Source organism: Rhodoferax sp. TS-BS-61-7 (assembly GCF_002943465.1).
Classification (GTDB): domain Bacteria; phylum Pseudomonadota; class Gammaproteobacteria; order Burkholderiales; family Burkholderiaceae_C; genus Allorhodoferax.
In genome coordinates this window covers 1-115343 of the sequence record NZ_PTQY01000008.1, presented here as the reverse complement: position 1 = coordinate 115343, position 115343 = coordinate 1, and the positions used below count along the sequence as shown (strand labels likewise).

Here is a 115343-nt window from a genome sequence, read left to right as displayed (position 1 = left end):
CTTCTCGGTCTGGCCAGCAAACTTCTTGCGCAGCGCCAGCACCATTTTTTCGAACAGCACCCAGTCGGGCATCTCGGTGCGCTTGAGCGCCATCGCCAGCAGCCCGGTGCGGATCACGGCCTCGGCGTCTTTGCCGGCTTCTTCCAGCGCGTCTTCTTCCACACCCAGCTGCTGTGCCATCCAGACAGCGGCATCCACGACGGCGGCCACACGGCTGCGGCTTGCCAGCTCGGCTTGGTAGTCGGGCAGGCTGCGCAGTGTCCACTTGGCCAGCAGCGGGATGTGCTCGTCGCGGAAGCCGCTGCGCTCGTTCATGCCAAAGTGGGTGGTCTGCGGCATGGCGATCAGCGCCTTGAGCATGTCGGAGCCGCCCTTGGAGCGCGACAAAAAGCTGTGGTCGCGCAGCGCCTCGGCGGCGCGGTGCAGATCGCCCCCGCTGCTGTGCTCCAGGTACAGGCTTACCAGGTTCACCATCCGGTCCTTGGCCTGCTCCAGCTCGGGGCGCAAAAACTCGGTGCCAAAGTAACGTGCAATCTGCACCATACCTTTGGGCGCGTCGGTGCAGATGGCGTCCAGCTTGGCCTGGTCAATCAGGCCGTGCTGCATGCCAAAGGCCAGCGCCTTCTCGAAGAAGGGGCGGGCGTCAAACAGGGAGACGGCTTGCTGCTGCGCAGACATGGTCAGATAGCAGACTCTTCGTCGTCGTCACGGGCAGCGGGGGTGGCCTTGCCGCGGTCGGTGTCGCCGGTTTCCACCTTGCCGTCGTCTTCTTCGGCTTCTTCCTCGTCGTCCAGGCCCAGGTCGTGGGCGCGCGCTTTGGCACGCAACACCAGCAGCATTTCGATGAAGAGGTCGGGTAGCTCGTGGCGCAACAGCCAGGCCATCTGCATCCAGTCCTGGTCTGCCACCTCGTCGAGCTCTACGCGGGGCCGCACATAGGCGGACTGGTACAAGGCCTGCTCCGACAGCATCTCGCCATCGTCTTCTACGGTGTCAAACACGCCGGTGCGGGCAAAGGCCTCGATACGGCTCCACTTTTCGGTGAAGTAGTCAGCCAGGGCTTCGCTGCCGCCTTCCAGATCGCCAATGGCGGTTAAAAACTCGATGGCCTCTGCCGACTCGTCGCGGAAGATGACCGAGTTCATCATGCCGCGCAGGTGGGTGCGGGTCAGGTCTTTGTACTGCTTTTCAATGACCACGGCGTGCGCAAACTGCTGGGGGGTGATCAGCAGGTTGACGATGGATTCTTTCGAGTCGTCGTATTCGCGAATGACGGCCAGGATATCCTTGGGCGGCAGCTGCTCCAGCACCACCATCAGGGCGCCATCGCCCTCGTTATCGGCCAGCTCGGTCAGTACGGATTCGGCTCCCACGATGTCGCCAGCGGCGATGAGGGCTTGGGTTTTTTCAATCAGGGCAAGTTGTGACATCGTGTTCTCAGCTCAATCAGTCTTTGTGGTCAAAGCCTTGTTCCACCATCCAGGCGGCGCCTTCTTTTTCACTCACGCGGGCTTCACGTTCGTCTTCGTCCAGCCCCTCGTCTTCGCGGGTGTCATCGTCCGAGTCTTCGTGTTCCTCGTCGTCTTCATCGCTGTGCGCTGCGGCACGGCTGTCAGGGCGGCCATACATGTATTCCAGCGCGGCCGCCACCGACATGAACCAGGCACCCGCAGGCTGCTGCAGCACCTGGCTCACCATGGTGCGAGCGGCAGGCAGCACTTCCACCGTGTCGCTCAGGCTGTCCCAGTCCGGCAGGTCTTCCGACTCGTGCGAGATCAGGTGGTTCATGGCAGTGGTGGACTTGAAGCGAAAGGCTTGGTGGAACACCACGGCCACCATTTCGGGGCTGAGCTCCAGCATGCTGAGCAAGAAGCCCAGTTCCTTGCGGCGCTCGGCCAGCTTTTTGGGCAGCATGTGCTTGCCTTCGGAGTCGGAGGCCAGGTCGTCGATTTCGGCTTCGTAGGCGCTGCGCAGGTGCTGGAAAAACGGGGAAATGCTCATGAACGGGTGTTACTCACAGAATGCGGGCGAAATAGTTGTTCCAGATTTCACGCGCGGTGTCGATCGGGCTGTCCAGCAGGCCACGGCGGCGGTTGTCGTCGTAGGCCTGGCGTTTGCTGTCATCAGACAGCGTGTCATAGGCTTCTTGCACTTCACGAAAACGCTGTGCTGCATCCGGGGCCGGGTTGCGGTCCGGGTGGTAGAGCGCAGCCTTTTGGCGGAATGCCTTCTTGATATCGGCCAGCGTGGCAGCGCTATTGAGCCCAAGGGCGGCGTAATGGTCTTTCATTGAGCGGCTTTCGTAGCAGCGCATTGTGGCCGACAAAGAAAAAACCCCGCTACTGAAAAAGTAGCAGGGTTTCTTGCACCCTTGCGGGTTATTTTGGCTCCTCAACCTGGGCTCGAACCAGGGACCTACGGATTAACAGTCCGGCGCTCTACCAACTGAGCTATTGAGGAATTGAGCCTCGAATTATAGCGTGGTTTTTTCGGTGTTTTGGAAAGGGGCCCAATTTTTCGAAAAAGTCACGCATTTTTTTGCGGTGTCTGCACACCCAGCAGCGCATGCAGGCGCGGGCTGGTGGTGGTGTACTGCAGCATGACCTTTTTCTCGGGAAAGATGAAGGGCATGGCACCGTAGGCGGCGAGTGTAGCTTCATGGAAGCCACACAAAATCAGTTTCTTCTTGCCGGGGTAGTTGTTGATGTCGCCCACGGCAAAGATGCCCGGAATGTTGGTGCCAAAGTTTTCGGTATTCACCTCAACCTGTTTGCGCTCCATGGCCAAGCCCCAGTCGGCAATGGGGCCCATCTTGGGCGAAACGCCGAGGAACACCAGCAACTGGTCGGCCGGCAATGCACGCGTCTGGCCTTCGGCGTCCAGAATCTGCAGCGCCGTAAGCGTGCCATCGCTGGCCTCAAAACCGGTGATCTGTGCCGCCACAAAGCGCAGCGTGCCATTGGCGCGCAGCGCCTGGATGCGCGCCAGCGTGTCGGCCTCTGCCACCAGCACATCGCGCCGGTGCAACAGCGTGACAGAAGCCGGGCGGTGCGTGTTACCGGGGGCCAGTACCTCCAGCGCACATTCCAGCGCGGCATCGCCGCCGCCGTGGATCACCACATGCTGCTTGGCCAGGGTATTCAACTTGGGGGTGCGGTAGTGCAGCTGAGTCCGTTCAAAGGCCGCAATGCCCTCCAGTTGGAGGCTACGGGCCACAAAGGCACCCACACCAGCGGCCACAAACAGCGCCTTGGTGCGAAATTGTTTGCCCGTTGTGGTGGTCAGGTGAATGCGGCCGTCGTCCAGGCGCCGGACCGAAGCCACTTGCTGGCCAAAATGCATCTGTGCACCAAACGGCGCGATTTGCTGCAGCAGGCTCTCCGTCAGGCCACGGCCGGTGGTGAGCGGGATGGCGGGGATGTCGTAAATGGGTTTGTCGGCGTAGAGCTCTATGCACTGGCCGCCCGCGTAGGGCAGGGCGTCGATCACATGGGCTTGGACCTCCAGCAGGCCGAGCTGGAAGACCTGGAACAGGCCCACCGGGCCTGCGCCTATGACGACGGCATCGGCTTCAATGAGGGGTGTAGCCATGCCGTGTGCCGTGTCAGCGGATCAGTTCAGACAGCTTGCCGGTCTTGTCTTTCCAGTCGTCGGCATCGCCCAATGGCGCCTTGCGTTTGGTGATGCTCTTCCAGCCAGGCAGGCGGGCCAGCTCGGCATTGAGCTGAATCATGTGCTGCTGGTCTTTGGGCGCATCTTCTTCAGCGTAAATGGCGTTGACCGGGCATTCGGGGATGCAGACGGCGCAGTCGATGCACTCATCGGGGTCGATGGTCAGAAAGTTGGGGCCTTCGCGGAAGCAGTCCACGGGGCACACGTCCACGCAGTCGGTGTATTTGCACTTGATACAGGCTTCGGTGACGATGTGTGTCATGTTGTTTGGCGGCTAGAAGTAGTAAATGTGGCAGTAAAGTGCCAAGCCCTTGATTTTATTGGGTTTTGAAGCCACCCCCGTAAACAGGGGTGACTCCTTTGTGTTGCATCAACCCAGCAGCAACGCGCCCGACGTCTTGTGGCTGGCCGTATCCACCAAAATCAGCGACCCCAGCACCCGGCTTTGCAGGTAGGGCAGGGCCGCAATCGGCTCCTGCAAAGACACTTCAATGTGGCCAATGGCGTTGGGCAGGATCTCTTTCGCATCGTGCTCTTTCAGCGTGTTGATGTCCAGGCTGTGCACGATACGTTTGACCTTGGCCTTGATCCAGCGGTGGCCATGCAGCGCCAGATAAACGCGGCCGGCGACCAGGGGTTCGTCGTCCATCCACGCAACAGTGGCCTTGATCTCGCGGGTGGTGTCGAAGTGGCTGGGGGCGTCGTTGGAGGCCAGAATCCAGTCGCCGCGCGACACGTCTACTTCGCGGTCCAGCACCAGGCCGGCGCCGTGGCCAGCGCCCACGTGCTTGGGCACGCGGGCGTGGTTCAGTACTTGGGCCACCACGGCGGTTTTGCCACTGGGCAGGATGGAGACGGTGTCGCCAGGCTGCACGGTACCGGTGGCCACACGGCCCCAGAACACGCGGCGGCCCTTGCTGGTGTCGGCGGAGTCATGGAACTTTTCGACCCACTGCACGGGGAAGGCAAACGGCACGGTGGTCTCGGCGGCGGTCACGGGCAGGGTTTCCAGCAGCGCCAGCAGGCTAGGGCCGTGGTAGCCGCACCAGCCGGGGTTGGCGGTGACCACGTTGTGGCCTTTCAGGGCCGACATGGGGATGGTGGCGGTAACGGCAATGCCAGCTTGGGCCGCAAACGCGTGCAGCGCTTCGGTGATCTTGGCAAAGGCCTTGGCCGCGTCGTCGCCCAGGGCGTCGAGCTTGTTCACCGCAAAGATGATGCCGGGCACGCGCAGCAGGTTCACCAGCAGGCTGTGGCGGCGGGTCTGCGGCAGCAGGTCCACCAGGCCGTCCACATTCCACTTCAGCTTCGTCGCGTCCACCAGCACCACCGCGGCGTGGGCACTGCTGGCAGCGGTGACCATGTTGCGGGTGTACTGCTCGTGGCCGGGCGCATCGCCAATGATGAACTTGCGCGCGGGCGTGGCGAAGTAGCGGTAGGCCACGTCGATGGTGATGCCTTGCTCGCGCTCGGCGCTCAGGCCGTCGGTGAACAGCGCCAGGTCGGCCTCGCCGCTTTTGGAGACGTTGGCCAACTGGTCCTGTAGCACGGAGCGGCTGTCTACCAGCAGGCGGCCAATCAGCGTGCTCTTGCCGTCGTCCACACTGCCGCAGGTGATGAAGCGCAGCGCAGATGAAGTGTCATTTGTGCCGCTAGCGCCCGTAGATGTTGCGGGAGTAGCTATCGTATTTGTAGCGGTTGTCATAAAGATTCTTTGTAGGTCAACGTGTCTTCATACCAGGGATACCGCGGAACCGGCTTTGCCGGACCGCTGGTATCGCCCCCTGCAAGGGGGAACGCGGCCACACGCAGTGGGCAAGCCGGGGGGTGTTCAAAAATATCCGTCCTTTTTGCGCTTCTCCATCGAAGCCTCAGAAGTTTTGTCGTCCATGCGGGTCGCGCCACGTTCGCTCACGTCGGCGGCCAGGGTTTCGATCACGATGTCGGCGGCGGTGGCGGCCGTGCTTTCCACCGGGCATGTGCAGGTGATATCGCCCACGGTGCGGAAGCGCACATCGCGGCTCTCAATTTGCTCACCATTTTTGGCGGGTGTCAGGTCCGTCACCGGCACCAGCAGGCCCTTGCGTTCGACCACATCGCGCTTGTGCGTGTAGTACAGGCTTGGCAGCGCAATTTTTTCGCGTTCGATGTACTGCCAGACGTCCAGCTCGGTCCAGTTGCTGATGGGGAACACGCGGAAGTGTTCGCCCGGCTGCAGGCGGGTGTTGAACAGGGTCCACAGCTCGGGGCGCTGGGCCTTGGGTTGCCATTGGCCGAAGCTGTCGCGGTGGGAGAAGATGCGCTCCTTGGCGCGGGCTTTTTCTTCGTCGCGGCGGGCCCCGCCGATCAGCGCGTCAAAGCGGAATTCGTCGATGGCTTCCAGCAGCGTGACCGACTGGTGCACGTTGCGCGACTCGCCGGGGTGGGCCAGGCGCACGGTGCCGCGGGCCATCGAGTCTTCCACGCTGCGCACGATGAGCTCGGCGCCCAGTTCCTTGGCGCGGAAGTCGCGGAAATCGGTCACTTCATGGAAGTTGTGGCCGGTGTCGATCATCAGCAGCGGGTAGGGGATGCGGCCTACGCCAAAGGCTTTTTCAGCGCACTTGAGCATGACCAGCGAATCCTTGCCGCCCGAGAACAGCAGCGTGGGGCGCTCAAAGGCGGCCGCCACTTCGCGCAGGATGAAGATCGTCTCTTCTTCCAGCGCGTCGAGGTGCTGGTTGGATAGGCGTTCGAAATGGGAGGTGTCTGTCATGGCGTTCATGGCGTTGTCTGGTTCAGTGCGCAATGTGCAAGCCGCACTCGCGCTGGTCTTCGCCCTTGGTGGGGTCCACATAGTCGAAATTGTTGGGCAGGCCGTGGGCCTCGCAGTACTGGTACAGTTCTTTGGATGACCAGTGCAGCAGCGGAGCAACCTTGATCAGGCCATCAGGGTTGATGCTGACCGGGTCCATCTGGGCGCGCACGGCACTGTCGGTGGCGCGCAGCGCGGTGAACCAGACCTTGGGCGCGGTCTCGCGCAGCGCGCGGGTGAACGGCTCCAGCTTCACCTCTTCGGTGAAAGCGGCGTGGCGCGGGTCATCGAGCCCGGGCAAGGGGCCTTCCACCGCTTCGCGGTGCGCGCGTGTGCGCAGTGGCAGATAGATGCGCAGGTTCAGGCCAAGTTGTTTGGTCACTTCGTCGGCGAAGCGGTAGGTGGCTTCGGTGTTGTAGCCGTTGTCCATCCAGACCACGGGCACGTCGGGTTTGACACGCGCGACCATGTGCAGGATCACGGCCTCGAACGGGCGGAAATTGGTGGTGACGATGGGGCTTTGGTTCAGGGCCAGGGCCCATGCCACGAGACCGGGGGCGTCATGGCCCAAGTCGGCGTTGATTTTGGCGAGGTCAATCGTGCTCATGCGGTGGCTCCTTCACGGGCAAACACGGGCTTCACGGTAACTGCGTCACCCTGGTAGAAGCCGCGGTAGCGGTCAAACTGGCGTTGGGCAAAGTCCACGTTCTGGTCTTCGCGCAGCACGGCCACGTCAAAACCTGTGCGCTCCATTTGCACCAGTTGGTCGATGAGCACGTCGCCGGTGGCACGGATCTCGCCAGTAAAGCCCAGGCGGCGGCGCAGCAGGAAGGCCTGGCTGTAGGCGCGGCCGTCGGTGAACTTGGGGAAGTGCAGGTCGATGCGGGTCACGCCGGCCAGCGACACGCTGCGTGGGTCTTCGGTGTTGGCAATGGCGAGAATGTTTTGAGCATTTTCGGCAGTAGCCCCGGTGGAATGTACGGAGGCAGCTATCAATTTCATAGTGAATTCTCTCTTTCTGCGTCCGGGGCTCAGGCTTCTTGCGCGTCTTTGGCATAGCCAGACGACTTGGGCAGGGCGTGCAGCTCTTCGTGTTTGTCCGCCAAGCGGGCGCTGTTGGCAGCAGCCTTGAAGGTGTCAAAGCCGACACGCTTCACGCAGTCGATAAAGGTCTCGCGGCCGGTGCGGTTCAGGCGGAAGGTGTCCAGCAGCGCTTCGATGACGCCGGGCACTTCGCCCGCACCAAAGGACGGGCCCACCACCTTGCCGGGCACGGCGGCACCGCTCAGCGTGGAGCCATCGGAGCCGCCCAGCGACACCTGATACCACTCCTTGCCGTCCTTATCCACACCCAAAATGCCAATGTGGCCGCTGTGGTGGTGGCCGCAACTGTTGATGCAACCGCTGATATGCAGGTCAATCTCGCCCAGGTCGTGCAGCTCGTCCATGTCCTGGTAGCGCTCGGTGATGGCTTCGGCAATCGGGATGGAGCGGGCATTGGCCAGCGCGCAGAAATCGCCGCCGGGGCAGGCGATCATGTCGGTCAGCAGGCGGATGTTGCTGCGGGCCAAACCGGCGTGGCTGGCGGCCACCCACAGGGCGGGCAGGTCGGCTTCGTTCACCCAAGGCAGCAGCAGGTTTTGGTCGTGCGTCACGCGCACTTCGCCAGCGCTGAATTCGTCGGCCAAGGCGGCTGCGGTGTCCAACTGGTCGGCGTCGGCATCACCGGGGGCCTGGCCCAGGCGCTTGAAGCTCAGGGTCACGGCGCGCAGCTTGGGGTTCTGGTGCGCCGCCACGTTTTGCTGCAGCCAGCGGTCGTAGTCGCGTTGGCGCTCGGGTGGAACTGCTACGGTTTTAGTAGCTGCTCGCGCAGATTCCACAAGGGCTGGAGGCACAAATGATGCTGCAACACGGTCCAGCTCGGCCTGGGTGATGGTGTGCGGCGCGCCGTCCACGGTCAGGATCTGCTGGTACTCGGCTTCCACCTCGTCGATGTAGCGCTGGCCTTCGGCCTTCACCAAGATCTTGATGCGCGCCTTGTACATGTTGTCGCGGCGGCCCCAGCGGTTGTAGACACGCACCACGGCTTCCAGGTAATTCATGATCTGCAGCGCAGGCAGGAATTCGCGGATGGTGGTGCCGATGACGGGCGTGCGGCCCATGCCACCGCCCACCAGCACCTTGAAGCCCGGCTCGCCGGCTTCGTTCTTCTTCAGATGCAGGCCCACGTCGTGCCAATGGGTGGCGGCACGGTCAGCCGTAGCGCCGGTGATGGCGATCTTGAACTTGCGCGGCAGGAAGGCGAACTCGGGGTGCAGCGTGCTCCACTGGCGCATGATTTCGGCCCACGGGCGGGGGTCGGCAATCTCGTCGGGCGCCACGCCGGCCAGCTCGTCGCTGGTGATGTTGCGGATGCAGTTGCCGCTGGTCTGGATGCCGTGCATGTTGACCGTGGCCAGCAGGTCCATCACGTCGGCGCTCTTGGCCAGCGGAATCCAGTTGAACTGTACGTTTTGGCGCGTGGTGAAGTGGCCGTAGCCCACGGGCAGGTGGGTGGTGCCCCAGGCGGCTTGCGCGCCAATGGCGGTGTCAAACACTTCCTTGCTCGGGTGGTCGTATTCGCGGGCGATGCGGGCTAGCACGCGCAGTTGGGCGCTGGACAGCTCGCCGTAGGGCACGGCCACGCGCAGCATGGGCGCGTAGCGCTGGATGTACCAGCCGTTTTGCAGGCGCAGGGGGCGGAACTCGTCGTCGCTCAACGTGCCGGCCAGGTTGCGTTCCAGCTGGTCGCGGTGCTGGGCAGCACGGGCACGGACGAACTGGCGGTCAAATTCGGTGTATTGGTACATAGTTAGTTGAGGACAGAGCTGAAGATCTGTCCCGCAAGGTTTCACAAAGCAATGAGTTTCAAGCCAGCATAGGCAAGAAGGATGGAAAGCAAAGAACGAATGACGCGCTCAGGCGTTTTGAACATCAGGTGCGAACCCACCCAGATGCCGGGGATCGAACCCACCAGCAGCTTGGCCAGCAGCGGCCAGTCCACCGAACCCAGCGAGGCGTGGCCCATACCGGCCACCAGCGTCAGCGGCACCGCGTAAGCAATGTCCGCCGCCACGATGCGCGGCAGAGGCAGCAGCGGGTACAGCAGCATCAACACCGTGACACCAATGGCGCCCGCGCCGACGGACGTGAGTGTAACCAGCGTGCCAATGAGCGCGCCAAACAGCAACGGCAGGCTCCAGTGGCGGGGGCGGGCGGCGGCGGCTTCCTGGCCGGCGGCCACCGTTACGGGGGCGCTTTTGCCACGCAAAGCCTTGTACAGCGTGGCCGCGGCCGTCATCAGCAGCGCGGCGCCCAGGGTGGTGGTCATCAGGCGCTGCACCTCCGGGCTGGTGGCGCCCAAGGTGTGCAATACATAGAGGGTGATGAGCGCCGCGGGAATGCTGCCCGCCGACAGGTTGATCACCACGCGCCAGTCGATGTGTTTGGAGCGCGCCAGCTTGACCGTGCCCCCCATCTTGGTGAAGGCCGCAAACAGCAGGTCAGTCCCCACCGCCATATAGGGCTTCACGCCAAAAAAGAAGATCAAGATGGGCGTCATCAACGAGCCGCCGCCAACCCCCGTGAGCCCCACGATCAAGCCCACAAAGAAGCCCGCAAATACAAACGCCAAATCATGCATAGGCCCGGACTGTAGGGGGGCGGGCTTAGATTGAAAACTATTTTTTAGCTATGGGGGTATGAAGTTTGGTTATATGGATGTTTCGGGGGGCGTGGCGAAGGGTTACACAACATTGCCTGCAAAGCTCCACACGACGGCATGTGGCTTCACTGAGGCGCAAATTGGCCCGTTGTCGCCCATGGTGCCGAGAATGTGGGCCTCGATGATTCCATGAGACGTAGAGACGGCCTCTTCGACGATATTTTGCGGAATGGAGGCCAGCTTCAACTTCGCACGACGTGTCCAGCACGAGCCGGCCTGGCCAGCCAGGGTGCCAGAGTTGATATAGATAAAACGGTCTGAGGGGGTGCCTTGAGCAATCTCACCCAAAAAGTTAACCGACCCGTCTGGCAGCGGTGCGCCAAGACGAAGCGAAAAATCGAACTGAATCGCCTCGTGTTGCCCGGATGAAGGCTCAAGCAGCTCCGACTTTCCGCGTTGCACAGCGAACTGGACGCCCGGCGGCGGGCTGGTAAGCAAAATTCGCATTCGAACGAACTGCGACGGCGTGTTTTTACTCACAAGCCCCCAAACTCAATACTTCTTGCCGCGCAGCTCTTCCATGCGTTCGTTGAAGTACGTTTCCACCGTGTAGCGCTCGGACAGCACCACCTCGCGGCGCGGGTGCAAAAACAGCGGCAGCGAGATACGCGACTTTTTGGCGCCTTCGCCTTTGGGGTTAAGCACGCGGTGCGAAGTGCTGGGGTAGTAGTGGCCGGAGGCCTCTTGCAGCATGTCGCCAATGTTGACGATGAGGTAGCCAAAGTCGCAGGGCACGTCAAACCAGGCGTTGTCTTTGCCTTTGACCTGCAGGCCGGGCTCTGTGGCGGCAGGCAGGATGGTCAGTAGGTTGATGTCTTCATGCGCCGCAGCGCGCACGGCGCCGGGGTCTTCGTCGCCCTGCAGGGGTGGGTAGTGCAGCACGCGCAGCAGGGTGTGGTCGCTGCCTTCAATCATCTTCGGTAGCGGCATGGAGTAACGCGCCTTCACCTCCGCCGGGGAGTTGTCTTCCACCCAACCCAGCAGGGTAGCGGCCAGCGCAGCGCCCTGCGCGTAGTAACGCTGGGCGTTGTCGCTTACCTCGGCGGGGTACCGGCCCCAGGGGTAGATGTGGAAGAACTCCTTGAGGTCTTTTTTGGTGTTGTTCTTGGCTGTTTCGGACACGCTGGGCGAGAAGTAACCGTCATGCTTGACCGGGTCGTGGGCGTATTGCTGTTTGGCATCGGTCTTGAAAAAGCCCAACCATTCGGCGTAAATACTTTCCACCAGGTCCTGGTTTAGCGGGTGGTTCTTCAGCACGCCAAAGCCGGTTTCATGCAGGCTTTTGCAAAACTCTTGTGGAGCGGTAGGGCTGGTGAAGTCAACGACGGGTAAATGCATGGCGGTCCTCGCTACGGTCAAAAATTACAGCCAGTTCGACATCAGGGTGGATTCGATCAGGTCGCGCGCGGTGTCCGCCTTCAAATTCAGGCACACGTGGGTGTCGGGCACCTCATCGCCCCAGCCGGGTTGCGGGTAGAAGATGTCCTTGCGGCGCATCATGGTCTGGCCGTTGGCAGGGCCGTCCAGTGCCACGCGGACGCGGCCGGCCTGGATTTCGAACAACTCAGGGTTGGTCAGCGCCACAAAGGCCAGTACGTCGTGCCCAAAGCAGCCGTGGATCTTGGCCACATGCGGGTACAAGCCGCTGTAAAAGTCGGAATAGAAGCTCACAGCGTGGTGCAGTACGTCCGTGGCCACATGTTTGTGGTGGTCGGCCACGCGTTTGAACAGTGCCAATGGCACGATGAGCTGGTGCGTCACGTCCAGGCCCACCATGGTGAGTTTCCAGCCGGCGGTGAACACAAAGTCGGCCGAGTGCGGGTCGTTCCAGATATTGGCTTCGGCCACGGGGGACACGTTGCCGGGTTCGGCCACGGTGCCACCCATGATGATGACTTCTTGCAGCAGCTTGGGAAGGTTGGGTTCCAGCTTGAGTGCGGTAGCCAGGTTGCCCAGCGGGCCCACGGCGACCAGGGTAATTTCACCGGGGTGCGCGCGTGCCATGTCCACGATGAACTGGGCAGAGGGACGGGGGTCCAGCACGCTGGTGGTGGGCACGCGGCTGGGCAGGTTGCCCAGGCCGTCACCACCGTGGATGAAGTCGGGTGGTGTGCCGGGCGCCTTGAGCCAGGGAGTTTTTACGCCCAGGGTCACGGGGATTTTCTTACCGGCGATTTCGGTCAGGTACAGGCCGTTGATGGCGGCTTGCTCTACCGTCACGTTGCCAAAGGTGGTGGTGATACCCACCACGTCGATGCCGGGATGGGCCAGCGCGTAGTACAGCGCCATGGCGTCGTCCACACCCGGGTCGGTGTCATAAATTACTTTGCGTGCGGGGGTGTTGCTCATACAAATGTCTCGGTTAAAAAATGGGGTTTAAAAATTAGCTCAGGCCGCAGAAGGCGCGCAGAGCCTGCTCGGCTTCGGGGGATGTTTTGGGGTGCTGGGCGATGAGGGCAGTGACCTCTGCCGCCTCGGGAATGCTGGACTGGGCACCCCAGCGCGTGCAGGCAATGGCGCTGGCAGCGCTGGCAAACTGCAACGCATCGGGCAAGGCCTTGCCTTGGCTCAGGGCGGCCACCAGGCTGCCGCAAAAGGTGTCACCTGCGCCCGTGGTGTCTACCGGCGTGATGGGGTAGGCGCCTTGCAGGGTGAATGTACCGTGCTGGCGCGCGCAGCTGCCGTGGTGCCCCAGGGTGACGACCACCGTGGGCACGGCGATGCGCGCCAGGCATTCGGCAATGCTGCCGGTGTGGCCGGACACGGTGGCCAGTTCGCCTTCGTTCACCACCAGCACATCGGTATGCGCCAACAACTCTGGGGGCAGGCTTTGGGCGGGGGCGGCGTTCAGCACCACAGTCACGCCCTGGGCGCGGGCGGCTTTGGCATAGGCGGTGACCGTCTCCAGCGGCGTTTCCAGCTGCAGCAGGAGGTGGGTAAAGCCTTGTAGGTTGGGCAGGTGTTCGGGGCGCAGCTGGGCGTTGGCGCCGGGGGCGACGGTGATGGCGTTTTCGGCGTCATCAGACACACAGATAAAGGCGGTGCCGGTGGGATGGTCAGGCGTGCGAATGGTGTGCAATTGCACGCCAGCGCTTTTCAGGGACGCCTCCAGCGGCACGGCAAAGGCGTCATCGCCCAGGCCCACCAGCATGTGCGTGGGCGCCGCACCGGCGCGGGCACTGGCCACGGCCTGGTTGGCGCCCTTGCCACCGGGGAAGGTTTTGAAATCGCGGCCCAGCACCGTTTCGCCCGGGCTGGGGATGTGATGGGCCCGGACCACAAAGTCCAGATTCGCAGAGCCAGCCACAAGTATCATCGGTTGCACTTTCTGTACACAAAGAGCGTCTATTTTGACGCCGAATTTCCCGCCCACCGATAAGCCTCGGCGTATAGACCCCAATGCCCCTGCAAATGACCAACCCTGCCGCCGCCCGTATCACCGTGGTGGGCGGCGCCAATATGGATGTGGGCGCCAAAACCCAAACCCCCTTGCTGCCGGGCGATTCCACGCCGGGCCATATCCACTACGCACCCGGTGGCGTGGGCCGCAACATTGCGGAGAACCTTGCCCGCTTGGGCAGTGCGGTGGCGCTGGTGTCCGTGGTGGGGGCCGATGCCTTTGGGCGCGATATTTTGGCCCACACGCGCAGCGTGGGGGTGGAGGTGGCCGGTGTGCAGATGCTGGCTGGGCAGCGCACGGCCACCTACCTGTCCATGCACGGCCCGGATGGCGATATGGCGTTGGCGGTGAACGATATGGCGATATTGGAGCGCCTGACGCCCGATCTGCTGGTGGCAAAAAACACCATGCCCGCACACACCGATGTGCTGGTGCTGGACTGCAACCTGAGCGTCCCCACACTGGCTTGGCTGCTGGAGCAGGCCACCCAGCCGGTGTTCGTGGACGCGGTGTCGGTAGCCAAATGCCAGCGCCTGGTGCCAGTGCTGGGCCGGGTGCACACACTCAAGGTCAACCGCATCGAGGCGCAAGCACTGTGCGGCACCGTCGTGGGCAGTGTGGATGATGCCCGGCGCGCTGCGCTGGCCTTGTACGGTATGGGCGTGCAGCGCGTGGTGCTGAGCCTGGGCGCCTTGGGCGTGGCTTGGTGCGATGCCGATGGCAGCACTGGCGCGCGCTCGGCATCCGCTGTGCCTGTGGTCAACACCACCGGCGCTGGCGATGCTTTACTGGCCGGGTTGGTGCATGCCCATGTGCAAGGCCTGTCGTTGCCGCACTGTGTGGAATACGCCATGGCCTGCGCCGAGATCACACTTTCCAGTACATTCGCCAACGCCCCGGACTTGTCGCACGCTGCGGTGCAGAGCCGATTGGCTGCTGTGGCGGCCTGAGTTTATTTTTTTGGATTGTTATGACCCTGAACGCCTACCTTGATATTGCCCCCGAAGTGCAGCACGCACTGGATGCGGGCCAGCCCGTTGTGGCGCTTGAATCGACCATCATTTCCCACGGCATGCCGTACCCCCAAAACGTGGCCACGGCGCTTCAGGTGGAGCAGGAAGTGCGCGATCACGGGGCGGTGCCCGCCACCATTGCCATCGTCAACGGCCGCCTGAAGGCGGGCCTTTCGCCAGCCGAGATTGAGGCGCTGGGCAAATCGGGCCGCGACGTGGTGAAAGTGAGCCGCCGCGACGTGCCATTTATCGTGGCCGCAGGTGCCACAGGGGCCACCACGGTGGCCTCCACCATGATCATTGCGGCCATGGCCGGTATTCGCCTGTTTGCCACAGGCGGTATTGGCGGTGTGCATCGCGGTGCGCAGCAAAGTTTTGATGTGTCGGCTGACCTGCAAGAACTGGCGCAAACCCCGGTGGCGGTGGTGTGCGCGGGTGCCAAGTCGATTCTGGATTTGCGCCTGACGTTGGAGTACCTGGAAACCCATGGTGTACCCGTGGTGGGCTACCAAACCAACGCGCTGCCCGCTTTCTTCACGCGCGACAGCGCGTTCTCGGTGGACTACCGGCTGGACACGCCTCAAGCAATTGCGCGCGCTTTACACGTCAAGTGGGCCATGTCCCTCAAGGGTGGCATGGTCATTGCTAATCCCATCCCCGAAGCCTATGCCATGCCACGGGCCGCGATTGACGCGGCCATCGAGCAGGCACTGGCCGAGGCACAGGCCCAGAACATCGGTGGCAAAGAGTCCACGCCGTTCTTGCTGGCCCGCGTGTGTGACATCACCGGTGGTGACAGCTTGGCTGCCAACATCCAGCTGGTGCTGAACAACGCGCGGCTGGCCAGTGCGGTGGGGATTGAATTGGCCGGGATGGGCGGGCGCGCCTGAGTCACAAAAGTCGGATGCTTGTAACGATAATCAGGTTATAACGATTAACTTATATACGGATAAGCACTGATGGTGACACTACAGCGCGAAGGTATTCTTGGCTTACATTGAAAGCCGTGTTTTTTTAAACCTCATAGGGAATTGCGAGACGTTATGAACATCAAAACTACTGTGCACATGAGCCTGTTGGCCGCTACGTTGGCTGCCAGTTTCCAGGCCATGGCTGCGGATCCCGCTGTCGTGTTCGACATGGGCGGCAAGTTCGACAAGTCCTTCAACGAAGCGGCTTACACCGGTATCGAAAAATGGAAGAAAGAAACGGGCAAGAAGTACCTGTCTTTCGAAATCACCAACGAATCCCAGCGCGAGCAAGCGATTCGCCGCATGGCTGAGCGCGGCGCCAGCCCCATCATTGGTATCGGTTTCGGTCAGGCTTCCAGTATCGAAAAAGTAGCCAAAGAATTCCCCAAGCTGCAATTCGCCATCATTGACATGGTGGTGGACCTGCCCAACGTGCAGTCCGTGGTGTTCAAGGAACAAGAAGGCAGCTTCTTGGTCGGTGCCATGGCCGCCATGGCCAGCAAGACCGGCAAGGTTGGTTTTGTGGGCGGTATGGACATCCCTCTGATCCGCAAGTTTGAGTGCGGCTACAAACAAGGCGCCATGTACGCCAACCCCAAGGCCGAAATGATTGGCAACATGACCGGCACCACCGGTGCTGCCTGGAACGACCCCGCACGTGGCGGTGAGTTGGCCAAGGCCCAGTTCTCGCAAGGCGTGGACGTGGTGTTTGCGGCGGCTGGCGGTACCGGTATCGGTGTGTACCAGGCCGCAAAGGACAGCGGCAAGCTGGCTATCGGTGTGGACAGCAACCAGAACCACATCCAGCCCGGCACCATGCTGACTTCCATGCTCAAGCGCGTGGACGTGGCCGTGTACAACGTGGCCAAGGGCCACAAGGCTGGTATCTCGGTGTTGGGCCTGAAAGAAGGCGGCGTGGACTACGCGGTGGACGCTAACAACGCCAAGCTGGTGACAGCCGACATGAAGAAAAAGGTGGAAGCCGCAAAGGCCGACATCATCAGCGGCAAGATCAAGGTTGCCGACTTCATGGCCGACAACGCCTGCAAGTTCTGAGGTAAACCGGGTTGGAGTGGGGCAGATGGTGCCTCACCCCGGCCAGAAACATAAAAGCCCGCGGTGCTGCACAGCGCCGTGGGCTTTTCACTTCATTGCAAGAGCCCCCAAGAGGAGCAGGATTTGAGTGCAGATAGCTTGAGCCCCCGTGACGGACCTTTTGCCGTCCACATGCAAGGCATCAACAAACGTTTTGGTGCAGTGGCGGCCAATGCCGAGGTGGAACTGCGCGTGGCCGCGGGCACCGTGCATGGCATCGTGGGTGAAAACGGTGCTGGCAAGAGCACCCTGATGTCCATTTTGTACGGCTTCTACCAGGCCGATAGTGGCACGGTGGACGTGTTTGGCAGACGCGTGACGATTCGCAATGCGGACGATGCGATTGCCCAGGGCATTGGCATGGTGCACCAGCACTTTATGCTGGTGGACACCCTGACAGCGCTGGAAAACGTCATGCTGGGCGCCGAGCCGCATTGGCTTCTGCAAAAGGCCGATGCCACCGTGCGCAGCAAGCTTGAAGGCCTGATGCAGGCCACCGGCCTGCAGGTCAAATTGGATGCGCTGGTGACGGATTTGCCGGTGGGCGACCGCCAGCGCCTGGAGATTTTGAAGGCGCTGTACCGTGGCGCCAAGGTGCTGATTCTGGACGAACCCACGGCCGTGCTGACGCCGCAGGAAACCGAACACCTGTTCAAGGTGTTGCGTGTGCTGCGCGAGCAGGGCACCACCATTTTGCTGATCACCCACAAACTGAAAGAAGTGATGGGTCTGTGCGACCAGGTGACCGTGATGCGCGGTGGCCGCGTTGTGCAGGAGCTACCGATTGCCCAAGCCTCCATCGAGAAACTGGCCGAAGCCATGGTGGGGCGCAAGGTGCAGATGGGGCGCTTGGACGAGCAGGCTCGCCCGGTTGGAGAGCTGCTGCTCGAAGCAAAGGGTGTGGTGGTGCGCGACGCGATGCAGGTGGTGCGCCTGCACGGCCTGAACTTGCAGCTGCGGGCGGGCGAGATTGTGGGCGTGGCCGGTGTATCCGGCAACGGCCAGAGCGAGTTGCTGGATGTGTTATCGGGCTTGCTGGCGCCACAAGAGGGTAGCTTGCAACTGGGCGGCCGGAATTTTGCGGGCGCCGAGTGGCTGGACCCGCGCACGGCGCGTGCCTTGGGCTTGGCCCATGTGCCTGAAGACCGGCATGCGCGGGCCATGGTGATGGACTTTGTGGCCTGGGAGTCGGCGGTGCTGGGCTATGACAGCTTGCCCGAATACGCCAGCCACGGCTGGATGGCCCATGGCCGCATGCGCCAGGCCACGGCCCGCATGATGGAGCGTTTTGACGTGCGTCCACGCGACCCAGAGTTGGGCAGCAGCAAGTTCTCGGGTGGTAACCAGCAAAAGCTGGTGCTGGCGCGCGAGCTGGGGCAAGCGCCCAAGGTGCTGCTGGTGGGGCAACCCACACGTGGTGTGGACATTGGGGCGATTGAGTTTATTTACAGCCAGCTGCGCGCCATGCGCGACGCGGGCTGTGCGGTGCTGGTGGTTTCCAGCGAACTGGATGAAATTTTGGCGTTGTCGGACAGGGTGATTGTGATGAACCAAGGGCGGGTCACCGGGGAGTTGGCGATTGCCGACTGCACCGAGGCTGGTTTGGGCTTGCTGATGACCGGAGGTGGGCAATGAGCGCGTCCTACCCCTTGCCGCGCTGGGCCGATCTGGTGCTGCTGCCGGCCGTTTGCCTGATGGTGGCGCTGCTGGCCGCTGCCGGTGTGGTCGCATTGGTGGGGCAAGACCCGGCCGAGGTGATTGCGGTGCTGATCCATGGCGCGTTTGGCACGCAGCGTGGCATCAGTTACACGCTGTATTACGCCACCACTTTCATCTTCACCGGGTTGGCGGTGGCCGTGGCGTTTCACGGTGGGCTGTTCAATATTGGTGGCGAGGGCCAAGCGATTCTGGGCGGTCTGGGCGTGGGTCTGGTAGCCCTGTGGTTGTCGCATGCCTTGCCGGCGTGGGTGATGTTGCCGCTCATGGTGTTGTCGGGAGCCCTGTTTGGCGCGGCTTGGGCGGCGGTGCCCGCCTATCTGCAGGCCTACCGTGGCAGCCATGTGGTGATCACCACCATCATGTTCAACTTCATTGCCAGCAGTTTGCTCGTGTATCTGCTGGTGAACCACTTGCGTCCCTCCGGTTCCATGTCGGTGGAAAGCGCCGCATTTGCTGATTCGGCCAAACTGCCGCCCATGCATGAGGCGCTGGCTTGGCTGGGCATTGAGTGGTCCGCATCCCCTTTGAATGTGAGCCTGTTTCTGGCCCTGGGCGCAGCCTTGGCCATCTACCTTTTTTTGTGGCGCACCCGTGCGGGCTACCACTTGCGTGCGGTGGGGTCGAGCGCTAGTGCTGCTGAATACGCTGGCATCCGCTCACGCCACCAAGTCATCATTGCGATGGCCATTTCGGGCGGCTTGGCGGGCTTGGTGGGCATGAACGAGATTGCCGGTGTGAACGGCCGTTTGTTGCTCGAATTCGTCAGCGGTGCTGGCTTCACCGGCATTGCAGTGGCGCTGATGGGGCGCAACCACCCGGTGGGCATTGTGTTTGCCAGCGTGCTGTTTGGTGCGCTGTTCCAGGGTGGTGCCGAAGTGGCGTTTGAAGTCACGGGTTTCAGCCGGGAAATGGTGGTGATGTTGCAAGGTTTTATCGTGCTGTTCTCCGGGGCCATGGCGTATGTGATTGCGCCACGTCTGGGTTGGGTGCTGGCACGTGTGTTCAAGGTGGGGGTGCGCCATGGATGAGTCCCTGATTTACGCCATGCTGGCATCCACGCTGCGCGTGTCCACACCGCTGGTGCTGTGTGCGTTGGCGGGGTTGTTGTCCGAGCGGTCTGGTGTGGTGGATATTGGCCTGGAAGGCAAGATGTTGTTTGCAGCTTTTGCTGCCGGTGCCTGCGGCGCTGTCTACCAGTCCACCACCTTGGCGTTGCTGGTCGGTATTCTGGTGGCTACGGCCTTGTCATGGATGCATGGCCTGGCCTGTGTGAGCCACAAGGGTGACCAGGTGGTGTCGGGCGTGGCCATCAACATCATTGCGGCGGGCATGACGGTGGTGCTGGGCATCGCCTGGTTTGAGCAGGGCGGGCAAACCCCGCCCGTGAGCGACGTGGTGCGCATCCAGCCGCTTTTCCCTGCGCTGCAGGCGTCTGTGCAAACCATTCCGGTGGTGGGCAATTTCATTGGGGTGGGGCTGCTGAGCCACAACGCGCTGGTGTACCTGGCTTTTGCGCTGGTGCCCGCCACCTGGTGGCTGTTGTTCCGCACCCGTTTTGGCCTGCGCCTGCGGGCGGTGGGCGAAAATCCGCAGATGGTGGATGCGGCTGGAGTCTCGGTGGCGCGGCTGCGCTATGCGGCGCTCACGCTCAATGGCATTTTGTGTGGGCTGGCGGGTGGTTACCTGGTGCTGGCCCAGAGCGCCAATTTCTCGGCCAACATGACCGCAGGCCGGGGTTTCATGGCGCTGGCGGCGCTGATCTTTGGCCGTTGGCACCCGGTGGGGGCGTTCTGGGCCTGTTTGTTGTTTGGTTTTCTGGACGCTGCGGCCATTCGCCTGCAGGGCGTGCAAGTGCCGGGCATGGGTGAGGTGCCGGTGCAGTTCATCCAGGCGCTGCCCTACCTGTTGACCGTGGTGTTGCTGGCCGGGTTTATTGGCAAGGCGGTGGCCCCCCAAGCCTTGGGAAAACCGTATACCAAGGAGCGCTAGACTCGGGGCAGCATGACATCTACGGTATTGGTCAAGGTCGTCGGGTTTAGTGATGTTGAGCGGCATTCGCTCAACACCTTGTTTCGCCTGTCTGGGCGGGAAGGGCCGTACTACACCCTTTGGACACCCGATGCCGCAGGCCCAGCCCAGGTTGCCCTGATTGACGTGGACAGCTACGAGGCTGGTTTGGAGTTGGTGTCACCGAGTTTTAATCCCAACCTGAAGATGATTTGTGTGGGCGCAGAAGCCCCCACGCTGGCTTGGCGCACCGTGCAGCGCCCGGTGGACTGGGCCGCCATGGTGGGGCTGCTGGACGAGCTGTTTGTATCAGCGGCGGATGTGGATATCGACATCAGCCAGGAGGATCCACCTGCCTCGCCTTTGCCACCCGGTGTCAAGCTTGCGCTGCTGGCGGGGTTGCCGCTGGATGCGCGGCTCTATCTGCGGGCACGTTTGGCCCTGGCGGGTATTACCGCGGTGGACGAGGTGCAAACGGTAGCCCAGTTGGACGACAGCGTGAGGGCCCGTCAATACGACTTGGTGCTGGTGCATGTGAATGACGATGCCGTGGACCCATGGGTGCTGGTGAAACATTTGCAGGATTTGGAAAAGCCGGTGCGTAGCGTGGCTGGCGTGTCTGCCAATTCCAGCTGGAAAACCGCCAACCTGGCCGAACGCATGGGTTGCATCGGCCTGCTGGAAATACCTTTCAATCCCTTGCAGGTCATTGGCCTGCTGCAAAAAGTCTAGTTGCGCCGACGTTTGGGGCGGCGCACGTCCAGGCTGCGCGCCAGGCTGTTCTCCAGTGGCCAGGGTTCCCCAGCCAGGCGTGCCACCAGCAATTCAGCCCCCAGCGCAGAAAACGTCAACCCCCGGGCGCCCATGCCGGCATGGATCCACAGCGAGGGGCGGCTACCTTCGGGCACATCTTGCAGCGGTCCCACCAAGGGCAGCCGGTCGTGTGTGACGCAGCGCGTGGCCGACCAGTGTTGTACCTCGCCCGCCGCAAAGGCCGCGGCCAGTTCGGCACCCACCGCAGGCAGCAGTTCGCACAGGCGCTGGGCATTGGCACGGTGTTGCTCAGCCAGCGGGGCAAGCCGGTGGCCTGCCTGTTCTGGAATGCGGTCGGGTTCGAAGGTGGAGCCGGCCAGCCAGGCCATGCCGTTGTCCAGCGGAATCTGCGGCAGGAAGTTACCATGGCCGTTGACCGGGTGTTGGGGCCAGTGGGCAGCCGAGGGCAGGCTGCGGTGTGCGGCGTAGCTCACGGTGCCGTGTACCGCGTGTAGAAACTCCAGCCGTTGTGCCAACCCATCGCCCAAAAAGTGCACATGGGAGGGGTGCAGCATCAGGGGAACACAACCTGTGGCATTGGCCAGTACCACCAATTCCGACTCCGCCCAGGTGTTGCCATCCGGGCCGATCAGTTGCCACACAGCTTCCCGTTGCTGCAAATCAGTGACCTGGGCTCCATACACACAGCGAATGCCCGGGTGCTTGAGCCAGGCCCGCACCAACTGGCCCGGGCGCACCCAGGCGCCGTGGGCGTGCCAGCGGGTGCTGCCTTGCTCAAAGTCCTGCTCTTGCACACCACTGGCCTGCCAGTCCATGCCATCCCGTAGCAGCGTTTTCGCATGTTGCTGCATGAGCCGTGCGCCCACGCGCGACATACGCGAACGCGGGCTGTCGTCGGCCGATATATGGGGGACCACCAGGCCCGCCGGCAGGCCGGAAGCACCGCCTGCTGCTGCCGCATGCTGGTCCAGCACCGTGACTTGCCAGCCGCGCCGCGCCAGCGCGTAGGCCACGCTGGCGCCAGAGATACCGGCGCCCAGCACGGTGCAGCGTTGTGGGGCGATAGCAGGGGGCACTTGGTCGCGGGCGCCCAAGGACCAGCGGGGCTGAAAGCGTGCTCGCAGGCTGGTGTTCTCCGCTTCTACCTCGACGAAGCCGGCCTCCGCCAGCCCGTCTGGGGCCTCGGGCGCCGCACGGTCCAGCACCAGGTGGGCGCCGCGCTGGCTACAGCGCGCCAGGGCTTTGATGCGCCATTTGTCCCACAGGATGTCGGTGCCATGCACCCACAAGGTGTGGGCCAGAAAGTTCTGTTCTGCCAACAATGCGGTGGTGTCGCCTATGCACAGCGTGAGCGAGAGCTGACCTTGGGCCAGCAAGATGCGGTGCTGCCCTGTGCCCAGGCCGGCACTGGCAGCAGCCAAGGCGTCAGTCAGCGGCTGCCAATGGGGGGCGGTGTGTGCCGCTTGCTGCGCCAACGCTTGCAGGTCGTGTGCCTGGGCCGGTGAGAGCATACCCACGTAATGCAGCATGCGCGGGCGCCGTGCATCGGTTTGCCAGGTGTGCCAGCAGTGCAAAAAAGGCGTGAGGACACCGAAGTCGGTGTCCAGCACGGTCCAGGCCGGCAGGTCGGCCCAGGCGTGCGGGAGTGCGCAGGATGCGAGCAGGCGCTGGGGCAGGGGGCCTGCGTCGTCCATGCGCGGCCTCAGGCGCTGGGGGGCACGTAGCCTTGGGCAGCGTCTGCACCATCGCCGAAGAAGTGGTTTTCCATCTGGCGGGCCAGGTACTGGCGCGCGCGCGCGTCGGCCAGGTTCAGGCGGTTTTCATTGACCAGCATGGTCTGGTGCTTGAGCCAAGCCGCCCAGGCTTCTTTGCTCACGCTCTCCCAGATGCGTTTGCCCAGCTCGCCTGGGTAGGGGGCAAAGTCCAGGCCTTCGGCTTCTTTGCCCAGCTTGATGCAGTTAACGGTGCGTGCCATGGTGTACCTTGTGTGGATGGTGTGAAAATCAGAACCGCGAATCTTATTCGGTTTGCGACATCCCTCGGTTCGCCGGGGAACTTCGGGCAGCGGGCTGGCACCAAGCACGCGAGCCTTTGAACTTTGTACGAATTTGCGATAGGACCCTTGTGTTGAAACTGGTACTGGACTGGATGGACCACGCGCCGCGCCGTGTGTATGGCTTGGTGGCGTTGGCCTGCGTGGGGCTGCTGGCATTTGGCATGTATTTGCAGCATGTGGTCGGCCTGGAGCCCTGCCCGATGTGTATCGTGCAGCGCTATGCTCTTGTTTTAGTAGCGCTTTGCGCAGCATTGACGGGGGCTACAGGCAGAAAAGGCTTGCATATTGGCGGGGGCGTGCTGCTCACTATCCTGGCCGGTCTGGGTGCCTATGTGGCGGCGCGCCAGAGCTGGCTGCAGTGGTACCCACCCGAGGTGGTGTCCTGCGGGCGCGACCTCTACGGCATGATTGAAACCTTCCCGCTCAAGCGCGCGTTGCCCATGATCTTCCGCGGTGGCGGTGACTGCAGCAAGGTGGACTGGACTTTTCTGGGCGCGACCATTGCCAACTGGTCCTTCCTGTGTTTTTCGGGCATTGCGGTCCTTGGCGCGCTGATGACCTGGCGCAGCACCCGCCAACGCTGAGTTCTGCGGCTTTTGGCCGCCGGTTTTTCCTGCACTTGCCCGCGCAAAGCGGCTACTATCTTCGTGGTCCGCTTCGGGCGGACTTTTGTAGAAGAAATACAGGAGAACCGCCATGTTCAAGCTTGCGTCGTATTCAGTCGCCCGGCGACTTGGTTTGCTGACCCTCAGTGCCGTTCTGGGGCTGATCATCCTGCTCACCTATTTCATGGTTTCCGAGCGCAACCTGCTGTTGCAGGAGCGACAGGCCAGCGTGCGACAAACGGTGGAAGTGGCTCATGGGGTTGTGGCCCATTTTCATGACCTCTCCACCAAGGGCAAGATGAGCGAAGACGAAGCCAAGAAGGCTGCGATGGCCGCCCTCAAGACCCTGCGCTACAGCGGCAACGAGTATTTCTGGATCAACGACATGCAGCCCAAAATGGTGATGCATCCGATCCGCCCAGAGCTCGATGGAAAGGACCTCGCAGAGAACAAGGACCCCACTGGCAAGCCGCTGTTCGTGGCCTTTGTGGACGTGGTCAAGGCCAAAGGCGCTGGTGATGTGCCCTACCTCTGGCCCAAGCCGGGCAGTGACAAACCGGTGCTCAAGGTGTCCCACGTCAAGGGTTTTGCGCCTTGGGGATGGATTGTGGGCTCCGGGGTGTATGTGGACACCGTGGACGCCGCCATCATGGGCCGCGCCGTGCAGTCCGGCATTGCCGCGTTGGTGCTGGCTGCGGTGTTGTTGGGCATGGGCCTGCTCATCACGCGCAGCATCGTCAAGCAGTTGGGGGGAGAGCCCGGCGTGGCCAATGCCATCACCCACCGCATGGCCCATGGCGAGCTGAATGTGGACATAACTCTCAAGCCCGGCGACGATTCCAGCGTGATGCATGGCATCAAAGGCATGCGCGACAACATGGCGAGCATCGTCGCCCAGGTGCGCGAGGGCAGCGAGTCAGTGGCCACGGCCAGTGCCGAGATCGCCCAGGGCAACCAAGACCTGTCCTCACGCACCGAATCCCAGGCCAGCGCGCTGGAAGAAACGGCCGCGTCCATGGAAGAACTGGGCTCAACCGTTCGGCAAAACGCGGACAACGCCAGCCAAGCGAACCAGCTGGCGCAGAGTGCATCGACGGTGGCGGTCCAGGGCGGCGAGGTGGTGGCCCAGGTGGTAGACACCATGAAGGGCATCAACGACAGTTCGCGCAAGATCGCCGACATCATCAGCGTCATTGACGGCATCGCCTTCCAGACCAATATCCTGGCGCTGAACGCGGCGGTGGAAGCCGCCCGCGCCGGCGAGCAGGGCCGTGGGTTTGCTGTGGTGGCGTCTGAAGTGCGCAGCCTGGCCGGGCGCAGTGCGGACGCCGCCAAGGAAATCAAAACTTTGATTACTGACAGCGTGCACCGCGTGGAGCAGGGTACGGCGCTGGTGGACAAGGCAGGCAGCACCATGACCGAGGTGGTTAGCAGCATCCGCCGAGTGACCGACATCATGGGCGAGATCAGCGCGGCCAGCTCGGAACAGAGTGCCGGTGTAGCCCAGGTGGGCGAGGCCGTGACCCAGATGGACCAGGCGACGCAGCAGAACGCGGCGCTGGTGGAGGAAATGGCGGCTGCGGCTTCCAGTTTGCGGTCTCAGGCGCAGGATTTGGTGAAGACGGTGGCGGTGTTCAAGCTCTAGGGTAGGGGCACGCTTTTTTACCCTACTTGCTTGTTGGGCTGCACCGCTTTTTTTAACACCCACTCCCCCCAGCCCCTCGCCCCGTCGGCGAGGGGAGTTTTTTGAACAGCCGATTTGAGAGTCTTGCTCCGGTCAAGGTCTTACAGGGAACGGTCGCCCAGCGGGAGGGTATGCCACGGCCATGGCATGCGGTTGTAGTGACCGCACGTGTACTTGCGCGGTGCCACTGGCGGGCGCAGCCGCCAGCGTTGGCAAACACATTCCTCTGAGACCTCCACAGCCGTACGCACTGGCCGTGGAGCGAAATAACGGTCGCGACCTCACCCCAGTAGCCACCTATCCGGCGCGTAACAACAAAATATGGCTGTTAAAAGCTCCCCTCGCCGACGGGGCGAGGGGCTGGGGGAGTGGGTGTCCAAAAAAAAAAGCGGTCTAGCCAAGCAAAAAAGCCAAAAGACTAGAGCTTCTTCACCAACACCTGACTCTTGCGATCCCAGTTGTACTTGCGCTTGCGTGCCTCCGGCAGCCATTCCGGGTCCACCTGCACAAAGCCGCGTTTGATGAACCAGTGCATGGTGCGCGTGGTCAGCACAAAAATGCTATCCAGCCCAGCCGCCTTGGCGCGCTGCTCCACGCGTTTCAACACACGTTCTCCATCGCCCTGGCCCTGCACATCCGGCGACACGGTCAGCGCCGCCATTTCCGCCGTCTTGGCTTCGGGGTAAGGGTAGAGGGCGGCGCAGGCGAAGATCACGCCGTCGTGCTCGATGATGGTGTAGTTGCCTGCGTCGCGTTCGATCTCGGTGCGGCTGCGCTTGACCAGGGTGCCGTCTTTCTCGAACGGTTCGATCAGTTGCAGGATGCCACCCACGTCCTCTTCGGTGGCCTCGCGCAGGCTTTCCAGCTTCTCGTCTACGACCATGGTGCCAATGCCGTCGTGCACATACACCTCCAGCAGAATGGCGCCGTCCACTGCAAACGGGATGATGTGGCTGCGCTCCACGCCGGCCTTGCAGGCCTTCACGCAGTGCTGCAGGTAAAAGGCCACGTCGGTGGGCTGGTTGGCCGCAGGCAGGGCCTTGAGCAGCTTTTCAGCCGCGGCCAGCGGCAGCTCGGTGTCTATGGGGTTGTCTTCGCTGGCGGGCTGGGTCGGGTCCATGCGCACGCCGGGCACTTCCGTCAAAAAGATCAGCTTGTCGGCCTGCAGCGCGGTGGCTACGCTCGTCGCCACTTCTTCCATGGCCAGGTTAAACGCCTCGCCGGTGGGCGAAAAACCAAACGGCGAGAGCAGCACCATGGCGCCCATGTCCAGGGTTTTGGTGATGCCCGCAATGTCTACCTTGCGCACCAGCCCGCTGTGCTGAAAATCCACGCCATCCACAATGCCCACGGGCCGCGCCGTAATGAAGTTGCCCGAAATCACGCGCACCGTGGAGTCGGCCATGGGCGTGTTGGGCAGGCCCTGGCTGAACGCGGCTTCAATTTCGTAACGCAATTGGCCCGCGGCTTCCTGCGCGCAGTCCAGCGCCACCTCGTCGGTGATGCGGATGCCGTGGCTGTATTTGGGCGTATGGCCCTTGGCCTGGAGCTGCTCGTTCACCTGGGGCCGAAAACCATGCACCAGCACAATTTTCACGCCCATGCTCTGGATCATGGCCAAGTCCTGCGCCAGATGCGGCAGCTTGCCAGCGGCAATCGCCTCGCCCGCGATGCCCACCACAAAGGTCTGGTTGCGGAACTTGTGGATGTAGGGCGCCACCGACCGGAACCAAGGGACAAAGGTGAAGTTGAAGACAGAGGTCATTGCGGGGCGGTGGCAGTCAGATAAATGGGGGGCAGGGCGGGGATAATCCGCAATTCTCTACGAAGACCAGCCCTTGACTGCCAGCCCCTTGCAAATCGAATTCCCAGAGTCGCTCCCGGTGTCGGGCAAACGCGACGAAATCATGGACGCCATTGCGGCGCACCAGGTGGTCATCGTCTGCGGGGAAACCGGTTCGGGCAAGACCACGCAGCTCCCCAAGATCGCGTTGGCGATGGGCCGCGGCAAGATGAATTACCCCGAAGGCCAACGTGGGAAGCTGATTGGGCACACGCAGCCGCGCCGGATTGCCGCCTCATCGGTGGCCAAGCGTATTGCCGAGGAGTTGAAAACGCCGCTGGGCGATGTGGTGGGCTTCAAGGTGCGGTTTCAGGACCGCTTGAGCAAAGACGCCTCGGTCAAGCTGATGACAGACGGCATCTTGCTGGCCGAGACGCAGACCGACCCGCTGCTCAACGCCTACGACACCATCATCATTGACGAGGCGCACGAGCGCTCGCTGAACATCGATTTTTTGCTGGGTTACCTGCGCCAGATCTTGCCGCGCAGGCCGGACCTCAAAATCATCGTCACCTCGGCCACCATCGACGCACAGCGCTTCGCCGACCATTTCAAGTCCAGCAAGGGCCCGGCGCCCGTCATCATGGTGTCCGGGCGCATGTTCCCGGTGGAGCAGCGCTACCGGCCGTTTGAAGAATCGCGCGAATACGACATGAACAACGCGATTGCCGATGGCGTGGACGAGCTGTGGCGCGACCCGCACAACCAGGGCGACATTCTGGTCTTTCTGCCTGGCGAGCGCGAGATTCGTGAAGCCGCGGACCATTTGCGCAAGCATCTGAGTCACCAGCCGGTGATGCGCAACGCCGAGGTGCTGCCGCTGTTTGCCCGCCTGAGCCCGGCCGAGCAGGACCGCATTTTTGACGGCCACACCGGACGGCGCATTGTGTTGGCGACCAACGTGGCCGAAACCTCGTTGACGGTGCCAGGTACCCGCTATGTGATTGACGCCGGTACCGCGCGCATCAAACGCTACAGCTTCCGCAGCAAGGTGGAGCAGTTGCTGGTGGAGCCTATCAGCCAAAGCTCGGCCAACCAGCGCGCCGGGCGCTGCGGGCGCGTGGCCAACGGCATTTGCATTCGTCTGTACGACCAGAAGGACTTTGACGGCCGGCCGCGCTTTACCGATCCGGAAATTTTGCGGTCGTCCCTGGCGGGCGTCATCCTGCGCATGAAGTCGCTGCATCTGGGCATCGTCGAAGACTTTCCATTCCTGGAGCGACCCAGCGGGCGAGCCATTGCCGATGGCTACCAGTTGCTCAATGAGCTGGGCGCGGTGGACGATGGCAATGAGCTGACGCCGCTGGGGCAGGAACTGAGCCGCCTGCCGCTGGACCCGCGCGTAGGTCGCATGCTGCTGGAGGCCCGTTCACGTGAGGCGCTGGACGAAGCGTTGGTGATTGCGTCGGCGCTGAGCGTGCAGGATGTGCGCGACCGGCCCATGGAGGCGCAGCAGCAGGCGGACGCGGCGCATGTGAAGTTTGACGATGACAAGAGTGAGTTCACCGGCTACCTGAAGCTGTGGAAGTGGATTCACGACGCACGGGGAGGGCAGGACTCCGCCTCCGGCGCTACGGGCGCTGCTACCCGGGATACGCCGGGCTCCTCGTCGCGTAGCTCAATTTCGTCACCCGGCGCACCCCGGGCCACAGCGCCCTCCGGGGTGCATGCGGCGTCACACAAGTTGTCTAACCGCCAATATGAGCAACTGCTGCGGCAGAACTTCGTCAACATCCGCCGTGTGCGGGAGTGGAAGGACATCTATTCACAGTTGCATACGGTAGTGGCGGAGCACAAGTGGCGCCTGAACACCAAGCCGGCTAGCTACGAGCAGCTGCACCTGTCCATGCTGTCGGGCCTGCTGGGCAATATCGGCTGCAAGCTGGAAGAGGGCCAAAACGGCGAGTACCTGGGGGCGCGCAGCATCAAGTTCTTCGCCCACCCGGGCGCGCACCTGACCAAGAAGCCCGGCAAGTGGATCGTGGCAAGCGAGCTGGTGGAAACCACGCGCCTGTTTGGCCGCGGCATCGCGCATATCGAACCACAGTGGCTGGAAAACGTGGGCGGGCATTTGCTGAAGAAACAGCTGCTGGATCCGCATTGGGAAAAGAAAGCAGCCGAGGTGGTCGCGTTGGAGCGGGCCACGTTGTATGGCATCGTGGTCTACAGCGGGCGCAAGGTGAATTATGGCCGCGTGGACCTGCACGGCGCGCGCGAAATCTTTATCCGCGAAGCGCTGGTGGGCAAGGAGTGGGAGACCACACTGCCGTTTCTGGCGGCTAACCAGAAGCTCATCAAGCAGGTAGAAGACCTGGAACACAAGGCGCGCCGCCAGGACGTGCTGGTGGATGACGAGCTGATCTACGCCTTCTACGACCAGCAGCTGCCGGCCGATGTGTGTAGCGGCTACAGCTTTGAGCGCTGGTACCGCGAAGAGGTGAAGAAGCAGCCCGACCTGCTGAAGCTGACCCGCGAAGAGCTGATGCGCCATGAGGCCGCAGGCATCACCACCGCGTCTTTCCCCAAGACGATCCGCCTGGGCGGCGTGGACTGCGCAGCGACCTACCTGCACGAACCCGGCGATGCGCGTGACGGCCTGACGGTGACGATGCCCTTGTTTGTGCTGAACCAGGTGAACGACGAGCGCTGCGAATGGCTGGTGCCGGGCATGCTGAAAGACAAGGTGCAGGCCTTGCTCAAGACGCTGCACCAGCGCCCCCGCAGCCGCCTGGTGCCACTGCCCGACACGGCCAGCAAGTTTGCCGAGGCGCTGAACGCGCCCGAGAAGTTTGGCGCCGGCGGGTTGGTGGAGGCCGTGCTGAAGCTGGTGCGCGACGCGACCAGCCTGGACATCGTGAAGGCCGACATCAAGGTCGACATGCTGAGCCCGCACTTCTTCATGAACTTCCGCGTGGTGGATGAACATGGCCGCCAGCTGGGACAGGGGCGCAACCTCGGGGCACTGAAGGCCGAGCTGGGCAGCCAAGCGCGGGGGGCGTTTCAGGCGTTGGCCAGCTTGAAGCTTGCGCAGAACCAAGAAAAAAGTGGTTCGTCGGGGGCCGGGGCGACTGGGCGTTCTGCGCAGGTCAAAGGGGAGACCGCGCAGCGGTCGGAGGACACGGAGCAGAACGCTCAGTCGTTTCGGCCCCCAGCCCCCGCCAATCATGCGCAACCAGCTATGAAAAACATAGCGACCAGCATCCTCGACGGCCGCTTTACCGCCTGGACCTTCGGCGAGCTGCCCGAGCTGCTGGAAATCCGCAAGGGCGGACAGACGCTGATCGGCTTCCCCGCGCTGATTGACGCGGGCGATGCAGTGACGGTGGAGGTGTTTGACGAGCCCGAAGTGGCGATCGCCAAACACCGCGCCGGCCTGCGCCGCCTGTTCGCCATCCAGATCAAGGACGCGCTGAAGTACCTGGAAAAGAACATTCCTGACCTGCAGAAAATGGCCGTGTCCTACATGAACGTGGGCAAGGCCGAGAACGGTAGCGGCGGCGGAACGATTGAGGAACTGCGCGAGCAGATCATCGCCGTGGCGCTGGACCGCGCCTTCCTGCTGGACCCACTGCCGACCGATGAATTTGCCTTCAAGCGCCGCATTGACGAAGGGCGCGGGCGACTGACCTTGATTGCCAATGAAGTGGCGCGCATGGCGGCCGTGATCCTGCTGGAGTACGCCGCTGCGGCGCGCAAGATCAAGGACACCAAGAATGCTCCCGATGCAACGGCGGATGCCCAACAGCAGCTCAACCGCCTGATCCCCAAGAAATTTTTGCAGGCAACGCCGTGGGACCGGCTGCAGCACCTAGCACGCTACCTGAAAGCCATCACGCTGCGGCTGGACAAGTACCGTGCCGACCCGGCGCGTGACACGGCCCGCCTGACCGAACTGCGCCCACAGGAGCAACGCTACTGGCGCCTGGTGGCCGAGCGCAAGGGCGCCGTGGACGACCGCATGGCCGAATTCCGCTGGCTGCTGGAAGAGCTGCGTGTGAGCTTTTTTGCCCAAGAGCTGCGCACGCCACAGCCCGTGAGCGTGAAGCGCTTGGACAAGGCCTGGGCACAAATCGGCTAAGCCATGACGTCTGCACTGCCATCCACGTCCCCTGCGCGCATCCAAGGCTGGTGCCCCGGCGCACTGCAGCCCATGCGGGCCGAGGACGGCTGGGTGCTGCGCGTGCGGCCGCCCTTGGGGCGGCTCACGCAGGTGCAGGCAGCGGGCATTGCGGCGCTGGCAGCCCGCTACGCGCTGCACACGGTGGAGCTGACCAGTCGGGCCAATTTGCAGCTGCGTGGCATTGCCGAGGCCGACTACCCGCCGCTCCTGGCCGGCCTGCAGGCACTGGGCCTGGTGGACGCGAATGTGCGTACGGAGTCCCGCCGCAACCTGCTGCTGGCGCCGTTCTGGCAGGTGGGCGACGGCAGCACCGAGATGGCCCAAGCCTTGGCCCAGGCGCTGGCCAGCCCGCAGGCCCCGGAGTTGCCCGGCAAATTTGGCTTCGCGCTGGACGGTGGCACGACCCCCGTGCTGCGCGCCGGCTCCGCCGATGTTCGCATCGAGCGCCATGGTGCTGACTGGTTGGTCTATGCCGATGGCAGCGCCACCGGCGCGCTGGTGGGGGCAGGGCAGGCCGTGGCCATGGCCATGGACCTGGCGCATTGGTTTGTGCAGGCGGGTGGGCTGACGGGCCCCCGCCGGCGTATGGCCGCACTGCTGGCCAGCCACGCCCTGCCTGCGCGCTTCGCCACCACAGCCCTGCCATTCGTGGCCCCTTACCAGTCGCCATTAGGGCGCGTGCCCCAGGGTTATCTGGTGGCGCTCGAGTTTGGGCAACTGCCCGTGGCCACGCTGGCCGCCCTGGCTGACGTGGCCCCGATGCGCCTCACCCCCTGGCGCAGCTTGCTGCTGGAAGGCGTGCAGAGCCTGCCGGCACAGCCTGCGCTGATCACCCGCACCGACGACACCCGACTGCGCATCAGCGCCTGCACCGGTGCACCGGGCTGCGGGCAGGCGGCGGGCCTTACCCGCTCCCTGGCCCGCAAGCTGGCCGACGTCCTGCCCGCCGGCCAGACGCTGCACGTGTCGGGTTGCAGCAAGGGCTGCGCCCACCCCGCACAAACACTGACAGTGGTGGTCACCACCACGGGTTACAACCTGATTCACCATGGCAATGCCGCCGCTATCCCGGACGTAACCGGGCTGAGCCCGGCGGCACTGGCCATCCAGCTACAAGAACGAGCGCATGCGACACCTTTATGAAACCGATGGCGAGGCCATCTACCGGCAGTCCTTTGCCATCATCCGCGCCGAGGCCGATCTGGGCCGCTTTGACGCCGTGGAAGAAATGGCCGCCGTGCGCATGGTGCACGCAGCCGGTATGGTGGGCTTGGAGTCGCAGATCCACTTCACCCCCGGCATGGCCCAGACCACCCGGGCCGCGCTGGAGGCCGGTGCGCCCATTCTGTGTGACGTGCGCATGGTGAGCGAAGGTATTACCCGCAGCCGCCTGCCTGCCGACAACGCGGTGATCTGCACCTTGCAGGAGCCCGAGGTGCGTGCGTTGGCGCAGACGCTGGGCACCACCCGTAGCGCGGCCGCCGTGGAGCTGTGGCGCCCGCACCTTGCCGGTGCCGTGGTGGCCATTGGCAATGCGCCCACTGCGCTGTTTCACCTGCTGAACTTGCTGCAAGACCCCGACTATCCACGGCCCGCCGCCATCATTGCCTGTCCAGTCGGCTTTGTCGGCGCGGCCGAATCCAAGGCCGCGCTGATGGCGGAGCCACCGGTGCCGTCCATGGTGGTGAGCGGCCGGCTCGGCGGCTCGGCCATCACGGTGGCGGCCATCAACGCGCTGGCCAGCCGGAGGGAGATCTGATGGGCCGCATTGTCTGTGCCGGCCTGGGGCCTGGCGATCCCGATCTGATGAGCGTGCGCTCGGACCGCGCCATCCGCGGTGCCGGCCATGTGGCTTACTTCCGCAAAAAAGGGCGCCCCGGCCAGGCCCGGCGCATTGTGGAAGGCATGCTGGCACCGCACGCCGTGGAATACCCCATGGAGTACCCGGTCACCACCGAGCTGCCCTTTGACAGCCCGGAATACATCCACTGCCTGGCCACCTTTTACGACGATTGGGCCAACCGCCTGGCCGCGTTGGCGCAAACGCAGGACGTGCTGGTGCTGTGTGAGGGCGACCCGTTTTTCTACGGTTCCTTCATGCACCTGTACACCCGTCTGCAGGGGCGCGCCCAGGTGGATGTCATCCCGGGTATCCCTGGCATGGTGGGCTGCTGGTCGGCCACGCAAACGCCCATCACCTGGGGCGACGATGTCATGACCGTGCTCATGGGCACCTTGCCGGAGGTGGAGCTGGAGCGGCACATGCAGTCCGCCGATGCGCTGGTCATCATGAAGACCGGGCGCAACCTGCCCCGCGTGCGCCGGGCGCTGCAAGCCACGGGCCGGTTAGAACAGGCCTGGTTGGTGGAGCGCGGCACCATGCCAGGCCAGCGTGTGCTGCCATTGGCGGAGGTGGATGGCAACGATTGCCCTTACTTCGCCATCGTGCTGGTGCACGGCCAGGGCCGGCGCCCGGAGGTGCAGGAATGAGTGGCTGGTTGTGCATTGCCGGCTTGGGGCCTGGTGACGCGCAGTTGGTGACTCCCGAGGTCAGCGCTGCGCTGGCCGAGGCTACCGATATCGTGGGCTACATCCCCTATGTGGCCCGCGTTGCGCCACGGCCTGGGCTCACCTTGCATGCGTCGGACAATCGGGTGGAGATGGACCGGGCGCGTGCAGCGTTGCAGATGGCGGCCGCGGGGTGCAAGGTGGTGGTGGTGTCCTCGGGCGATCCCGGTGTGTTTGCCATGGCGGCTGCCGTGTTCGAGGCACTGGAAGGCCAAGCGCAGTGGCAGGCACTAGACATCCGCGTCCTACCCGGCATTACCGCCATGCTGGCCGCCGCCGCCAAGGCCGGCGCGCCGCTGGGTCACGATTTTTGTGCCATCAACCTCAGCGACAACCTCAAGCCCGCCAGCCTGATCGAAGCCCGGGTGCGCGCTGCGGCCGGTGCCGACTTCGCGATGGCGTTTTACAACCCGCGTTCCGTCAGCCGCCCCCATACCTTTGAGCGCATCCTCGCTGTGTTGTTGGAGCTGTGCGGCCCGGACCGACTCATAACCTTTGCCCGCGCGGTGAGCACACCCGAGGAACGCATTGCCACCGTCACCCTGGCGCAGGCCCGTGCCGATATGGCGGACATGCGCACTGTGGTCATCGTGGGCAATAGTGCGACCCGGCAGGTGGGCCGCTTTGTTTACACGCCGCGTTCAGTGGCCACGCCGGTGTTGCCATGAGGGCCCGCAATCCACTGCAACACCTGCTCGACGCGCGCCACGGTGGGGCGCGGCGGGATGGCGGGGCGGTCGATCAAAATGACGGGCAAGCCCAGGGCACGGGCGGCGTGGAGCTTGGACTCAGCGCCGCTGCCGCCCGAGTTTTTGGCCACGATGTGCGTGATGCGGTGCTGCTGCAGCAAGGCGGTATCGTTGGCTACGGTAAACGGGCCACGGGCCAAAACAATGTGCCCGCGCTCGGGCGGCAACGCCAGCGATGCATCCACCAGCCGCAGCAAAAACCAATGCGGCGAACGGGCCAGAAACGGCTCTACGTGCTGTCGGCCAATCGCCAGAAAGATGCGGGACGGCGCTTTGGGCAAAGCCTGTGCGGCGGACGCGATATCGGGCACCTGCTGCCAATGGTCGCCCACTTGGGACTGCCAGGCCGGACGCTCCAGCGCCAGCAACGGAATGCCAGTCGCCGCACAGGCATCCACCGCGTTGCGGCTCATCTGGGCGGCGAAGGGATGGGTGGCGTCCACCACATGGCTAATGCGCTGCTCCCGCAGCCAGGTACGCAAACCGTCCATCCCGCCAAAGCCGCCGACCCGCACGGGCAGCGGCTGCGGCAGTGGCGATTCGGTACGGCCGGCGTAGGAAAAAATGGCGTCCACCTGTGCATCGGCCAAGGCCTGGGCCAGGCGGCTGGCTTCGGTGGTGCCCCCCAACACGAGAACACGCGGTATGGCTGAACCCTGGCTTTCAATCATTGGCATGGGGGAGGATGGGCTGCATGGTCTGTCGGATGGTAGCCGCTCGGCCCTGGCGAACGCGCGGCATGTGGTCGGTGGCCCCCGGCATTTGGCCTTGGCGCAGGCGGGGGAACGCGGCATCGCCTGGCCCGTGCCGTTTGACATCGCGCCCGTGCTGGCGCTGCGCGGCCAGCATGTCGCCGTGTTGGCCTCGGGTGATCCGTTTTGGTTTGGTGCCGGTGGCAGCCTGGCCAAGCACCTGGATGCCCATGAGTGGCAGGCGTTTCCCGCACCCAGTACCTTTACCTGGGCCGCATCCCGGCTTGGTTGGGCGCTGGAAACCACGCATTGTTTTGGGCTGCACGCCACTCCCTTTGCTGCCACCCGGCAGGCGCTGCATAGCGGCCAACGGCTGCTCTGCCTGCTGCGCGATGGCCCGGCGGTGGCGGATTACGCGCAGTGGCTGACGGAGCAGGGCGCGGGTGACTCCCGCGTCTGGGTGATGGAAGCCCTGGGCGGCCCGCGTGAGCGCGTGCGCGAGGCCACGGCACGGTCTTGCGACTTTGCAGACGTCGTGGCACCGGTGGCCATCGCGGTCGAGGTGGCGGGCTTGACCGGCATGGCGCGCACGCCCGGCCGGCCCGACGCCGACTTTGCCCACGATGGGCAGATCACCAAATCCCCCGTGCGGGCCCTCACGCTGGCGGCGCTGGCGCCACGCCAGGGCGAACACTTGTGGGACCTCGGCGCGGGCTCCGGCTCGATTGCCGTGGAGTGGTGCTTGGCCGGCGGTACGGCCAGTGCCGTGGAACAGCATGCCGAACGGGTGACCAATGTCCAGGCCAACGCACAGCAATTTGGCGTGGCTGCAGCTTTGACGGTGGTGCATGGGCCTGCCTTGCAGGCGCTGCAGAGCTTGCCCAAGCCCGACGCGGTGTTTGTGGGGGGCGGGTTTGATGTGGCGCTGTTCGAAGCACTTCGAGCCGTCGTGCCGCAAGGTTGTCGTTTAGTGGTCAATGCCGTGACGCTGGAAACCGAGTCGGCACTGCTGCAGCTGCATGCACTGCATGGTGGCGAACTGCTGCGCATCGAGCTGGCACATGCGGCACCGCTAGGGCGCATGCGCGGCTGGCAGCCTAGCCGTCCGGTGGTGCAGTGGAGCACCCGGTTGTGAAGGGCTGGGCATGAGCGTGGCCGGGTTCGGGTTTCGTGAGGCCGCCACGGCAGACTCTTTGCGCAGCGCCTTGCACGCTGCGCTGGCGCAATTGGATGCGCCTATCACCCTGACCGCGCTGGCCACGGCCTGGGACAAGGCCGGCGCCCCGGCGTTTGTGCGCTTTGCCGCTGAGTGGGGCTTGCCGGTGTTGGCCATTCCAGCGGATGTTTTGCACACGCAGCCGGCCCACAGCTGTGCCCATGTGCCTGCACGGTATGGCCAGCACAGCCTGGCCGAGTCTTCTGCACTGGCGGCCGCGGGCTCCGGTGCGCAACTGCGGGGGCCGCGCTGCGTGTCCCCAGATCGCCTGGCCACGGCGGCCATCGCATTCGTCCTCCCTGAAAATACCTCCCCATGACTGTTCACTTCATTGGCGCCGGCCCCGGCGCCCCCGACCTGCTGACCCTGCGCGGCCGCAACCTGATTGCCGCGAGCCCAGTGTGCCTCTATGCGGGCTCTCTGGTGCCTGAGGGCGTTCTGGCGCATTGCCCGGCCGGTGCCCGCATCGTTAACACCGCGCCACTGTCTTTGGAACAAATCGTTGACGAGATTCGCGCAGCACACGCCGCAGGGCACGATGTGGCGCGCCTGCATTCGGGCGATTTGTCGGTCTGGTCCGCCATGGGCGAGCAGCTGCGTTGCCTGCGTGAAGAAGGCATCCCTTACACCGTGACGCCGGGCGTGCCCTCGTTCGCGGCAGCGGCCGCCACGCTGGAAGCCGAGCTGACCCTGCCGGGCCTGTGCCAGTCAGTGGTGCTGACCCGCACCTCGGGGCGCGCCTCGGCCATGCCAGATAGCGAGTCGCTGCACAACTTCGCCCAGACCGGCGCGGTGCTGGCGATCCACCTGTCCATCCATGTGCTGGAGCGCGTGGTGCAGGAGCTGAGCCCCCACTACGGCGCGGACTGCCCGGTGGCCGTAGTCTGGCGTGCCAGCTGGCCCGACGAGCGTGTGGTGCGCGCCACCCTGGCCACGGTGGAGGCAGCGGTGGGCGATGGCATAGAGCGCACCGCAATCATTCTGGTGGGCCGCACCCTGGGCGCGCAGGACTTTGCCACCAGCCGCCTGTATGCCGGTGACTACGACCGGCGCTACCGCCCCGTGGGCACCGCCCCCCGTTTCCCAGAAGGCAACACGCCATGATCGAACTCAGCCTGGTGGGCATGGGCACCGGCAACCCGGACCACATCACCCGCCAGGGCGTGGCCACGTTGAATGCGGCCGACCTGATCCTGCTGCCCCGCAAGGGCGCGGACAAAGCGGACTTGGCCGATTTGCGCGCCAGCCTGTGCGCGCAGTTGATCACCAACCCGGCTACACGCGTGTTGGGCTTTGACATGCCGGTGCGCGACAGCGCAGACCCCGATTACCAAGGCGGTGTGAACCGCTGGCACGACGCCATCGCACAGGTGTGGCTCGCACACATCCAGGCCCATTTGCCGCAGGGGGGGCGCTTGGCCTTGCTGGTGTGGGGGGATCCTTCCTTGTACGACAGCACACTGCGCATTGCCGAGCGTCTGGCGGCGCAGCTGCCACTGCGGGTGTCGGTGGTGCCGGGTATCACGGCGCTGCAGGCGCTCACAGCTGCCCATGCCATTGCGCTGAATGAGATCAATGCCCCAGTGACCATCACCACGGGGCGCCGCTTGCGTGAGCAGGGCTGGCCTGTGGACGCTAGCACCGTGGCCGTGATGCTGGATGGCCAGTGTGCATTTCAGCAGTTGCCCGCGGAGGGCATCTACATCTGGTGGGGCGCTTACCTGGGCATGCCCAACCAGCTCTGCATCAGTGGCTCCTTGGCCGAGGTGGGGGCGCAGATCGTGGCGCAACGCGAGGTGGCACGCGCGGCACATGGCTGGATCATGGACACCTACTTGCTGCGCAAGCTGCAGGTGTGAGGGGGGCGCAGGCTGCTGCTCAGGCCTCGGGTGGCAGAAGCATGGCGATACGCTCGCTGATGGAGTCCGCGCGTTCGTGGCCGGCCAGGGTTTCCACGGCGGCAATCATCTCGCGGGCTGCGGTCAGCATGGACTCGCGGTCCTTGGCATTGCGCAGCGCTTCGCGGAAGGCTTCGGCCTGCTCGGGGGCGCGGCGCACAAACATGCGTTCACAGATATCAAATAAAAACATGCGCGTGGTAGCCAGCGAGCGTTTGCCCTCAAAGGAATCGGCGGCATTGGCCGGCGCTGGTGCGGGTTCCGGGGCGCGTAGCTGTGGTGCAGGTTTTACCTCTGCACGCAAGCTGGGCGGACGTTCCAGGTTGATGCCGACCAGGTAACCAGCCTCTATGAGTTGGTGGGCCAGGATCTGGGCTTGGCCATTGAACAGGTGGTCCACTGCGCGCACGGTGGTTTTCCCATCTGCCAGGATCAGCAGGGCGCGTTCACGCTGACCCAGCGAGCGGCTGCCGCCCTGCAATTCGGCCCGCGCTTTGTCGGTTTTTTGAAGTTGCATTGTTCACCTCCAACGAAGCCCGCATTACAACGTTGGCAGATGACAACTGCATGAAAAGCCGAAGCCAGGCTCCGGCACTGGCTCATCGCGGCAGCACGCGCAGCAACCGCCCGTTGGGGCTGTCGGTCAGCAGGTACAACAGGCCGTCCGGACCCTGGCGCACATCGCGCACGCGCTCGCCCAGTTCGGGCAGCAGCTTGCTTTCGCGCACTACTTTGCCGCTGAAGGGCGCTGAGAGTTCCAGTAGCGCCAGGTAGCCAAACTTGAGCGAACCGACCACCAGATTGCCCGCCCAGGCCTTGCCATACCGCTCGCTGGTGATGAAGGCCATGCCGGACGGCGCGATGGACGGTACCCAGGTGTGCAGTGGTTGCTCCATGCCGGGCTGGGCGGTGAGGCCCGCGCCAATCTTGCCGCCACCATAGTTTTCGCCGTAGGTGATGGCGGGCCAGCCGTAGTTGCGGCCGCGGCTGATGACATTAAGTTCGTCACCGCCCTGCGGACCGTGTTCGTGTTCCCACAGCGTGCCATCGGGGGCCAATACCAAGCCTTGGGGGTTGCGGTGGCCGTAGCTCCAAATCTGGGGCAGGGCGCCGTCGCGCTGCGCGGCAGGGGTGTTGAAAGGGTTGTCGGCGGGCACGCTGCCGTCTTTGCCAATACGGACCACCTTGCCGTGGTGGGTGTCCAGGCGCTGGGCATCGTCTTTGCGGCTGAAGCGGTCGCCCAGCGTCACAAACAGGGTGCCGTCGGGCCGCCCCGCCTGCCGGCCTTCGGCGATGCGGCAGCCAAAGTGGGCGCTGCTGGCCACCTTGGGTTGTTGGCTGAAGAGCACGCGCACATTTTGCAAACGGCTGCGGTCATCGGACAGTTGGGCGCGCGTCAAGGCGGTGCTGTTGCCACCACTGCCGGGCTCCGAATAGCAGAGGTACAGCGTGCGGTTGGTGGCGAAGTCGCTGTCCAGCAGCACGTCGAGCAGCCCCCCCTGGCCGCCAGCGGCCACAGGCGGTACGCCAGCCAAGGGTGCCGAAACCGCCCCGTTAGCCTCGACCACACGCAGCGCGCCCGGGCGCTCGGTCACCAGAAAACGGCCCTCCGGCAGAAAGGCCACGGCCCAGGGGCTCTGCAGCTGGCTGGCGACCACTTCCACGCGCAGCGCTGGTGCTGTTTGGGCCATGGCGGCACCGCAAACCAGAGGCACTATCCAGCCGAGTGCCCATTTCCGGGTAAGAGCGAATGACACCATGGTGCGACTCCTTTTATAAGAGAAATTGGCCTCTAGCCCCCGTAGGATATGCGCGAGCAGCTCCTGAAACCATAGCGGATCAGAGCTTTTGTAACCGCTCCAGTGCAGCGTTCAGCGTCGCGTCCTGCTTGGCAAAACAGAAACGCACCACGCGCTGGTCAAACCCACTGCCGTAAAAAGCGGACAGCGGGATGGCCGCCACACCCACCTCGCGTGTGAGCCACTGGCAGAAGTCGGCCTCGTTCAGGTCACTCACTTCCGAGATGTCCACACACTGGAAGTAACTGCCTTGGCTGGGCAGCAGCTTGAACTTGGTGTTGGCCAGTCCCGCGCGGAACAGGTCGCGCTTCCGCTGGTAGAACGCGGGTAGCTCCAGGTAGGGCGCCGGGTTGGCCAGGTAGGCAGCCAGCGCGTGCTGCACCGGCGTATTCACCGTGAACACATTGAACTGGTGCACCTTGCGGAACTCGGCCATCAGCGGCGCGGGCGCGGCCACGGTGCCCACTTTCCAGCCGGTGACGTGGAAGGTTTTGCCAAAGCTGGACACTACAAAGGCGCGCGCCGCCAGTCTGGGGTAGCGCGACACGCTTTCGTGGGGCTGCGCGTCAAACACCATGTGTTCATACACCTCGTCGCTGATCAGCAGCACGTCGGTGGGGGCCAGCAGGTCCTGCAGGGCCAGCATGTTGGCTTTGCTCCACACCGTGGCGCTGGGGTTGTGCGGGGTGTTTATGAGCAGGGCGCGTGTCTTGGGCGTGATGGCCGCACTGATCTTGGCAAAGTCGGGCCGGAAGGTGCCCGGGGTCAGCGGCACGCGCACCACCACACCGCCGGCTAGCTCGATGTTGGGCACATAACTGTCGTAGCAGGGCTCCAGCACGATGACTTCGTCGCCCGGGTGCACCACGGCCAGAATGGCGGTGATGATGGCCTGGGTGGCGCCGGCGGTGATGGTGATTTCCTGGTCGGGGTGGTACTGCTTGCCGTGAAGGGCCGCAATCTTGGCAGCCACGGCCTGACGTAGCACCGGCACGCCCGTCATGGGCGGGTACTGGTTGTGGCCGGCCTGCATGGCGGTGGTCACGGCGTCGACCAGCGCGGGGTCGCAGGCAAAGTCGGGGAAGCCTTGGCCCAGGTTGACCGCTTTGTGCTCGGCGGCCAGCGCCGACATGACGGTGAAGATGGTGGTGCCCACCTTGGGCAGGCGGGAGGTGAGGGCGGGGGTACGTGGTTCGTTCATAAAATCACACGATGCAGGAGTGAAGTGTCTTGGTCAGTGCCACCGCGGATCCGGCTTTGCCGGGCCGGTGGTGGCGCCCCCTGGGGGGAGGCGGCCATAGGCCGCTTCGGGGGGCTTACAACTCATAGTCGTTCACATGGCCTTCCATGGCCTTGGCGATAAGGACGCGGTCCAGTCGGCTGGAGAGTAGCTCGGCAAAGGTGTAGACAAAGTTACGCAGGTAGGCGCTGCGTTTGAAGGCCACGCGGGTGATGTTTTGGCCAAACAGGTAGCCTGCGGGGCGCACCACCAGGCCACCCTTGGAGTCGTTTTTCTCCATGTCTTCCACCACGTCGGTGACTGCCATTTCGGCGGCAATGCCAATGCCCAGGCCCAGGCGCACATAGGTCTTGATCACGTCGGAGTCGATGGCTTCCAGCGAGATGCGGGGCTCCAGCTTGCGTGCGGCGAAAGCCTGGTCAATTTTGGTGCGGCCGGTGAAGGACGGGTGGTAAGTGATCAGCGGCTCGGCGGCCACTTCTTCCAGCGTTACGCGTTCTTTCTGGGCCAGCGGGTGGTCGGTGGGCAGCACCAGCACGTGCTGCCATTCGTAGCAAGGCAGGGTCACCAGTTCGGAGTAGTTGGCCAGCGATTCGGTGGCAATGCCAATTTCCGCCACGTCGTCGATCAGCATGCGGGCTACCTGGTCGGGTGCGCCTTGGTGCAGGCTCACGTTGACCTTGGGGAACGCGGTGCGCAGCTGGGCCACTTTTTCGGGCAGCACGTAACGCGCCTGGGTGTGGGTGGTGGCAATGGAGAGCGTGCCGCTGTCCTGCGAGCTGTATTGCTCGCCAATGCGCTTGAGGTTGTTCACCTCACGCAGGATCAGCTCAATGCTCTTGAGCACATGCTGGCCAGGCTCGGTGATGCGCTTGAGGCGTTTTCCGTGGCGGGCGAAGATGTCGATGCCCAACTCTTCTTCCAGCTCGATGATGGCTTTGGACACGCCGGGCTGCGAGGTGTGCAGCGCCTTGGCGGCTTCGGTCAGGTTGAGGTTGCGGCGGGCGGCCTCTTGTACGAAGCGGAATTGGTGTAAGTTCATATCAAATTTCACCTAAAGATGAGATTTATTATGCACCAAAAGATCTATCGTTAAGCGCTGTCCAGGGCGATCTGCGCCAGCAATTGCACCATGCGTGGGTCTTCACCCACGGCGTCCTGCAGCAGGATGGGAATCAGGTGGTACTGCACGCGCAGGTCGTGCACCAGGGCCGGCAGGTCTTCGCGCGCATGGCGGCCCACACCCAAGAACATGGGCACGATGCGGACGGCACGCGCACCCTGGGCCACCAAATCGGCCACAGCGGTGGCAAGGTCTGGGGTGCTCAACTCCAGGTAGGCGCAAGCAACCAGGGTGTCGGGCGAGGACTGGCGAATCTGCGCCGCCACGGCCTCGATAGGGCGATGCCAGAGCGGGTCGCGCGAACCGTGGGCAAACAGCACCACGCCGGTGGGATGGGGAAGGCTCATCGTCGTAGTACCAGCCAAGAGAAGGCGGTGAGGGAAATCACCGAATAAATAAGCCCCGGCAGCGCTGCGGTAAACCAGGGCTGCCAGCCCTGCAGGTTGCCCAGGTCGTTCATCACGTTGTTGAGCAGCACAAAACTGATGCCGGCCATGACGCCGCCAAAGGTGTAGCTGGCAATGCCGCCGGAGCGGAAGTGCAGGTAGGCAAAGGGCAGGGCCAGTACCACCATCACCAGGCAGCTCATGGGGTAGAACACTTTTTTCCAGAATTGGATCTCGTACTTTTGCGCCGACTGGCCGTTGGCATTGAGGTGGCGCATGTACTGAAACAGGTCGATGGTGCCCATGCGCTCCGGGCGCAGCACGGCGGCCGAGACCATTTCGGCACTTACCTTGGTGGGCCAGCGAAAACTCTCGAACTGGGCCCTGTCAGCACGGGGTGTGGCGCTTTCGGGGGCGGTGAATTCGGTGCGCTCCACGTCCTGCAGCAACCAGGATTCGTCTTCGCCAAACTGCCCGGTTTTGCCTTGGGTCAGGGACACCAGGTAACCCTGGTTGTCAAACTCGAAGATACGCACGTCTTCCATGCTCGCGTCGGATGCCAGGGAACCCACGTTGACGGCGTAGTGGCCATAGGCCTGTTTTTCCTTGAGCCAGGCCCCGGTTTTGCCCACCGATATGCTGCCCTGGAAACGCGACTTGAGCAGCTGTGCCGTTTTGTCGGCCAGGGGCGCCACATAGTCGCCCACCGCAAAGGTGAAGAGCACAAAACCAAGGCCCAGCGCCATTAGCGTGCGCAGGGCCCGCCAGGGCCCCAAGCCACTGGTGCGCAGAATGGTGAACTCCGAGCTGCGCGCCAGGCGCGCCATCACAAAAATGGTGCCAATCAGCACCGTGATGGGAAACAGCTCGTAGACGTGGCTGGGAATCATCAGCGCCACATAAATCAGGGCTTGCGGGATCTGGTACCCCACGGCCTTGATCTTGCCCACGGCCTGCAGCTCTTCCACCACATCAAAGAAGAAGAACAGGGCGATAAAACCCAGCGTGACCAGGAACACGGCCACGATCACCTCGCCATAGAGCAAACGCCGCAGGGTCTTCATGCGTGTTCTCCTGGTGCGGTGGTGCGGCGTCTGCGCAAGCGGGGCGCCCAGTTGTGGTGGCGTTTGGTCAGCCACAGCAGGCCCAACACCAAGGCACCACCGTGCAGCGCGAGCAAAAAGCTTCCAAAACCAACTTGACCCGACGCGATCCAGCTTTTGCCCAGCACCAGCAGGTTGAAGTAGACAACAAAGGTCAGGAACGCAAACCCCAAATTGCCTGCACGCCCAGCGCGTGGGTTGACCCCGGCGGAGGCCAGACCGATCACGATGAAGTTCATGGCGGCAAATGTCAGCCCCACGCGCCAAGCCAGCTCGGCCAGGTGCAAGGGGGTGGGCGTTTGCACCAGCTCCAGCGTGGTTTTGGCGTGGGTGGGGGCGTAGTCGCGTGCGGACTGGTCATCGACACCCACGCGCGCGCCGTAGCGTTCAAACACACTCACGGTCATATCGGCCTTGCCGGGTGTTCGCTCCAGGCGTTGGCCATGGTCCAGCACCAAAAACTTGTCGTCGCCCATCACCTCAACCCGGCCGGTGCGGGCCGACGTGATGGTTTCCTTGCCCTGCTCCTGGGTAGCGATAAAAACGTTGTTGCCGGTTTGCTGGCCGCGCGCGTCTTTCTCGATAAAAAACACGCGGTCGCCATTGGCTGATTCTTGGAACTGGCCAGGCTCGATGCGGGCGATGTCGCCACGTTTGTCGTATTTGTAGCGCAGGTCTTCAATGCGGCCAAAGGCCCATGGCAGGATCAGGAAAGCCAGCGCCAGGATCAGCACCAGAATGGGCCAGGCAAATCGAAACAGGGGTTTGAGCAGCGACGCCAGCCCCCGGCCACTGCCAAACCAGATCACCATCTCACTGTCCTGGTACATACGGGTCAGCACGCTGAGCACGGCGATGAACAAGCTCATGGACAGGATGGTGGGCATGTCGGAGAGCACGGTGTAACCCATGATGATCATCACATCGGCGGGGTTGAAGGTGCCACGCGACGCCTCTCCCAGGGTGCGGATCAGGGTCATGGTCATGACCACGGTGACCAGCACCACCAAGGTGGCACCGAAACTGCGTGCCAACTCTTTGCGGATGGAGGAATGGAATAACATTGCGACGAAAGAAAGCACGAATTATGAACTTTGAACTCAAGCCTTTGACCCTGGTGGGCCTTGCGAATGAAAAATGCGATGTCCTAGTACTGCTGGTGCAGCAGGATTTCAAGCCGGGCAAGGACGAGTTGTCCCTGCTGGTGGCGCAAACGGTGAAGGCGGGCGACCTGGGCGCCAAACCCGGCCAACTGGTGCCGTTGTACCGTGCATCCCAGGCCAATGCCCCGCGTTTGTTATTGGCGGGAGTCGGGGAGGGCAAGGCCAAGCAGGTGCGTGCCGCCGTATCTGCCGCATTGGGTTCGGTTAAAGCGTCTTTGGGCAAAAAAGTGGTGCTGGCCTTTGCCTCCCCGGCCCAGGAGGACGCCGTGCGCGCAGCCGTACTGGCCGCTGCAGACGCCACCTACAGTTACACCCACACCAAGAGCAAGCCCGAGCCGCGCACCTTGCAAAAATGCCTGGTGGTCGCCAGCAACGCGGCCGAAGTGTCGGCCAGCTTTGACCGGGCCGTAGGGACGGTGCTGGGCATTGAGCTGGCCAAAGAGTGGGCCAACCGCCCGGCCAACTTTGCCACGCCGACGCTGCTGGGGCAGGCAGCGCAGGCCTTGGCCAAGCTGCCCAAGGTGTCGTGCGAAATATTGGGCCCCAAAGAAGTGGCCAAACTGGGCATGGGCTCCTTCATGGCCGTGGCGCAGGGTTCGGACGAACCCTTGCGTTTCATTGTTTTGCGTTATGACGGCGCGGCCAAAACCAAGGCTCCAACCGTGCTGGTGGGCAAGGGCATCACCTTCGACAGCGGTGGCATTTCCATCAAACCTGCCCCTGAGATGGATGAAATGAAGTTCGACATGTGTGGTGCCGCCAGCGTGCTGGGTGTGTTCCGCGCCTTGGCCCAGCTCAAGCCCGCCATCAATGTGGTGGGCCTTATTCCCTCTTGCGAAAACCTGATCAACGGCCGGGCGGTCAAGCCAGGCGACGTGGTGACCAGCATGAGCGGCCAAACCATCGAGATCCTGAACACAGACGCCGAAGGCCGGCTGGTGTTGTGTGATGCCCTGAGTTATGCCGAACGCTTCAAGCCCACCGCGGTGGTCGACATCGCCACGCTCACGGGGGCCTGTGTGGTGGCCTTGGGGGGCGTGCGCAGCGGTTTGTTTGCAACCGACGATGCGTTGGGGGATGCCCTGCTGGCGGCTGGTGAACGCAGTGCAGACCTGGCCTGGCGGTTGCCGTTGGACGAAGATTACGCCGATGGGCTGAAGACGAATTTTGCCGATGTGGCCAACGTGGCCGGCCGTGCGGGTGGGGCCATTACCGCCGCCAAGTTCCTGCAGCGCTTTACCAGCAAATACCCCTGGGCCCACTTGGACATCGCCGGTACGGCCTGGAAAAGTGGTGCCGCCAAAGGAGCGACCGGCCGACCCGTGGGCTTGCTGGTGGAGTACCTGATGGCCCAGGTGGGGACCAAGTGACGGAAGTCGCGTTTCATTTCGGGGCGCCCAACAAGCTGGAGTACGCCGGGCGCCTGCTGCGCAAAGCCGTGGGGCAGGGCGCACGCCTGGTGGTGTTTGGTTCGCACGACCTGGTGCGCCGCCTGGATGCCCATTTGTGGGCCCTGTCACCGACCGAATTTCTGGTGCACTGTGTGGATGGGGATCCGTCCACGCCGCGCAGTCCGGTGGTGCTGGCCAGTGCCTTGCACCCAGGTTTGTCGGCTGATAGTGTGTTGCTGAACCTGTCGGACGCTGTGCCCGACGGCTTTGCCCACTTTGGTCGGGTGATCGAAGTGGTGAGCCATGACGAAGAAGACCGGCTGGCCGCCCGGGGCCGCTGGAAACAATACGCCCAACAGGGCATTACGATCCAGAAGCACGACCTCAACCTCAAAGGAGCCGCGTGATGCGTACCTCCAAACCGACGCCGCGGTTTTTACCTACCTTGACCGAGGTGGTGCTTCCGCCGAATCCGCCGGAGCCCCCACCGCAAGCCAGCATCGACACCGACGCCATGGTTGCTAAGGTGATGCAAGCGGTATCGCCCCATATTGAGAGCCAATTGCGTGAACTGGTCAGTGACTTGGTGCAAGAGCAGCTGCGCGAGTTGGCGCCCCGCATCCAGCACGATCTGGAGCAGATGGTGCGTGCCGCCGTGGAAGGTGCTGTGGCTGAAATGCCGGAGCCGCCACCTCGCTAGGCTTGCGCTCGCGGGCCTGTGTGCTCACATTTTTTAACCTCTTGCGTGCATTCCCCTAGGTCGGTGGCCCCAAAACTGCGCTATTGTCTTGGGCGCTGAACATCACGTTCACACATTCATTGTTTTTTCCATCCTGGGAGTTTTTATGCAATTCAAAGTGAAAAGTACTTTGACGGTATTGGCTGCGGCGGCCTTGTTGGTTGCTTGCGGTAAAAAAGAAGAAGCGGCTCCTGCAGCCCCAGCGGCTGCGCCCGCAGCAGCCCCCGCGGCTGACGCCGGTGCAGTGGTCAAGATCGGCCACGTCGGCCCCACCAGTGGCGCCATCGCCCACCTGGGCAAAGACAACGAAAACGGTGCCCGTCTGGCCATCGAAGAACTAAACGCCGCTGGCGTGATGATCGACGGCAAAAAAGTGACCCTGGAACTGATCGCCGAAGACGACGCAGCCGACCCCAAGCAAGGCACTGCCGTGGCGCAAAAGCTGGTGGACTCCAAAGTCGCTGGCGTGATCGGTCACCTGAACTCCGGTACCACCATCCCCGCCTCCAAGATTTACAGCGACGCGGGCATTCCTCAAGTCTCTCCTTCCGCCACCAACCCCAAGTACACCCGCCAAGGTTTTAAGACCACCTTCCGCGTGGTGGCTGACGACACCCAACTGGGTGGCACTCTCGGCAAATACGCAGTGGGCACCCTCAAGGGCAAGTCCATTGCCGTGATCGATGACCGTACCGCGTACGGCCAAGGCGTGGCAGAAGAGTTTGCCAAGGCCGTGGAAGCTGCTGGCGGCAAAGTTGTGGCCAAGGAATTCACCACCGACAAAGCCACCGACTTCAACTCCATCCTGACCACCATCAAGGGCAAAAAGCCTGACGTCGTGTTCTTCGGCGGTATGGACGCTGTGGCTGGCCCCATGTTGAAGCAAATGAAATCTTTGGGCATCAAGGCCAAGTTCATGGGCGGCGACGGCATCTGCTCCTCCGAGCTGGTAAAGCTGGGCGGTGACGCGATTGCCGACGACCAAGTGTTCTGTGCTGAAGCCGGTGGTGTGGAAGGTGAAGCCAAGGCTGGCATGGAAGAGTTCAAGACCAAGTTCAAGGCCAAGTTCAACGCCGACGTGCAGGTCTACGCTCCCTACGTGTACGACTCCGTCAAGCTGATGGTGGCGGCCATGGTCAAGGCCAATTCTTCGGACCCCGCCAAGTACCTGCCTGAGCTGGCCAAGACGGACTACAAGGGTGTGACCGGTCCTATCATGTTTGACGAGAAGGGCGACATCAAGAATGGCGCGTTGACTCTGAAGACCGTGCGTGCTGGCAAGCTGGAAACTTTGGCCGTCATTCGCTAAATCCGCGGCATGCGGCGCGTGGACGCGCTGCAAATCAGAAGGGCGCCTCACGGCGCCCTTCTTTTTTATGCAGTTTACGGTGCACGAGCCTAAACAAGCCCAAAAGACAGGCTAGAATACGAGGCTCTGGAGCGGTGGATGAGCGGTTTAAGTCACACGCCTGGAAAGCGTGCGTGGGGTTAAACCCACCGCGGGTTCGAATCCCGCCTGCTCCGCCAGAACCAAGTCCAACCAGTCTTTTCCAGGCTGGTTGGCAAAAAACCCCGCAGCATTTTGTGCTGCGGGGTTTTTTATTGCCCCTTGACGCCGGGGCCGCGTTTTATTTGCTGGTTTGCACCATTTTCATGGCCGTCGCAATCAGCGTTGACACTTCACTCATATTGCCGGGAATGATCAGGGTGGTCGTCGCGTCAGCCGCGACTTTGCCGTAGGCGTCCACGGCACGTTCTGCTACCTTCAGCTGCACCGCTTGCTCACCACCAGGTTGCCGAATCGCTGCAGCAATGCGTTCAATGGCTGCCGCAGTGGCGTCGGCCACGGCCGTGATGGACGCCGCTTCACCCTGTGCGCTGTTGATAGCGGCCTGTTTTTCACCTTCAGAGCGGGCGATAAACGCTTCGCGCTCGCCGGTGGCGATGTTGATTTGTTCTTGGCGGCGGCCTTCCGAGGCAGCAATCAAGGCACGTTTTTCGCGCTCGGCCGTGATCTGGGCCTGCATGGCGTGCAAAATTTCCTTCGGGGGCGTCAGGTCCTTGATTTCGTAACGCAACACCTTCACACCCCAGTTCAGTGCGGCCTCGTCAATGGCAGCCACCACCTGGGCGTTGATGATGTCACGCTCCTCGAAAGTCTTGTCCAGTTCAAGCTTGCCGATCACCGAGCGCAGCGAGGTTTGGGCGAGTTGCGAAATAGCGATGATGTAGTTGCTGGAGCCGTAACTGGCGCGCATGGCGTCGGTGACCTGGAAGTACAAAATGCCATCGACTTGCAGCTGGGTGTTGTCTTTGGTGATGCAGACTTGGCTGGCAATGTCGAGCGGGATTTCTTTCAGCACGTGTTTGTAGGCCACGCGGTCGATAAAAGGCACCAGAAAGTTCAGACCCGGTGTCAGCGTGCCGTGGTATTTGCCCAGACGTTCAATCACCCAGGCGTGCTGCTGCGGCACCACTTTGACCGAGCGGGTGATGAAAATGACGGCGATGACCAAGAGAACAATTGCGATTTCCATAAGGATTCCTGTTTAAGCTTTATCTACCAAAAGACGGTTGCCCACCATCTCCGCCACGCGGTGCGCGCCAGGGGAGGGGTTGATTCCTGCGCGGTGCATGGCGGTCCATTGCGCGCCGCGGTAGTGGACGCTGGCGGTGCCATCGGCATTCCAGGTGCTGACCTGCACGGTTTCACCAATGTCCAGATTCACATTCGGGTTGGCTTGGGCTGGTGGTTCTGTGCGGCCTGCGGCCCGTTTGAGGTGCCAGGCCACCACCGCACCGCCCCCCACCAGGGAGGCCAGCACCAGCTGGACGGTCAGGCTGGCACCTAGATGGGCAGCCAGGGCGGCTGCGACTGCCCCCAAGCCCAGCATCAGCAGGTAAAACGTACCGGTCAGTAGCTCGGCGACCACGATGGCGCCAGTGACCAGCCACCAGAGGGTGGGTTCCGACATGTGTGAGGCCTCCTTTGTATTGATGACGCCACATTGTGGGCCAAATGCGTGACGGCGCCACGACGTTGTCGCCAGAAGTCCTTACACTTCGCGCCTGTTTAGTATTTTTAGCCCGCCCGTTGGAGCCATTCGATGAAGTTTCGCTTTCCCATCATCATCATTGACGAAGATTTCCGATCGGAAAACACGTCAGGTCTGGGCATCCGCGCCCTGGCCCAGGCCATCGAAACGGAAGGCTTTGAGGTGCTTGGCGTCACCAGCTACGGCGACCTGAGCCAGTTTGCCCAACAGCAGTCGCGCGCCAGTGCTTTCATCCTGTCCATCGACGACGAAGAATTCACCCCCGGCCCGGACCTGGACCCCGCGGTGCTGAACCTGCGCCATTTCATTGAAGAAGTGCGTCGCAAGAACCTGGATGTGCCTATCTATGTGTACGGCGAGACCAAGACCAGCCGCCACATTCCCAACGATATCCTGCGCGAGCTGCATGGTTTCATCCACATGTTTGAGGACACGCCCGAGTTCGTGGCGCGCCACATCATCCGCGAGGCCAAGGGCTATCTGGAGGGCGTGCAGCCACCGTTCTTCAAGGCACTGCTGGACTACGCCGAAGACGGCTCCTACAGCTGGCATTGCCCCGGTCACTCCGGCGGCGTGGCATTCTTGAAGAGCCCCGTGGGTCAGATGTACCACCAGTTTTACGGCGAAAACATGCTGCGCGCTGACGTGTGCAACGCGGTGGAAGAGCTGGGCCAACTGCTGGACCACAACGGCGCCATTGGTGCGTCCGAGCGCAATGCAGCGCGCATTTTCAATGCCGACCACTGCTTCTTTGTGACCAACGGCACGTCTACGAGCAACAAGATGGTCTGGCACCACACCGTGGCGCCGGGCGACGTGGTGATCGTGGATCGCAACTGCCACAAGTCCAACCTGCACGCCATCATCATGACCGGGGCCATCCCCGTGTTCTTGAAACCCACACGCAACCACTTCGGCATCATCGGCCCCATCCCGCAGAGCGAGTTTGAGCCCGCCACGATCCAGGCCAAGATCAAGGCCAACCCGCTGCTCAAGGGCGTGAACCCCAAGACGGTGAAGCCGCGCATCCTGACGCTGACGCAAAGCACCTACGACGGCGTGCTCTACAACACCGAGACCATCAAGAGCATGCTCGATGGTTATGTGGAGAACATCCACTTTGACGAGGCCTGGTTGCCGCATGCGGCGTTTCATCCGTTCTACGGCACCTACCACGCCATGGGCAAGAACCGCGCGCGCCCCAAGGAGGCCGTGGTCTACAGCACCCAGTCCATCCACAAGCTGCTGGCCGGTATCAGCCAGGCCAGCCATGTGCTGGTGCAGGACTCGCAGACCGTAAAGCTGGACAAGCATTTGTTCAACGAGGCCTACCTGATGCACACCAGCACCAGCCCGCAGTACAGCATTATTGCCAGCTGCGACGTGGCCGCCGCGATGATGGAGCCACCCGGTGGCACCGCGCTGGTGGAAGAAAGCATTGCCGAGGCGCTGGACTTCCGCCGCGCCATGCGCAAGGTGGACGAAGAGTACGGTGACGACTGGTGGTTCAAGGTCTGGGGACCGGACAAGCTGGCCGACGAAGGCATCGGCAAGGCGGCGGACTGGATCATCAAGGGCGAGAGCAAGAGCGCCAAGGCGAACTGGCACGGCTTCGGCAAGCTGGCCAGCGGCTTCAACATGCTGGACCCCATCAAGTCCACCATCGTGACGCCTGGCCTGGACCTGAACGGCAAGTTCGCCAAGACCGGCATTCCCGCGTCCATCGTGACCAAGTTCCTGTCCGAACACGGCGTGGTGGTGGAGAAGACCGGCCTGTACAGCTTCTTCATCATGTTCACCATTGGCATCACCAAGGGCCGTTGGAACAGCATGTTGACCGCGCTGCAGCAGTTCAAGGACGACTACGCCAAGAACCAGCCCATGTGGCGTGTGCTGCCCGAGTTTGTGCAAAAGTACCCACGCTACGAGAAGATGGGCCTGGCCGACCTGTGCCAGCATATCCACCAGCTGTACGCCAAGTTCGACATCGCCCGCCTGACGACCGAGGTCTACCTGAGCGACCTGACCCCGGCCATGAAGCCCAGCGATGCCTACGCCCACATTGCCCTGCGCAAAACCGAGCGTGTAGAGATCGACCACTTGGAAGGCCGCGTGTCGGTGGGCATGGTCACACCGTACCCTCCCGGCATTCCCTTGCTGATTCCGGGCGAAGTGTTCAACAAGAAAGTGGTGGATTACCTGAAGTTCTCACGCGAGTTCAACGCGCAGTGCCCCGGTTTTGAGACCGACGTGCACGGCCTGGTGAGCGAGGTGGGTGAGGACGGCAAGGTGCGCTATTACGCCGACTGTGTGAAGGCTTAAGCCCACACCGTGCCGGCTCTAGCCGGCAGAAATAAAAATAGCGCCAGTGCGATCTGCACTGGCGCTATTCTTTTGGGAGCTGCTCGCGCAATATCTGAGCGGGCTAGAGGCCTATTTGGCTTTAAAATCTCAGGCCAGGTCAGTGGTCACGCCCATGGTCTGACTATAGCCGCCATCCACATAGGTGATCTCGGCGGTCACGCCACCAGCCAGGTCGCTCAGCAGGAACGCAGCCACATTGCCCACGTCTTCGATCGTCACGTTGCGGCGGATGGGGGATGCATCGGCCACGGTGTGCAGCAGCTTGCTGAAGTCCTTGATACCGCTGGCGGCCAGGGTCTTGATGGGGCCGGCGCTGATGCCATTCACACGAATTCCCTTGGGGCCTACGGCTTCCGCCAAGTAACGCACGCTGGCTTCCAGGCTGGCCTTGGCCAGGCCCATGGTGTTGTAGTTGGGGATGATGCGCTCGGCGCCCAGGTAGGTCAGGGTCAGCAGCGCGGCCTTGTCGTTCAAGAAGGGCAGGGCGGCCTTGGCCATAGCGGGGAAGCTGTAGGCGCTGATGTCATGCGCAATCTTGAAGTTCTCGCGCGTCAGTCCGTCCAGGAAGTTGCCGGCAATGGCTTCACGCGGAGCAAAGCCAATGCTGTGCACAAAGCCGTCGAACGTGGGCCAGTGTGTGGACAGGTCCTTGAACAGTTGCTCGATTTGTTCGTCGTTGCCCACGTCGCAGTCAAAGATCAGCTTGGAATCAAAGTCCGCAGCAAACTCGGTGATGCGGTCCTTGAAGCGTTCACCCACGTAGCTGAAGGCGAGCTCGGCACCCTGCGCCTTGCAGGCCTTGGCGATGCCGTACGCAATGGAGCGGTTCGACAACACACCCGTGATCAACAACTTCTTGCCAGCTAAAAAGCCCATAGTGTCCTCATGAAAAATGCTTGGTCTAGTGCAGAATTGTCGCATGCGAATTTTGGCGGGCTGGTTGTTGGCGTTGGGCAGTGTGTGGACCTCGGGTGCGTGGGCGGCGCACGGCTATGCGCTGTGGGGCGACCTTAAGTACCCGGCCGGCTTTGCGCAGTTCGAATACGCCAATGGCAGCGCGCCCAAAGGCGGTGAGCTGCGCCTGGTGAGTAACCTGCGCGTCTCCACCTTCGACAAGTACAACCCCTTCACCATCAAGGGCACGGCACCGGCCTACTTGAGCGGGCTGATGTTCGACACGCTGCTGGTCGGCTCGCTGGACGAAACCGCTGCGGGTTATGGCCTGCTAGCTGAAGACATCAGCGTGGCGGCTGACGGCCTCAGCGCGACCTTCCGTTTGCGCAAGGAGGCCCGCTTTCACAACGGCGACCCGGTGTTGGCGCGCGATGTGAAGCACAGCTATGACACGCTCATTGGCCCTTTCACCTCGCCGGCCTACAAGAGCCTGCTGGACGACGTGGCGGGCGTGGACGTGCTGGACGCCACTACGGTGCGCTACCGCTTCAAGAAACCCAACCGCGAGCTGCCGCTGACCGTGGGCGGCCTCCCGGTGTTCAGCCACCGCTGGGGCGAGGAGGGTGGCAAGGCCAAACTCTTCGACCAGGTGGTGATGGACATTCCGATTGGCAGCGGACCCTACAAGATCGGCCCGGTGGTGTTTGGCAAGGACATCACCTATATGCGCGATGCCAGCTACTGGGCGCGCGACCTCAATGTGAAGCGCGGCAGCGCCAACTTTGATCGCATCGTTGTCAAGATCTACAAGGACAGCACGGCGCGGCTGGAGGCGCTGAAGGCGGGCGAGTTCGACCTTATGCGCTTTTTCTCTGCGGGGGACTGGGCGCGCCGCGTCAACGGCCGCAAGTTCGACAGTGGCGAACTCGTCAAGGCCGAATTCAAACATCGCTTGCCCACGGGTTTCCAGAGCTATGTGCTCAACACCCGGCGTGACAAGTTGAAAGACGTGCGTGTGCGTCAGGCGCTGGGCTTGGCCATCGACTACGAATGGATGAACCGCCAGATGTTTTACGGCGCCTACCAGCGTGTGCAAGACCTGTTTGGCAACGCCGACTGCCAGGCCATCGGCGAACCCTCGGCCGAAGAACTGGCACTGTTGGCACCCTGGCGCGCTCAGGTGCCTGCCGCCGTGTTTGGCCCTATGGCTGTGCCGCCGCGCACGGATGGCAACAGCACGCTGCGCGACAACCTGCGCCAGGCGCAAAAGCTGCTGAAGGACGCGGGCTGGGAATACCGCGACGGCGCGCTGCGCAACGCCAAGGGCGAGGCGTTTGAGCTGGAATACCTGGATAGCGCAGAGACTGGTGTGCGCACGGTGGCGCCCTGGGTGCGCAACCTGGAGAAGATCGGCGTCAAGCTCAACTTCCGCCCCGTGGACTTTGCGCTCTACCAGCAGCGTCTGCAGAAGTTTGAATTCGACATCACCTCCATTGCCTACGCCGGCACCCACAACCCCGGCCAGGAATATGCGGACCTGTTTGGCAGCAAGGCGGCGGACACCGAAGACTCAGGCAACTTCAGCGGCATCAAGAACCCGGCGGTAGACGCCCTGGTGGCCGGCATCACCGGCGCCAAGCGCAAGCAGGACCTGGTGCCCGCCTGTCGCGCGCTGGACCGCGTCATCATGCACAGCCACATCCTGGTTCCGCAATGGTCGGCCGGCACCCACCGGCTGGCCTACAACGCCTGGCGCCTGGACAAGCCTGCGCAAATGCCGCCGTACGCCCAGGGCGAGGGCTGGGCGATTGATCTGTGGTGGGCAAAGCCATGATGCCCCCACGCTCCGCCGCTGCGCGGGTCGCTGCCCCCCAAGGGGGCCCTCGCGCCTTGGGGCGGCCCGGCGGCGCTCGCCCGTCTCCATAATCGCCGCATGTTTCTCTATTCCCTCAAACGCTTGGCCCTCATGCTGCCCACGCTGCTGGGCGTGCTGCTGCTGACCTTTGTGGTGATCCAGTTTGTGCCCGGTGGCCCGGTGGAGCAGTACCTGGCCGAGGCCAAGGCTGGCGCCGGCACGGGGGCCGATGGCGGTGGGCTGAGCTACCGCGGCGCCCAGGGAGTGGACCCCAAACGCATTGAACAGGCCAAGGCACTATATGGCTTTGACAAGCCTGCGCCCGAACGCTTCTGGCAAATGCTGGTGCAGTTCGCCAAATTTGACCTGGGCAAGAGCTTCTTCCACAACAAGGATGTGTCGGCACTGGTGTGGGAGAAGCTACCCGTGTCCATGAGCCTGGGGCTGTGGACCTTTTTCATCAGCTACCTGATCGCCGTGCCGCTGGGTGTTGCCAAGGCCGTGCGGGCAGGCTCGCGGTTTGACTTGATCACCTCGTTGCTGGTGCTGGTGGGTTACGCGATTCCGGGCTTTGTGCTGGGCGTGGCGCTGCTGGTCATTTTTGGCGGGCAGCTGCAGTGGTTCCCGCTTCGCGGGCTCACCTCTTCCAATTGGGAAACCCTGTCCTGGGGCGCCCGCATCACCGATTACCTCTGGCACATCACGCTGCCGGTCACGGCCATGGTGCTGGGCAGCTTTGCCGTCACCGCCATGCTGACCAAAAATGCGTTTCTGGAAGAGATCCGCAAGCAGTATGTGGTGACCGCACGCGCCAAGGGCCTGTCGGAAGGGCAAGTGCTGTGGAAACATGTGTTCCGCAATGCGCTGATCCCCATCATCACGGGCTTTCCGGCCGCCTTTGTCGGCGCGTTTTTCACCGGCGCCTTGCTCATAGAAACCCAGTTCTCGCTGGACGGCATGGGCCTGCTGAGTTACGAGAGCGTGATCCGCCGCGACTACCCCGTGGTCATGGGCACGCTGTACCTGTTCACGCTGATCGGCCTGGTCACCAAGCTGATTTCTGACCTTTGCTATGCCTGGGTGGACCCCCGTGTTACTTTTGACTAAGCCCCCGAAGCAGCCTCTGGCTGCCTCCCCCCTCAGGGGGGCAGTGCCTGTGGACCGGCGGAGCCGGTTCCACGGCATTTTGTGTTTGCGTCATTTCTGTCGTGGCGCGTGTGTTTCTGATGTTTGGGGGCGTAAGTGAGTTCTGTGTCCTTGTCTCCCTCGCGTCGCGCCTGGCTGCGCTTTCGGCGCAACCGCCTGGGCTTTGTCAGCCTGGTTGTTTTTTGTGCGCTGGTGCTCATCAGTCTGGCCGCCGAGCTGGTGTCCAATGACCGGCCGCTGGTGGTGGTCTACCAGGGCCAGACCTACTGGCCCATGGTGCGCGACTACCCGGAGACCACCTTTGGTGGCGACTTCGCCACGCCCACCGACTACCTGGACCCCTTCATCCAGCAGCGGCTGGCCGAGGCCGGCAACTGGGCGCTGTTTGCGCCCAACCCCTACGGTGTCAAAACGCTGAATTACTTTGCCCCCGCACCCAACCCGGCGCCGCCCAGCCGCGCCAACTGGTTCGGCACAGACGACCGCGGGCGCGACCTGCTGGCCCAGCTGATCTACGGCTTCCGCGTGAGCGTGCTGTTTGCGCTGGCGCTGACCTTCACCGGCGTGGTGCTGGGCGTGATCACCGGGGCTATCCAGGGCTTCTTTGGCGGCAAGACCGATCTAGCCTTCCAGCGTTTCATCGAGGTCTGGGGCGCCATGCCCGAGCTGTACCTGCTCATCATCTTCAGTGCCGTGTTTGCGCCCAGCATAACGCTGCTGCTGGTGCTGCTGAGCCTGTTCGGCTGGATGGGCCTGTCCGACTACGTGCGGGCCGAGTTCCTGCGCAACCGCCAGCTCGACTACGTGCGCGCTGCCCGCGCGCTGGGTGTGTCCAATTGGAAGATCATCACGCGCCATGTGCTGCCCAACAGCTTGACGCCGGTGGTCACCTTTTTGCCATTCCGCATGAGCGGCGCCATCTTGGCGCTCACTTCGCTGGATTTTTTGGGTCTGGGCGTGCCGCCGGGCACGCCGTCGCTGGGCGAATTGCTCTCGCAGGGCAAAAACAATATTGATGCCTGGTGGATATCACTTTCCACCTTTGGCGTGCTGGTCGTCACCTTGTTGCTGCTCACCATGATGGGTGATGCCCTGCGCGATGCGCTGGACCCTCGAAAGCAGGACACATGAGCGTCGCAACACCTCTGTTGGATGTGCGCGGCCTGCGCGTGGCTTTTGAGGGCCGCGAGGTGGTGCACGGCGTGGATTTTGTGATTCAGCCCGGCGAAAAGCTGGCGCTGGTGGGGGAGTCGGGGTCGGGGAAAACCGTCACGGCGCTCAGCCTGCTGGGCTTGGCCCAGGGTGCCCAGGTACAGGGTAACGCCCGTTTTGGCCAGGCCGAGCCGGTCAATCTGCTGGGCCTGCCCGAGCGCCAGCTGCGTGCCATCCGGGGGCAAGACATCGCCATGATCTTTCAGGAGCCCATGACGGCCCTGAACCCGGTGCTGACCATTGGCGAGCAGATTGCCGAGATATTGCAGCTAAAACAGGGCCTGGCCCCCGCAGAGTCTGCGCGAGCAGCTATTGAATTGATAGCGGATACGGGTATTGCTGAGCCCACACGGCGCTTCAAGGCCTATCCGCACCAGCTATCGGGCGGCCAGCGCCAGCGCGCCATGATCGCCATGGCGCTGGCCTGCAAGCCCAAGTTGCTATTAGCCGACGAGCCCACCACGGCGCTGGACGTGACGGTGCGCCGTCAGATTCTGGATTTGCTGGAGCAGTTGCAGCAAAAGTACGGCATGGCCGTGCTGCTGATCACCCACGACCTGAACCTGGTGCGGCAGTTTGCCGACCATGTGGCGGTGATGGAGGCGGGCCATATCGTGGAACACGGCACTGTGGCCCAGGTGTTTGCCCAGCCACAGCACGCCTATACCCACCGCTTGCTCGACAGCCGCCCCAGCCGCCACGTGCCGCCAGCCCTGCCGGATGCCGAGGTGCTGTTGCAGGGCGATGGTCTGCGTGTGGGCTACCCGGTGCCGCTGGGTGGGGTGAAGGGCTGGTTCCGTTCGGATGAGTTTGTGGCGGTGCAAGGCGCTGACTTTGCCGTGCCCGCCGGCCAGACGCTGGGCGTGGTGGGCGAATCGGGTTCCGGCAAGTCCACCTTGGCGCTGGCCGCCTTGGGGCTGCAACGCTTTTCCGGCAGTTTGTCGGTGCTGGGGCATAGTTGGGGGCAGGGCGCTGCCGCAGACCAAGCCTTGCGCAAGGGTTTGCAGGTGGTGTTCCAGGACCCGTTTTCGTCCCTGTCGCCGCGGCTGACGGTGGAAGAAATCGTGGGCGAGGGCCTGCTGGTGCACGCACCGCACCTGGACACCGCCGCGCGCCGCACCCAGGTGGTGCAGGCGCTGGAGGCCGTAGGGCTGACCGATACGCAGTTTCCCGGCCTGCTGGAGCGCTATCCGCACCAGTTTTCCGGCGGTCAGCGCCAGCGCTTGGCCATTGCCCGCGCGCTCATCGTGCAGCCCCGGGTGCTGGTGCTGGACGAGCCCACCAGTGCGCTGGATGTGACCATGGCCCAACAGATCCTGCAGCTGCTGCAGCGCCTGCAGGCCGAGCGCGGGCTGGCCTACCTGTTGATCACCCACGATGTGGCCGTGGTCCGGGCCATGGCGCACCATGTGGTGGTCATGCAAGCGGGTGAAATTGTCGAAAATGGCACTGTGGAACAAGTGCTGGACACGCCCCAGCATGCGTACACCCGCACACTGCTGGCGGCAGCCGAATAATTCCTTACGGATCAAGGGTCTTCCCGCAGCTTTGTGGGTATAATCCAAAGCTCACGACCAAACGGGCGGGTAACTACCGCCCGTTTTTTTTGGTCGATTGTTTTTCACTCACGCATTCAGGCAGGCTTTACAGACGTGGCATTACAGGAAATCGTTGAACAAACCGTAGCAGGACTGGGATATGACCTGGTGGAGATTGAACGCTCCGCCGGAGGCTTGCTGCGCATCACCATCGATTTGCCATGGACCGCGCCCGTGGAAGGGCAAGTTTCTGTAGAGCAGTTTGTCAACGTGGAAGACTGCGAAAAAGTGACACGACAGTTGCAGTTCGCATTGGAAGTGGACGGCGCGGAATACAAGCGGCTGGAGGTGTCCTCGCCCGGTATTGACCGCCCGTTGCGGCACACACAGGATTTTGAGCGTTTTGCGGGCCAGATCATTGACATCACCCTCAAGGCGCCCATGGGGGCAGCGGCCAATGGCCAGGTCAATGCCAACCGCAAGAAATTTCGCGGCACGCTGGAGCGTGTGGTGGCAGCCGATGGCACCGTGGGCTGGCAAATCGTCTGGAGCGATGCGCCCGAGCCTAAGCCCGGCCAGAAGGTCAGCAAAAAACGTGTGCCCCCGCCGCTGCAGGCGCTGGGTTTCACGTTTGACGAGCTGCGCGACGCGCGGCTGGCACCGATTGTGAGTTTCAAGGGCCGCGGCAACGCCGGTTCTGCGGAGTAAGCCGCACGGCTGGGGTTCCAGCCGGCGTGTCCCCCAAAGTTTGTTTGTATTGATAAGAGTGTTCAGGAGAGTCATGGCATGAATCGCGAACTGTTAATGCTGGTGGAAGCAATTTCCCGAGAAAAAAACGTGGAACGTGACGTGGTGTTGGGCGCTGTGGAAGCAGCCCTGGCCCAAGCCACCAAAAAGCTGTACCCCGGCGAAGTGGATATCCGCGTTGCGCTGGACCGTGACAGCGGCAACTACGAAACCTTCCGCCGCTGGCATGTGGTCCCCGATGAGGCCGGCCTGCAACTGCCTGACCAGGAAATTCTGCTGTTCGAAGCCAAGGAACAAATCCCTGACATCGAAGTGGACGAGTACATCGAAGAGTCCGTGGCCTCGGTGCCTATCGGCCGTATCGGTGCCATGGCTGCCAAACAGGTCATCCTGCAAAAGATCCGTGACGCTGAGCGTGAAATGCTGCTCAACGACTTCATGTCGCGTGGCGAAAAGATCTTTGTCGGTACCGTCAAGCGCCTGGACAAGGGCGACATCATTGTGGAGAGCGGCCGTGTTGAAGGTCGTCTGCGCCGCAGCGAAATGATCCCCAAGGAAAACTTGCGTACCGGTGACCGTGTGCGCGCCATGATCATGGAAGTGGACCTGACCCTGCGTGGCGCGCCCATCCTGCTGTCGCGCTCTGCGCCCGAGTTCATGATTGAGCTGTTCCGCCAGGAAGTGCCCGAAATCGAACAAGGCCTGCTGGAGATCAAATCCTGCGCCCGTGACGCCGGTTCGCGCGCCAAGATTGCCGTGCTGTCGCATGACAAGCGCGTCGACCCCATCGGCACCTGCGTGGGCGTGCGTGGCACCCGTGTCAACGGCGTGACCAACGAACTCGCTGGCGAGCGCGTGGACATTGTGTTGTGGTCTGAGGACCCTGCCCAGTTCGTGATTGGCGCTTTGGCCCCGGCCAACGTGTCTTCCATCGTGGTGGACGAAGAGCGCCACGCCATGGATGTGGTGGTGGACGAGGAAAACCTGGCCATCGCCATTGGCCGCGGCGGCCAGAACGTGCGCCTGGCGTCCGAACTGACCGGCTGGAAGATCAACATCATGGATGCTGCAGAAAGCGCCCAGAAGTTGGCCAGCGAGACCGATTCCGGCCGCAAGCTGTTCATGGAAAAACTCGATGTGGACGAAGAAATCGCCGACATCCTGATTGCAGAGGGATTCACCAGCCTGGAAGAAGTGGCCTACGTGCCATTGCAGGAAATGCTGGAAATCGAAAGCTTTGACGAAGACACGGTGCACGAGTTGCGCAACCGCGCCAAAGATGCCCTGTTGACCATGGAAATTGCCCATGAAGAAAGCGTCGAAGAAGTTTCGCAAGACCTGCGTGACCTTGAAGGCCTGACCCCCGAGCTGATCGGCAAACTGGCAGATGGCGGTGTGCACACCCGCGATGAACTGGCCGACCTTGCCGTTGACGAACTTACAGATATCACTGGCCAGTCCGCGGACGAAGCCAAGGCCATGATCATGAAGGCGCGCGAACATTGGTTTACCAATGACGCCGCTTCTCAAGAGTAACGGTCATGAAAGGTTACACAAAATATGTCCAGTACGACCGTTGCCGAGTTTGCCAATGAACTCAAAAAATCTACCGATACCCTGCTTGAACAATTGAAATCGGCGGGCGTCGCCAAGGCTTCGGCCTCCGACGTCCTGACCGACACCGATAAGCACAGTTTGTTGAATTTCCTGCAAAACAGCCATGGCACTGCCAGCCTGGAACGCAAAAAAATCACGCTGGTGAAAAAGCAGACCACCGAAATCAAGCAGGCCGATGCCACCGGCAAGGCGCGCACCATCCAGGTGGAAGTGCGCAAGAAACGTACGTTTGTGCGCCGCGATGATGGTGTGGATGTGCCTGCCGAAGCGCACGAATTGGAATCCGAAACACCGGAATCCACTGCGCCCGCGATTGACCACGCTGAACTCACCCGCCGCGAGGAAGAAGCACGCCGTCAGGCCGAGCTGATTCGTCGCCAGGAAGAGGATTTGGCAGAAAAACGCCGTGTGCGTGAGGATGCGGAAAAGCGTGAACGCGAAGCCGAAGAACGTGCCGCCAGCTATGCCGCCGCCGAAGCCCTGAAGAAAAGCCAAGTCAGCGCCAACGAGGCGGAAGCCTCGGATGAAATGGCCCAAGCCGCTGCGGCACGTGCTGCCGCACAAGTCGAAGCCCGCGAAACCGCTGCTGCTGAGTCCAAGGCGCGCGCAGACGAGGAGTCTGCACGTGCTGTGGACTTGGGCGACCGCCGCCGCAAGGCGGAAGCCGAGGCTGCAGCCATTCGCATGATGATGTCTGCGCCACAAAAAGTGCTGGTGGCCAAGAAGCCAGAAGAAGTTAAGCCCGCCGCGGTTGGCGTCAAAGGCACGCTGCACAAGCCGGCCGTTGGCTCTGCGGTTGCCAAGCCCGCCAAACCGGCGGTTGGCGCCCCTGCAGGCAATGCCGGCGCAGGTGCTGGCAAAGAGGTCAAGTCCGCCAAGCTGTCCAGCAGCTGGGCTGGTGACCCCGCCAAGAAGAAAGAACTCAAGACCCGTGGTGACACCGGTGCTGGTGCTGGACGCTCCAGCAACTGGCGCAGTGGTCCGCGTGGCCGTCGTGGCAATGACCGTGACCGTGATGACCAGCACAGCCAGACCGCTCAGGTGGAAGTGCGCGTCATCGAAGTGCACGTGCCGGAAACCATCACCGTGGCCGAATTGGCCCACAAGATGGCGATCAAGGCGTCTGAGGTCATCAAGGCGCTGATGAAGATGGGCCAGATGGTCACCATCAACCAGCCGCTGGACCAGGACACCGCCATGATCGTGGTGGAAGAAATGGGCCACAAGGCCGTCGTGGCTGCGCTGGACGACCCCGAAGCATTCACTGACGATGATGTGGCGCAACAGGACGTTGAATCCTTGCCACGTGCGCCTGTGGTGACGGTCATGGGTCACGTCGACCACGGCAAGACCTCGCTGTTGGATTACATCCGCCGCGCCAAGGTGGCGGCCGGTGAAGCCGGTGGCATTACCCAGCACATTGGTGCATACCACGTGGAAACACCGCGCGGTATGGTGTCCTTCCTGGATACACCCGGTCACGAGGCGTTTACCGCCATGCGTGCCCGTGGTGCCCAGGCGACCGACATCGTGATTCTGGTGGTGGCAGCCGACGACGGCGTGATGCCACAAACCAAGGAAGCCATCAAACACGCCAAGGCGGCTGGGGTTCCTATCGTGGTGGCGATCACCAAGTCCGACAAGCCCGATGCCAACCCTGAGCGCGTGAAGCAGGAACTGGTGGTCGAAGAAGTCGTGCCTGAAGAATACGGCGGTGATTCTCCGTTTGTGCCTGTGTCCTCCAAGACCGGCATGGGCATCGACACCCTGCTCGAACAAGTGCTGTTGCAAGCCGAAGTGCTGGAACTCCGCGCGCCGGTGGAAGCCATGGCCAAGGGCCTGGTCATCGAAGCCAAGCTGGACAAGGGCCGCGGCCCCGTGGCAACGGTGCTGGTGCAGTCTGGTACCTTGAAGGCTGGCGACGTGGTGCTGGCAGGCCAGACCTATGGCCGCGTGCGTGCCATGCTGGACGAAAACGGTCAGAAGATCGAATCCGCAGGTCCCTCCATCCCGGTGGAAATCCAGGGTCTGACCGAAGTGCCGCAAGCCGGTGACGAATTCATGGTGATGTCGGACGAGCGCCGTGTCCGTGAAATCGCCACCTACCGTGCTGGCAAGTTCCGCAATACCAAGCTGGCCAAGCAACAAGCCGCCAAGCTGGAGAACATGTTCTCCGACATTGGTGCAGGCGACGTCAAGATGCTGCCCATCATCGTCAAGGCCGACGTACAAGGTTCGCAGGAAGCGCTGGCCCAGTCGTTGCTCAAGCTCTCGACCGACGAGGTCAAGGTGCAGATGGTCTACTCCGCCGTGGGTGGTATCAGCGAGTCTGATATCAACCTGGCGATTGCCTCCAAGGCCATCGTCATCGGCTTCAACACCCGCGCAGACGCTGGTGCACGCAAGCTGGCCGAAGGCAACGGCGTGGACATCCGTTACTACAACATCATTTATGACGCTGTAGACGAGTTGAAAGCGGCGATGTCTGGCATGTTGGCGCCTGAGAAGCGCGAAGAGATCATTGGTATGGCCGAGATCCGCACCGTGTTCGTGGCGTCCAAGATTGGTACGGTCGCAGGTTGTATGGTCACCGCTGGTTTTGTCAATCGCAACGCGCATTTCCGCTTGTTGCGCGAGAACGTGGTGATTTACACCGGCGAGCTGGACTCCCTGAAGCGTATGAAGGACGATGTGCGCGAAGTCAAGGAAGGCTTCGAGTGCGGTATCAAGCTCAAGAACTACAACGACATCAAGGAAGGTGATCAGCTGGAGTTCTTCGAGGTGAAAGAAATCGCCCGTACCCTGTAAGCGAGAGACATCGAGTGCGCAAAAAATCGTCAACACCCAACCGCAGCTTTCAGGTGGCCGACCAGATCCAACGGGATCTGGCCGAGCTGATCGCGCGCGAGCTCAAGGACCCACGGGTGGGCATGATCACCATTCAGGGCGTGGAAGTCACGCCCGACTATGCCCATGCCAAGGTGTTTTTCAGCCTGTTGGTGGGTGATCCAGTGAGTACCGGGGAAGGCCTGAACCAGGCGGCGGGTTTCTTGCGCGCCGGCCTGTTCAAGCGCCTGCACATCCACACGGTGCCCACGCTGCACTTCATCTTTGACCAGACCACTGAACGTGCGGCTGACATGAACGCGCTGATTGCGCGGGCCGTGTCGTCGCGCGCGAAAGAGGACTAAGACCATGAACGCGCCACGTGCACGGGTTGCCAGGCGCCCCGTGCATGGGGTGCTGTTACTGGATAAGCCCATCGGGCTTTCCAGCAACCAGGCCTTGCAGAAAGCCAAATGGCTGCTGCGGGCGGAGAAAGCGGGCCACACCGGCACGCTGGATCCGCTGGCCACCGGTGTGTTGCCGCTGTGTTTTGGCGCAGCGACCAAGTTCAGCCAGATGCACCTGGATGCTGACAAGGCCTATGAAACCGTGGTGCGTTTGGGTATCAAAACCACCACCGCAGATGCGGAAGGTGATGTGCTCAGCGAGCGGCCGGTGTCGGTGACGCCCGAGCAACTGGACGCCGTGGTGCAGCAGTTCACCGGGCCCATTGCCCAGGTGCCGCCCATGCACAGCGCGTTGAAGAAAGACGGCAAGGCCTTGTACGAGTACGCCAGGGCTGGGATTGAAGTAGAGCGCGCTGCACGCCATGTGACGATTTATGCACTAAAAGTGCTTGAAAGTCGCATAGGTACTGCGCAGCCAGCTATCAAAATGGTAGTGGATTGCAGCAAGGGGACTTACATCCGCACGCTGGGCGAGGATATCGGCGAGGCCCTGGGCTGTGGCGCCCACCTCAGCGCGCTGCGCCGGGTGCGCACCGGCGGGTTTAGCGAAGGCCAGTGCATCACGCTGGAAGCGCTGGAGGCGATGAGCGAGACCGAGCGGCTGGCTTGCCTGCTGCCGGTGGATGCGCTGCTGCCAGAGCATGTGCTTGTCACACTGGACAGCGAGAATGCGGCACGGTTTTTGAGTGGAATGCGCAGACGTGGCCCTTGGCCCGATGCGGACCACGTGGCGGTGTATGCGGCAAGCCCCCGGGCTTTGCTGGGCACGGCACGTGTGGTGGCGGGTGAGTTGATTCCCGTGCGGCTGTTAAGTCCGCTGGAGATCAGCGAATCCCAGGCCCAGCAAGGGGCCATGGAACAGAGTTTGAAGCAAGTTAATGAAACCTTGGCCCCTGGGGCGTAAGCAGAAAGTGAACCATGAGTAAACAAATCCGTAACATCGCCATCATCGCCCACGTCGATCATGGCAAGACCACCATGGTCGACCAGCTGCTGCGCCAGTCTGGCACCTTTGCCGAGCACGAAAAAGTGGTCGACACGGTGATGGACAACAACGCGATTGAAAAAGAACGTGGCATCACGATTCTGGCCAAGAACTGCGCTGTGAGCTGGGAAGGCACCCACATCAACATCGTCGACACGCCCGGACACGCCGACTTCGGCGGCGAAGTGGAACGCGCTTTGTCCATGGTCGACGGTGTGGTGCTGCTGATCGACGCGCAAGAAGGCCCCATGCCCCAAACCCGCTTTGTGACCAAGAAGGCCTTGGCCCTGGGGCTGAAGCCGATTCTGGTGGTGAACAAGGTGGACAAGCCCGGTGCGCGTCCCCAGCACGTGGTGAACGCCGCTTTCGACCTGTTCGACAAGCTGGGCGCGACCGACGAGCAGCTGGACTTCCCCGTGGTGTACGCATCCGGTATCAACGGTTGGACCTCGCTCGAAGAGGGCGCGCCTGGTGAGCAGTGGGGCCCCGACATGTCGGCCCTGTTCAACACCGTGCTGAAACACGTGCCTTCGCAAAAGGGTGACCCCGCAGCACCGCTGCAACTGCAAATTTCCGCACTCGACTTCTCCACCTTCGTGGGCCGCATCGGCGTGGGCCGTATCAGCCAGGGCACCATCAAGCCCAACATGGACGTGGTGGTCATGGAAGGCCCAGACGGAAAATCCGTCAAAGGCCGTATCAACCAAGTGCTGACTTTCCAGGGTCTGGACCGCGTGCAGGCACTCGAAGCCGGCCCCGGCGAAATCGTGCTGATCAACGGTATTGCCGACGTCGGTATCGGCGTGACGGTGACTGACCCGCTGAACCCCGCACCGCTGCCCATGCTCAAGGTGGACGAGCCCACGCTGACCATGAACTTCTGCGTGAACACCAGCCCCTTGGCCGGCCGCGAAGGCAAGTACGTGACCAGCCGCCAGATCTGGGACCGCCTGCAAAAGGAACTGCAACACAACGTGGCGTTGCGCGTCAACGAAACGGACGAAGAAGGTATCTTCGAGGTGCTGGGCCGTGGCGAACTGCACTTGACCATCCTGCTGGAAAACATGCGCCGCGAGGGCTATGAGATGGCCGTGTCCAAGCCCCGCGTGATGTTCCGTGAGATCAACGGCGAGAAGCACGAACCTATCGAACTGGTGACCGCTGACGTGGAAGAACAACACCAAGGCGGCGTGATGCAAGCCCTGGGCGAGCGCAAGGGTGAGCTGGTGAACATGGAACCAGACGGCCGTGGACGCGTGCGTTTGGAGTACCGCATTCCTGCGCGTGGCCTGATTGGTTTCTCCAACGAATTCCTGAACTTGACCCGCGGTTCCGGCCTGATCTCCAATATCTTTGACAGCTACGAGCCGCACAAGGGTGACATCGGTGGCCGCAAAAACGGCGTGCTGATCTCCATGGACGCCGGTGAAATCTTCACCTACGCCCTGGGCAAGCTGGACGACCGCGGCCGCATGTTTGTGAAGCCCAACGACCCTGTGTACGAAGGCATGATTGTGGGTATCCACAGCCGTGACAACGATCTGGTGGTGAACGCGACGCGTACCAAGCAGCTGACCAACTTCCGCGTATCTGGCAAGGAAGACGCGATCAAGATCACGCCACCGATTGAATGCACACTGGAATACGGTGTGGAATTCATCGAGGACGACGAACTGGTCGAGATCACGCCCAAGTCCATCCGTCTGCGCAAGCGCCACCTGTCTGAAAGCGACCGCAAGCGCGCGGGTCGCTCTTGATCGGCTAACCCCCGTGGCGGCTTTGCCGCCTTCACCCTGTTAAGGGCGAGACCGCGGACCGGCATAGTCGGGGTCGCGGTTTTTTTGACTCACAGATACGCATACCGATGAAGCTTTGTGCATGAAACTCACCCACACACGGGCCGTGTTTTTGATGGTGGCGGTGACTCTGATGTGGTCCACCGCCGGTGTCATCACACGCCACCTGGAATTCGCCCGCAGCTTTGAAGTTACCTTCTGGCGGGCGTTCTTTACCGTGCTCAGCCTGATGGTGATTCTGCCGTTTGTGCGTGGGCGGGATGTGTTTTACAAAATCCGCCATGCCGGCCTGCCGTTCTGGCTGTCCGGCCTGTGCTGGAGTGTGATGTTCACCGCCTTTATGGTGGCGCTCACGCTCACGAGCGTAGGCAATGTGCTGGTTACCATGTCTCTGGGGCCACTCCTCACCGCGTTGATTGCGCGTGTCTTCATTGGCCACCGGGTGCCGTTGCGCACCTGGGTGGCCATCGTAGTCGCCGGTGTGGGCATCGTCTACATGTACGCGTCTCAGCTCGACTCCGTGACGCTGTTGGGCACGCTGGTTGCCCTGTGTGTGCCGATTGCTGGTGCCACCAACTGGACCGTGACCCAGCATTCGCATGACCAGGGCCATGACGTGGACCTGATGCCTGCGGTCTGGGTTGGTGCTGTCATCTCTACCGTGGTGACGCTGCCACTGGCCTTCCCATTACAGGCCAGCGGGCACGACATCGCCTTGCTGGGCTTTCTGGGCGTGTTTCAGTTGGCTGTGCCTTGTGTGTTTGCCGTACGCTGTGCCCAGATTCTCAAAGCACCGGAAATTTCCCTTTTGCAACTGCTGGAAGTGATTTTTGGCATTCTGCTGGCCTGGCTGGGGGCGAATGAAGTGCCCAGCAGTTCGGTGCTGTGGGGTGGGGCGCTGGTGATTGGTGCCCTGGTGGTGAATGAAGTGATTGGATGGAGAGAACGCGCATGACAGTCTTGACGCTTAACGACGATGTGATCACCGAAATCCGCGGTCAAGTTGGCCTGATCACCCTGAACCGCGCCAAGGCGCTCAACGCGCTGAGCCTGGGCATGGTGCGCAGCCTGACGGCCACGCTGCTGGCCTGGAAGGACGATGCGGGGGTAAAGGCGGTCGCCATCCGCGGCAGCACCAAGACGGGTGTGTTTGGCGGCTTTTGCGCGGGTGGTGACATCCGCTTCTTCCACCAGGCGGCCCTGGCCGGCAACCCGGCGCTGGAAGACTTCTTCACCGAGGAGTACGCGCTCAACCACCTGATCCACCATTACCCCAAGCCCTACATCGCTTTCATGGATGGCATCGTCATGGGCGGCGGCATGGGAATCAGCCAGGGTGCATCGCACCGGCTAGTGACGGAGCACACCAAGATGGCCATGCCCGAGACCAATATCGGCCTGTTTCCCGACGTGGGCGGAGGCTACTTTTTGAGCCGCTGCCCGGGCCATGCAGGCGAATGGCTGGCGTTGACGGGTGATGTGATTGACGGCAGCACGGCCGTGGCTCTGGGTCTGGCCGACCAGTGGGTCGAGTCGGCCCGTTTGCCCGACGCCTGGGAAGCCCTGACCACCCTGGACTGGATGACTTCAGCCCCGCTGGATACCTGGATTGCTATGTTTTCAGGAGCTGCTTGCGCAGACTCTACGAGGGTTAGAGGCCAAATTGACCGTTATTTTGCGCTTGAGACCGTATCCGCCATCGTGCAGGCGTTGGAAGCCGACACCAGCGACTGGGCGCAGCACACGGCCGCCACTTTGCGCAAGCGCTCGCCGCTGATGCTGCATGTGGTGCTGGAGCAGGTGCGCCGCGCCCGCAGCATGAGCTTGGCAGACGATTTACGCATGGAACGCGACATGGTGCGCCATTGTTTTTTCACCGCACACCTGGGTCGATCCGGTGCGGCCAGTGAAACCGTGGAGGGTATTCGCGCCCTGGCGGTGGACAAAGACCACGCGCCGCAGTGGAGCCCGGCCCGCATTGAAGAGGTGAGTGACGCCATGGTGGCGCCATTCCTCACAAGCCCCTGGCCGGCAAGCGCACATCCGTTGCGGGATCTGCGCTGACCCTCGCCCCACGCGGGGCGGCGGCCGCACGTCTTAGCGGTTGCGATCCTTCATGGCGCGTTCCACTTCGCGTTTGCCCTCGCGGTCCTTGATGGTGTCGCGTTTGTCATGCTCGGCTTTGCCCTTGGCCAGTGCGATGTCGCACTTCACCTTGCCACTTTTCCAGTGCAGGTTGATCGGCACCAAGGTGTAGCCTTTTTGCTCCACTTTGCCAATCAGGCGCTTGATCTCTTCCTTGTGCATCAGCAGCTTCTTGGTGCGCACCTTGTCCGGGCTTACATGGCTGCTGGCCGTGTGCAGCGGATTGATCTGCAGGCCAATGATGAACAGCTCGCCATTGCGGATCACCACATAACCATCGGTGAGTTGCACCTTGCCTTCGCGCAGGGATTTGACTTCCCAGCCTTCCAGCACCAGGCCCGCCTCGAAGCGCTCCTCAAAGAAGTAGTTGAACGCGGCCTTTTTGTTGTCGGCGATGCGGGTTGCGGTTTCGGGTTTTTTGGCCATTGCACTCAGTTGGGGATGACAGACGGGAAAGAAAGAGACGCTGATGGGCTTGTCTACAATCCCGCGCAGACCCCCATTCTATGAAAACTGTTCAAAAGTCCGTTCTGATCTGGTACAGCCCGCAAGAGATGTATGCCCTGGTGACCGATGTTGCCCACTATCCCCAGTTCCTGCCGTGGTGCGACCATGCGCAGGTTGTGGACCAGGATGCCCACGGAATGACAGCGGAGGTTGGTATTTCGTTCAGTGGTATCCGCCAGACCTTTACCACCCGTAACACCCACACCGAGCCCAGCCAGGTGGGCATGCAACTGGTCAAAGGGCCGTTTTCCAAACTCGACGGTGTCTGGAATTTTCATCCCTTGGGCGATGGCTCGCAGCGTGCCTGCAAGGTGGAGTTGTTGCTGAACTATGGATTTGAGAACGCAACCTTGGGCAAGCTGGTGGGGCCCGTCTTTGACAAGATTGCGGCCAGCCTAGTGGATGCCTTTGTGAAGCGGGCACATCAGGTGTATGGAGACTGACGACGTTTTTACCGTGACGGTGGTGCTGGCCACGGGCCCCCGGCAGGTGCAATCGCGCCGCTTGCAAGTGGCCCTGGGTTGGACGGCCGCTATGGCCGTTCAGCAAAGTGGCTTGTTGCTGCCCCTGCCGCAGATGGAGGTGGACGCCTTGGCTTTGGGTGTTTGGGGGCACAAAGTGACAGGAAAACACCTGCTGCGGGCCGATGACCGGGTCGAGTTGTACCGGCCACTGACCGTCGACCCCAAGGTGGCGAGGCGTGAGCGATTTGCCAAACAGGGCGCGAAGTCTGCGGGCCTGTTTGCCAAGCGTCGGGTGGGCGCCAAGGCCGGATATTAGAGAGTTGGCAAGCCGTACAGGCTTATCGGCAGTCGATGTCGATAATGCCTTGGATGCGTTTGGCTTCAGTCGCACGCGCTGCGTCATCCATGACTTCTCGCTCGCCGGCCGCGTTGGTACGAGAAACACGAACACCTGAGTCAAACGTAGCCTTGGCCTGTTTGGCGCGGGCACAGTTTTCTATTTTGGCTTTGGTGATGCGCTCTTCTTCCGTTTTGCGCTTCGCTGCCTCGGCATCTGCAGCCAGTTTCTTCTTGGCTTCGAGCTCCTTATCAACACCTGCACCTTTGGCCGCACTGGCTGGTAATACTGGCGCCGAGGCTGCAGAGGAGGCTGCCGCTGCATCGGCAGCAGGTGCCTGGGGCGCAGGCGTGGCGCGTTGTCCCGCAGGGCGCTTCAAAATACTTTTCTCTGGGATATCCGCACCGGGCGCGCGGTCACTAAAGACCTTGCGTCCATCCTTGTCCACCCACTGCCATTGGGCCCAAGCGCCTGTGGCAGAGAGGGCTAAAACGGCTGCGAAGAATGCGTGAAACGGTTTCATGGGGACAAGTGTAGCGCGCGGGCCGGGGCAAGGCCAAATTGGCACGGGTACAATCCGCTTTTTGGAGCTTTGACATGCGCCTTCTCGGCAAAGCGCTCACCTTCGACGATGTGTTGTTGGTGCCAGCGTTCTCCCAAGTCCTTCCCAAGGACACCAGCCTCGCCACCCGTTTTTCCCGCAACATCGCACTGAACCTGCCGCTCGTTTCTGCGGCCATGGACACAGTGACCGAAGCCCGCTTGGCCATTGCCATAGCGCAAGAGGGCGGCATGGGGATTGTTCACAAAAACCTGACCGCTGCGGAGCAAGCCGCACAAGTGTCCAAGGTCAAGCGTTACGAATCCGGCCTGTTGCGCGATCCCGTGGTGATCACGCCCGACACAACGGTGCGCCAGGTGATTGCACTGTCCGAACAGCTCGGTGTATCCGGTTTTCCGGTCTGCGATGGCGGCAAAGTAGTCGGCATCGTGACCGGGCGCGACTTGCGCTTTGAAACCCGCTACGACCAGTCGGTGCGCGAAATCATGACGCCCCGTGAACGCCTGATTACGGTGCCTGATGGCACCACACCGGAAGCTGCCAAGGCACTGCTGAACAAGCACAAGCTGGAGCGCCTGCTGGTGGTGAACGAGGCCTTTGAGCTCAAGGGCTTGATCACCGTCAAGGACATCACCAAACAACTGAACTTTCCCAATGCCGCACGCGATGCGACCGGTCGTTTGCGCGTGGGCGCGGCCGTAGGTGTGGGCGAAGGTACCGAGGCTCGCGTGGAAGCGCTGGTCGCTGCCGGGGTGGACGCCATTGTGGTGGACACGGCCCATGGCCACAGCAAGGGCGTGATTGACCGCGTACGCTGGGTCAAGCAAAACTTCCCCCAGGTGGACGTGGTGGGTGGCAACATTGCCACTGGCGCTGCCGCTTTGGCGTTGGTGGAAGCCGGTGCGGATGCGGTTAAGGTCGGTATTGGCCCCGGTTCCATCTGCACTACGCGCATCGTGGCAGGTGTGGGTGTGCCCCAGATCATGGCCGTGGACAGTGTCGCCACGGCTTTGCGTGGTACCGGTGTACCGCTGATTGCTGATGGTGGCATTCGTTACAGCGGTGACATCGCCAAAGCAATTGCAGCAGGCGCTGGCACTGTGATGATGGGTGGCATGTTTGCTGGCACTGAAGAAGCGCCCGGCGAGGTGATTTTATACCAGGGCCGCAGCTACAAGAGTTACCGCGGCATGGGCAGCATTGGTGCCATGCAGCAGGGCAGTGCAGACCGTTACTTCCAGGAGTCGAGCACTGGCAACCCCAATGCCGACAAACTGGTACCGGAAGGCATTGAAGGTCGCGTGCCGTACAAGGGCTCCATGGTTTCCATCGTGTTCCAGATGGCGGGCGGCATCCGTGCCAGCATGGGCTACTGCGGTTGCGCCACCATCGAAGAAATGCAAAACAAGGCCGAGTTTGTGGAGATCACCACCGCGGGTATCCGTGAAAGCCACGTCCACGATGTGCAGATCACCAAAGAAGCCCCCAACTACCGCGCTGATTGACCGGAACCCAGCCCATGCACCAGAAAATTCTTATTCTTGATTTCGGTTCCCAAGTCACCCAGCTGATTGCCCGACGCGTGCGCGAAGCCCATGTGTTCTGCGAAGTTCACCCTTGCGACGTCACTGAAGATTGGGTGCGCGCTTACGCCGCTGACGGGAACCTTAAGGGCATTATCTTGTCTGGTAGCCACGCCAGCCTCTGGGAAGACGAAACCTTGCGTGCACCGCAGGTGGTGTTTGACTTGGGGATTCCGGTGTTGGGAATTTGTTTTGGCATGTACGCCATTGCTGCTGCGTTGGGCGGCAAGGTCGAAGGCGGACACAAACGCGAGTTTGGCCATGCAGAGCTGCGCGCACGCGGTCACACCGCGCTGTTTGAGGGCATCCAGGACTTCACCAATGCCGATGGCCACGGCATGCTGAATGTGTGGATGAGCCACGGCGACAACGTGACAGAAATGCCCCCCGGCTTCAAGCTGATGGCCAGCACCGAAAGCTGCCCCATCGCCGGCATGGCCGACGAAACGCGTAAGTTCTATGCGGTGCAATTTCACCCCGAGGTGACACACACCACGCAAGGCCAGGCACTGCTGAACCGTTTTGTGCTGGACATCTGTGGCACTCGGCCAGACTGGATCATGGGGGACTACATTGCCGAGGCAGTCGCCCACATCCGTGAACAGGTGGGTGATGAAGAAGTGATCCTGGGCCTGTCGGGCGGCGTTGATTCGTCGGTGGCCGCGGCCCTGATCCACCGCGCGATTGGTGACCAGCTGACCTGTGTCTTCGTCGACCACGGCCTACTACGCCTGAACGAGGGTGACATGGTAATGGACATGTTTGTCGGCAAGCTGCACGCCAAGGTGATCCGTGCCGATGCCAGCGACCTGTTCCTGGGCAAGCTGGCCGGCGTGAGTGACCCCGAAGCCAAACGCAAAATCATCGGCGGCGAGTTCGTCACCGTGTTCAAGCAGGAAGCTGCCAAGCTCAAGGGTGAGGGCGCCAAGGGTGCCAAATGGCTGGCCCAAGGCACGATTTACCCCGATGTGATCGAGTCTGGCGGTGCCAAGAGCAAAAAGGCCGTCACTATCAAGAGCCACCACAACGTGGGTGGCCTGCCCGAGCAATTGGGCTTGAAGCTGCTGGAGCCGCTGCGCGAACTGTTCAAGGACGAAGTGCGCGAACTCGGCGTGGCCTTGGGCCTGCCGTACAACATGGTGTACCGCCACCCGTTCCCCGGCCCTGGCCTGGGCGTGCGGATTTTGGGCGAGGTCAAAAAGGAATATGCTGACCTGCTGCGAAGGGCCGATGCCATCTTCATCGAAGAGCTACACAACTTCAAGGACGCAGCCACGGGCAAAACTTGGTACCAGCTCACCAGCCAAGCCTTCACCGTGTTTCTGCCAGTGAAAAGCGTGGGCGTGATGGGCGATGGCCGCACCTATGATTACGTCGTAGCGTTGCGTGCTGTCCAGACCAGCGACTTCATGACGGCGGATTGGGCGGAGCTTCCCTACAGCCTTCTCAAGACCGTGTCCGGCCGCATCATTAACGAAGTACGCGGAATCAACCGGGTGACTTACGACGTCAGCAGCAAGCCACCTGCCACCATTGAGTGGGAGTAGGGCGACAGTGGCTCTAGGGGAAATCCCGAAAGCCATGATGTTTTCCACCGATTCACCGTAAAAAGTTCATGCAGCGCCCTTGGGGGCGCTGACTTTTTGTGCAAGCTTGGTGCACAATGTTTTCATGAATACCGAGAATCTGATGGGCATCCACACAGACTCCGACACGCTGCATTTTTTGGAAGATGAGGCCGTGAGCGGATCTGCCAAAGAGCCTGTCTGGCGCTTGTTGGTGGTTGACGACGAGCCGGATGTTCACCGCGCCACAACGTTTGCGCTGGCGGGAGTGCGGATTCTGGGGCGTGCTTTGGAGTTTTTGCATGCCTACTCCGCGAGCGAGGCCAGCAAAATTCTGACTACGGAGCGCGACGTGGCTGTGGTTTTGCTTGATGTTGTGATGGAGCGCGAAGACGCGGGTCTTGCGCTGGTCAAGACAATTCGCCAAGACTTGCGCCTCAGCGAGCTACGAATTATTCTGCGCACCGGTCAGCCCGGTTATGCGCCAGAGATCGAAACCATCCACGACTTCGACATTAACGACTACAAAACCAAGTCTGAACTGACCCGTACCAAGCTCTACGCCACGGTTACAGCCGCCTTGCGGGCCTATGAACAGATCCGCAAGTTGGACGAGTTGGCTTTTTATGACCGTCTGTCTTGTTTGCCCAATCGCAACAAGTTCATTGACTTGAGCGAAGAGCGGCTTAAGAACCAGCCCGCGGCGGACGACGTTATTGCGATTCTGGATATCGATGACTTTTCGGAAATCAACGATGCCCTGGGGCACCAGCAGGGGGATCGGTTGCTGCAATCGGTGGCAGACCGCCTCAAGACAGAGCTGGGTAGCGAAGTAATTCTGGCTCGCATCGGTAGCGACACTTTTGGCTTGATGGGTGAACAGTCCGTGGTCAATCCACTGCGGGTGCTGGCCATGTTTCGGGAGCCGTTCCAGGTCCAGGATGACTCTATGGTTGTGACAGCCACCATGGGCTTGACCAGGCTTTTGACGGATGGTGTTTCCGGACGTGATGCGCTCAAGGACGCCAACATCGCTCTGAAACGAGCAAAAAAAAGCCGCCGCGGCAGTTTTGTGATGTTCTCCAGTGAGATGGGCTCGGACATCCGCGAGCGTGTACGGTTGTTGCAGAGCTTGCGCAGTGCGGTGGAGAGTGAGCGACTGTTCATTGTTTACCAGCCACAAATCAACCTGAACAGCGGCAAGGTGGTTGGCATGGAGGCCCTCATTCGCTGGCGTAATGAGGATGGAACCTTTGTGCCGCCTGATCGGTTTATTCCATTGGCTGAGGCCTCAGGAATGATCGTGGCCATTGGCGACTGGGTCTTGCGCATGTCTTGCCATGAACTGGTACGGCTGCAAGCGCTGGGGCTGTCGGATTTGAGAATGTCGGTCAACGTCTCGCAAATCCAGTTTCGGCACCCCGAATTTCTGGACAAACTCAATGCGGCGCTTTTGGACACCGGTATCAGCCCCAACTGCCTGGAGCTAGAAATTACCGAGTCGGTGGCGATGGAAGACGCCGATTTCATGCTGGAGACGTTGAATTTAGTGCGTGAGTTGGGTATTTCCATTGCAATTGATGACTTCGGTACCGGCTACTCGTCGTTGAGCCAGTTGCGCCAGCTCCCCATTGATCGCCTCAAAATTGACCGTGCATTTGTATCTGAATTGCAGAAAGACATGTGCGGTGGGCATATCGCTTCCATGGTGATCGAACTGGGGCGAAATCTGAATCTGACAGTCATCGCTGAAGGCATTGAAGAAGAGTCCCAGGCCGTGGCTTTGCGTGCTTTGGGTTGCCACGAAGGGCAGGGCTATCTGTATGCGCGCCCTATGACACCCCCACTTTTGAAGGAATGGTTGATTGCCCGGGGCAGTGTCAGCTGAGTCTTTTGAACTTGTGCCGCATGCCAACCTTGGCGCAGGCTACGATCTCAGCATGACTCAAGACAGCACGTTTATGCGTATGGCCCTGGCACAGGCGGAGGCCGCCAAGGCCGCTGGAGAGATCCCTGTAGGCGCAGTAGTGGTGAAAAACGGACAAGTAATCGGTGTGGGGCGAAACACACCGATTGCGTCACATGATCCTTCTGCCCATGCCGAAATCGTGGCCATGCGCGCGGCGGCTCAGCAGTTAGGTAACTATCGTCTTGAGGGTTGCGAGCTGTATGTCACCCTTGAGCCCTGCGCCATGTGCGCTGGCGCCATGTTGCATGCCCGTATTCAGCGGGTGATTTATGGTGCCGCCGACTCCAAAACAGGGGCGGCAGGATCGGTGCTCGATTTGTTTGCCATCCAGCAACTCAATCACCACACCCAAGTTTCCGCCGGAGTTTTGTCGGATGAGTGTTCCGGCACTTTGCGTAATTTTTTTCAAGAACGCCGCCAGGAGCGTGAAGCCCATGCACAACCACTGATGGACGATGCACTGCGGACTCCCAAGGCCGCTTTTGCGAGCATCCAGGATTATCCTTTTGCTTCCAAATTCTTTAGCAATACCGAAGACCTGCGCGGATGGCGGATGCATTATCTGGATGAAGGGCCGGCGGAGTCCGCATGCACGGTGCTTTGCTTGCACGATTTGCCGGGATGGAGTTACCACTACCGTCACCTTATCTCCGCGCTCAGTGCCAGAGGGCTCCGTGTTATTGCCCCTGATTTGATTGGTTTTGGCATGAGTGACAAGCCCAAAAAGATCGCAGCACACACCTTGCAACTGCATTTGCGTAGTTTGCAGTCATTGCTCATGCATTTGGCGCCTTCAAAGGTCCTTGTGTTGGCGGAAGGGCAGGGGGTCCATTTGGCCAACGCGTGGATGGGAAGCGAAGCGACGCAGGCTCTGGAGGTGTTTCAAGTACCCTCCTGTCCCGATGCCGTGGCGGATGGCTACCCCTATCCGGATCAAGGGCATCAGGCTGCACTTCGTGCCTCTCCAGGACTTCTTGAACAACTGAAAGCAGTCTCCCCAAGCACGTGTAAAAACCCAGTGTTGGATGTATTTGATGGTCAGTTCGATATTTGGGTTGATCGGATTGAAGCAGTTTTTTGCGACGGATAATTCCACGGTGAAAAAACATATTTACATTTACTCGCCCTCCGGGGCTGTTCGCGACAAAGCCGCTTTCAAACGCGGCGTCAAACGTCTTGGTGTTCTTGGCTACGACGTCGAAGTGGATGTTGATGCATTGAGCAGCCATATGCGTTTTGCTGGAGACGATGAAACCCGTTTGGCCGCCATCCATCGTGCATGTGCCAGCGGCGCTGACATCGCATTGATTTCGCGCGGCGGTTACGGCATCACACGTATGTTGGCCGATATTCAGTACAAATCGGTTGCCAAGGCGATTGAGCGCGGCATGCATTTCGTGGGCATCAGTGACTTCACCGCCTTCCAGCTGGCTGTACTTGCCAAAACGGGCGCGGTTACTTGGGCTGGCCCCGCTTTGTGCGAAGGCTTTGGTGTGGGGGGCGCACCCGATCTTCAGCCTGATGACATCATGGAGGATTGTTTCCATGACATGGCAAGCGGGCAGGGTGAAGGTACTGGTTGGCGCCAAAGCCAGCCTTTGGCCGGCGCTCCGGTGAACATCCACCACGCAACCATCTGGGGTGGCAACCTCAGTGTTTTGGTCTCAATGGTGGGAACACCTTTTTTCCCATCTATCAAAGGGGGCATTCTTTTTCTTGAGGATGTCGGCGAACATCCTTACCAGATCGAGCGGATGTTGACCCAGCTATTGCATGCTGGAGTTTTGGCCGACCAAAAAGCTATTGCTTTGGGGCAGTTCACGGGTTTCAAATTAAGCACACACGATAAGGGCTACAAGTTCAATACCGTGGTTGCCTGGTTACAGTCGCAGCTCAAAATTCCAGTTTTGACGAACTTGCCTTATGGACACGTGCAAACCAAGGTGCTGTTGCCGGTAGGCAAGTCGGCGGAGTTGGCCGCCGAGGGCAAAGACGTGATGCTGGTTTGGGGGCACTGAGTCGCTAGTGCCCCAATGGGCTGGCACGTGAGCTCAATCCACTGGGCAACAAGCCCTTGAACATTGCACTCACATCGACTAATTGCTGCCGTGCAGTGGCTTCGCCGTCCATGGCCGCGATAGCGGCCATTACGTCGCCCCGCAAGTACCAAAGATCTTGCACGTCATCGGCGTAGGTCACTCGCAATTGCACGATAGGGTAAGCGTGCGCACCGCGATCCCCCAAGACTTCCAGCATTGCGTGCCGAATGTCGTTGAGTGTCGGGGCATCGCGCTTGGGCTTGCCCGTGTTGGCGCCTTTCAGCAGGCTGTTCATGAAATTAGAGGGTGTCCAACGCATATGTATTTATTCTCAAATGACTCGCAGTGCACCATAAGCAAACCCAATGCCATGGGCAATAGGGGCTGACACCGGCTGTGCGAGATATACAACACTGCGCATGAAAGGGAACTCCCTATCGGCATTGCGAATTTGAGATTACTGGGACTTTTTGCTCTCTGCATGGCACTGGCTTGAGCATCACCACGGCCTAGCGTAGATGAAGATTGGTCGCCATAACCTCGAATGAACGGCGTGATGACGAGCCTTTTCTTTTTGCCAGACACGGATTGCGCCATACGTTCTCTTTCGTCGCTGTATGCCCTAAACTCAAGCTCTGCATAAGAACAGGATCAATTGGGAATGGGTGTTCAAGCGACCGTAGTTTTCACCGATTTGCACGGCAGCACCGCGGTGTTTGAGGCGTTGGGGAATGCGCGCGCCACCGAATCAGTGACCCAAATCACGACCTGGATCGCTCAGCAATGCGAACGTCATGGGGGGCGACTGGTCAAGACGCTGGGCGATGGTGTCATGGTTGTCTTCTCTGAGCCAGATCAGGCTGTGGCTGCGGTGGTTGATATTCAAAGACTGCACCACAAAAAGACGATGCGCTTACCCTCCGACCTGCGTTTGCCCATACGTATTGGCTTGGCTGCGGGCGAGGTTGAAATGGTCGCAGACGATTGTTATGGGGATGCTGTCAACGTGGCATCCCGTTTGTGCGATCTGTGCGGTCCGCACCAGATTTGGGCCAGTGCCAACGCATTGGACCGTGTGTTGGAAGTTCGCGGTAGCAGCTTTCGCATGCTTGGGCCTATCCATATTCGGGGGCGCGCTGAGCCCTGCAATGTGTTTCAGATCGAGTGGCGCGAAGAAGAGCCGTCAGATTTTTTGACCATGCAGGCGCAGCTCAATCCTGACGACTTGTTGTCGGGTGCTGGCGATGCCTTGGGTCGCGAAGTGGTGTTGCAGTGGATGGATACTGTGAAAAGCTTCAAATCGTTTGAGCTACCAATCCATATTGGCCGCGTAAAAAATGTGGAGTTTGTCGTCAATGATCCTCGCGTTTCGCGTACCCACGCACGTCTGGAGTGGCGCAACGGTTGCGTGATGCTGGTGGACGTGAGCAGCTATGGCAGCTGGGTCCGGTTTTCAGAAGCTGGGGGCGCCGACGTTCTGTTGCGGCGTGAGGAGTGTGTACTGCATGGAAAAGGTGAGTTGGCTTTGGGGGCGTCCTTTGCCGACCTCAGTGTTCCCACAGTGGCATTCACAATCATCTAGCGAAGTAAAAGTGACAACACCTCAAGCAGGTGATTTCACTCTGTAGCTCCCCTAAGCGTTGACAGTTTTTCTTCCAGCATTTGGGAGGTAAAACTGACAATTTGCAGATCTGGCAGGTAAAAGTGTCAGTACTCGGAAATTCACTCCCCCGGCTTGCACAAGCTTTTCAAGCAGATTGCCTCAACTTTCTAGGCTTGACGCGGGTTTGCAGCCGGTTCGTTGACACTTTTACCTCCTAGTTTTGCAGGTAATTTTGACAAATAAAAAGCTATGTCTATACATGCATGATCAAAAGACGTGCTGGTATGACACTCAACTACACCGTTGCAGCCGACGACAAGCAGCCGTATGGGTCGTATCGCTTGGACGTTTACAGTTTCAAGGCCAATCGCCGAATGGTTCTATTCGGCAAGTCTGCACTGTGTCAGTTCATCGATTTGGAAATTGACCATCGGGTCCAAGAAATCTGTGAACGCCCCATATTGGTGCCAGGTATCAAGCCTAAGAAAGTAGTCGATTTCTGGGCACTGCAAGACGGCGTGTCCAGTTTTTATGTCTTCTTGAGCCCCGAAAAGACGAATACCCCGAAGTCTTGGGACGTCGGATATTCAAAATTCCGTGAATGGGTGGTAATGCAGAAGGCCGCGATTGTTGAAGTCGATCCGACTTCATTCGAGAGCAAAAGAATGCGGTATGACAACTGGTCAGTGGTTCTTCAGCATTTGGCCGGACATAGGAGCTTCCTGAGTGACGGGCTTTTGGAACGTTGCGAAGATGCAATCAAGCAACCTACGCGGCTCGATCACATCGAAAACGCAATAGTGGATACGGACCCTATGTTGGTTCGTGCGGCTGTTTTCAAGCTTTTGATTTCAGGTCGTCTTGTCTGCGACTCTATGGAGTCGAAACCTATGCATCCGCAGGTCCTGGTGGCGAGGCCATGAATACCAAACATCAGTTCCTTTTCGGGGCAACTTCGTTCACCAGGGGATCCTTGCCGGATTTTCTGCGAGATTTTCAGAACCTGCCTGGGGTGGATGAGTCTGCCTTCAGCAGCAACACCGATGCCTTGAACAGCTATCGGCAGAATCTGGAAGCCTTTCAACTCTTTGTGAGTGAGCCTCATGTTTCATTGCGGGCAATAGAAAAGCGTACGAATCTCCATACCAAGCAGATTTACCGTTTGATTGAACGTGTCATGATCAAGGCGCCCGATGGGCGTATTCAGGGCCTTCGAGCACTCATCCCCTACAAACACATCAAGGAATATGAACGTGTCGCAGCTGTCCCGGCCAGCTCTTTATTAGTCGGCTCAGCCGCCGCCGGAGCCTTTACGCAGTTGCTCAAGCGATTTGACGACGTCGAAAAGTGGCTCAGAAAAGCCGTCAAGGAGCGCAACAGGCCGCTACGCGAGGGAGAGTTTCGAGAGGTAAATAAGTCGATTCGGTCCATGCATTCTCAGTTCCTGAGGCGCTGCAAGGCCGAAGGACTTCAATCCGGTGAATATCCTTTAAACCAAGACATGCTGGGCTACAGGGCTTTCCAAGCGGCGGTGCTCAGGATCACTCGAGAGCAGTCTGGCGGACACCGACTTGCCGATGACCACCTGCAGGAGAGTGGGGGTACGGGAGAGGCTACTAGGCAATGGCCGGTGGCGGACACCGCTTTTCGTATTGTTCAGTTTGATGGCCACAAAATTGACGTACGCATCACCTTGGTTGTCCCTGATCCGTTTGGCATGGAGACCATCATCGAAATCCGCCGCGTCTGGATTTTGGTCGTCAAGGATGTGGCGAGCCGTGCGACCCTGGGCTACCACCTGGCAGTCGGGCCGGAATACAACAAGGACGATGTCGCGGAGGCATTGCAAGCAGCCATCGCACCCCATAAAAAAGTCAAACTGACAATACCTGGTTTGGCTATCAAAGAAGGTGGCGGTTTCCCGAATGAGGTGATGCCGGAGCTGGCCTATCACCGCTGGAACTGGTTTCAGTTTGATAGCGCAAAAAGCCATCTGGCCCACGACACCTTGCATCGTCTGACACAGGTCGTGGATTGCTGGGCGATTTCAGGCCGTCTCGGTGAGCCCAATGACCGGGCCATCATCGAAAGATTCTTTGGCTTGCTCGAGGAATGTGGTTTGCACCAAGTGCCGGGATCTGTGGGGTCTGGTCCATCAGACAAAGTCCGAACGCTTGCTGACGTCGGGCAGAATTTGTCCATGCTCATGAAGTTGGATGAGCTCGAGCAAGTCGCAGAGGTCTTGATCGCGGATCTGAACGGCGAATCACACAGCGGTCTGGGTGGTCGTACCCCGCTGGAAGCCATGCGTTACATGACTTCCAAACCAGAGTACCTGATGCAAAAACTACCTCTGAGTCGGCAGCACCAGCTGTTTTTGCTCAAGGAGGCAGTCATTGTCACAGTGCGTGGAAAGAAACTTCCTCATATCAACTTTGAAGGTGTTCGCTACACCAGTGACATTCTGGCCTGTCGTCCTGAACTGGTGGGACGCATTCTTCGCATCTACTTCATGGCGCGGGATGTTCGCTCAGTCCATGCTTTTTTTGAGGATGGTGCGGAACTCGGCATTTTGCAGGCAAGTAGGCAATGGCGAACCATTCCGCATTCGATTCGGTTGCGTAAAGAAATCCTGCGGCTTCACCGTCTGAAGAAGCTGAAGTATTCCGAGTCTGATAGCCCGATCGAGGCCTATGTGAAATACAAGCTGGAGGAAGCGAAGCAAAGTAAGCGAGCCGGCAATTCGGTTGCTTCCGTGTATTCAGGTGTCAAGGCCGCCGAGCACGACGCGCGTACCCACGCCAATATTCTGGGGAAGAGTCCTCTAGCAGAGGGTGATTTGCCCGCCGCCGATCCACCGGAAACTGCTTCGCCTGAACCACGAAGACGTCCGCCAAAGCAAGTGGCTCCAATTCCACTGAAGCTGAGGAAAACGATCTTGTTTTAGGAGATGTATGACTCCCGAAATAGTACGTCCAATACCGTGGGACACGCACCCGGTGACGATGCAAAAGTACATCGTTGGAACACATTCCATCGATCAACTTTATATGCGGATTAAAAAGTGCATCAAGTTGCGAGTCCCCGGCTCCATTGTGTATGCACGAACCAGATACGGGAAGACCTACGCTTGCCGGTATGTCGCCAGTGCATTGAAGTCAGATTTTCCCAACATCGTGACGTTTACGTTTTCATGTCACAAAAGAAAGGTCCCATCTGAATCAGCTTTTTTCACGAATCTATTGTTCGCCATTGGGCATGCGGAGAGCGAAAAAGGAACTGCTCCCCGAAAGCGGATTCGACTGATCAACACATTGATATTGCAACTGGCAAAGTCCCGGCAAAACATTTTGGTGGTGTTTGCTGACGAGGCGCAGAAACTGGAGTTGGATGAATATGAGTGGTTGCGGGAAGTTCACGATGAACTCGAGCGACGCGGCTACCGGATGATCACCTTTCTGGTCGGACAGCCGCAGCTCAAAAACCAAAAAACCTCTCTGAAGGAAGCGCGTCAGACGCAAATCGTTGGGCGATTCATGATCGATGACATCGAGTTTCGTGGCGTGTGCAGTGCGGAGGAGGCTGCAAGCTGTTTGTTGGGCTATGACGATACCTGTTACCCGGCAGATTCGGACTGGTCCTTCACCCGGTTTTTCTTGCCGTTGGCCTGGAGCCGTGGAGTGAGGCTTTCCCCCCAGGCCGGTGTGCTTTGGCAGCAATTTGAGGACGCACATCGGGAAGGGGGGTACCGTACGACCGTGGAAGTTCCTATGACCTACTTTGCCCGTACAGTCGAGATTGCGCTGACGGATTTGTGCCAAGACTCCAAAGACTTTCAGTTCACCCCGGTACTGTGGAAAAAAGCCATTGAAGAGTCCAGGTTTTCCCTAGCGGAGGAAGAGCTGCTGCTGGACATGGATCCCGATAACGCGAGCTGAATCATGGCGTCCAGAGTACATGTCGGCCGCATCGCAATTGATGATCCGAAAAGCCCTGACCTTATTTGGTGCTGGCGTCCCGAATGGTTCTCTGGCGGCGATTCGATCTATGGCCTGCTGGCCAAATTCGGCGGCCTCAATGCGCTGACATCAAGGGACTTGTGCGAACTGTTCGTGGCTCCCAATTCTGAAAAGACGAGGGTAGCTGCAGCGGGGCGCCCCCGCTTTCCCCATGTAGATTTGAGATATGCGACGCATATCTTGGTTGCCAGACTTGCCAATACTCTGCATCTTGACACCAGCCGTATTCAAAAGGGCTTTGTGGAGTTCCTGTTTCCCAACTCTGCCCATTTAGCTTCGCCCCATTTGGTATGGTGCCCTGACTGTGCGAGGTACGGATTTCATTCCGCTACCTTTCAGCTGAATTTCGCCAGTGTCTGTAAGGTGCATCACAAAACGCTCCTGCAACGTTGCTCCGGTTGCGGTTCTCAACTCCCCTATGTTTTGGAATCCAAAGAAAAAATTTCTTTTTTTTGCTGCACGTGCTGCGGCAAGGATTTCTCACCCGGCTTGCGCAAGCCAGGCCAAGCATCCCCCATCGATGAGAAGGCGTCGGCGATGTTTTCTGATCACGCGGATCTGGTGGCATTTAATGACCAGTTGTCGACTTTGATTGATGCGTGCAGGTCTCAATTGCGGCGCCCCCATTTGCCTTTGTTTTTGAGCAAACCGGACTCTTTGCGCCGCGCGATCTACTTCCGACAGTTCGTCGCAGATGTCTTGACTTCGGTACCTGTGTGTCTCGGTGCCATTCCACAGACCTCCCTCGTTGAGCTACCCCCGACATTCATCTTTGTTGAACCGACACCTGAGGCGATTGGAATATCAGGGAAAAAAGTGCATGGGGCTGCAAACAAGGCCCGTCGATCGGTGAAACCAGGCAATGATCCCAAGCTGGAAGCCGCCTGGGGCGTTTACAGGTCTCTGCGTCGACATGTGATGCGTCACCATGTGCATGCGCATCTTGGATGCATTCGACAAGCGATGAAAACCTTGTGGTGGAATCTGGAGGGGGAAAAAACGCAAGCGTTTTGCCCAGTGGCTCTTGCGTTCATTCGCTGGAGACTGCAATGGGAAGGAAAGCGGATTCCAGCCTCCTTGGACGATGGACGGCAGCGTGGCCATCTCTATGGACTGGTTGGCTGGATATCGAAGGACGCGCCGATTTTTTCAGCCAATTGGTCGGCTACCTTTGAGGCGTGGGTCAATGCGCACTTGTTGGCTGTCGCTTGCTTTGACAGCTTTGCCCAATGGGTCCGCATCTCAGAAAACGAATTCAACAAAAACTCCGTTGGCTGGACCCTCAACGAGCATGAGCACTTCATGACGCGCCACTGGGCCTGCGGTGGGCGAGGATTGCGATCAGAGCCTGGCTTGCTTTTCATCGAGCCCCAGGCGGCTGGCTCCATCGCGCAGTACCGCCCTGTGTGCAACAGGGCGCATTTGCGTACTACCTTGTCCAGTCTCGCAATGATTCGTCGCTAACACGGCGTATTCCGGGTGAGGCAGCCGCGCATGCCTGTTCGAATTTAGGGGTTATCTCGGTTTAAGTGCTATTTGTAGCGGTGAGTATCCGCATGAATATTGCCAGACGTTCGCACAGCAAAAGCTCCAGCGATTCGCCTTGCAAAAACACCACTGCGTACTGAAGAATGAATCAACCATTGTTCTGAAAATTGCTTACCAGTCTTCCGGCATTCAGCGGACAAAGCAGCGGTTTCGTCCTGTTACCGCAATTGCGGTAATCCGATGACGTTGTCTCTTTGCTGCCTGGTCATAGCTGTCGGATGCCACAGTCAGTGACACCCGTGCCAAATAGATGCAAAACTGCTGTCAAAGATGGTGGACATATCCGGCAAATGACTGTGGCGACGTGGTGTTCTGGGTGGCCGGTAGCGGCTAGCATATGGCCGCATGAAGGACAAACATCAGCCGACGCAACCAGGCAATCCCCGCCAGCTGACGATAAATCAGCATGTGATGCCCCGGCATTCCATCGCCCGCTTCACTGACGATGGCGAGGTAAGTGTTGTGTCACTGCCATATGGGACGGTTAAAAAGCGGCACCCCGAGCATGGGATCTTCTGTGTCAAGAGGCTGTGGGATCAAAAGGCCGAGACCACGAGCAGCCGCCAAATTGAAGCCACGTACCAACACGTAACTGACGCGGTAGTCAATGGCCTCCGCACATTCACAGACGAACAGCAAGAAGCGATCACCGAAATGTTCTTTCTGTGGAAGGCGCGCTATGAGACCAAGGCAGAAGATCGAGAGGACATCTATGCCAACGGCATAACTGGCTCAGATCTTGACTTGGACCAACAAGAGATACTGGAAAACAACGGCTGCATATTCATGTTGCCTGGTGGACGCATGCCCCGCCGGTTCATGAACGGAATCAGTCTGCGCGTGAGAATGGACCACGATCGAATTCACTCCGGCCCGATCAATTGGGGCATTCTCGAAGCCATGGAGGGCGAGTTCATCGTGCCTGATACGACCAGGGGCGTGACCTTGATGCCAATCAGTCCCAAGCTCAGTTTTATGGGTGGCCAGGAAAGCCAATGCCTAGATTTCGACGCCGTTGCAGAGGCCAATGCGCTTATGCGTTCTCGTGCTGAGGGTTACTACTTTGCAAGAGACCTCGGGGTCAGCCCTATCAAAAAACTCACCCTGCCACTTGCGCGACTTTTGATGAATCCCTGAGCGCTATTAGCTAGCGCTTTAGCGCCTCATAGGTCTCGCGAATCGTTCCTCGTACTTGTATTCCACCTTTGCAATGATTGGCCGATCTGCTGGCTCAGTGCACCGAAAGTGCTAGGCTGCGCATTGGCTGCAACACTTTCCAACCGGACTCATCCACATGTCAGAAAAAAGCATTGAGGTATTCCAGAACTTGCACTTGAATAGCCGCTCAACTCCCAGCGTGATCCGGGGTGGCATCCTGGCTCGGGTGCAGGCACCGTGGTGTCATGATCCTCACCGCGAAGACGACATTAGACATGGGGCTATTGACGACGAGGACGTGATCGTCCTCGTGCGAACAGCATCCGACGACATCGATGAGTCCGCCCTGGTCCTCTGGCAGGAGGCCGACGGCTACCGCGTCTCTAACATTGTGCCGCGCCATGTCGGCGAGCTCGGCATTACTCGGTATAACGCCATCTTGCAGGACTTCGTAGAACGGGTCGCGCGACCTGCCGCCCAAGTCGAGGGATTCGAGATCGAACTGAGTTCGGCCAGCCAGTCTCTGGACGACTGGCTGTCGGTTGAGCCGGCGGCGGCCTTGAGGCGCTTCTCGCACTTAGCCAATAAATCTACCGGAGCGGCACATCCGAAAGATCGAGAGCGCTGGTATGCGTTCCTGATCGCTGCTTATCGGAATACTCCGCGACTGGATTCGGACCAACTGGCAAGATGGCTTGTCGAAGTCGAACATTGGTCATTCGAGAAAGCGCAGGAACTGGCGATCGACTACGAATTTGCACTCGGACTGCTGGAGCAGTACGACCAGTTGCGCCCATGAGTTTGAGCTCCGGCGATATCGCCAGTCTGGCAGCGCTGAACGCCCCCGTGCTTTGTGTTGACACTTGCACGGTGCTTGACGTGATCCGCGACATCACTCGCGAGACCGTGACGCCCAGTGACGCGCTCGCCGGACTCGCCTTGCTCGCGGCGGCCGAAACGGGTGCTGGTCTGATCGTTCTCATGGCAGGGCAGGTCTCCCTGGAGCTTGCCTCCCATGTTGCGGGCGTCGAGGAGGAGGCTCTGAGCGGCCTCAAGAAGTTTCAAGCGCAGATCCAACGCATCCACGACGTGGCTGTGGCCTACGGCGCCTTGGGCCCACTGCAGGTCAGGCACATTTCGGGGCATGTGGACCGTGCCAAGACGGTGCTTGACCGCTGGGAGAACGTCGCGCGGCCAGTACCGCATAACGATGGCGTTGCCAGTCGTGCCTTCAGGCGCGTCAATGCACCGCGCACACCGGCCCGCAAAGGCAAGGAATCGATGAAGGATTGTGTGATCGTTGAGGCCTACATCGAGGCAGCAAGCCAGTTGCGGGCTGCTGGTCTAACGGCCCCGATAGTCTTCGCGTCGTCGAATACGAAGGAGTACCACGCACCGAACACCACACATATTCAGTTCGACATCGCCGCAGATCTCAGCGCTGTGAGCATGGAGTACGCTCCGAATTTTGGTGCAGCAAAACACTTCCTGGGACTGTAGCTGAGTCAGATCACGCAAGAGACCATTGTGATATTTCAACGACGCAAGCAGCCCTTGGCGATGCCGGAGCATGCCATAGCGGCGTTTCTGCGGGATCCAGTGTCCTGCTTGGGGTGATCTCGGTTTAAGTGCTATTTGTAGCGGCTTGGAATGCGGGTAAACCCTAGTTTTGCGGATGACGCCAGGACACCTCAGCCTATGGACCGGGCTTCAACCTATTGGCGAATGCGAGGATCCTCTCAGATAGTTTTTCAAAGTCGCCATCGCTTAGTACATCTAGGATTTTTGTGCATATCCCTTCGCCCCCCCCCAGAGTCGATGGTTATTCCTCTTCAACCCGGCACTGTCCTAGGTACTACAACACCTCTGCCCATCAGCAAATCCTCCGACGCAGCCCGTACCAGATTTTGGGATTGGGGCATAACGGAATCCGCTAGTAGCTACTTAATGTCGGAGTTCAGCCAACAGCACCAGCGCAGCTGGGGGGGGGCTGGGCACAGTATGATGTTGTTCAGATGACTAGTCCAAAGGCAAGACTTGACTATTTCAGCGGCTTTCCGGTGCTGTTGAATCTAGACGCCCCCGAGATGCTCAAGAAGGCGAAACTGGACGGGCGTACCAGCGATGTGTTTTTTGACAGCCGCGGCCGCAAAGTTGAGGTTTCTGGCCTCACGCGTGACTACAACCTCTACGTTCTGGGTTCAAGGACGGCAAGTTACTTCTCACACCAGCCGATTGAGTGGTCGAGGACCACGCTGAGAGCCAAGGGAGTTCTCGTTTTTCGGACCGCACCGAAAGAGACTCCTTTGCCTTTCACGCTGGTGCTGGATGGGACCTCACCGTATAAGATTCCGTCGAACCTCCGACCGCAAGACGTCGTCTCTATCGAGGCAGTCCCACCGATGCCTGAGGCTATGCTCCTAGGGTTAAAGTTTGTTCACTCGGATGGTTCCTGCATCAACTACTTCCTAACCCCAGACCTGCTTCATTTCATTCGCTTCGATACACCAACTGAGCTGACTGACTTTAAGGTGGAATACATCGGCATAGCTTGCGGGGAGAACGGAAGTAGCGACGTTTTCAAGCGTGCCACCGCACACGAGAAGGTGGTGGAGATTTCAGGGGTTTTTCAGCGCACATATGGAAATCGCGACCTGTTCATCTTCGCATACAACCCAGCTTTTTCCCTTCTCCACGAAGTGCCAGGTGGCGTCATTCTGACGACAGAGGAAGTCCTCAAGATGGTCGTGTCTGGAGGAGAGAACAGTCTGTTTGAGGCTATGGAGGCCTCGCTGATTTCCGTTTTCCAGCCTCACTACAACAAAGAATTTAAGAAATTCCCTGAGAATCGACCTAACTGGTTGCAGGGCGGATTCAATGACCTCGACGGCGTTGTTCTTGGTGTCGAAAAAATTTGCGTCACACTGGCAACGGACAGCTCCTTCAACGTTGAAGGTACTTGGTCCTTTGGCCGCTTCCGCTCTGACCAGCTCCGACCTCGCCTTCTGCATTACCTTGAAATTCCAGTTGGCAAGCCAACAGGTGCTCGTACAGGTTAAGGGTGTATCTTAGTTTGGCGCTATTTGCCCCATTCGGAGGGAATGGGGCGTATCTTGTAAATTACTGATCGTCGTTCCGGGTATCACTGACCAACGTGCTTGATGTGATCAGCGGGCGGGGAACACATGATCCCAATCTCTCAACGACTTTGGCTACTTCTGCTCTGTAGAGGATCGTCTTGCTTTAAATATGTGCGCGCATTAAAATAAATGCGCACAAGTAATTAAATGCGCGCATAAATCATGACAAGCCTGCTCTTGCACCGTCCTGCCCGTCGTGGCACTGAAAGCCATAACGTAATGACGGACACCCTGGGCCGCCACCTCCAGCTGCAGTCCTACGACCTCAAAAACACCCGTGACCTTCGCACACTGCTGCTGGAAGCCGCATACGAGCTCCAGGCCCAGCCAGATCTGGCCGATGCCCACCTCTACCTGATCGGCTGCACGCTGGTCAAGAAACGGGTGGATATGGAAGTTGAGCAGTTCAAAAGCATTACACACCCGCACATCGCCGGCCGCATTCTGGTTCATGACGTCCGATCTGCGCGGCAATCAGAGCAGTTGGTCATGGATATGCCTCGGCTGATCAGCGACTCCACCAGAAAGCCCTCGACAGCCAGTCAGGAAGCCGTGGTGGTCTACCTACTGCAGCGCCATCTACAGTCCCTGCCAGGGGTGAGCATCAGCACCATTGCGGCCGAGACCAAGGCCAGCCTGCCCACCATCTACAAGGTGCTCAATACCTATGAGCACTGCATCGACAAGGATCCGGAGGACAAGACCCTGCGCCTGCGCTACTTTGCCCAGAACGACTGGCTCTACTGGATCCAGCGCACCAACCAACTCTCCAGTGTGTATTACATCGACCGCTCGGGATCCCCGCGCAGTGGGAAGCGGCTGGCCAAGGAACTGGCCCGCCTGCAGCGGGAGGATCTGGCCATAGGTGGGCTCATGGGGACACTGCATCATCTGCCGGCATTGGACGTTACCAGCTCCCCGCAGCTGGACATCCTGGTGCACGGCACCCGGAGGGCAGACCTGTCCTTCATCACCGAGATGGACCCCGGCCTGGAGCGCTTTGAAGGGCGCACCGAGATGGCGCATGTTGTGGTCCACTTCATCGACCGGCCGGCGCCGCTCTTTGAATACCGGGATGGCCAGAACTGGGGCTCACTGCCCGACTGCATCGCCAACCTGCAAAAGGCCGGGCTGACCCACCAGGTGAATGACGCGCTGCAGCTGATCAAACAAGGACTCAAACCATGAGCGACTCCCTCAACGCCCACGTTGTTCTACGCAAACTGGCCCAGGCGCTACCGGAAAAGCACCACAAGAGCATCATCATCGTCGGGAGCCTTTCTGCCGCCGCCCAGCTCATCAAAGATGCGGACACCGAGCTGCGGACCAAGGACATCGATGGAATGCTCGCGCCTAACGCAACCGCTGTGATCGCTGCCAGGGAAATCGCCACCACCCTGATCGAGGAGGGCTGGGAGCCACGAGCAGATACCGACAGGTTCACGCTCCCTGCCAACGGCACCACACCCCAGGAAAAACTGCCAGTGGTTCGACTGAAACCTCCAGGGGACGGGAAGGACGAATGGTTCCTCGAACTACTCGGAGCCCCACCAACGCTGGCCCCGGATGCAGAAGGCAATACCCGCTACAGCGAACGGGTGGAAACATCCACTAGCCACTTTGAAATCCCCAGCTTCGCGTACCTTGGCGTAACGCAGTATCAACCTGTACCCCACGAAAGCGGCCTCCAGCTGGCCAGCGTTGCCACCATGGCCTTGTCGAACCTGTTGCACCATCCGCGAATTGAGGACCAAAGGATGTCGGCCTCCATTGAGGGGCGCCTGGTCAAACGCGCCAACAAAGACCTCGGCCGCGTTGTCGCCATGGCCTTTATCAGTGACCAACTCGACGAAGATGCTGTGGAGACCTGGCCAGACGTCTGGCACAAGGCATTGCAAGAGCTTGGCGCACCCGAAGGCACTCGGTCAAAACTCGACGGCATCAACAGCGGAATGCAGGCACTGCTTGAAAGCCCTGAGGACCAGGATGAAGCGCTGCACAGCATCAACTATGGGCTACTCTCCAGCCGGCCCATGGATATACGGCAGTTCCAGATCGCCATCCGAAGGTACCTGCAACTCACCACAGCTCGATGAATGATTCTTCACAAGTCAGCGAAAAGCAAATTACACCGTGATGAGGTGGATTTGGAAGTTTGAACTGCTTTGAAAACCACGCTCGGCTAAATCTGCGTCAGTCAGGTATTTCAATGGAGTTTGCTACTGATTCGGAGTGTTGAATGAGGTACTTCAATAGCCTTCTTTTTAGGGACATGGCGGTGCCACTTGCATCAACTAAGTCCCTACCCAGGCTTTGAGCGCGTGCCCCATTCATTCGTGCTGCAAAGGTATGCAAATGGCGTGTCCAGACAGTGCATCACTAACTTGATTCCCTCAAACCGATACACCATGGATGCGGGCAGCAAGTTTCTCGGCAGTGCCGGCATCCAGACCCACCTCTCCGTTCACCAGAAAGACATGGGGGTTAAATGGTCGGAAATTCCAGGATCTGTCGTCCACGGCCAACCATTCCTGCGCAGCCCGTCCATGCTGCTGCAGCCAGTGTCTGCATTCGGCCTCACGCGCATAGCCAACCAGTGTGTCTGGCACCTCCTCCAACTGTGCATACAGCGGGGTAGCGCCAATAATCCGAGCCGCTACATCGGCGGTAAACAACGCCCGAAGTTCATCAAGGGGCCGGCTGTTGCGCCATGTGCTGGAAATAACCAGCTCGACATGCGAGGCTGCACGTACCACGGCCTCAAAGGTATCTCGGTGCACAAAGTGCTTGGATTCGTGGCAAAACTCGGGGTGCATCACCCCATCGAAATCCAGGAACAGAATCTGTACGGCTGAAACGGCCCCGCTGTTTGGGCTGAAAGAGAGCATGGTGATGCATCGTATTGGAGAACACCCAAGTCTATACAGACTAGCCAAGTGCTAGCACCCGTTGTATGCCGGTTGAGTCAGCCTTTCCTGGGTCTATTTTTCGAGTTCTGAAATTTGGACAGCAACCATGGCCAACACTTTGTCCACGGTGGATGCGTCTGTTTTACGAAGGTATGACACGGCAAGCAGCGTCAAAGGATGAACTCCCATGACTTCAGCCAAGTCATCTACTTTGTTCAGCGTCGGAGACTGGATCTTCCTCTCCAAGGTACTGACATAAGTTCGGCTTGAAATAAGACCGAAGGCCTCTTGGCTCAACCCCTTCGATTTGCGAATAGTTCGAAGTGCAGCGGCGAAGTTATTCCGTGGCTCGGTGGCATTTGACATCCACTCCGATTAATTAGCAATGACATCTATAGAGCTACAATCTATAGTGTTCATTTAGAGTCTCTATGTTCTTCACCCGCACCGCATTTCGCTCTCCTATTTCAAACCTGTTCTGCGAACCTGGCGAGACTGTCTGGTCCGCAGCCGAACTGACATTGCAGCAAACGTGGTTTCTGGCCTACTTTGAGCATTTTGAGGTACCTGGAGATACGGAGTTTGCGTGTGGCCGCACGATGTTATTCGCCGAGTTCAGTGGTGTTGAGGAGTTGATCGGCTTAGGGCCGGAAAGTGGTATCCACTTGAAGTCGGTGCACATCCTCACCCCCGGACATGTCAACGGAACCGATACCTGGAAAATGGACCAGATTGGTGTGGTTTGGTCGGGTCGTGAGCCCGACGCCGAATACATGCCAATGGATGTTTTTGAAACTACCTCTGGCGAGAGGTATCCTGCTTCGTTCGTTGGAAATAACGCGGTTGAGTTTCAGCTGGATGCCGTGAAATTCAAATTCACCAATTGACTTTCTGAGGTGTTTTTAGCGAAACCAGTAGCCAAAAATGACTGCTAGCTTTCGACGTGACCAATGAAAATCCAGCTTGCCTCTGATCTGCATTTGGACCTCCTGCACCCGCGTTGGCCCGAGGAGCAATTGATCTCACTGGCCTTGGATGTGGATGTCCTAGTTTTGGCCGGAGACATACACCAAGGTGCCCTGGCCATGGATACCTTCGCACCTTGGGCATCGAACAGGAAAATTCCCATCGTCTACGTGGCCGGCAACCATGAGTTCTATGGGGAAACGCTGGGCACCGTGGTTCAACACCTACGGGAATCCTCGGCCGCAGCCGGAATTCATTACCTGGAACGGGATGTGATCGTCATCGGTGGTGTTCGCTTTCTGGGATGCACGCTATGGACAGACTACCGATTGCGGTCTATGTACACCCAGGAACACGTGATGGAGGAAGTCCAGGGGCGTTTGATGGATCATCAACGAATACACACCGATTCTGGACTGTTTGCCCCCCAGGATGCCCTGAAGCAACACCTTGTATCACGGCAATGGCTGGCGGAGGAGCTGGCCAAGCCATTTGAAGGGAAGACCGTGGTGGTTACCCACCATGGGCCCCATCCTTTGTCTGTTCATCCTCGGTACGTAGGAGACAAGCTCAATGCGGCCTATGTCAGCGACCTGTCGCAGCTGATGCCCCATGTAGACCTTTGGCTCCATGGCCATGTCCATGACTCTTTTGACTACCAGATAGGGCGGTGTCGGGTAGTGGCGAATCCAGCGGGGTATGTCCGCAACCGGGCCTCGGTGGCATCCAGGGAGGACTTTGTGTTCGAGAACCAGGCTTTTGACGCAGAGCTGGTGATCTCCTTGGGCTGACTTGCAACGCATTTTTGTCTTCCCATAACCTGATATCCCAAGAAAGCGATCGCTGCCATGACCACGATAAATGTCTTGACACCGCTGGGTGCTGTACGTAATCCGCTCCAATTGCGCCTCAGTTAAGGAGATGTTCGCATGAAGCTCTTCGCATTCCGATCGCAACAGACTCGTCGTATCGTGAAAGACAGCATTCGGATGTACTTTGCACCCGTGATAGGTGCGTTTAAAGGCATTCGTGCCGAACTGAAAAAGGCCGACCGGAACGTTCAACATCATCGCAGCGCAGAAGCTAAACTCAAGAAGGATAGGCACATCGTGCCCGAGTAGCATGGCTGTTCTGCTGCCCTCCCCAAGGATGAAATAGTGCTGAAATCGCCTCACTCGACTCGATTCCAGCGCCGAACCGATGCCACGAAAACTGTCAACACAAAGCGCTCAATGGTGGAGCGAACCATGAGGTTGCGTCAGGATGGCTTGTACTGGACCAGCGAATGTTCCTCGGGTAAGTCCGATTCTTCTCTCATTCCGCAGTGGCACCAACCGACGATCCTGTGACTTTGGGCGGAAATAACTGTCCGGTGACAGGCTAGGGACCAACCCGTTCACGACATTGCGATCACGCGCTGTGGCTCGATCTGTGAGGTCGATTTTTTATAACGTTTCCGTTCCTAGATTGGAATTTCGAGATTTAGCACAGCCTCGACTGATTGCAGACTTATGTAGTGCTCAAAAGCAGTCTTTAACTGACGGTCGGGCTGGGCGCGAAGTAGATGGCTATTCTGGATCACTGGCAGAAACATGCGCTCCTGCTTCCAGCCGCGCCCGTGAAATGTTCAAGGCTTGCTGGTGATTTTGGATTTTTGGTACGCGGCGAAGCTCGCGCAATTCTTGTCCCGCGCTTTGTACTCAAGGTTCTCAATATGTTCCACCGTCGTAGTAGCCAGCGGAAACGACACTATGCTATTCACACAAGGCTGGAACAAGAAAACGCGGCTGGCACTGAAATCAACCTGATAGCCACTGGCCACCTCTCTTCCATCGCGCAGCACTTTTACACAGTTGGCCAATCGATTTTTGTCGATCTGTTTTGGGTTGACATGCATGGCACAACCCACGGGATCAAGAACCTCATTTTTTGCTCTTGTCATCCCTGTGGAAGAGCCTAAAAAAGGAACAAACGCAACGAGTAGCGCCCCTACCACCAGAACGAACCATACAGTCGCCGTCGCTATTTGAAAAATTGCGATGATGGTCAGGCTAATTATCGAGCCCGAATATCCAAACAGTCGATTGTTTCGGTCCTGTTTGAGTTTTGCCAGAACCGCGGCCCCTTTGCTGACTACAAATCGCGCAACGCGTACTAGCCAAGGGCAGTTGCGATGTACAAAATCCTTGCTGTAGTCCGCAGCTTGACCAATCACCTTTCGTACGCTGCCCAAGTGCTGTACACAGTAAGCCAACACTGCGGTAACAATAGAAATCACTTCGAGTAGCGGGGCATTGTCTTGCAAGAACCTATCCCAGAGTCTGAGTTGGGACTCCAAAGTCCAAAACTTGGTAAGCCCATCGATTAAGGTCATGAAGGGGCGCCAACTGCGCATTAAGAAATCCACTGGCGTTCGTTGGAGGTCTTCGGGATTCAGACCAAGTGCATCCAAGTACGCCAAGTCATATCCATAACCCAGCAGAGTTAGGTTCAACGTGACTATGGTTAAAGCGAGGGTCAACCATGTGGCGATGGTGGTGGCGAGAGATGCTTTTGAGCTAGAGGGTTTCAGTCTTGCGGAGCGAGGCATACGTATGTGAAATTGTGGTCAAGATGACCAGTCGTGAAAAATAGCGAGGGGAGTTTATGGACGACAGAGCCATACTAAGTTCCGATTCGCCGGTACGTGCCAATCTTTCCGCTGGGTAGTTCACGCCTCTGCAGACATCACAGCTTTCGCAGGTCAAACAGCAGCTGCAGCTGCAGCTGGATAGGATTAAAGAGTAGTCGGGCGCGCACCTCAGGCATCTTTAGTTCGGCAATGGCTGCGGAAGAGTCATGCAAGATCGTTGCGAAATCCGGTTCACAGCCACCCAGGCATATGTCGAAGGCTTTTCGCCAATCATGCTTTTCTAACTGGCACTGGCGGGTTCTCGGCTGGCGCAGTCGCTCAACAGCATTTTCAGATAAGCACCTAGCGGGCAAAACGAAGTCAGAAAGAGGCTCTGACTGGTCTCAGTGCTTCCACCGCTTCAAGGCGTCTCTGTATGGCTTGGACAGATGTTTTACCCTGCCGGAGAAAAACCGACCTTGAAATATGCGTACCGGCTTGTCGCTGATAAGTAGACCTTCAGAATTGCGAGGGAAGGAAAAATACACCCGCTGACCCACTTTGAACTTGCTGGCTGGAGGCAGTTGGAATAGGCCAGTCTTGCCTAAAGTTGTAGTCCAAGACATTTGCGGGCGCTCCTTTCCCTATTGCGGGTCAGTTTCACCCTGCAGTTTCTTCTGGACTTCGCGCTTGCCCATCTTCATGACCCCGACGATCTTCTGCAGCTGTGCTGCCCGGGGCTTGGCAGCTCCCGCTTCCCACTTGTGCACCGATAGGTAGGACACATCCAGCAGGGCCGCCATTTGGGCCTGAGTGATTCCCCATTTGGCGCGCAGCGCAGCCAGTCGTGCTGCGCTGAAGCGAATGCTCGGTGCCGTCGGCGCGTCTGCTGCAGAGACTTCCTTGCTGCCCACCTTCGCCGCTCTGGTTGTAGCCTTGAGTGCGGAGACCAACGATTTGACTTGGCGTTTCAATGCGGCGATTTCCGATCGATGGGTTGTCGTCGCTTTGCGCAAAGCCAATAACTCGTCCTTGAGCTCTTTGCGGGCCACACGGGCGATTTCAGACTTGAGGGAATTGATCAATGGATTCATTTTTTGAATACTAGTCCTGAAATGCAAAAAGCGGCACTGTTCTTTACAGCTGCCGCCTCTCTTTTTGAAACCGACCGATTTACTTCTTTTTATTCACTGCGACCTTGAAGGCTGCACCGGCGCTGAATTTTGGCACAGTGGCGGCGGCAATCTTCAGTGCTTCGCCGGTGCGGGGGTTCTTGCCCTTGCGTGCGGCGCGCTTGGTGGCCTTGAAGGTGCCAAAGCCAATCAGCTGCACGTCTTCTTTCTTAGCCACGGTCTTGGTGATGATTTGCAACAGGGCATCAATGGTGCGGCCAGCGGCAGCCTTGGACATGTCGGTCTCTTTGGCCAGGGCTTCAATCAATCCAGCTTTGTTCAATTTAATACTCCAGAAAATAAAAGGGGTGGGGCAAATTTTGACACAAGGGATTGAAATGGAGTCGCAATATTGGAGAGCACGAGGTTTCTGGCTTTGAGCTAGCTGCCTGGCCACGCTCAAGTTCATATGTCCTGTGCCTACTGCGATCGAACCTTGGGCATAAAGCAGCCTGCGTTTAGCTTGCGATTTAAAGCTTACCGCAAGCAACAAATACTTTGCCGGGCGGCTCGGAGTTACAGCCGAAAAAATCGGCAAAATGACGCCATGGATAACAAAATAGAGCAGGGCGAGGATGGGGAGAGTTTCGAGTCGTACTTTCGCGACCCCACCCAAGCGGCAGAGTCTCCATTAGCCTGGGCGATTTGCCAGCGCGTGGAACTTCTGGACGCTTTGCGCGGACTGTTCAGCGGCCCCCGGCCCGTTGTACAACTCCGTCTGTGGTGTTTCATGGAGCTGGCTAGCATTCCTCAGGCACGCATCACCCGTGATGATCTCAATCAGCTCTTTCATGCCTTATTGCCTGGGGCCATTGATAACACCCTCAAACGACTGAGAGACACAGGCCTTGTTGTCTGGGACGCTACTGCCCAGGACTATCACCTCTCCGGTTTGGCCCAGCAGATTCATGGTTTGTTGGCACCTATGACGCGGATCGTGAGTGATGATGATGAGCTCGCCCCCTTGTTGGCGCAGATTGCGGGCGCCCAGACATTGGGCTTGGCGGATGCGGGACAGTTGAGACATCTGCATGCCCAATTGGCGCGATTGCATGACGAATTTTCTGACGCAATCACCAGTGGTTCGGAGGCTCGATTGCGAGAGGCGCAGCCGCGGTTTGAGAGGGCGCTAACCTTGGTTGATCGTGCGGGTCAGGCCCTGACTGCGCTCATTCGCACCGAAAGCGATGACGCGCGCTTGGAGCGCGAGGCAAGGGCACTGGGGCATGCGCAAGCGCGTTTGCTATCGATGGCCAGTCAATTCACCCGTGCCATGCAGCAAGTTGATCGGCAGCGCGTGACACTGGGTAGTACGGGCGTTACTAGTTCAGACGTTAGGCAGTGGCTTAGAGAGCAGGCAACCTTGCATGAGCTCTTGGGAGACGCACTTTCTCTAGGCGTGTATCCGGTGTTCCTTAGCCAGCATGATTTGATGGATGTCGCCGAAGGTGAGCTGGAACGAGACCGTCCTGATCCGCAGCGCTCGAAAGGGTTGCCTCCGCCAAACATCGCAGGTAGTGGCGAAATGGAGGTTCTTCGCATGCCACCAGAGCTAGAAGCGTTGATCAACAAGCTTTCAGACTGGAGTGAGTTGGGAACCAGTGCCGCGTCGGAGCCACGCCATCTGCATGAAGTGGTCCTGGGTGGTCGTTTCGCGCAAGCAGCCTATCGCATGCAGTTGCTTCCGCTGCTTGGGGATGCCCAGGCCCAAACATTGAAGGGCCAAACGGGCGAACTGGCTCGGTCGGGTTGGAAGACCGTATTCGAAACTGCGGTCTTTAAAGTAGATGACCCTCATGTTGAGGCTATGAGCAAGGGTCATTTGGAAATCAATCTCAGCGAAAAGAATGAACACAATGGATGATGCAGCACTATTGGCCGCCGAGCTTCTGGCTCGGCGATGGCTACCTCGCCAACACCCGCGGGTCAAACGCGCACTGGTAGATGCAGATTTGTGGAAATCTGTTGAAGACCGACTGTCGCAGGTGGGTCTTCGGCTAGTCGATAACATCCATGCAGACCACGTAAGCACTGCCATGATCCGCAGCGTAGAGCACGTTGTATTCGGCGAAAGTGGGTTGAACAACCACAATAATATTGATCTACCAAAAGATGCCGTTTCCCTGTTGGTTGTACTGTGGGCATTGATCATCCTCCCCAAGCGCGAGCGACAGGCAGCACGTGATGCAGATGCTGAGAATGCACAGCAGAATGAGATGTTTGGTATCGATCGACCGATGCCAAGCGCTGAAAGCGTGAGCCCCTTGATTTCCTACAAAGCGCTGCTGTCGGACTTTGGAAATCAGTTGGGCAAGAAGACTCGGTTGGATGGCAATCTGAAACGGCTAGAAAACCACGGCCTGATTGGTCGCAAAGGTGAAGACATTGTTGAGGGGCCTTTGCTGGATCTGCTGCTGGATTACGACGTACTGGCTCCTCGCATTCTGGATGGCACCCTCAGTGCAGTATTGGCCAAAGCGCGTGCAGAAGAGGCCAACACTGCTGAACTCTCCCAGAATAATTCCGAAGTCCGTCAGGAAACCTGAAGCATGTTCCATCTCCAATCTCTTGAATTGCTTCACTGGGACTATTGCCAACGGCTGACTTTGCCCCTTGATGGCACGATCATCACCGTTGCAGGCCCCAACGGTTCCGGTAAAACCACTCTGCTGGACGCCATGCGGACACTGTTGGGCCTTGATTGCTCCGGTGGGCGTAGTTACAAAACCTATGCGCGCCACGCCAATGCTGACTCTGCCTGGCTGCGAGCCACGGTAGACAATCGCTCTACGGGCAGGCAAGCATCTAACCGTCCGTTTGCGCGTTGTCTTCTTTACACCGACCAGGTCACACTGGTTTGTCGCATCGAACGTAACGGCGGAGATTGGCAGCGTCGCTATTGCATGGTGGAGGGCGACGTCTCGATCGAAACTCTGGTGCAAATGCCGGAGAAAGATTGGCTTGGAATTGAACATTGGCGCCGTCGGCTTGAAGGAGCTGGCCTCAGTAGAGCCATCGCCAGGGTATTGGCCTTAGAGCAGGGGCAAACAGACCGACTCTGTGAATACTCGCCAAAAGAGCTACTGCGACTGGTATTTGATGTGTTTGGCGACCAAGAGGTACTTGACCGCTATGAGGAGGCCCGCAAACACCAGAGTGATGTAGATAGCGAAGTCGAGACCTCAAAGCGTGACCTTGCTCACGCGGAAGCTCAGCTGGCTCAATTGGACGCGCGGGTCAATCTCTACCGACAATACCAAGACAAGCTCAGAGAACAAGAAAAACTTTGGACCGAAGTGATTCCTGTCCTGGAGTGGAGTGAGGAGCGCAAAGAATTGGCGATCAAGCTCCAGGAACTGCATCGCCAGCGGTTGCAGCATGCAGCGAGCACGCGACAGCAGAAGGAAGATCGGCAGAAGCTCTTGAAACTTTCGCAGGAATTGCAGGGAGCTGGCGGCGACGTTAGACAGTTGGATGTGGATCGTCAGATTGCGATGGCGGCGCTTAACGAGGCTACTGCGCACGAAAAGCCGGTAGAAAAGATAGCAAAAGAGGCCGAAGAGTTGCATGAGTTGGCCAAAGTCGAGAGCAACTCAGATCAGCTTGCCGATCGAATCAAAGAGCTGGAAGCACGCAAGAGTTCCTTGGAGGAGCAGTGGCATACCCAGAGTGGCGATAGGCGGTCTGCTCAGGGCGCGCTGGACAAACTTCAGAACGAGCGTCAAGCACCTCCGCCGGAGGACGTCACCCGTTTTCGACGTGTCCTTCGTGCTGAGGGCATAGAGCATCATCTGTTGGCGGACATCGTAGATATCACGGATCCCCATTGGCGCGCTGCTGCCGAAGGAGTTCTGCGCGGATCGCGATGGGTCGTGATACTTAAAAATAGCGGAGATGAAGCGCGTGCGCTGGCGTTTGCCGAGCGTGAGAGATATCGCCACTATGTGGTGACCGATGCAGTCCGAGCCCCCGCAACTCCTGCTTCACACAGTTTATTGGCGGTGCTGAAAATTTCCGAAACAGCCCCCTCTTGGTTGATCAAGCAACTAGGTCAGATTCGCCGGGTGGAGAACACTGCTGAAGGTGGTCAGGTTGGCGGGGAGTGGATTACCCCGTTGGCGTACTGGCGTGATGGCCGAGGTGGTCGAAGTGTATGGGTTGACCCTGAGCACTATCAATTTGGTGCTGCAGCCATTGGTGCACGGAGAGAGTCTTTGCAGCGCCGACTGGCCGATTTGGATGGAAAACTTCAATTGGTTGCGACAGCGCAATCCGAAAATCAGCGCCAATTGAAAGCTGCGCAAGACGCGACCAAAGGACATCGTGCTGCGGAGGAGTTGGTCCGTCGTGGTGATGAATTTGAGCAAGCGCGTCGGCAATTGCCGCAAGTGCGACAGGCGCGTATTGCCGCTGGCGCTAGATGGACCCAGCTGGACCGCGATTTCCAAACGGCGACGGCGAAAGAGCGAGGTCTTCAGGCAGATTACAACGTCACTCAAACGCGTCTCAGGGATAACGAGTCTGCTGCGGCTAAATATGAACGGGATTGGAATGGGCGACGAACAGAGCTCAGCGAAAGATCGACGCGGAGTCGGGCGAAAAAATCTCAGTTCCCGGTCCGATGGATCAGGAGCGACATCGTGCAAGGCCTGCGGGCGCAATTTTCCAACGCTACGCAAGCACGTTTGCGTGGTGATGCGATCAAGCGTGAGTTGGAGCAGGGGGCCTGGGAAATGGATGCCTCGGTGGAGGAACGACATACGCTGATGGTTGGAAGCGTCAATGTCCAGAAACTGCAGCTCCAGCAGCGTGAAGCCAGCAACGAAGCCGCGCGTGCAGCGGTGGGTAATGCCCGTGAGCGGTATATCGATGTGCTGCGATCCACGATTCGGCGCTACCGAAAGAACATTGTGGAGCTTGGTCAGTTGGCCGGGGTAGAGGTTAGTGCAGATCTACCGCATCTGGACAATGACGACACTGTTTTGCGTCAGGCTGAATTGAAGGTGAATTTTAATTTCGATGGCAAGGGGCAGATTGGACTCAATGACGGCGAGGCGTCGGGTGGGCAACAGGTGATCAAATCGTTGATCCTCCTGGTCGGACTGCTCAAGGATGATGACAACTCCGGCGGCTTCGTTTTCATCGACGAGCCTTTTGCGCATCTGGACGTGCGTAATATTCAGTTAGTTGGACATTTCCTGAAGTCAACCCGTGCGCAATACGTTCTGACCACGCCAATTACTCACAACGTAGAAGTGTTTGAGCCTGCGGACGTGACTCTGGTGACGTCCAAGAAGTTACCCGGCGCGCGGTGGGCCCCACCCATTGGGGTGCTTCAGCGTCGTGCTGCAACGCATTGATTTATGAATTGGCTGGATACTTCTATTCGGCGAGGAGTGCGGCAGCGTTGCGCGTCACATGAGCCACCCAAAGCACTATCCCTTTTATCGAGAGAGAGCACCGACCTTCTGGCTGCATGGGTGCGTAAGGACAACTTGACGCGTGGACGCGATGCCTTGCTCAAAGATGCGGGTTCTTCGAATATCGAGCGCGCGGAAGAGCTATCGGACTGGCTTCTTCGCGAAGGATGGATTTCTCGGAAAGAGAAGCTGCAGGGGGGGAGTTGGCAGTGGGAGAGCCTCACTTGGCGTGATTTGGATTCCCTCAAATCTCTGTTGGGCGTGGGGAGCAGGAGTACACGCGAAGACGCAAAACTTCAGGTTATGGAGCAAGCTCGAACCTGGCTTAGAGATTCTGGTGAGCGCATTGATATAAACCTCCGAGGAGCCATAGAACTGGCAGTCAGTCAACTTGGGAGTGACGGCGCGCTGAAGATCGAAGTTTTGGCAACCAGGCTGGGACTACTAGAGTCTTTGGCTACTTGGCATAACGAGCAGATGCGGGGAACCCGTCGAGACTTTGCGCTGCATGCTGGTGACCATACGAAGTCTCTTGGTGCAGGTGACTGGAAGTGGTTAGAGAGACACTTTGATCTGGAAGATATTGGGATCACAAAATTCATTCCAGTCATTTGGTTGGCGGGAGATGCAACCCTTGTATGGGAGCAGGGCGTTGTCGATTTATTGCCAGTGCGTTGCATTTCCATCCCGTTGGAGGATCTGCTGAGAGCCACTGCAATCGAGAGGAGTCCAGATCACTGGTGGCTAATTGAAAACTGGACCAGTTTTGAGCGTCAATCGCAGGCCATCCCTCCGGGGACACTCCTGGCCTGGTTACCCGGCCGGCCGTCTGGGGACTGGCTTGGAACCATTAGGCATCTCTTGAGCCTGGCACCGGTGCCGTTGAAAGTTAGTGCGGATGCTGATCCTTCGGGCGTAGATATCGCCTGCACAGTGGGGCAGCTTTGGCGTGAAAAGGGTCTGTCCTGGGCGCCGCATCGCATGGGTTTGGCGGAGTTGGGTGAAACGACTCAAAATTGGGCACTCAATCCATATGATTTTTCACTAATCCAGCGATTACTTTTGAAAGCGGATTTGCCGGTTGAGTTGAAGGAACTTTGCCAAGCCATGTTGGCTAAAGGCCGTAAAGCTGAACAAGAAGGGTGGCTGTAGTCCAAACTAATCGGTGCGGAGGCCTGAAATCACATGTCGTCGCAGCAGATACCAATCGCTGGCCGGCAGCACAAGCAGGGTGGTCGGCAATTGGCGGAATGACAGCCAGTAATTTCCAGCTTACGCAGTCCGGGGAGTCGTTGTGAAATCCTGTAATTTGACTGCAACGGGAGGTCAGTCAGCGGTGAAATAGCCTCATCAGCCATTTGTGGCCTGGCGCAAATGGCGGTTGCCAACCAGTCACAGGGCCCACATGTACGTCGATGTCATATGCAAATTGGTCTTGGTTATAGGGAGCGCCGCGATAGAGAATGACGTTGGCAGATCTTGCTAGCTCACGATAGAGTTCGTTATCGGTCCCGCAACTATAGAGAAGCGCTACTGTTAATCGCTCAGCACCACTTGTTGCAACAACAATGATGTACAGGGCCTGCTTATCTGGCTCACCAACCTTGACGCTCCACCCAGCCTTTCGCAATGGGCGGACTAGATCTTGGATGCAATCCTTCGAAAGAATTGCAGCGCGCAACATGACTCCATCATCTGTGGGGAGTTCCGGTACCAGTCGTCCATGGGATTGAAAGTGCTTTTGCTCATTGAGATTCAAGGTCATCTGCATCTGGCCACGGAACAGTGCTTGTTGCCAAAGCAGCGTGCTGTCCTGATTCATATCAGGGAAAAATGGTGATATCTGATTGGACTCATCGTGCCAAGATTCGATAAAACCGAGCGTTGCCAGCGCGACAACAAGTCGTTCAAAATTCGCTGACTGCTGCCAATCCGATGAGGTTCCGTGCGCGAACAAGTGGCGGTTCAGCCATGTCGAACCATCGTACTTGTCGGTATTTTGGAAGAACGAGCCTTTCAACCACCGCTTGAATGTTTCGAACGCAAATACGCGTTCGTCCTGTCCGAACAGATAGTCGACGCCCAGGTACTCGCACGGCACCCACATTCCGTCGAAGTGCAGTCGGGCTGCTCGAGCACAAGCGCGCTCGAATACTCGATCAATCTGCGCCGGTAACGGTATATCCGGGGAGTCGGCGATGATTCTCTTCAAAGCACCTTCTACAACCGGAATCAAAGCTGCAATGCTTGAAGCCTGATACCCGCTATAAAAGGCGAGGTACGCTTCCCGCGCAAGTGGCACGAACCCGACAAGGCTTCGTGAACAAGGGAGCAATTGAGCAATACATACCGCCTGAAAAGCAAGTGTGTAGACCGTTGAAAAATGGTAATCAAACAACTGGATGGCACGCTCGCGCGAGCAATGCTCTGCCTCTTTAAGTAGTGCCTGGTATTTCCCTTGTGGTATCCAGAGTGGTGAAAACCACTCCATTTTTTCCCAAAGGCGCGCGAGATGGTCCGCTTTGGCCCTGGTGTCCCGCCACTTCAGATCGTCAGTTGCGGAGATCTTTGGTAGGCAAGCCTTACCACCTTCCACTGTCAGAACGATAGCTCTAGTGGTTTGAAAAATTCCCACATCGCGTTCAACGACGTCAAGAACAACAAGCCCTCGTTGCTTTGCCCAGAGTGCAACTGTTGTCGCCTCCAGATCGGCGAGTGTTTCCAGGCCGAGTGCTCTTTGCCAAATGGCTAAAAAATGGGTTTGATGCTTGCTGCCCTTCATATCCAAAGAGTAACCGGATATCACCGCTTACTTTCATGCGTCCCACAGACGCAGTACAGTGATGGGCCGACACCAAGCCGGAGAGCACAAATTAATCTTGTCTTTAGCACTACTGGCGAGCGGATAACCGCTAGGAGTCCTAGTCTAGGTCACAGCCCGACTGCAGAAGGTCGACTTTGTGCAGGCACTTAGGCTTAAAAACTTCGTCAAGTCTTGAGTCAAGCCCTCTCGTGAGAGTGCGGATTGACTGCCTCACGCAATGCCTTGCCCGGTTTGAAATGGACCACTTTTTTCGCTGGAACAACTACAGTAGCTCCACTGCGCGGGTTGCGTCCCATACGCGAGGCACGGTGCATGATCGAAAAGCTGCCAAATCCCCTCAGCTCTATGCGGTGCTCGCGCACCATTGCGTTTGTCATTTCATCCAGGATGGCTGTGACAGCGCAATCAATGTCATGCTGCGTGAATTGACTGAATTGGGCGGTGAGAAGTTCAACAAGGTCTGATCGATTCATTTGCTTCGAAGAATAATTTAACTTACCTAGTCGCAAGCATCAAATTGCTCTCAAAGGCTATCTTTTGTATCGCCTGGGAGCCGGTTTTTAGATGTAGGTTCTTATCGGAGTCAGACAGGGAACGGACGGCCTGCGACTGTGAACACTCTCCAGGTTTCATCGGTGGCTCATGAAGATGACGGAGCATGTGCGATGGCGTAGTCTAGTCGGAACACTGCCACAGCGCCGGCTAGGATTTGGGCTTGCTCGCTCAAGCTGCTAGCCGCAGCAGCGGACTGCTCCACCAACGCAGCATTTTGTTGAGTCATCTGATCAAGCTGACTGACGGACTGACTGACACTGCCTATACCTGACGATTGCTCTGTGGTTGCGTTGCTGATCTCCGTGATGACATGCGTGACATGCTCCACACTGGCCATAATCTCCTGCATTGTGTTACCGGCAGCATCGACTAGCTGGGAGCCGTTCTCCACTTTGGCACTGGACATTCCGATAAGCGTCTTAATTTCCTTTGCGGCTTCGGCACTACGTGCGGACAGCGAGCGTACCTCAGCTGCAACAACTGCAAAGCCGCGCCCTTGTTCACCAGCACGTGCTGCTTCCACGGCTGCGTTCAGCGCCAAAATGTTGGTTTGGAAAGCAATTCCGTCGATCACGCCGATGATGTCATTGATTTTGAGTGACGCGGCATTGATCTCGTTCATATTGGAGACAACTTGCGACATGATGTTGCCACCGCGTTGGGCAAAGTTAGCGGCAGAGCTTACGAGCTTCCGCGCTTGAACTGCAGACTGTGCTGTGTTGCCTACAGTTTTCGCTAGTTCGTCCATAGCGCTAGCTGCATGCTGTAGGTTTGAAGCAGCATTTTCCGTACGGTTGCTTAAATCAAGGTTGCCGCTAGCAATCTCACGCGAGGCATGGGTTATGGATTGTGTGGCTTGACGTATCGTACCCACAGTTTTTCGAAGCTGGCTGATCATCACGTCTAGAGCGGCACTGACCGAGTTGGGGTCCACTTCTGAGCCATTTGCCGTTGCTTTGGAGGACAAATCACCTTCCGCGATGCGGCGCATAGCATCATTGAGTTCTGTGGGTTCGCCGCCCAAATCGCGCCAGACTGAGGTGACAATAACTTTGGAGGCGATTCCTAAGGCAGCCAGTGCCGCCAAGCAAGTGCCGATAACGACCCATAGACCGCGCTGGACGCCCGCGTCTGCCGCATCTCCCGAACTTCGCACTGCTTGCATTGTCTGCTCTTTGCCAGCGCTGATTTGCTTGTCCAGCGCAGTCATATGGGCCTGCATTTGGGTCAGTAGGTTGCCTGGCTCTCTCTTGCCCAGCATAGCGCGTGTAGCACTTAATGCGGTTGATTGGTAGGCAGTAGCCTGATCACGTAGTAGTCCAGCCAGCGTTTCTTGCCCATCAATCTTCGACAGTGTGGCAATCTCAGCCAATGTTGCGGCCCCTAGTGCTTCCACGTCCGATAACCGAGCCTCATCGCCTTCTATGGCGGCAGACTGCAGAGAGTTGCGGAAATTTTCATTGTGACGTTCTATTCTTGTCACAGTTTCCTGTGCCGGGTAATCTCGTGTACGCAAGTGTCCCAACGTCGCTGAGGTATTCGCGCCTACGATGTAGCTGCAGGCGCAACCGATAACGAATACCGTTGCGGCACTGACAGGGAGCATCCAAATTTTTGTTCTAAATTTCATGGTGTTGACCCCGTGGTAGCCTGTTTCGTAAATATCAAGATATGACGCACTCTAAGTAGAGATCGACCTACTACATTGCGGCTCCAGCGCGCGCCCATATCCTGGCCGATTTGAGGAGTGAAGTGCTATTCGATAGAAAGCAGGACCTTAATGCTTCCATCTACCGCCGATTTTTCGATATAGCCAATTGCCTTCGGATCGGCTGCCACAGCCTTTTTCATAGCGGCTGCATCCGCTACTTCTCTTGGCGGTTGGCCTTTGCCGGTAAAAGTTAACCGAGACCATAATGCCTTGATCTGCGGCAAGTCCTTGCCCGTCGCCTGCTTATAGAAGTCAGCGCGAATGGGGGCAGTTTCCGGCAAATCCAGCGGCGTTGATGCCTGACTTTTGCCTGTGTAGATGTCTGAGACCTGATCTTTGGTCAAACCCACCGCGTTGGGGTGACCAATGACAACAATGTCGGCTGCGTACGTCGCACCGAACATGGTCAAGACAATAGCGGTAAGGATATGGCGCACAATTTGATTGTTCAGCATGATTCTTCACCTTAAAACACGAAATCCAGTGACACACTGAGGACATTGACCGATTTGGTCAATGGTGTTTGCTGTTGAACATCACCCGGGGTAATAAAGCTTTGACCGGTCGTGCCTTTTGTGTCAGTACGCTCGAGCTGAAACTTGAGCGCAGCGGATGAGAACGCGTCCCAACGTAAGCCCACGGCGATAGAGTCTTGTGGTGCGTCGTCGCTGGCGGCAGGTTTGACTTCTGCCAGCATCATGTATGGAAGAAATTTTCCGAAGCGGTAGCCTGCCATCAGGTAACTGCCGTCTGCCGCGAAGACTGAATTGAGGTACTTGCCTCGGCGTTGCACCATCTCAGCTTGTAACACCACATTCGCACGATCTACCGAAAAACCTAACCCGGTGAACTCATACAGCTCCTCTGTTTGGCCTGCCGGCATCAGGTTAAGAATGTCCCCTGACAGTTGTGCATAGCCCTGAACTTGTCCCAGCCGCACGGTGTACCAGTCCCCATCCCACAGTAGGTTGATACCTTGGACGTTTTTGACTTCAGTAATGCCCGCAAAATTCCTGGGGCGGTTGATGGAGCTGCTGCCCAGCAGGCCTGTGATAGTGAGTGAATTGCCAGCTACTGGCAAGCGATAACTAAGATCAGCACCGTCCAGCCCGCCGTTGAGAACATCCACGCCATACACCTCGTTAGGCGGGCGAAGCCAAATATTGGCGTAACCCACTTTTCGCGAGTCGGAGACCAGAAAATTGGGCAAATTGAACCTGCCCGCGCGTATTGCCAAACCCTCCAAGGGCGCCAATTTTACAAAGGCCCAGTCAAGTTTGGTGGTCAGCTCTTCCTCGGTTCTTTGTTGAGTTACCGTTTGCACGGTGAACGATAGTTTGTCATTGGCTCTTGCGGTGAGTTGAAGCCCCAAATTGCTGTCTACAAGCGCAGTTCCACTCGTTGTTGCTCCCCTAGCTTGCTGCTCCCGTTTGAATTGGCCCTCATTGGAGTCCGTTTGGACATAGCCCAAGGTTCCGAAACCACTGAATGTGATGTATTCCCCCAGTGGGGTTTCAGCTTGGACGCTGGACGCGCATACAGAAAATGTAAGTGCAGCTATGACATTGAATGACAGATTCATGAATAAGCCCTCGGTTAATCTATTGACACGTGACGTACTTTTGACATTGATCTCCCCACGATTTTTTTATATCCACCTCTACTGAGGAGCACGGAGCTAGCGATGAACAACATAACTACTGTGTCAGTAAATTGCGCATTCGGACTTCATAGTCAATGCCTTGTCGTAGGTATGCGCAATAAAAATATGCGATTCGGAAAGATTGATTTTCATAAGTACGCGTCTCGCAACATTGATATTGGTCGGCGAGGTGAGGGCGAGCATCACCCCAGTGTTTTAGGACTTTCGCCTGACATTTCTCTAGTGGACAAAAAGGTCTGTACGTAGCTTTGACTGCCTGTCGGAATTTTTTATAGAAGTCTCCCTTCGGCGCCTTGTGAGAAAAAAAGATCTTTTCAAGTTCAAAAAATAGGACTTGCCGATGACTGCACAAAAGAGCACGCCATCACAAAAAAAGAGCACAACTTCTTCAAATATTATTTGAAGAAAACTGTCTGCGAGTAATTTCTATACGATCCATGATTTCTTACTCAAGCAAGTAAAAGCTTTAAGCGCGCGGCCAGAAATGGCACGCTGCGAACCCGTACTCCGGTGGCATCGAATACTGCGTTCCCCAAAGCTGCTGGAACTGGAGCCGACGAAGCTTCCCCCGCCCCGACTGGAGGATGGTCCAAGCGCTGTAAGAGCTCAATATCCAGTTGTGGGACCTCTGGAAAGCGCAACAGAGGGTAGCTCGCCCAGTCGACGCTTGTTACACGATCACGGTCGCAGGTGGTCTCCTCATGCAGTGTGCGCGACAGAGTCTGCAAAATATTGCCTTCGACCTGTGCGCGTACAGCGTCAGGATTGATCATCAGTCCACAGTCGTGCACACATGCCACACGTTCAACACGGATCATGCCGCTGCGACGATCTACCGCTACCTCCATTCCCACTGCTACAAAAGCCTCGCTGTCTTTGTAGTGGATGTATGCCATGCCGCGTCCGCGCACTTGCGTTTTTCTCCTGTCAGGTGCGGGAGAGGGACGAATTTTCCAATTCATTAGAGAGGCCAGTCGCTGAAGCACCTCACGTCCACGCGGGGCTTCTAGATCGCGCAGGCGAAATTCGAGTGCGTCGATGCGAGCACGGGAAGCTAGTTCATCGACGAAGCTTTCAACCGCGAAGCAGTTTGCTACCTTGCCCGGTGCACGGATATGTGCTGGGCGCAATGGCGCCTTGTCTAGCCAATGCGCGAGCACCCGCACGGATTTTGCGATGTAGGGTGGGTTCCCATTTTGGCTGATTTGACCAGTAGCTAACCCTCGCGGCTGTGGCAATCCGGCAGCTTGCGGACTAAGCAATGGAATCCATGGAAGCTGAGCCGTAGCGCGTGGAAACCACATCTCTGTAGACCAAGTGTCAATATGTCCATCAGAGGTTAGGTTGGCGCTGAGCTCGAGGAGCTGCGGGGGGCCCTTGGGATCCCATCCCAGCTCGTCTTGGCGGCTCCATTGCACACGTACCGGACGCCCGAGCGCCTGCGAGATCATGGCGGCTTCAATGCTTGCATCGTCATGGCCGTTCATACCGTAGCAGCCTGCGCCATCGATGTAAACAATGCGAATATTCGAGGCCGGCATGCCTAGGGCTGCGGCACAAGGGGCTATGAGTCGATGGCTAGCTTGCGAAGACGTCCATATGGTGGCTGAGTCCGCTTTCACGTCCGCTACCGAGCACGACGGGCCAATCGATCCGTGAGATTGCATAGGCCAGTAGTAGGTAGCTTGGTGTCTTTGAGAGTCCGACCGAAGTGTGTCCTGCCGTTCTACATTGCCCTTCTCAAACAATGTTTCCTCTGCGATGAATGGGCCTGCCCGCACCCACTTGGGCACATCCTCGTGGATGACGAGTTCATCGCCCTCACTCCACTGTGTCTTGAGTTCACGGGCTGCACGAATTGCTGCCCATTCGTCGACGGCGATAACAGCGAGGAAGTTGTTAATCCGCAGCACCCGCGTATTCGGCAAATGCCCAATCGAGGGTTCGTTGATTGACATTAGCGCTGCGTTCATTGCCGGTGGCCGCAATACGCGCGCATGGAGCATACTGGGCAAGGTGAAGTCTTGCAGGAATACATGCTGGCCGGTGACTTTGGCCGGTACATCCGGACGGGGCAGCGATTTACCAACAAGCACGTAATCTTTTGTGAGCTTCAGCGCTGCGTTTTTGTTTACCATCAGCTTCAAGGGAAAAAATTCGCCTGGAGCTGTAACTGTGAGTTCCGCAATAGTGAGTATCCGGCCATCGGCGGCGAACACCAGGCCATCGCGCAATTCCATCGATGACGCGTTTGCCCCCAGTCGTTTACTGGCCAATGCCAGAATTTCCTCGCGCAATGTGGCTGCTGCCAGACGTAACTCGATGCCTCCTCGCATAACACCGGTACTGCCGACAGTAGGTCCTTGGTTGGGTGTAAGCGCTGTGTCGCCTTCCACGAGGTCGATGCGAGCGACCGGCAGAGATAACTCTTCACCGACCATCTGACGCATTGCGATGCGGTGCCCCGTTCCGAGATCCACTTTGCCGGAGTAAATGATCAATGATCCATCCGGACGCAATGCGAGAAAAGAATCAACCCGATTTAAAGATAGCGTCCCGCGTGGGATTTGTTGCGCCAATGTCGGCTTCTCAAAGCCCAGCATAGAAAATGCTACAAAGCAGAAGCATCCCTTCAATATGTTGCGCCGAGAGTTGTCCATTACGTTCCTCTCTTGTTTGCAACTCGGGCAACAGCCTTCAGTACACGCTCGTGAGAACCACAGCGGCACAGGTTGCCTGACAGTGCGTCCTGTGCTTGTTCGCGGGTTGCATGGGGGTGGCTCATTAGCAGGGCGACTGATGTCATCACCATACCGTTTGTGCAGTAGCCGCATTGAGCTGCCTGCTCTGCGATAAAGGCCGCTTGTACGGGGTGGGGGGCGCTAGGCGTACCAAGCCCCTCATTTGTAGTGATCCGTTTGCCGACAGCGTTGGACAGGCTGATTAGGCAAGAGCGTGTTGGCTGGCCGTCGATTAACACCGTGCATGCACCGCATTGCCCTAGTCCACAACCAAACTTGGTGGCCGTTAGGTGAAGTTCATTTCGCAAGGCGTAGAGTAGTGGCATGGTGCCGTCCCACGCTGGTACAGAGACTGTTCTGTTATTTACTGTCAGACGATACTGGTCCATGATGGCCTCGTGTGATTCTTGGGTGTTTTTCCCGCATAGTTTTGCGCGAAAATAATGACTTTGACCCACCGCTAGGAATTCGCAACGAAGGTGAAAATCGATAGATGGCGCGCGGGACTAGGTAAATGTTCAGAGACTGCCAGCAGCAGCAGCGGCGTTCTTCGTGTGTCTGATGAAGCGGAGCGGCTGGTAAATGCTGAATTTGATCTTTGTGAAAACTAAATTTCGCGGACATCAAAAGTGAATAAGTTCTATTCATCAGTTCCTCCCGTTTTGGCCGCTGCTGTCACCTCAGCCAAGATGTTGAGAACTTCGCTGGCCCTATCCAGATCAGAAGCGGAGAAAAGAGCTGCAGTTCGAGACGCATACTTCTTCCAACGTGTGTCTATGGCACCAAACTTGGCTCGACCAGCCGCGGTCAAGACATAAAGTGGAGATCGCTTATGAACAGGGTTAGGACGTGTTTCAACCAAACCTGATTCGGCGAGTAAATTGAGTTGCTTCTGGGCACCCTGTCGGGTAACACCCATGCGGGCTGCGATCTGAGGTGTGGTCAGTGGGTGATCTGCGAGCGCAAGTGCACCCAGCATTTGCCAGCGGGCGCTGCTCAGTTCCTCTTGGGCTGCGAAATCATCTCCCCAGTCGATAAGCACGCCATGAACCCTGAATACGGTCAAAACTAAATCGGTAAACTTGTCCGCCTTTGTACGTCGCATTCCCCCCCCCCTTCCCATCAAATTGAATAAGCAACTTGTAAAGCTGGCAATTTAGGTGTAATCCGCTCAGCTGCCGGAGAGCGCGGCCCGATTAGCTGCCAACCAATCTGCGAACGGTTGTGGTTTGCGTCCAGTGATCTTCTCGAAGTCTGCGCTGACGTGGCCCATCTGACCGGCAGCCACGTTCGCATCAAAGGATGCCAGCAGCTGAGCAAAGTGCTCGGGTACCCCCCCTCTGATCATGCCGCGAAGGAGATCTTCGGGGGATACGGGGATGAACTGAATGGGTTTGCCGATTGCCGAGCTGAGCTGCTGAGCCTGCTCCGCGGCGGTAAACGCCTGGGCGCCACTGATCGTATAGGTAGTCTTGCCCGGAGATGGGTTAGCAAGTTCGTGCGCCGCAGCCAGCGCCAAGTCATCGCGCGCGATATCGGCGACTTTCCCATCACCAGCGGCACTGAACCACTTGCCACCACGCTCCATAACACTGGGTAAAAGCATTTGGAGGTTCTCAAAGTACCAATGATTGCGCAGCACCGTCCAACTACTGAGTTGACTCGCACTCAGCGCAGCCTCTGTCTCTGCGTGGTCGGGAGCGAACAGAACGAGGGAACGCTGCGGATCGGGCATTGAGGTATAGATCAGATGCTCAACGCCGGAGTTCTCAGCGGCTGCAATAGCGCGTTGATGTTGTTGCACACGTTGACCGGACGCATCGGCATCTGTGCTGATTAACAACACCCTGCCGGCACCCTGGAATGCGCGAACGAGCGACGCTTCGTTGTCGAAGTCCGCCGCCCGTACATCGACACCGCGTGCTGCCCAGGCGGCAAGACTGTCGGGCTTGCGCGTGGTTGCGATGACCTGTTGAGGGGAAACCTTCAGCGTGTCGATCAGGTGGCAGAGGACACGTTGACCGAGATGGCCTGAGGCTCCGGTGA

General features: G+C 59.4%; 107 protein-coding genes and 2 tRNA genes (1 of these 109 running past the window's edge). 61 read left to right on the top strand and 48 right to left on the bottom strand.

Annotated features, from left to right (window positions below):
- From C5F53_RS18450 to C5F53_RS18370, 17 genes are all read right to left on the bottom strand, one after another.
- Positions 1-678, bottom strand: the 5' portion of a protein-coding gene (locus C5F53_RS18450) for a hypothetical protein (protein ID WP_105262867.1). Its footprint begins 540 nt before the window's first position; the window shows 678 of its 1218 coding nt (coding positions 1-678); the start codon lies at positions 676-678; its stop codon lies beyond the left edge, outside the window.
- Positions 679-680: 2 nt separating this feature from the next.
- Complete coding sequence (locus tag C5F53_RS18445) at positions 681-1430, bottom strand: hypothetical protein (protein WP_105262866.1); 750 nt, start codon at positions 1428-1430, stop codon at positions 681-683.
- Between the two features lie 16 nt (positions 1431-1446).
- Positions 1447-2001: a hypothetical protein gene (locus C5F53_RS18440; RefSeq protein ID WP_105262865.1), complete on the bottom strand. Its 555-nt coding sequence runs from the start codon at positions 1999-2001 to the stop codon at positions 1447-1449.
- A gap of 13 nt (positions 2002-2014) precedes the next feature.
- Positions 2015-2290: a DnaJ domain-containing protein gene (locus tag C5F53_RS18435; RefSeq protein ID WP_105262864.1), complete on the bottom strand. Its 276-nt coding sequence runs from the start codon at positions 2288-2290 to the stop codon at positions 2015-2017.
- Positions 2291-2384: 94 nt separating this feature from the next.
- A tRNA-Asn gene (locus C5F53_RS18430) sits at positions 2385-2460 on the bottom strand.
- A gap of 66 nt (positions 2461-2526) precedes the next feature.
- Entirely contained in the window at positions 2527-3591 is a 1065-nt protein-coding gene (locus C5F53_RS18425) for an NAD(P)/FAD-dependent oxidoreductase (protein ID WP_105262863.1), read from the bottom strand.
- A 13-nt stretch (positions 3592-3604) separates the two neighbouring features.
- Complete coding sequence (gene fdxA, locus C5F53_RS18420) at positions 3605-3934, bottom strand: ferredoxin FdxA (RefSeq protein ID WP_105262862.1); 330 nt, start codon at positions 3932-3934, stop codon at positions 3605-3607.
- Positions 3935-4042: 108 nt separating this feature from the next.
- Positions 4043-5377, bottom strand: a complete 1335-nt coding sequence (locus C5F53_RS18415) for a sulfate adenylyltransferase subunit 1 (protein WP_105262861.1) — start codon at positions 5375-5377, stop codon at positions 4043-4045.
- 126 nt (positions 5378-5503) lie between these two features.
- Complete coding sequence (gene cysD / locus C5F53_RS18410; RefSeq protein ID WP_105262860.1) at positions 5504-6436, bottom strand: sulfate adenylyltransferase subunit CysD; 933 nt, start codon at positions 6434-6436, stop codon at positions 5504-5506.
- 13 nt (positions 6437-6449) lie between these two features.
- Positions 6450-7073, bottom strand: coding sequence for a phosphoadenosine phosphosulfate reductase family protein (locus tag C5F53_RS18405; RefSeq protein WP_105262859.1), 624 nt, complete (start codon positions 7071-7073; stop codon positions 6450-6452).
- On the bottom strand, positions 7070-7468 hold the full coding sequence (locus tag C5F53_RS18400; RefSeq protein ID WP_105262858.1) for a DUF934 domain-containing protein: 399 nt from the start codon (positions 7466-7468) through the stop codon (positions 7070-7072). The genes C5F53_RS18405 and C5F53_RS18400 overlap by 4 nt, the downstream gene beginning before the upstream one ends.
- 29 nt (positions 7469-7497) lie before the next feature.
- Positions 7498-9315 carry a nitrite/sulfite reductase gene (locus C5F53_RS18395; RefSeq protein ID WP_105262857.1) on the bottom strand — a complete coding sequence of 606 codons (1818 nt, stop codon included), beginning with the start codon at positions 9313-9315 and terminating at the stop codon, positions 7498-7500.
- A 41-nt stretch (positions 9316-9356) separates the two neighbouring features.
- Complete coding sequence (locus tag C5F53_RS18390) at positions 9357-10148, bottom strand: sulfite exporter TauE/SafE family protein (protein WP_105262856.1); 792 nt, start codon at positions 10146-10148, stop codon at positions 9357-9359.
- A 102-nt stretch (positions 10149-10250) separates the two neighbouring features.
- Entirely contained in the window at positions 10251-10709 is a 459-nt protein-coding gene (locus tag C5F53_RS18385) for a DUF5990 family protein (RefSeq protein WP_236635439.1), read from the bottom strand.
- A 12-nt stretch (positions 10710-10721) separates the two neighbouring features.
- Positions 10722-11567: a 2OG-Fe(II) oxygenase family protein gene (locus C5F53_RS18380; protein ID WP_105262854.1), complete on the bottom strand. Its 846-nt coding sequence runs from the start codon at positions 11565-11567 to the stop codon at positions 10722-10724.
- A gap of 24 nt (positions 11568-11591) precedes the next feature.
- Positions 11592-12578 carry a nucleoside hydrolase gene (locus C5F53_RS18375; protein WP_105262853.1) on the bottom strand — a complete coding sequence of 329 codons (987 nt, stop codon included), beginning with the start codon at positions 12576-12578 and terminating at the stop codon, positions 11592-11594.
- Positions 12579-12612: 34 nt separating this feature from the next.
- A complete protein-coding gene (locus C5F53_RS18370) occupies positions 12613-13545 on the bottom strand; it encodes a ribokinase (protein ID WP_105262852.1) in 933 nt (310 codons plus the stop codon).
- Positions 13546-13640: 95 nt separating this feature from the next.
- Here C5F53_RS18370 and C5F53_RS18365 point away from each other — a divergent pair, with 95 nt between their 5' ends.
- The 7 genes from C5F53_RS18365 to C5F53_RS18335 all read left to right on the top strand — a co-directional run bounded on the left by C5F53_RS18365 (position 13641) and on the right by C5F53_RS18335 (position 21166).
- Positions 13641-14579, top strand: coding sequence for a PfkB family carbohydrate kinase (locus C5F53_RS18365; protein WP_161499959.1), 939 nt, complete (start codon positions 13641-13643; stop codon positions 14577-14579).
- Positions 14580-14599: 20 nt separating this feature from the next.
- Positions 14600-15532, top strand: coding sequence for a pseudouridine-5'-phosphate glycosidase (locus C5F53_RS18360; RefSeq protein WP_105262850.1), 933 nt, complete (start codon positions 14600-14602; stop codon positions 15530-15532).
- Positions 15533-15685: 153 nt separating this feature from the next.
- Positions 15686-16669: a BMP family protein gene (locus C5F53_RS18355; RefSeq protein ID WP_105262849.1), complete on the top strand. Its 984-nt coding sequence runs from the start codon at positions 15686-15688 to the stop codon at positions 16667-16669.
- 171 nt (positions 16670-16840) lie between these two features.
- Complete coding sequence (locus C5F53_RS18350; protein ID WP_105262848.1) at positions 16841-18343, top strand: ABC transporter ATP-binding protein; 1503 nt, start codon at positions 16841-16843, stop codon at positions 18341-18343.
- The gene (locus C5F53_RS18345) at positions 18340-19455 is read left to right on the top strand and encodes an ABC transporter permease (RefSeq protein ID WP_105262847.1); all 1116 of its coding nucleotides are present in this window, start codon (positions 18340-18342) and stop codon (positions 19453-19455) included. The genes C5F53_RS18350 and C5F53_RS18345 overlap by 4 nt, the downstream gene beginning before the upstream one ends.
- The gene (locus C5F53_RS18340) at positions 19448-20416 is read left to right on the top strand and encodes an ABC transporter permease (RefSeq protein ID WP_105262846.1); all 969 of its coding nucleotides are present in this window, start codon (positions 19448-19450) and stop codon (positions 20414-20416) included. Before C5F53_RS18345 ends, C5F53_RS18340 begins: the two co-directional genes overlap by 8 nt.
- Positions 20417-20428: 12 nt before the next feature.
- Complete coding sequence (locus C5F53_RS18335) at positions 20429-21166, top strand: hypothetical protein (protein ID WP_146097396.1); 738 nt, start codon at positions 20429-20431, stop codon at positions 21164-21166.
- Here C5F53_RS18335 and C5F53_RS18330 read toward each other — a convergent pair.
- Both C5F53_RS18330 and C5F53_RS18325 read right to left on the bottom strand, forming a co-directional pair.
- Positions 21163-22902 (bottom strand): FAD-dependent oxidoreductase, encoded by a 1740-nt coding sequence (locus C5F53_RS18330; protein ID WP_105262844.1) that lies wholly within the window; start codon positions 22900-22902, stop codon positions 21163-21165. The genes C5F53_RS18335 and C5F53_RS18330 overlap by 4 nt on opposite strands.
- Positions 22903-22910: 8 nt before the next feature.
- On the bottom strand, positions 22911-23183 hold the full coding sequence (locus C5F53_RS18325) for an oxidative damage protection protein (RefSeq protein WP_087493783.1): 273 nt from the start codon (positions 23181-23183) through the stop codon (positions 22911-22913).
- Positions 23184-23341: 158 nt separating this feature from the next.
- On the opposite strand from C5F53_RS18325, the gene C5F53_RS18320 reads away from it, so the two are divergent.
- A complete protein-coding gene (locus C5F53_RS18320; protein WP_370446753.1) occupies positions 23342-23848 on the top strand; it encodes a disulfide bond formation protein B in 507 nt (168 codons plus the stop codon).
- A 112-nt stretch (positions 23849-23960) separates the two neighbouring features.
- Positions 23961-25514, top strand: coding sequence for a methyl-accepting chemotaxis protein (locus C5F53_RS18315; protein ID WP_105262843.1), 1554 nt, complete (start codon positions 23961-23963; stop codon positions 25512-25514).
- Between the two features lie 457 nt (positions 25515-25971).
- Here the strand turns inward: C5F53_RS18315 and argA are convergent, their stop codons facing one another.
- Positions 25972-27318, bottom strand: a complete 1347-nt coding sequence (gene argA / locus C5F53_RS18310) for an amino-acid N-acetyltransferase (protein ID WP_105262842.1) — start codon at positions 27316-27318, stop codon at positions 25972-25974.
- 73 nt (positions 27319-27391) lie between these two features.
- On the opposite strand from argA, the gene hrpA reads away from it, so the two are divergent.
- Genes hrpA through cobJ form a run of 5 tightly spaced genes read left to right on the top strand, consistent with a single transcriptional unit; the run spans position 27392 to position 34752 of the window.
- Positions 27392-31474 (top strand): ATP-dependent RNA helicase HrpA, encoded by a 4083-nt coding sequence (gene hrpA / locus C5F53_RS18305; RefSeq protein WP_105262841.1) that lies wholly within the window; start codon positions 27392-27394, stop codon positions 31472-31474.
- 3 nt (positions 31475-31477) lie between these two features.
- Positions 31478-32659, top strand: a complete 1182-nt coding sequence (locus C5F53_RS18300; RefSeq protein WP_201740894.1) for a precorrin-3B synthase — start codon at positions 31478-31480, stop codon at positions 32657-32659.
- Entirely contained in the window at positions 32643-33275 is a 633-nt protein-coding gene (locus tag C5F53_RS18295; protein WP_105262840.1) for a precorrin-8X methylmutase, read from the top strand. The genes C5F53_RS18300 and C5F53_RS18295 overlap by 17 nt, the downstream gene beginning before the upstream one ends.
- Positions 33275-34006, top strand: coding sequence for a precorrin-2 C(20)-methyltransferase (locus tag C5F53_RS18290; protein WP_105262839.1), 732 nt, complete (start codon positions 33275-33277; stop codon positions 34004-34006). The genes C5F53_RS18295 and C5F53_RS18290 overlap by 1 nt, the downstream gene beginning before the upstream one ends.
- Positions 34003-34752: a precorrin-3B C(17)-methyltransferase gene (gene cobJ / locus C5F53_RS18285; RefSeq protein ID WP_105262838.1), complete on the top strand. Its 750-nt coding sequence runs from the start codon at positions 34003-34005 to the stop codon at positions 34750-34752. Before C5F53_RS18290 ends, cobJ begins: the two co-directional genes overlap by 4 nt.
- Here the strand turns inward: cobJ and C5F53_RS18280 are convergent.
- Positions 34713-35510, bottom strand: a complete 798-nt coding sequence (locus C5F53_RS18280) for a cobalt-precorrin-6A reductase (protein ID WP_105262897.1) — start codon at positions 35508-35510, stop codon at positions 34713-34715. The two genes, cobJ and C5F53_RS18280, sit on opposite strands and share 40 nt — an antisense overlap.
- Between C5F53_RS18280 and cbiE the strand changes: the two genes are divergently transcribed.
- From cbiE to cobF, 4 genes are read left to right on the top strand one after another with little or no spacing between them, the layout of a single operon-like run.
- Positions 35479-36660, top strand: coding sequence for a precorrin-6y C5,15-methyltransferase (decarboxylating) subunit CbiE (gene cbiE, locus C5F53_RS18275; protein WP_105262837.1), 1182 nt, complete (start codon positions 35479-35481; stop codon positions 36658-36660). The two genes, C5F53_RS18280 and cbiE, sit on opposite strands and share 32 nt — an antisense overlap.
- Positions 36661-36670: 10 nt before the next feature.
- Positions 36671-37060, top strand: a complete 390-nt coding sequence (locus C5F53_RS18270; protein WP_105262836.1) for a cobalamin biosynthesis protein — start codon at positions 36671-36673, stop codon at positions 37058-37060.
- A complete protein-coding gene (gene cobM, locus C5F53_RS18265; protein ID WP_105262835.1) occupies positions 37057-37845 on the top strand; it encodes a precorrin-4 C(11)-methyltransferase in 789 nt (262 codons plus the stop codon). Before C5F53_RS18270 ends, cobM begins: the two co-directional genes overlap by 4 nt.
- The gene (cobF, locus tag C5F53_RS18260; RefSeq protein WP_105262834.1) at positions 37842-38600 is read left to right on the top strand and encodes a precorrin-6A synthase (deacetylating); all 759 of its coding nucleotides are present in this window, start codon (positions 37842-37844) and stop codon (positions 38598-38600) included. Before cobM ends, cobF begins: the two co-directional genes overlap by 4 nt.
- A gap of 19 nt (positions 38601-38619) precedes the next feature.
- Here the strand turns inward: cobF and C5F53_RS18255 are convergent, their stop codons facing one another.
- The 7 genes from C5F53_RS18255 to lptF form a co-directional block, all read right to left on the bottom strand.
- The gene (locus tag C5F53_RS18255) at positions 38620-39156 is read right to left on the bottom strand and encodes a hypothetical protein (protein WP_105262833.1); all 537 of its coding nucleotides are present in this window, start codon (positions 39154-39156) and stop codon (positions 38620-38622) included.
- An 82-nt stretch (positions 39157-39238) separates the two neighbouring features.
- Positions 39239-40330: a PQQ-dependent sugar dehydrogenase gene (locus C5F53_RS18250; protein ID WP_236635438.1), complete on the bottom strand. Its 1092-nt coding sequence runs from the start codon at positions 40328-40330 to the stop codon at positions 39239-39241.
- Positions 40331-40478: 148 nt separating this feature from the next.
- Positions 40479-41639, bottom strand: coding sequence for a pyridoxal phosphate-dependent aminotransferase (locus C5F53_RS18245; RefSeq protein ID WP_105262831.1), 1161 nt, complete (start codon positions 41637-41639; stop codon positions 40479-40481).
- Between the two features lie 115 nt (positions 41640-41754).
- The gene (locus tag C5F53_RS18240; RefSeq protein WP_105262830.1) at positions 41755-42720 is read right to left on the bottom strand and encodes a CysB family HTH-type transcriptional regulator; all 966 of its coding nucleotides are present in this window, start codon (positions 42718-42720) and stop codon (positions 41755-41757) included.
- A gap of 50 nt (positions 42721-42770) precedes the next feature.
- Positions 42771-43148, bottom strand: a complete 378-nt coding sequence (locus C5F53_RS18235; protein ID WP_105262829.1) for a sirohydrochlorin chelatase — start codon at positions 43146-43148, stop codon at positions 42771-42773.
- Positions 43145-44251 (bottom strand): LPS export ABC transporter permease LptG, encoded by a 1107-nt coding sequence (lptG, locus tag C5F53_RS18230; RefSeq protein WP_105262828.1) that lies wholly within the window; start codon positions 44249-44251, stop codon positions 43145-43147. Before lptG ends, C5F53_RS18235 begins: the two co-directional genes overlap by 4 nt.
- The gene (lptF, locus tag C5F53_RS18225) at positions 44248-45354 is read right to left on the bottom strand and encodes an LPS export ABC transporter permease LptF (protein WP_105262827.1); all 1107 of its coding nucleotides are present in this window, start codon (positions 45352-45354) and stop codon (positions 44248-44250) included. The genes lptG and lptF overlap by 4 nt, the downstream gene beginning before the upstream one ends.
- Before the next feature lie 23 nt (positions 45355-45377).
- On the opposite strand from lptF, the gene C5F53_RS18220 reads away from it, so the two are divergent.
- The 5 genes from C5F53_RS18220 to C5F53_RS18200 all read left to right on the top strand — a co-directional run bounded on the left by C5F53_RS18220 (position 45378) and on the right by C5F53_RS18200 (position 49110).
- On the top strand, positions 45378-46823 hold the full coding sequence (locus C5F53_RS18220; protein ID WP_105262826.1) for a leucyl aminopeptidase: 1446 nt from the start codon (positions 45378-45380) through the stop codon (positions 46821-46823).
- Entirely contained in the window at positions 46820-47251 is a 432-nt protein-coding gene (locus C5F53_RS18215) for a DNA polymerase III subunit chi (RefSeq protein ID WP_105262825.1), read from the top strand. Before C5F53_RS18220 ends, C5F53_RS18215 begins: the two co-directional genes overlap by 4 nt.
- Positions 47251-47544 (top strand): hypothetical protein, encoded by a 294-nt coding sequence (locus C5F53_RS18210; protein WP_146097395.1) that lies wholly within the window; start codon positions 47251-47253, stop codon positions 47542-47544. The genes C5F53_RS18215 and C5F53_RS18210 overlap by 1 nt, the downstream gene beginning before the upstream one ends.
- 145 nt (positions 47545-47689) lie before the next feature.
- On the top strand, positions 47690-48892 hold the full coding sequence (locus C5F53_RS18205) for a branched-chain amino acid ABC transporter substrate-binding protein (RefSeq protein ID WP_105262823.1): 1203 nt from the start codon (positions 47690-47692) through the stop codon (positions 48890-48892).
- A gap of 128 nt (positions 48893-49020) precedes the next feature.
- Positions 49021-49110 (top strand) — tRNA-Ser (locus C5F53_RS18200).
- 101 nt (positions 49111-49211) lie between these two features.
- Here the strand turns inward: C5F53_RS18200 and C5F53_RS18195 are convergent.
- Together C5F53_RS18195 and C5F53_RS18190 are read right to left on the bottom strand one after the other, a co-directional pair.
- Positions 49212-50120, bottom strand: coding sequence for an SPFH domain-containing protein (locus C5F53_RS18195; protein WP_105262822.1), 909 nt, complete (start codon positions 50118-50120; stop codon positions 49212-49214).
- A gap of 12 nt (positions 50121-50132) precedes the next feature.
- Positions 50133-50558, bottom strand: coding sequence for an NfeD family protein (locus tag C5F53_RS18190; RefSeq protein ID WP_105262821.1), 426 nt, complete (start codon positions 50556-50558; stop codon positions 50133-50135).
- A 132-nt stretch (positions 50559-50690) separates the two neighbouring features.
- On the opposite strand from C5F53_RS18190, the gene C5F53_RS18185 reads away from it, so the two are divergent.
- Positions 50691-52961, top strand: coding sequence for an arginine/lysine/ornithine decarboxylase (locus C5F53_RS18185; protein WP_105262820.1), 2271 nt, complete (start codon positions 50691-50693; stop codon positions 52959-52961).
- 129 nt (positions 52962-53090) lie between these two features.
- Here C5F53_RS18185 and fabI read toward each other — a convergent pair whose 3' ends face one another.
- Entirely contained in the window at positions 53091-53879 is a 789-nt protein-coding gene (gene fabI, locus C5F53_RS18180; RefSeq protein ID WP_105262819.1) for an enoyl-ACP reductase FabI, read from the bottom strand.
- A gap of 43 nt (positions 53880-53922) precedes the next feature.
- On the opposite strand from fabI, the gene C5F53_RS18175 reads away from it, so the two are divergent.
- The 12 genes from C5F53_RS18175 to C5F53_RS18115 all read left to right on the top strand — a co-directional run bounded on the left by C5F53_RS18175 (position 53923) and on the right by C5F53_RS18115 (position 70150).
- A complete protein-coding gene (locus tag C5F53_RS18175) occupies positions 53923-55731 on the top strand; it encodes an extracellular solute-binding protein (protein WP_201740893.1) in 1809 nt (602 codons plus the stop codon).
- A gap of 99 nt (positions 55732-55830) precedes the next feature.
- On the top strand, positions 55831-56859 hold the full coding sequence (locus tag C5F53_RS18165) for an ABC transporter permease subunit (protein ID WP_105262818.1): 1029 nt from the start codon (positions 55831-55833) through the stop codon (positions 56857-56859).
- A gap of 135 nt (positions 56860-56994) precedes the next feature.
- On the top strand, positions 56995-58029 hold the full coding sequence (locus C5F53_RS18160) for an ABC transporter permease (RefSeq protein WP_105262817.1): 1035 nt from the start codon (positions 56995-56997) through the stop codon (positions 58027-58029).
- Positions 58026-59627: an ABC transporter ATP-binding protein gene (locus C5F53_RS18155; RefSeq protein ID WP_105262816.1), complete on the top strand. Its 1602-nt coding sequence runs from the start codon at positions 58026-58028 to the stop codon at positions 59625-59627. Before C5F53_RS18160 ends, C5F53_RS18155 begins: the two co-directional genes overlap by 4 nt.
- A gap of 135 nt (positions 59628-59762) precedes the next feature.
- Positions 59763-60356: a ribosome maturation factor RimP gene (gene rimP / locus C5F53_RS18150; protein ID WP_105262815.1), complete on the top strand. Its 594-nt coding sequence runs from the start codon at positions 59763-59765 to the stop codon at positions 60354-60356.
- Between the two features lie 78 nt (positions 60357-60434).
- Positions 60435-61931 (top strand): transcription termination factor NusA, encoded by a 1497-nt coding sequence (gene nusA / locus C5F53_RS18145; protein ID WP_105262814.1) that lies wholly within the window; start codon positions 60435-60437, stop codon positions 61929-61931.
- Positions 61932-61955: 24 nt separating this feature from the next.
- Complete coding sequence (infB, locus tag C5F53_RS18140) at positions 61956-64820, top strand: translation initiation factor IF-2 (RefSeq protein WP_105262813.1); 2865 nt, start codon at positions 61956-61958, stop codon at positions 64818-64820.
- Between the two features lie 14 nt (positions 64821-64834).
- Entirely contained in the window at positions 64835-65203 is a 369-nt protein-coding gene (rbfA, locus tag C5F53_RS18135; protein ID WP_105262812.1) for a 30S ribosome-binding factor RbfA, read from the top strand.
- A gap of 4 nt (positions 65204-65207) precedes the next feature.
- Positions 65208-66209: a tRNA pseudouridine(55) synthase TruB gene (gene truB / locus C5F53_RS18130; RefSeq protein ID WP_105262811.1), complete on the top strand. Its 1002-nt coding sequence runs from the start codon at positions 65208-65210 to the stop codon at positions 66207-66209.
- Positions 66210-66223: 14 nt separating this feature from the next.
- Positions 66224-68047: a translational GTPase TypA gene (typA, locus tag C5F53_RS18125; RefSeq protein ID WP_105262810.1), complete on the top strand. Its 1824-nt coding sequence runs from the start codon at positions 66224-66226 to the stop codon at positions 68045-68047.
- 121 nt (positions 68048-68168) lie between these two features.
- Entirely contained in the window at positions 68169-69041 is an 873-nt protein-coding gene (locus C5F53_RS18120) for a DMT family transporter (protein ID WP_105262809.1), read from the top strand.
- Positions 69038-70150: an enoyl-CoA hydratase/isomerase family protein gene (locus C5F53_RS18115; protein WP_105262808.1), complete on the top strand. Its 1113-nt coding sequence runs from the start codon at positions 69038-69040 to the stop codon at positions 70148-70150. Before C5F53_RS18120 ends, C5F53_RS18115 begins: the two co-directional genes overlap by 4 nt.
- 33 nt (positions 70151-70183) lie before the next feature.
- Here C5F53_RS18115 and smpB read toward each other — a convergent pair whose 3' ends face one another.
- Complete coding sequence (gene smpB / locus C5F53_RS18110; protein ID WP_105262807.1) at positions 70184-70657, bottom strand: SsrA-binding protein SmpB; 474 nt, start codon at positions 70655-70657, stop codon at positions 70184-70186.
- An 80-nt stretch (positions 70658-70737) separates the two neighbouring features.
- On the opposite strand from smpB, the gene C5F53_RS18105 reads away from it, so the two are divergent.
- Both C5F53_RS18105 and C5F53_RS18100 read left to right on the top strand, forming a co-directional pair.
- Positions 70738-71181: a type II toxin-antitoxin system RatA family toxin gene (locus tag C5F53_RS18105; protein ID WP_105262806.1), complete on the top strand. Its 444-nt coding sequence runs from the start codon at positions 70738-70740 to the stop codon at positions 71179-71181.
- Complete coding sequence (locus C5F53_RS18100) at positions 71171-71518, top strand: RnfH family protein (RefSeq protein WP_105262805.1); 348 nt, start codon at positions 71171-71173, stop codon at positions 71516-71518. The genes C5F53_RS18105 and C5F53_RS18100 overlap by 11 nt, the downstream gene beginning before the upstream one ends.
- A 22-nt stretch (positions 71519-71540) precedes the next feature.
- Here the strand turns inward: C5F53_RS18100 and C5F53_RS18095 are convergent, their stop codons facing one another.
- Positions 71541-72062: a DUF4124 domain-containing protein gene (locus tag C5F53_RS18095; protein ID WP_105262804.1), complete on the bottom strand. Its 522-nt coding sequence runs from the start codon at positions 72060-72062 to the stop codon at positions 71541-71543.
- Between the two features lie 74 nt (positions 72063-72136).
- Here C5F53_RS18095 and guaB point away from each other — a divergent pair, with 74 nt between their 5' ends.
- From guaB to C5F53_RS18070, 5 genes are all read left to right on the top strand, one after another.
- A complete protein-coding gene (guaB, locus tag C5F53_RS18090; RefSeq protein ID WP_105262803.1) occupies positions 72137-73606 on the top strand; it encodes an IMP dehydrogenase in 1470 nt (489 codons plus the stop codon).
- A 14-nt stretch (positions 73607-73620) separates the two neighbouring features.
- Positions 73621-75231, top strand: a complete 1611-nt coding sequence (gene guaA / locus C5F53_RS18085) for a glutamine-hydrolyzing GMP synthase (RefSeq protein ID WP_105262802.1) — start codon at positions 73621-73623, stop codon at positions 75229-75231.
- 124 nt (positions 75232-75355) lie between these two features.
- Positions 75356-77137, top strand: coding sequence for a bifunctional diguanylate cyclase/phosphodiesterase (locus tag C5F53_RS18080; protein ID WP_236635437.1), 1782 nt, complete (start codon positions 75356-75358; stop codon positions 77135-77137).
- Between the two features lie 52 nt (positions 77138-77189).
- Positions 77190-78308 carry a tRNA adenosine(34) deaminase TadA gene (gene tadA, locus C5F53_RS18075; protein ID WP_105262894.1) on the top strand — a complete coding sequence of 373 codons (1119 nt, stop codon included), beginning with the start codon at positions 77190-77192 and terminating at the stop codon, positions 78306-78308.
- A gap of 7 nt (positions 78309-78315) precedes the next feature.
- Positions 78316-79236, top strand: a complete 921-nt coding sequence (locus C5F53_RS18070) for an LD-carboxypeptidase (protein WP_236635441.1) — start codon at positions 78316-78318, stop codon at positions 79234-79236.
- Positions 79237-79240: 4 nt separating this feature from the next.
- On the opposite strand, the gene C5F53_RS18065 is transcribed toward C5F53_RS18070, so the two are convergent.
- Positions 79241-79552, bottom strand: a complete 312-nt coding sequence (locus tag C5F53_RS18065; protein WP_236635436.1) for a hypothetical protein — start codon at positions 79550-79552, stop codon at positions 79241-79243.
- Between the two features lie 366 nt (positions 79553-79918).
- On the opposite strand from C5F53_RS18065, the gene C5F53_RS18060 reads away from it, so the two are divergent.
- From C5F53_RS18060 to C5F53_RS18010, 11 genes are all read left to right on the top strand, one after another.
- On the top strand, positions 79919-80839 hold the full coding sequence (locus C5F53_RS18060; RefSeq protein ID WP_105262800.1) for an adenylate/guanylate cyclase domain-containing protein: 921 nt from the start codon (positions 79919-79921) through the stop codon (positions 80837-80839).
- Positions 80840-81144: 305 nt separating this feature from the next.
- Positions 81145-81783 carry a hypothetical protein gene (locus tag C5F53_RS18055; RefSeq protein ID WP_146097394.1) on the top strand — a complete coding sequence of 213 codons (639 nt, stop codon included), beginning with the start codon at positions 81145-81147 and terminating at the stop codon, positions 81781-81783.
- Positions 81780-83807, top strand: a complete 2028-nt coding sequence (locus C5F53_RS18050; protein WP_105262798.1) for a hypothetical protein — start codon at positions 81780-81782, stop codon at positions 83805-83807. Before C5F53_RS18055 ends, C5F53_RS18050 begins: the two co-directional genes overlap by 4 nt.
- 58 nt (positions 83808-83865) lie before the next feature.
- A complete protein-coding gene (locus C5F53_RS18045) occupies positions 83866-84798 on the top strand; it encodes an ATP-binding protein (RefSeq protein ID WP_236635435.1) in 933 nt (310 codons plus the stop codon).
- Between the two features lie 3 nt (positions 84799-84801).
- Positions 84802-86343: a hypothetical protein gene (locus C5F53_RS20185; protein ID WP_146097393.1), complete on the top strand. Its 1542-nt coding sequence runs from the start codon at positions 84802-84804 to the stop codon at positions 86341-86343.
- 429 nt (positions 86344-86772) lie between these two features.
- Entirely contained in the window at positions 86773-87564 is a 792-nt protein-coding gene (locus C5F53_RS18035) for a hypothetical protein (protein WP_105262795.1), read from the top strand.
- A gap of 157 nt (positions 87565-87721) precedes the next feature.
- Positions 87722-88384 carry a hypothetical protein gene (locus tag C5F53_RS18030; RefSeq protein ID WP_105262794.1) on the top strand — a complete coding sequence of 221 codons (663 nt, stop codon included), beginning with the start codon at positions 87722-87724 and terminating at the stop codon, positions 88382-88384.
- The gene (locus C5F53_RS18025; protein ID WP_105262793.1) at positions 88381-89085 is read left to right on the top strand and encodes a hypothetical protein; all 705 of its coding nucleotides are present in this window, start codon (positions 88381-88383) and stop codon (positions 89083-89085) included. The genes C5F53_RS18030 and C5F53_RS18025 overlap by 4 nt, the downstream gene beginning before the upstream one ends.
- Positions 89086-89600: 515 nt before the next feature.
- On the top strand, positions 89601-90644 hold the full coding sequence (locus C5F53_RS18020; protein WP_146097392.1) for a hypothetical protein: 1044 nt from the start codon (positions 89601-89603) through the stop codon (positions 90642-90644).
- A gap of 300 nt (positions 90645-90944) precedes the next feature.
- Positions 90945-91913, top strand: a complete 969-nt coding sequence (locus C5F53_RS18015) for a hypothetical protein (RefSeq protein ID WP_105262791.1) — start codon at positions 90945-90947, stop codon at positions 91911-91913.
- Positions 91910-92821, top strand: coding sequence for a hypothetical protein (locus C5F53_RS18010; RefSeq protein WP_105262790.1), 912 nt, complete (start codon positions 91910-91912; stop codon positions 92819-92821). Before C5F53_RS18015 ends, C5F53_RS18010 begins: the two co-directional genes overlap by 4 nt.
- Before the next feature lie 297 nt (positions 92822-93118).
- On the opposite strand, the gene C5F53_RS18005 is transcribed toward C5F53_RS18010, so the two are convergent.
- Positions 93119-93613: an HAD domain-containing protein gene (locus tag C5F53_RS18005; RefSeq protein WP_105262789.1), complete on the bottom strand. Its 495-nt coding sequence runs from the start codon at positions 93611-93613 to the stop codon at positions 93119-93121.
- A gap of 93 nt (positions 93614-93706) precedes the next feature.
- Positions 93707-94000 carry a helix-turn-helix domain-containing protein gene (locus tag C5F53_RS18000; RefSeq protein WP_105262788.1) on the bottom strand — a complete coding sequence of 98 codons (294 nt, stop codon included), beginning with the start codon at positions 93998-94000 and terminating at the stop codon, positions 93707-93709.
- A 65-nt stretch (positions 94001-94065) separates the two neighbouring features.
- Between C5F53_RS18000 and C5F53_RS17995 the strand changes: the two genes are divergently transcribed.
- The 3 genes from C5F53_RS17995 (at position 94066) to C5F53_RS17985 (ending at position 95721) form a co-directional block, all read left to right on the top strand.
- Positions 94066-94521 carry a hypothetical protein gene (locus C5F53_RS17995; protein ID WP_105262787.1) on the top strand — a complete coding sequence of 152 codons (456 nt, stop codon included), beginning with the start codon at positions 94066-94068 and terminating at the stop codon, positions 94519-94521.
- Positions 94522-94584: 63 nt separating this feature from the next.
- Positions 94585-95391 (top strand): metallophosphoesterase, encoded by an 807-nt coding sequence (locus tag C5F53_RS17990; protein WP_105262786.1) that lies wholly within the window; start codon positions 94585-94587, stop codon positions 95389-95391.
- Positions 95392-95529: 138 nt separating this feature from the next.
- Positions 95530-95721: a hypothetical protein gene (locus C5F53_RS17985; RefSeq protein ID WP_105262785.1), complete on the top strand. Its 192-nt coding sequence runs from the start codon at positions 95530-95532 to the stop codon at positions 95719-95721.
- Between the two features lie 506 nt (positions 95722-96227).
- Here C5F53_RS17985 and C5F53_RS17980 read toward each other — a convergent pair.
- From C5F53_RS17980 to C5F53_RS17970, 3 genes are all read right to left on the bottom strand, one after another.
- Entirely contained in the window at positions 96228-97190 is a 963-nt protein-coding gene (locus tag C5F53_RS17980; RefSeq protein WP_105262784.1) for a hypothetical protein, read from the bottom strand.
- 665 nt (positions 97191-97855) lie between these two features.
- Entirely contained in the window at positions 97856-98305 is a 450-nt protein-coding gene (locus C5F53_RS17975) for a DNA-binding transcriptional regulator (protein ID WP_105262783.1), read from the bottom strand.
- 79 nt (positions 98306-98384) lie between these two features.
- On the bottom strand, positions 98385-98666 hold the full coding sequence (locus C5F53_RS17970) for an HU family DNA-binding protein (RefSeq protein WP_105262782.1): 282 nt from the start codon (positions 98664-98666) through the stop codon (positions 98385-98387).
- A 264-nt stretch (positions 98667-98930) separates the two neighbouring features.
- Here C5F53_RS17970 and C5F53_RS17965 point away from each other — a divergent pair, with 264 nt between their 5' ends.
- The 4 genes from C5F53_RS17965 (at position 98931) to C5F53_RS17950 (ending at position 104955) form a co-directional block, all read left to right on the top strand.
- Positions 98931-100247, top strand: a complete 1317-nt coding sequence (locus C5F53_RS17965) for a hypothetical protein (protein WP_105262781.1) — start codon at positions 98931-98933, stop codon at positions 100245-100247.
- The gene (locus C5F53_RS17960) at positions 100240-100929 is read left to right on the top strand and encodes a hypothetical protein (protein ID WP_370446752.1); all 690 of its coding nucleotides are present in this window, start codon (positions 100240-100242) and stop codon (positions 100927-100929) included. Before C5F53_RS17965 ends, C5F53_RS17960 begins: the two co-directional genes overlap by 8 nt.
- Before the next feature lie 3 nt (positions 100930-100932).
- Positions 100933-103743 carry an ATP-binding protein gene (locus C5F53_RS17955; protein ID WP_105262779.1) on the top strand — a complete coding sequence of 937 codons (2811 nt, stop codon included), beginning with the start codon at positions 100933-100935 and terminating at the stop codon, positions 103741-103743.
- A gap of 120 nt (positions 103744-103863) precedes the next feature.
- Positions 103864-104955, top strand: coding sequence for a hypothetical protein (locus tag C5F53_RS17950; RefSeq protein ID WP_236635434.1), 1092 nt, complete (start codon positions 103864-103866; stop codon positions 104953-104955).
- Positions 104956-105133: 178 nt separating this feature from the next.
- Here the strand turns inward: C5F53_RS17950 and C5F53_RS17945 are convergent, their stop codons facing one another.
- The 9 genes from C5F53_RS17945 to C5F53_RS17905 form a co-directional block, all read right to left on the bottom strand.
- Positions 105134-106609, bottom strand: coding sequence for a hypothetical protein (locus tag C5F53_RS17945; protein WP_236635433.1), 1476 nt, complete (start codon positions 106607-106609; stop codon positions 105134-105136).
- A 194-nt stretch (positions 106610-106803) separates the two neighbouring features.
- Positions 106804-107100, bottom strand: coding sequence for an integration host factor subunit beta (locus C5F53_RS17940; protein ID WP_105262776.1), 297 nt, complete (start codon positions 107098-107100; stop codon positions 106804-106806).
- Positions 107101-107267: 167 nt separating this feature from the next.
- Entirely contained in the window at positions 107268-108812 is a 1545-nt protein-coding gene (locus tag C5F53_RS17935) for a methyl-accepting chemotaxis protein (RefSeq protein ID WP_105262775.1), read from the bottom strand.
- Positions 108813-108937: 125 nt separating this feature from the next.
- Positions 108938-109348 carry a hypothetical protein gene (locus tag C5F53_RS17930; RefSeq protein ID WP_236635432.1) on the bottom strand — a complete coding sequence of 137 codons (411 nt, stop codon included), beginning with the start codon at positions 109346-109348 and terminating at the stop codon, positions 108938-108940.
- 11 nt (positions 109349-109359) lie between these two features.
- Positions 109360-110475, bottom strand: a complete 1116-nt coding sequence (locus C5F53_RS17925) for a porin (RefSeq protein ID WP_105262774.1) — start codon at positions 110473-110475, stop codon at positions 109360-109362.
- 530 nt (positions 110476-111005) lie between these two features.
- On the bottom strand, positions 111006-113216 hold the full coding sequence (locus C5F53_RS17920; protein ID WP_105262773.1) for a molybdopterin cofactor-binding domain-containing protein: 2211 nt from the start codon (positions 113214-113216) through the stop codon (positions 111006-111008).
- A complete protein-coding gene (locus C5F53_RS17915; RefSeq protein WP_105262772.1) occupies positions 113216-113686 on the bottom strand; it encodes a (2Fe-2S)-binding protein in 471 nt (156 codons plus the stop codon). Before C5F53_RS17915 ends, C5F53_RS17920 begins: the two co-directional genes overlap by 1 nt.
- Before the next feature lie 251 nt (positions 113687-113937).
- Positions 113938-114402 (bottom strand): MarR family winged helix-turn-helix transcriptional regulator, encoded by a 465-nt coding sequence (locus tag C5F53_RS17910; protein WP_105262771.1) that lies wholly within the window; start codon positions 114400-114402, stop codon positions 113938-113940.
- A 66-nt stretch (positions 114403-114468) separates the two neighbouring features.
- A partial coding sequence (locus tag C5F53_RS17905; RefSeq protein WP_105262770.1) for an SDR family oxidoreductase occupies positions 114469-115343 on the bottom strand: 875 nt, incomplete at its 5' end.

Bases quoted from the DNA above. Each gene is read 5' to 3' on its own strand.
- C5F53_RS18445 (WP_105262866.1), bottom strand. From the start codon at position 1,430: ATGTCACAACTTGCCCTGATTGAAAAAACCCAAGCCCTCATCGCCGCT.
- lptF (WP_105262827.1), bottom strand. From the start codon at position 45,354: ATGTTATTCCATTCCTCCATCCGCAAAGAGTTGGCACGCAGTTTCGGT.
- C5F53_RS18005 (WP_105262789.1), bottom strand. From the start codon at position 93,613: ATGCTCTCTTTCAGCCCAAACAGCGGGGCCGTTTCAGCCGTACAGATT.
- C5F53_RS18055 (WP_146097394.1), top strand. From the start codon at position 81,145: ATGACACTCAACTACACCGTTGCAGCCGACGACAAGCAGCCGTATGGG.
- C5F53_RS18000 (WP_105262788.1), bottom strand. From the start codon at position 94,000: ATGTCAAATGCCACCGAGCCACGGAATAACTTCGCCGCTGCACTTCGA.
- C5F53_RS18095 (WP_105262804.1), bottom strand. From the start codon at position 72,062: ATGAAACCGTTTCACGCATTCTTCGCAGCCGTTTTAGCCCTCTCTGCC.
- C5F53_RS18360 (WP_105262850.1), top strand. From the start codon at position 14,600: ATGACCCTGAACGCCTACCTTGATATTGCCCCCGAAGTGCAGCACGCA.
- C5F53_RS18330 (WP_105262844.1), bottom strand. From the start codon at position 22,902: ATGGACGACGCAGGCCCCCTGCCCCAGCGCCTGCTCGCATCCTGCGCA.
- tadA (WP_105262894.1), top strand. From the start codon at position 77,190: ATGACTCAAGACAGCACGTTTATGCGTATGGCCCTGGCACAGGCGGAG.
- C5F53_RS18370 (WP_105262852.1), bottom strand. From the start codon at position 13,545: ATGATACTTGTGGCTGGCTCTGCGAATCTGGACTTTGTGGTCCGGGCC.
- C5F53_RS18425 (WP_105262863.1), bottom strand. From the start codon at position 3,591: ATGGCTACACCCCTCATTGAAGCCGATGCCGTCGTCATAGGCGCAGGC.
- C5F53_RS18350 (WP_105262848.1), top strand. From the start codon at position 16,841: ATGCAAGGCATCAACAAACGTTTTGGTGCAGTGGCGGCCAATGCCGAG.
- C5F53_RS18315 (WP_105262843.1), top strand. From the start codon at position 23,961: ATGTTCAAGCTTGCGTCGTATTCAGTCGCCCGGCGACTTGGTTTGCTG.
- C5F53_RS18115 (WP_105262808.1), top strand. From the start codon at position 69,038: ATGACAGTCTTGACGCTTAACGACGATGTGATCACCGAAATCCGCGGT.
- cobM (WP_105262835.1), top strand. From the start codon at position 37,057: ATGACTGTTCACTTCATTGGCGCCGGCCCCGGCGCCCCCGACCTGCTG.
- C5F53_RS18405 (WP_105262859.1), bottom strand. From the start codon at position 7,073: ATGAGCACGATTGACCTCGCCAAAATCAACGCCGACTTGGGCCATGAC.
- C5F53_RS18440 (WP_105262865.1), bottom strand. From the start codon at position 2,001: ATGAGCATTTCCCCGTTTTTCCAGCACCTGCGCAGCGCCTACGAAGCC.
- truB (WP_105262811.1), top strand. From the start codon at position 65,208: ATGAACGCGCCACGTGCACGGGTTGCCAGGCGCCCCGTGCATGGGGTG.
- C5F53_RS18010 (WP_105262790.1), top strand. From the start codon at position 91,910: ATGAGCGACTCCCTCAACGCCCACGTTGTTCTACGCAAACTGGCCCAG.
- C5F53_RS18255 (WP_105262833.1), bottom strand. From the start codon at position 39,156: ATGCAACTTCAAAAAACCGACAAAGCGCGGGCCGAATTGCAGGGCGGC.
- argA (WP_105262842.1), bottom strand. From the start codon at position 27,318: ATGACCTCTGTCTTCAACTTCACCTTTGTCCCTTGGTTCCGGTCGGTG.
- guaB (WP_105262803.1), top strand. From the start codon at position 72,137: ATGCGCCTTCTCGGCAAAGCGCTCACCTTCGACGATGTGTTGTTGGTG.
- C5F53_RS17985 (WP_105262785.1), top strand. From the start codon at position 95,530: ATGAAGCTCTTCGCATTCCGATCGCAACAGACTCGTCGTATCGTGAAA.
- C5F53_RS18235 (WP_105262829.1), bottom strand. From the start codon at position 43,148: ATGAGCCTTCCCCATCCCACCGGCGTGGTGCTGTTTGCCCACGGTTCG.
- C5F53_RS17990 (WP_105262786.1), top strand. From the start codon at position 94,585: ATGAAAATCCAGCTTGCCTCTGATCTGCATTTGGACCTCCTGCACCCG.
- C5F53_RS18325 (WP_087493783.1), bottom strand. From the start codon at position 23,183: ATGGCACGCACCGTTAACTGCATCAAGCTGGGCAAAGAAGCCGAAGGC.
- C5F53_RS18205 (WP_105262823.1), top strand. From the start codon at position 47,690: ATGCAATTCAAAGTGAAAAGTACTTTGACGGTATTGGCTGCGGCGGCC.
- C5F53_RS17935 (WP_105262775.1), bottom strand. From the start codon at position 108,812: ATGAAATTTAGAACAAAAATTTGGATGCTCCCTGTCAGTGCCGCAACG.
- C5F53_RS17930 (WP_236635432.1), bottom strand. From the start codon at position 109,348: ATGCTGAACAATCAAATTGTGCGCCATATCCTTACCGCTATTGTCTTG.
- C5F53_RS18365 (WP_161499959.1), top strand. From the start codon at position 13,641: ATGACCAACCCTGCCGCCGCCCGTATCACCGTGGTGGGCGGCGCCAAT.
- C5F53_RS18340 (WP_105262846.1), top strand. From the start codon at position 19,448: ATGGATGAGTCCCTGATTTACGCCATGCTGGCATCCACGCTGCGCGTG.
- C5F53_RS18185 (WP_105262820.1), top strand. From the start codon at position 50,691: ATGAAGTTTCGCTTTCCCATCATCATCATTGACGAAGATTTCCGATCG.
- infB (WP_105262813.1), top strand. From the start codon at position 61,956: ATGTCCAGTACGACCGTTGCCGAGTTTGCCAATGAACTCAAAAAATCT.
- C5F53_RS18435 (WP_105262864.1), bottom strand. From the start codon at position 2,290: ATGAAAGACCATTACGCCGCCCTTGGGCTCAATAGCGCTGCCACGCTG.
- C5F53_RS18375 (WP_105262853.1), bottom strand. From the start codon at position 12,578: ATGAGCAACACCCCCGCACGCAAAGTAATTTATGACACCGACCCGGGT.
- C5F53_RS17915 (WP_105262772.1), bottom strand. From the start codon at position 113,686: ATGGACCAGTATCGTCTGACAGTAAATAACAGAACAGTCTCTGTACCA.
- C5F53_RS18105 (WP_105262806.1), top strand. From the start codon at position 70,738: ATGAAAACTGTTCAAAAGTCCGTTCTGATCTGGTACAGCCCGCAAGAG.
- C5F53_RS17920 (WP_105262773.1), bottom strand. From the start codon at position 113,216: ATGGACAACTCTCGGCGCAACATATTGAAGGGATGCTTCTGCTTTGTA.
- C5F53_RS18335 (WP_146097396.1), top strand. From the start codon at position 20,429: ATGACATCTACGGTATTGGTCAAGGTCGTCGGGTTTAGTGATGTTGAG.
- C5F53_RS17960 (WP_370446752.1), top strand. From the start codon at position 100,240: ATGGATGATGCAGCACTATTGGCCGCCGAGCTTCTGGCTCGGCGATGG.
- C5F53_RS18390 (WP_105262856.1), bottom strand. From the start codon at position 10,148: ATGCATGATTTGGCGTTTGTATTTGCGGGCTTCTTTGTGGGCTTGATC.
- cysD (WP_105262860.1), bottom strand. From the start codon at position 6,436: ATGAACGCCATGACAGACACCTCCCATTTCGAACGCCTATCCAACCAG.
- guaA (WP_105262802.1), top strand. From the start codon at position 73,621: ATGCACCAGAAAATTCTTATTCTTGATTTCGGTTCCCAAGTCACCCAG.
- C5F53_RS18290 (WP_105262839.1), top strand. From the start codon at position 33,275: ATGGGCCGCATTGTCTGTGCCGGCCTGGGGCCTGGCGATCCCGATCTG.
- C5F53_RS18060 (WP_105262800.1), top strand. From the start codon at position 79,919: ATGGGTGTTCAAGCGACCGTAGTTTTCACCGATTTGCACGGCAGCACC.
- C5F53_RS18100 (WP_105262805.1), top strand. From the start codon at position 71,171: ATGGAGACTGACGACGTTTTTACCGTGACGGTGGTGCTGGCCACGGGC.
- C5F53_RS18080 (WP_236635437.1), top strand. From the start codon at position 75,356: ATGAATACCGAGAATCTGATGGGCATCCACACAGACTCCGACACGCTG.
- cobJ (WP_105262838.1), top strand. From the start codon at position 34,003: ATGAGTGGCTGGTTGTGCATTGCCGGCTTGGGGCCTGGTGACGCGCAG.
- C5F53_RS18015 (WP_105262791.1), top strand. From the start codon at position 90,945: ATGACGGACACCCTGGGCCGCCACCTCCAGCTGCAGTCCTACGACCTC.
- C5F53_RS18020 (WP_146097392.1), top strand. From the start codon at position 89,601: ATGACTAGTCCAAAGGCAAGACTTGACTATTTCAGCGGCTTTCCGGTG.
- typA (WP_105262810.1), top strand. From the start codon at position 66,224: ATGAGTAAACAAATCCGTAACATCGCCATCATCGCCCACGTCGATCAT.
- fdxA (WP_105262862.1), bottom strand. From the start codon at position 3,934: ATGACACACATCGTCACCGAAGCCTGTATCAAGTGCAAATACACCGAC.
- C5F53_RS18025 (WP_105262793.1), top strand. From the start codon at position 88,381: ATGAGTTTGAGCTCCGGCGATATCGCCAGTCTGGCAGCGCTGAACGCC.
- lptG (WP_105262828.1), bottom strand. From the start codon at position 44,251: ATGAAGACCCTGCGGCGTTTGCTCTATGGCGAGGTGATCGTGGCCGTG.
- C5F53_RS18300 (WP_201740894.1), top strand. From the start codon at position 31,478: ATGACGTCTGCACTGCCATCCACGTCCCCTGCGCGCATCCAAGGCTGG.
- cobF (WP_105262834.1), top strand. From the start codon at position 37,842: ATGATCGAACTCAGCCTGGTGGGCATGGGCACCGGCAACCCGGACCAC.
- C5F53_RS18355 (WP_105262849.1), top strand. From the start codon at position 15,686: ATGAACATCAAAACTACTGTGCACATGAGCCTGTTGGCCGCTACGTTG.
- C5F53_RS18280 (WP_105262897.1), bottom strand. From the start codon at position 35,510: ATGCCAATGATTGAAAGCCAGGGTTCAGCCATACCGCGTGTTCTCGTG.
- C5F53_RS18045 (WP_236635435.1), top strand. From the start codon at position 83,866: ATGCAAAAGTACATCGTTGGAACACATTCCATCGATCAACTTTATATG.
- C5F53_RS17980 (WP_105262784.1), bottom strand. From the start codon at position 97,190: ATGCCTCGCTCCGCAAGACTGAAACCCTCTAGCTCAAAAGCATCTCTC.
- C5F53_RS18210 (WP_146097395.1), top strand. From the start codon at position 47,251: ATGCGTACCTCCAAACCGACGCCGCGGTTTTTACCTACCTTGACCGAG.
- C5F53_RS18120 (WP_105262809.1), top strand. From the start codon at position 68,169: ATGAAACTCACCCACACACGGGCCGTGTTTTTGATGGTGGCGGTGACT.
- C5F53_RS18240 (WP_105262830.1), bottom strand. From the start codon at position 42,720: ATGAACTTACACCAATTCCGCTTCGTACAAGAGGCCGCCCGCCGCAAC.
- C5F53_RS18400 (WP_105262858.1), bottom strand. From the start codon at position 7,468: ATGAAATTGATAGCTGCCTCCGTACATTCCACCGGGGCTACTGCCGAA.
- C5F53_RS18220 (WP_105262826.1), top strand. From the start codon at position 45,378: ATGAACTTTGAACTCAAGCCTTTGACCCTGGTGGGCCTTGCGAATGAA.
- C5F53_RS17955 (WP_105262779.1), top strand. From the start codon at position 100,933: ATGTTCCATCTCCAATCTCTTGAATTGCTTCACTGGGACTATTGCCAA.
- smpB (WP_105262807.1), bottom strand. From the start codon at position 70,657: ATGGCCAAAAAACCCGAAACCGCAACCCGCATCGCCGACAACAAAAAG.
- C5F53_RS17965 (WP_105262781.1), top strand. From the start codon at position 98,931: ATGGATAACAAAATAGAGCAGGGCGAGGATGGGGAGAGTTTCGAGTCG.
- C5F53_RS18345 (WP_105262847.1), top strand. From the start codon at position 18,340: ATGAGCGCGTCCTACCCCTTGCCGCGCTGGGCCGATCTGGTGCTGCTG.
- C5F53_RS18245 (WP_105262831.1), bottom strand. From the start codon at position 41,639: ATGAACGAACCACGTACCCCCGCCCTCACCTCCCGCCTGCCCAAGGTG.
- nusA (WP_105262814.1), top strand. From the start codon at position 60,435: ATGAATCGCGAACTGTTAATGCTGGTGGAAGCAATTTCCCGAGAAAAA.
- C5F53_RS18065 (WP_236635436.1), bottom strand. From the start codon at position 79,552: ATGAACAGCCTGCTGAAAGGCGCCAACACGGGCAAGCCCAAGCGCGAT.
- fabI (WP_105262819.1), bottom strand. From the start codon at position 53,879: ATGGGCTTTTTAGCTGGCAAGAAGTTGTTGATCACGGGTGTGTTGTCG.
- C5F53_RS18270 (WP_105262836.1), top strand. From the start codon at position 36,671: ATGAGCGTGGCCGGGTTCGGGTTTCGTGAGGCCGCCACGGCAGACTCT.
- C5F53_RS18155 (WP_105262816.1), top strand. From the start codon at position 58,026: ATGAGCGTCGCAACACCTCTGTTGGATGTGCGCGGCCTGCGCGTGGCT.
- C5F53_RS20185 (WP_146097393.1), top strand. From the start codon at position 84,802: ATGGCGTCCAGAGTACATGTCGGCCGCATCGCAATTGATGATCCGAAA.
- C5F53_RS17940 (WP_105262776.1), bottom strand. From the start codon at position 107,100: ATGAATCGATCAGACCTTGTTGAACTTCTCACCGCCCAATTCAGTCAA.
- C5F53_RS18415 (WP_105262861.1), bottom strand. From the start codon at position 5,377: ATGACAACCGCTACAAATACGATAGCTACTCCCGCAACATCTACGGGC.
- C5F53_RS18380 (WP_105262854.1), bottom strand. From the start codon at position 11,567: ATGCATTTACCCGTCGTTGACTTCACCAGCCCTACCGCTCCACAAGAG.
- cbiE (WP_105262837.1), top strand. From the start codon at position 35,479: ATGGCTGAACCCTGGCTTTCAATCATTGGCATGGGGGAGGATGGGCTG.
- C5F53_RS18165 (WP_105262818.1), top strand. From the start codon at position 55,831: ATGTTTCTCTATTCCCTCAAACGCTTGGCCCTCATGCTGCCCACGCTG.
- C5F53_RS18295 (WP_105262840.1), top strand. From the start codon at position 32,643: ATGCGACACCTTTATGAAACCGATGGCGAGGCCATCTACCGGCAGTCC.
- C5F53_RS17925 (WP_105262774.1), bottom strand. From the start codon at position 110,475: ATGAATCTGTCATTCAATGTCATAGCTGCACTTACATTTTCTGTATGC.
- C5F53_RS18190 (WP_105262821.1), bottom strand. From the start codon at position 50,558: ATGTCGGAACCCACCCTCTGGTGGCTGGTCACTGGCGCCATCGTGGTC.
- C5F53_RS17975 (WP_105262783.1), bottom strand. From the start codon at position 98,305: ATGAATCCATTGATCAATTCCCTCAAGTCTGAAATCGCCCGTGTGGCC.
- C5F53_RS18195 (WP_105262822.1), bottom strand. From the start codon at position 50,120: ATGGAAATCGCAATTGTTCTCTTGGTCATCGCCGTCATTTTCATCACC.
- C5F53_RS18030 (WP_105262794.1), top strand. From the start codon at position 87,722: ATGTCAGAAAAAAGCATTGAGGTATTCCAGAACTTGCACTTGAATAGC.
- C5F53_RS18395 (WP_105262857.1), bottom strand. From the start codon at position 9,315: ATGTACCAATACACCGAATTTGACCGCCAGTTCGTCCGTGCCCGTGCT.
- C5F53_RS18250 (WP_236635438.1), bottom strand. From the start codon at position 40,330: ATGGCCCAAACAGCACCAGCGCTGCGCGTGGAAGTGGTCGCCAGCCAG.
- C5F53_RS17995 (WP_105262787.1), top strand. From the start codon at position 94,066: ATGTTCTTCACCCGCACCGCATTTCGCTCTCCTATTTCAAACCTGTTC.
- C5F53_RS17910 (WP_105262771.1), bottom strand. From the start codon at position 114,402: ATGCGACGTACAAAGGCGGACAAGTTTACCGATTTAGTTTTGACCGTA.
- C5F53_RS18050 (WP_105262798.1), top strand. From the start codon at position 81,780: ATGAATACCAAACATCAGTTCCTTTTCGGGGCAACTTCGTTCACCAGG.
- C5F53_RS18175 (WP_201740893.1), top strand. From the start codon at position 53,923: ATGCGAATTTTGGCGGGCTGGTTGTTGGCGTTGGGCAGTGTGTGGACC.
- C5F53_RS18035 (WP_105262795.1), top strand. From the start codon at position 86,773: ATGAAGGACAAACATCAGCCGACGCAACCAGGCAATCCCCGCCAGCTG.